94 protein-coding genes and 1 tRNA gene (1 of these 95 cut by a window edge) are annotated in these 95,977 nt (G+C 62.8%); 43 read left to right on the top strand and 52 right to left on the bottom strand.

What is annotated here, in order from left to right:
- The 7 genes from V7E26_RS01930 to V7E26_RS01960 all read right to left on the bottom strand — a co-directional run.
- Positions 1–601, bottom strand: the 5' portion of a protein-coding gene (locus V7E26_RS01930) for a nuclear transport factor 2 family protein (RefSeq protein ID WP_324412902.1). 8 nt of this gene lie to the left of the window's left edge; only the first 601 of its 609 coding nucleotides appear in the window; it begins with the start codon at positions 599–601; its stop codon lies off the left edge, out of view.
- Positions 602–616: 15 nt separating this feature from the next.
- Complete coding sequence (locus tag V7E26_RS01935) at positions 617–886, bottom strand: hypothetical protein (protein ID WP_324412904.1); 270 nt, start codon at positions 884–886, stop codon at positions 617–619.
- Positions 883–1,872: a DUF2778 domain-containing protein gene (locus V7E26_RS01940; RefSeq protein WP_324412906.1), complete on the bottom strand. Its 990-nt coding sequence runs from the start codon at positions 1,870–1,872 to the stop codon at positions 883–885. Before V7E26_RS01940 ends, V7E26_RS01935 begins: the two co-directional genes overlap by 4 nt.
- 222 nt (positions 1,873–2,094) lie before the next feature.
- A complete protein-coding gene (locus V7E26_RS01945) occupies positions 2,095–2,520 on the bottom strand; it encodes a DOPA 4,5-dioxygenase family protein (protein WP_324412908.1) in 426 nt (141 codons plus the stop codon).
- A 116-nt stretch (positions 2,521–2,636) separates the two neighbouring features.
- Positions 2,637–3,197, bottom strand: coding sequence for a carboxymuconolactone decarboxylase family protein (locus tag V7E26_RS01950; protein ID WP_324412910.1), 561 nt, complete (start codon positions 3,195–3,197; stop codon positions 2,637–2,639).
- 61 nt (positions 3,198–3,258) lie between these two features.
- Positions 3,259–3,792, bottom strand: a complete 534-nt coding sequence (locus V7E26_RS01955) for a VOC family protein (protein ID WP_324412912.1) — start codon at positions 3,790–3,792, stop codon at positions 3,259–3,261.
- Between the two features lie 65 nt (positions 3,793–3,857).
- Positions 3,858–4,655: an SDR family NAD(P)-dependent oxidoreductase gene (locus V7E26_RS01960; protein WP_324412914.1), complete on the bottom strand. Its 798-nt coding sequence runs from the start codon at positions 4,653–4,655 to the stop codon at positions 3,858–3,860.
- Between the two features lie 199 nt (positions 4,656–4,854).
- On the opposite strand from V7E26_RS01960, the gene V7E26_RS01965 reads away from it, so the two are divergent.
- Both V7E26_RS01965 and V7E26_RS01970 read left to right on the top strand, forming a co-directional pair.
- Positions 4,855–5,886 (top strand): LacI family DNA-binding transcriptional regulator, encoded by a 1,032-nt coding sequence (locus V7E26_RS01965; protein ID WP_324412915.1) that lies wholly within the window; start codon positions 4,855–4,857, stop codon positions 5,884–5,886.
- Between the two features lie 66 nt (positions 5,887–5,952).
- Positions 5,953–6,921, top strand: coding sequence for a Bug family tripartite tricarboxylate transporter substrate binding protein (locus V7E26_RS01970; protein ID WP_324412917.1), 969 nt, complete (start codon positions 5,953–5,955; stop codon positions 6,919–6,921).
- A 59-nt stretch (positions 6,922–6,980) separates the two neighbouring features.
- Here the strand turns inward: V7E26_RS01970 and V7E26_RS01975 are convergent, their stop codons facing one another.
- A complete protein-coding gene (locus tag V7E26_RS01975; protein WP_324412919.1) occupies positions 6,981–8,201 on the bottom strand; it encodes a cytochrome P450 in 1,221 nt (406 codons plus the stop codon).
- Between the two features lie 76 nt (positions 8,202–8,277).
- Complete coding sequence (locus V7E26_RS01980) at positions 8,278–8,487, bottom strand: ferredoxin (RefSeq protein WP_324412921.1); 210 nt, start codon at positions 8,485–8,487, stop codon at positions 8,278–8,280.
- 154 nt (positions 8,488–8,641) lie between these two features.
- On the opposite strand from V7E26_RS01980, the gene V7E26_RS01985 reads away from it, so the two are divergent.
- Both V7E26_RS01985 and nhaA read left to right on the top strand, forming a co-directional pair.
- Positions 8,642–9,280 (top strand): TetR/AcrR family transcriptional regulator, encoded by a 639-nt coding sequence (locus V7E26_RS01985; RefSeq protein WP_324413080.1) that lies wholly within the window; start codon positions 8,642–8,644, stop codon positions 9,278–9,280.
- Entirely contained in the window at positions 9,277–10,461 is a 1,185-nt protein-coding gene (gene nhaA, locus V7E26_RS01990; protein ID WP_324412923.1) for a Na+/H+ antiporter NhaA, read from the top strand. The genes V7E26_RS01985 and nhaA overlap by 4 nt, the downstream gene beginning before the upstream one ends.
- A 29-nt stretch (positions 10,462–10,490) precedes the next feature.
- Here nhaA and V7E26_RS01995 read toward each other — a convergent pair whose 3' ends face one another.
- From V7E26_RS01995 to nirB, 3 genes are read right to left on the bottom strand one after another with little or no spacing between them, the layout of a single operon-like run.
- Positions 10,491–13,154, bottom strand: coding sequence for a molybdopterin-dependent oxidoreductase (locus tag V7E26_RS01995; protein ID WP_324412925.1), 2,664 nt, complete (start codon positions 13,152–13,154; stop codon positions 10,491–10,493).
- Between the two features lie 6 nt (positions 13,155–13,160).
- On the bottom strand, positions 13,161–13,496 hold the full coding sequence (gene nirD, locus V7E26_RS02000) for a nitrite reductase small subunit NirD (RefSeq protein ID WP_324412927.1): 336 nt from the start codon (positions 13,494–13,496) through the stop codon (positions 13,161–13,163).
- Entirely contained in the window at positions 13,493–15,952 is a 2,460-nt protein-coding gene (gene nirB, locus V7E26_RS02005; RefSeq protein WP_324412929.1) for a nitrite reductase large subunit NirB, read from the bottom strand. Before nirB ends, nirD begins: the two co-directional genes overlap by 4 nt.
- Positions 15,953–16,571: 619 nt before the next feature.
- On the opposite strand from nirB, the gene V7E26_RS02010 reads away from it, so the two are divergent.
- Both V7E26_RS02010 and V7E26_RS02015 read left to right on the top strand, forming a co-directional pair.
- A complete protein-coding gene (locus V7E26_RS02010) occupies positions 16,572–17,831 on the top strand; it encodes an MFS transporter (RefSeq protein ID WP_324412931.1) in 1,260 nt (419 codons plus the stop codon).
- 33 nt (positions 17,832–17,864) lie between these two features.
- Positions 17,865–19,577: a protein kinase domain-containing protein gene (locus V7E26_RS02015; RefSeq protein ID WP_324412933.1), complete on the top strand. Its 1,713-nt coding sequence runs from the start codon at positions 17,865–17,867 to the stop codon at positions 19,575–19,577.
- 65 nt (positions 19,578–19,642) lie between these two features.
- On the opposite strand, the gene V7E26_RS02020 is transcribed toward V7E26_RS02015, so the two are convergent.
- Positions 19,643–21,079, bottom strand: coding sequence for an NAD-dependent succinate-semialdehyde dehydrogenase (locus tag V7E26_RS02020; protein ID WP_324412935.1), 1,437 nt, complete (start codon positions 21,077–21,079; stop codon positions 19,643–19,645).
- A 126-nt stretch (positions 21,080–21,205) separates the two neighbouring features.
- Between V7E26_RS02020 and V7E26_RS02025 the strand changes: the two genes are divergently transcribed.
- Positions 21,206–21,340: a hypothetical protein gene (locus V7E26_RS02025; protein WP_324412937.1), complete on the top strand. Its 135-nt coding sequence runs from the start codon at positions 21,206–21,208 to the stop codon at positions 21,338–21,340.
- A 25-nt stretch (positions 21,341–21,365) separates the two neighbouring features.
- Here V7E26_RS02025 and V7E26_RS02030 read toward each other — a convergent pair whose 3' ends face one another.
- From V7E26_RS02030 to V7E26_RS02070, 9 genes are all read right to left on the bottom strand, one after another.
- The gene (locus tag V7E26_RS02030; RefSeq protein ID WP_324412939.1) at positions 21,366–22,241 is read right to left on the bottom strand and encodes a phosphonopyruvate hydrolase; all 876 of its coding nucleotides are present in this window, start codon (positions 22,239–22,241) and stop codon (positions 21,366–21,368) included.
- 64 nt (positions 22,242–22,305) lie between these two features.
- On the bottom strand, positions 22,306–23,505 hold the full coding sequence (locus tag V7E26_RS02035) for an adenylate/guanylate cyclase domain-containing protein (protein WP_324412941.1): 1,200 nt from the start codon (positions 23,503–23,505) through the stop codon (positions 22,306–22,308).
- A gap of 212 nt (positions 23,506–23,717) precedes the next feature.
- Complete coding sequence (locus tag V7E26_RS02040; RefSeq protein WP_324412944.1) at positions 23,718–24,647, bottom strand: DUF2950 domain-containing protein; 930 nt, start codon at positions 24,645–24,647, stop codon at positions 23,718–23,720.
- Positions 24,644–26,323, bottom strand: coding sequence for a DUF3300 domain-containing protein (locus V7E26_RS02045; RefSeq protein WP_324412946.1), 1,680 nt, complete (start codon positions 26,321–26,323; stop codon positions 24,644–24,646). Before V7E26_RS02045 ends, V7E26_RS02040 begins: the two co-directional genes overlap by 4 nt.
- Before the next feature lie 84 nt (positions 26,324–26,407).
- Positions 26,408–27,718 (bottom strand): TAXI family TRAP transporter solute-binding subunit, encoded by a 1,311-nt coding sequence (locus V7E26_RS02050; protein WP_442893344.1) that lies wholly within the window; start codon positions 27,716–27,718, stop codon positions 26,408–26,410.
- A 210-nt stretch (positions 27,719–27,928) separates the two neighbouring features.
- On the bottom strand, positions 27,929–29,869 hold the full coding sequence (locus tag V7E26_RS02055; protein WP_324412950.1) for a sensor histidine kinase: 1,941 nt from the start codon (positions 29,867–29,869) through the stop codon (positions 27,929–27,931).
- 70 nt (positions 29,870–29,939) lie between these two features.
- On the bottom strand, positions 29,940–30,356 hold the full coding sequence (locus V7E26_RS02060; protein WP_324412952.1) for a hypothetical protein: 417 nt from the start codon (positions 30,354–30,356) through the stop codon (positions 29,940–29,942).
- 15 nt (positions 30,357–30,371) lie between these two features.
- Positions 30,372–31,604 carry an HlyD family secretion protein gene (locus V7E26_RS02065; protein WP_324412954.1) on the bottom strand — a complete coding sequence of 411 codons (1,233 nt, stop codon included), beginning with the start codon at positions 31,602–31,604 and terminating at the stop codon, positions 30,372–30,374.
- Positions 31,597–32,052 (bottom strand): hypothetical protein, encoded by a 456-nt coding sequence (locus V7E26_RS02070; protein ID WP_324412956.1) that lies wholly within the window; start codon positions 32,050–32,052, stop codon positions 31,597–31,599. Before V7E26_RS02070 ends, V7E26_RS02065 begins: the two co-directional genes overlap by 8 nt.
- A gap of 145 nt (positions 32,053–32,197) precedes the next feature.
- On the opposite strand from V7E26_RS02070, the gene V7E26_RS02075 reads away from it, so the two are divergent.
- Together V7E26_RS02075 and ppk2 are read left to right on the top strand one after the other, a co-directional pair.
- Positions 32,198–32,650, top strand: coding sequence for a hypothetical protein (locus V7E26_RS02075; RefSeq protein WP_324412958.1), 453 nt, complete (start codon positions 32,198–32,200; stop codon positions 32,648–32,650).
- A gap of 31 nt (positions 32,651–32,681) precedes the next feature.
- Positions 32,682–33,494, top strand: a complete 813-nt coding sequence (gene ppk2, locus V7E26_RS02080; protein WP_324412960.1) for a polyphosphate kinase 2 — start codon at positions 32,682–32,684, stop codon at positions 33,492–33,494.
- A 42-nt stretch (positions 33,495–33,536) separates the two neighbouring features.
- On the opposite strand, the gene V7E26_RS02085 is transcribed toward ppk2, so the two are convergent.
- The 5 genes from V7E26_RS02085 to V7E26_RS02105 form a co-directional block, all read right to left on the bottom strand.
- Complete coding sequence (locus tag V7E26_RS02085; protein ID WP_442893340.1) at positions 33,537–33,974, bottom strand: hypothetical protein; 438 nt, start codon at positions 33,972–33,974, stop codon at positions 33,537–33,539.
- Between the two features lie 175 nt (positions 33,975–34,149).
- Complete coding sequence (locus tag V7E26_RS02090) at positions 34,150–35,823, bottom strand: SulP family inorganic anion transporter (RefSeq protein ID WP_324412962.1); 1,674 nt, start codon at positions 35,821–35,823, stop codon at positions 34,150–34,152.
- 231 nt (positions 35,824–36,054) lie between these two features.
- The gene (locus V7E26_RS02095; protein ID WP_324412964.1) at positions 36,055–36,429 is read right to left on the bottom strand and encodes a response regulator transcription factor; all 375 of its coding nucleotides are present in this window, start codon (positions 36,427–36,429) and stop codon (positions 36,055–36,057) included.
- A 219-nt stretch (positions 36,430–36,648) separates the two neighbouring features.
- Positions 36,649–37,269, bottom strand: coding sequence for a response regulator transcription factor (locus V7E26_RS02100; protein ID WP_324412966.1), 621 nt, complete (start codon positions 37,267–37,269; stop codon positions 36,649–36,651).
- Between the two features lie 8 nt (positions 37,270–37,277).
- Positions 37,278–39,089, bottom strand: a complete 1,812-nt coding sequence (locus tag V7E26_RS02105; protein ID WP_324412968.1) for a sensor histidine kinase — start codon at positions 39,087–39,089, stop codon at positions 37,278–37,280.
- A gap of 314 nt (positions 39,090–39,403) precedes the next feature.
- On the opposite strand from V7E26_RS02105, the gene V7E26_RS02110 reads away from it, so the two are divergent.
- Positions 39,404–40,087: a helix-turn-helix domain-containing protein gene (locus V7E26_RS02110; RefSeq protein ID WP_324412970.1), complete on the top strand. Its 684-nt coding sequence runs from the start codon at positions 39,404–39,406 to the stop codon at positions 40,085–40,087.
- Positions 40,088–40,114: 27 nt separating this feature from the next.
- Here the strand turns inward: V7E26_RS02110 and V7E26_RS02115 are convergent, their stop codons facing one another.
- Positions 40,115–41,227, bottom strand: a complete 1,113-nt coding sequence (locus V7E26_RS02115) for an AI-2E family transporter (RefSeq protein WP_324412972.1) — start codon at positions 41,225–41,227, stop codon at positions 40,115–40,117.
- A gap of 136 nt (positions 41,228–41,363) precedes the next feature.
- Between V7E26_RS02115 and V7E26_RS02120 the strand changes: the two genes are divergently transcribed.
- Positions 41,364–41,819, top strand: a complete 456-nt coding sequence (locus tag V7E26_RS02120; RefSeq protein WP_324412974.1) for a hypothetical protein — start codon at positions 41,364–41,366, stop codon at positions 41,817–41,819.
- Positions 41,820–41,926: 107 nt separating this feature from the next.
- On the opposite strand, the gene V7E26_RS02125 is transcribed toward V7E26_RS02120, so the two are convergent.
- Positions 41,927–42,322 carry a phasin family protein gene (locus V7E26_RS02125; protein WP_324412976.1) on the bottom strand — a complete coding sequence of 132 codons (396 nt, stop codon included), beginning with the start codon at positions 42,320–42,322 and terminating at the stop codon, positions 41,927–41,929.
- Between the two features lie 94 nt (positions 42,323–42,416).
- Between V7E26_RS02125 and V7E26_RS02130 the strand changes: the two genes are divergently transcribed.
- Both V7E26_RS02130 and V7E26_RS02135 read left to right on the top strand, forming a co-directional pair.
- Positions 42,417–43,064: a CoA transferase subunit A gene (locus V7E26_RS02130; RefSeq protein WP_324412978.1), complete on the top strand. Its 648-nt coding sequence runs from the start codon at positions 42,417–42,419 to the stop codon at positions 43,062–43,064.
- A 3-nt stretch (positions 43,065–43,067) separates the two neighbouring features.
- The gene (locus V7E26_RS02135) at positions 43,068–43,718 is read left to right on the top strand and encodes a 3-oxoacid CoA-transferase subunit B (RefSeq protein WP_324412980.1); all 651 of its coding nucleotides are present in this window, start codon (positions 43,068–43,070) and stop codon (positions 43,716–43,718) included.
- Between the two features lie 37 nt (positions 43,719–43,755).
- Here the strand turns inward: V7E26_RS02135 and fabI are convergent, their stop codons facing one another.
- The 3 genes from fabI to V7E26_RS02150 are packed head-to-tail and all read right to left on the bottom strand — an operon-like array spanning position 43,756 to position 46,819.
- Positions 43,756–44,547: an enoyl-ACP reductase FabI gene (gene fabI / locus V7E26_RS02140; protein ID WP_324412982.1), complete on the bottom strand. Its 792-nt coding sequence runs from the start codon at positions 44,545–44,547 to the stop codon at positions 43,756–43,758.
- On the bottom strand, positions 44,544–45,758 hold the full coding sequence (locus tag V7E26_RS02145; RefSeq protein ID WP_324412984.1) for an acetate/propionate family kinase: 1,215 nt from the start codon (positions 45,756–45,758) through the stop codon (positions 44,544–44,546). Before V7E26_RS02145 ends, fabI begins: the two co-directional genes overlap by 4 nt.
- Positions 45,759–45,763: 5 nt before the next feature.
- Complete coding sequence (locus V7E26_RS02150; protein ID WP_324412986.1) at positions 45,764–46,819, bottom strand: phosphate acetyltransferase; 1,056 nt, start codon at positions 46,817–46,819, stop codon at positions 45,764–45,766.
- Positions 46,820–47,075: 256 nt separating this feature from the next.
- Here V7E26_RS02150 and pflB point away from each other — a divergent pair, with 256 nt between their 5' ends.
- The 6 genes from pflB (at position 47,076) to V7E26_RS02180 (ending at position 54,743) form a co-directional block, all read left to right on the top strand.
- A complete protein-coding gene (pflB, locus tag V7E26_RS02155) occupies positions 47,076–49,343 on the top strand; it encodes a formate C-acetyltransferase (protein ID WP_324412988.1) in 2,268 nt (755 codons plus the stop codon).
- An 11-nt stretch (positions 49,344–49,354) separates the two neighbouring features.
- Positions 49,355–50,182 carry a pyruvate formate-lyase-activating protein gene (gene pflA / locus V7E26_RS02160; protein WP_324412990.1) on the top strand — a complete coding sequence of 276 codons (828 nt, stop codon included), beginning with the start codon at positions 49,355–49,357 and terminating at the stop codon, positions 50,180–50,182.
- A gap of 22 nt (positions 50,183–50,204) precedes the next feature.
- On the top strand, positions 50,205–51,806 hold the full coding sequence (locus V7E26_RS02165; RefSeq protein WP_324412992.1) for an aspartate:alanine exchanger family transporter: 1,602 nt from the start codon (positions 50,205–50,207) through the stop codon (positions 51,804–51,806).
- Positions 51,807–51,837: 31 nt separating this feature from the next.
- Positions 51,838–52,695, top strand: coding sequence for a formate/nitrite transporter family protein (locus tag V7E26_RS02170; RefSeq protein ID WP_324412994.1), 858 nt, complete (start codon positions 51,838–51,840; stop codon positions 52,693–52,695).
- Between the two features lie 116 nt (positions 52,696–52,811).
- Positions 52,812–53,318 carry a CBS domain-containing protein gene (locus tag V7E26_RS02175; protein WP_324412996.1) on the top strand — a complete coding sequence of 169 codons (507 nt, stop codon included), beginning with the start codon at positions 52,812–52,814 and terminating at the stop codon, positions 53,316–53,318.
- 39 nt (positions 53,319–53,357) lie between these two features.
- On the top strand, positions 53,358–54,743 hold the full coding sequence (locus V7E26_RS02180) for a GntP family permease (protein WP_324412998.1): 1,386 nt from the start codon (positions 53,358–53,360) through the stop codon (positions 54,741–54,743).
- Between the two features lie 28 nt (positions 54,744–54,771).
- On the opposite strand, the gene V7E26_RS02185 is transcribed toward V7E26_RS02180, so the two are convergent.
- Positions 54,772–56,976: a DUF3141 domain-containing protein gene (locus V7E26_RS02185; protein WP_442893341.1), complete on the bottom strand. Its 2,205-nt coding sequence runs from the start codon at positions 56,974–56,976 to the stop codon at positions 54,772–54,774.
- Between the two features lie 214 nt (positions 56,977–57,190).
- On the opposite strand from V7E26_RS02185, the gene V7E26_RS02190 reads away from it, so the two are divergent.
- Positions 57,191–57,712, top strand: coding sequence for a GNAT family N-acetyltransferase (locus V7E26_RS02190; RefSeq protein ID WP_324413002.1), 522 nt, complete (start codon positions 57,191–57,193; stop codon positions 57,710–57,712).
- Positions 57,713–57,756: 44 nt separating this feature from the next.
- Here V7E26_RS02190 and V7E26_RS02195 read toward each other — a convergent pair whose 3' ends face one another.
- From V7E26_RS02195 to V7E26_RS02210, 4 genes are all read right to left on the bottom strand, one after another.
- Positions 57,757–58,041, bottom strand: a complete 285-nt coding sequence (locus V7E26_RS02195; protein WP_324413004.1) for a hypothetical protein — start codon at positions 58,039–58,041, stop codon at positions 57,757–57,759.
- Positions 58,042–58,289: 248 nt separating this feature from the next.
- Entirely contained in the window at positions 58,290–58,484 is a 195-nt protein-coding gene (locus V7E26_RS02200; RefSeq protein WP_324413006.1) for a hypothetical protein, read from the bottom strand.
- Positions 58,485–58,910: 426 nt separating this feature from the next.
- Positions 58,911–59,555 carry a hypothetical protein gene (locus V7E26_RS02205; protein WP_324413008.1) on the bottom strand — a complete coding sequence of 215 codons (645 nt, stop codon included), beginning with the start codon at positions 59,553–59,555 and terminating at the stop codon, positions 58,911–58,913.
- A gap of 236 nt (positions 59,556–59,791) precedes the next feature.
- Positions 59,792–60,118: a hypothetical protein gene (locus V7E26_RS02210; RefSeq protein ID WP_324413093.1), complete on the bottom strand. Its 327-nt coding sequence runs from the start codon at positions 60,116–60,118 to the stop codon at positions 59,792–59,794.
- On the opposite strand from V7E26_RS02210, the gene V7E26_RS02215 reads away from it, so the two are divergent.
- The 7 genes from V7E26_RS02215 (at position 60,038) to V7E26_RS02245 (ending at position 65,816) form a co-directional block, all read left to right on the top strand.
- Positions 60,038–60,214: a hypothetical protein gene (locus tag V7E26_RS02215; RefSeq protein WP_324413084.1), complete on the top strand. Its 177-nt coding sequence runs from the start codon at positions 60,038–60,040 to the stop codon at positions 60,212–60,214. The genes V7E26_RS02210 and V7E26_RS02215 overlap by 81 nt on opposite strands.
- 21 nt (positions 60,215–60,235) lie before the next feature.
- Positions 60,236–60,373, top strand: coding sequence for a hypothetical protein (locus V7E26_RS02220; RefSeq protein ID WP_324413010.1), 138 nt, complete (start codon positions 60,236–60,238; stop codon positions 60,371–60,373).
- 50 nt (positions 60,374–60,423) lie between these two features.
- Entirely contained in the window at positions 60,424–61,467 is a 1,044-nt protein-coding gene (locus V7E26_RS02225; RefSeq protein ID WP_324413012.1) for a patatin-like phospholipase family protein, read from the top strand.
- 14 nt (positions 61,468–61,481) lie between these two features.
- Positions 61,482–62,936 (top strand): GntP family permease, encoded by a 1,455-nt coding sequence (locus tag V7E26_RS02230; RefSeq protein ID WP_324413085.1) that lies wholly within the window; start codon positions 61,482–61,484, stop codon positions 62,934–62,936.
- A 258-nt stretch (positions 62,937–63,194) separates the two neighbouring features.
- Positions 63,195–64,355, top strand: coding sequence for a sensor histidine kinase (locus V7E26_RS02235; protein ID WP_324413014.1), 1,161 nt, complete (start codon positions 63,195–63,197; stop codon positions 64,353–64,355).
- Between the two features lie 55 nt (positions 64,356–64,410).
- Entirely contained in the window at positions 64,411–65,028 is a 618-nt protein-coding gene (locus tag V7E26_RS02240) for a response regulator transcription factor (RefSeq protein ID WP_324413016.1), read from the top strand.
- Positions 65,029–65,147: 119 nt separating this feature from the next.
- On the top strand, positions 65,148–65,816 hold the full coding sequence (locus tag V7E26_RS02245; protein ID WP_324413018.1) for a response regulator transcription factor: 669 nt from the start codon (positions 65,148–65,150) through the stop codon (positions 65,814–65,816).
- A 329-nt stretch (positions 65,817–66,145) separates the two neighbouring features.
- Here the strand turns inward: V7E26_RS02245 and V7E26_RS02250 are convergent, their stop codons facing one another.
- From V7E26_RS02250 to V7E26_RS02270, 5 genes are all read right to left on the bottom strand, one after another.
- Complete coding sequence (locus V7E26_RS02250; protein ID WP_324413020.1) at positions 66,146–66,961, bottom strand: hypothetical protein; 816 nt, start codon at positions 66,959–66,961, stop codon at positions 66,146–66,148.
- Between the two features lie 216 nt (positions 66,962–67,177).
- Positions 67,178–68,425, bottom strand: coding sequence for an arginine deiminase (arcA, locus tag V7E26_RS02255; RefSeq protein WP_324413022.1), 1,248 nt, complete (start codon positions 68,423–68,425; stop codon positions 67,178–67,180).
- A gap of 24 nt (positions 68,426–68,449) precedes the next feature.
- The gene (locus tag V7E26_RS02260) at positions 68,450–69,883 is read right to left on the bottom strand and encodes a basic amino acid/polyamine antiporter (protein WP_324413087.1); all 1,434 of its coding nucleotides are present in this window, start codon (positions 69,881–69,883) and stop codon (positions 68,450–68,452) included.
- Positions 69,884–70,062: 179 nt separating this feature from the next.
- Positions 70,063–73,149 (bottom strand): efflux RND transporter permease subunit, encoded by a 3,087-nt coding sequence (locus V7E26_RS02265; protein ID WP_324413024.1) that lies wholly within the window; start codon positions 73,147–73,149, stop codon positions 70,063–70,065.
- Positions 73,146–74,231: an efflux RND transporter periplasmic adaptor subunit gene (locus V7E26_RS02270; RefSeq protein ID WP_324413026.1), complete on the bottom strand. Its 1,086-nt coding sequence runs from the start codon at positions 74,229–74,231 to the stop codon at positions 73,146–73,148. The genes V7E26_RS02265 and V7E26_RS02270 overlap by 4 nt, the downstream gene beginning before the upstream one ends.
- 286 nt (positions 74,232–74,517) lie before the next feature.
- Between V7E26_RS02270 and V7E26_RS02275 the strand changes: the two genes are divergently transcribed.
- Positions 74,518–74,925, top strand: coding sequence for a hypothetical protein (locus V7E26_RS02275; RefSeq protein WP_324413028.1), 408 nt, complete (start codon positions 74,518–74,520; stop codon positions 74,923–74,925).
- Between the two features lie 31 nt (positions 74,926–74,956).
- Entirely contained in the window at positions 74,957–75,460 is a 504-nt protein-coding gene (locus tag V7E26_RS02280; protein ID WP_324413089.1) for a DUF1269 domain-containing protein, read from the top strand.
- Positions 75,461–75,465: 5 nt separating this feature from the next.
- Here V7E26_RS02280 and V7E26_RS02285 read toward each other — a convergent pair whose 3' ends face one another.
- The gene (locus tag V7E26_RS02285) at positions 75,466–76,176 is read right to left on the bottom strand and encodes a Bax inhibitor-1/YccA family protein (protein ID WP_324413030.1); all 711 of its coding nucleotides are present in this window, start codon (positions 76,174–76,176) and stop codon (positions 75,466–75,468) included.
- Between the two features lie 224 nt (positions 76,177–76,400).
- Between V7E26_RS02285 and V7E26_RS02290 the strand changes: the two genes are divergently transcribed.
- The 4 genes from V7E26_RS02290 (at position 76,401) to V7E26_RS02305 (ending at position 79,731) form a co-directional block, all read left to right on the top strand.
- Positions 76,401–76,598 (top strand): DUF6894 family protein, encoded by a 198-nt coding sequence (locus V7E26_RS02290; protein ID WP_324413032.1) that lies wholly within the window; start codon positions 76,401–76,403, stop codon positions 76,596–76,598.
- Positions 76,599–76,795: 197 nt separating this feature from the next.
- On the top strand, positions 76,796–78,235 hold the full coding sequence (locus V7E26_RS02295; protein WP_324413091.1) for a basic amino acid/polyamine antiporter: 1,440 nt from the start codon (positions 76,796–76,798) through the stop codon (positions 78,233–78,235).
- 458 nt (positions 78,236–78,693) lie between these two features.
- Positions 78,694–79,233 (top strand): hypothetical protein, encoded by a 540-nt coding sequence (locus V7E26_RS02300; protein ID WP_442893342.1) that lies wholly within the window; start codon positions 78,694–78,696, stop codon positions 79,231–79,233.
- Positions 79,234–79,731: a DUF992 domain-containing protein gene (locus tag V7E26_RS02305; RefSeq protein WP_324413036.1), complete on the top strand. Its 498-nt coding sequence runs from the start codon at positions 79,234–79,236 to the stop codon at positions 79,729–79,731.
- Between the two features lie 592 nt (positions 79,732–80,323).
- Here the strand turns inward: V7E26_RS02305 and V7E26_RS02310 are convergent.
- The 4 genes from V7E26_RS02310 to V7E26_RS02325 form a co-directional block, all read right to left on the bottom strand.
- Positions 80,324–80,635: a hypothetical protein gene (locus V7E26_RS02310; RefSeq protein WP_324413038.1), complete on the bottom strand. Its 312-nt coding sequence runs from the start codon at positions 80,633–80,635 to the stop codon at positions 80,324–80,326.
- Between the two features lie 166 nt (positions 80,636–80,801).
- Positions 80,802–81,614: a hypothetical protein gene (locus V7E26_RS02315; protein WP_324413040.1), complete on the bottom strand. Its 813-nt coding sequence runs from the start codon at positions 81,612–81,614 to the stop codon at positions 80,802–80,804.
- Between the two features lie 48 nt (positions 81,615–81,662).
- On the bottom strand, positions 81,663–81,968 hold the full coding sequence (locus V7E26_RS02320; protein ID WP_324413042.1) for a hypothetical protein: 306 nt from the start codon (positions 81,966–81,968) through the stop codon (positions 81,663–81,665).
- On the bottom strand, positions 81,952–82,260 hold the full coding sequence (locus tag V7E26_RS02325; protein WP_324413044.1) for a hypothetical protein: 309 nt from the start codon (positions 82,258–82,260) through the stop codon (positions 81,952–81,954). Before V7E26_RS02325 ends, V7E26_RS02320 begins: the two co-directional genes overlap by 17 nt.
- Before the next feature lie 660 nt (positions 82,261–82,920).
- On the opposite strand from V7E26_RS02325, the gene V7E26_RS02330 reads away from it, so the two are divergent.
- Positions 82,921–83,340, top strand: a complete 420-nt coding sequence (locus V7E26_RS02330) for a hypothetical protein (protein ID WP_324413045.1) — start codon at positions 82,921–82,923, stop codon at positions 83,338–83,340.
- A 330-nt stretch (positions 83,341–83,670) separates the two neighbouring features.
- The gene (locus V7E26_RS02335) at positions 83,671–84,459 is read left to right on the top strand and encodes a hypothetical protein (RefSeq protein ID WP_324413047.1); all 789 of its coding nucleotides are present in this window, start codon (positions 83,671–83,673) and stop codon (positions 84,457–84,459) included.
- Between the two features lie 92 nt (positions 84,460–84,551).
- Here the strand turns inward: V7E26_RS02335 and V7E26_RS02340 are convergent, their stop codons facing one another.
- The 5 genes from V7E26_RS02340 to mnmA all read right to left on the bottom strand — a co-directional run bounded on the left by V7E26_RS02340 (position 84,552) and on the right by mnmA (position 87,376).
- Positions 84,552–84,731, bottom strand: coding sequence for a hypothetical protein (locus V7E26_RS02340; protein WP_324413049.1), 180 nt, complete (start codon positions 84,729–84,731; stop codon positions 84,552–84,554).
- Between the two features lie 181 nt (positions 84,732–84,912).
- Positions 84,913–84,989, bottom strand: a tRNA-Met gene (locus V7E26_RS02345).
- Between the two features lie 116 nt (positions 84,990–85,105).
- A complete protein-coding gene (locus V7E26_RS02350; protein WP_324413051.1) occupies positions 85,106–85,432 on the bottom strand; it encodes a hypothetical protein in 327 nt (108 codons plus the stop codon).
- A gap of 85 nt (positions 85,433–85,517) precedes the next feature.
- Complete coding sequence (locus tag V7E26_RS02355; protein ID WP_324413053.1) at positions 85,518–86,156, bottom strand: class I SAM-dependent methyltransferase; 639 nt, start codon at positions 86,154–86,156, stop codon at positions 85,518–85,520.
- Between the two features lie 20 nt (positions 86,157–86,176).
- A complete protein-coding gene (mnmA, locus tag V7E26_RS02360) occupies positions 86,177–87,376 on the bottom strand; it encodes a tRNA 2-thiouridine(34) synthase MnmA (RefSeq protein WP_324413055.1) in 1,200 nt (399 codons plus the stop codon).
- Positions 87,377–87,722: 346 nt separating this feature from the next.
- On the opposite strand from mnmA, the gene V7E26_RS02365 reads away from it, so the two are divergent.
- The 8 genes from V7E26_RS02365 (at position 87,723) to flbD (ending at position 95,927) form a co-directional block, all read left to right on the top strand.
- Positions 87,723–89,420, top strand: coding sequence for a flagellar hook-length control protein FliK (locus tag V7E26_RS02365; RefSeq protein ID WP_324413057.1), 1,698 nt, complete (start codon positions 87,723–87,725; stop codon positions 89,418–89,420).
- Between the two features lie 11 nt (positions 89,421–89,431).
- A complete protein-coding gene (locus tag V7E26_RS02370; RefSeq protein ID WP_324413060.1) occupies positions 89,432–90,127 on the top strand; it encodes a flagellar hook assembly protein FlgD in 696 nt (231 codons plus the stop codon).
- Between the two features lie 206 nt (positions 90,128–90,333).
- The gene (gene sciP / locus V7E26_RS02375) at positions 90,334–90,609 is read left to right on the top strand and encodes a CtrA inhibitor SciP (RefSeq protein WP_002714638.1); all 276 of its coding nucleotides are present in this window, start codon (positions 90,334–90,336) and stop codon (positions 90,607–90,609) included.
- Positions 90,610–90,779: 170 nt separating this feature from the next.
- Positions 90,780–92,405: a flagellar basal-body MS-ring/collar protein FliF gene (gene fliF / locus V7E26_RS02380; RefSeq protein WP_324413062.1), complete on the top strand. Its 1,626-nt coding sequence runs from the start codon at positions 90,780–90,782 to the stop codon at positions 92,403–92,405.
- Between the two features lies 1 nt (position 92,406).
- Positions 92,407–93,498 (top strand): flagellar motor switch protein FliG, encoded by a 1,092-nt coding sequence (gene fliG, locus V7E26_RS02385; protein WP_324413064.1) that lies wholly within the window; start codon positions 92,407–92,409, stop codon positions 93,496–93,498.
- A complete protein-coding gene (locus V7E26_RS02390; protein WP_324413066.1) occupies positions 93,498–94,124 on the top strand; it encodes a FliH/SctL family protein in 627 nt (208 codons plus the stop codon). Before fliG ends, V7E26_RS02390 begins: the two co-directional genes overlap by 1 nt.
- Before the next feature lie 19 nt (positions 94,125–94,143).
- A complete protein-coding gene (gene fliN, locus V7E26_RS02395; protein WP_324413068.1) occupies positions 94,144–94,494 on the top strand; it encodes a flagellar motor switch protein FliN in 351 nt (116 codons plus the stop codon).
- Between the two features lie 53 nt (positions 94,495–94,547).
- A complete protein-coding gene (gene flbD, locus V7E26_RS02400) occupies positions 94,548–95,927 on the top strand; it encodes a sigma-54-dependent transcriptional regulator FlbD (protein ID WP_324413070.1) in 1,380 nt (459 codons plus the stop codon).
- The last annotated feature ends 50 nt before the right edge of the window (positions 95,928–95,977 follow it).

Below are 95,977 nucleotides of genomic sequence, written 5' to 3' on the forward strand. Positions count from 1 at the left end.
GATTACCTTTCAGCCACGCAGCGCCGCGCGCGTATAAGGCCTCGACTTCCGGCCCTTTCAGGCCGGGCATGTCGCGCTTCACGGTGTAGCCGATGCGGGTCTGCAGATAAGCGAGGTGGCGGTAGCCCGGTGGAAACTGATCGAGCAGCGCCTTGTCGAGAACGGGCGCCGCACCTGGGGTGACCGGGTCCATGCGGTCCTTCTCGTAGATCGGCTGGCGCAGCACGATGCCCCAGCGTCCCTCACGCTTCTCGAGGAAATCGTAGAACCGCCCGGTGCAGAGCACGTCGCACAGCACCCCTTCGACCTCGGCGCGCTGCGAGATCGTCATCTTGGTCTGCGAGATCGCGCGGGCGCCTGCGATGTCCACCGAGATGCCGCCGAGGAAATGCAGGATGCTGACGTTCTTGGCCCAGGCCTGCTTGCTGATCTCGATGAACTCGTCGCCGGTGCCCTGCGTCCAGGTCGCCATCATGCGGCCGTCCGCATGCCAGACGGTGCGGAAGCGCTCCCAGTCGCCGGCGTCGCGCCAGATCGCCCAGTTCTGCAGCAATTCGCGGATCAGGCGATCGTCGTCAATTTCGGCGTGACTTGCGGGCATGCGGGCGCGTCCTTCTCACAACAGCCTGGCGCGGATGAACAGCGCACGCAACGCGTCGGTCGCCTGCACGGTCAGCATGGCGTTGCCGGCGGCGCGATGCAGTGCCTGAACGGCGTCCTGATGCAGTGCGCGGAATTCGATCCATTCGATCGAGCCCAGACTGGTGATGAAGCGATGCGCCTGACCGACGGTCGAGATCGATACCGTCTTGCCGTTCAGGTCGATCTGGAAAACCGCGCGCAGCGGCGTATCGCAATCCGAAACGCCGCCCGCAACAGCGGTCATGACGGAGACGGGGAACGCCGCGACGCTGTAAGTCCCTCACGCATGTTCGGTACCACGACGAGGCGCTTCACCTCGCCATTCCGGTAGGCCTGCAGGAAGCTGTCGTAATCCTTGATCGAAACGCAACCGTTGGAATCGCCGTTGGGCCCGAGCATATAGCTGTGCACGAGCAAGCCCGTCCGCCCATGCATTTCGTTGTCGCCCACCGGCGTCATGCGCAGCGCCGCGACGCCATGAAACAGTTTTTCGCGCGGCCGCAAATCGTAGACGTTCGGCGGTGTCGCGCCGACCATGCGCTGGTCGACATGCGCCGGGTTGTCCATCAGCGTGCCCAGTCCCGAATGCGCCTCGAGCCTGGTGCCGTTAGGCAGGTACACGGTGCGCGCCGAAATGTCGTAGACGGCGGTCTGGCCGTCATAGCCAAGCGCGCCGAGGTCCTTGCGCTCGCCGAGCAGCCCGTCGCCCGGCGTCAGCGAGGCCAGCGTGAACTTCATCGGCACGAGATCGGCCAGCTTCTCGAACATCGTGCGGTTGTCGGACGAGACCGTCGGCGGATCGCTCGGCGGCGACTGAAGGTTGGCCAGAACCGGCCGGGCCCTCGGCAGTGGGATCGAGGCTTCAGCCGTCGGAGCGGACACAGTCGGCGGAACGTCTTGCGCCTCGCGCAATTGCCCGCCCAACTGGCCTTCGATGTGACCGAACTCTGCCTCGAAATCCGCGCGTTGCGAACGGGCAGCCGGGCGCCATGGGTAGCTCATGGCCAGCGAACGGCGCACCGAGCTTGTCCCAAAGCGCTCCTCGAACGAGGGACCGCTGGCGATCTTGGCGGATGCGGGATTGATCCAGCCAGCCAGGTCGAAATCGGTTGCCCAGACAGTGAGCCCCAGCGCCATAGCCACCGCTGCGGCGCCGAATGCCGCCTCGCGGAGCAATCGGCTACCGCGGCTCGAAGCAAGCCCGCCTGCGCTGGTCTTCGCCCTGTTCATTCGTCCCCGGTTCGGCGCTTTGGAATCACGTCTGATTCCCCGGATTCGCCGAATAACCCCACCATAATGAAAACCAAAGTAAGGCATAATCGAGACGAGCGGAAGCGGCGATCGTGGCAGGCCCACTGAACTTTATTCCACGGCATCCCGGGGGCTGAAGCTGCGATACCCAAGCCGGGGCGTATTGAATCACCGCGGCTTTTCGCACTGCGAAAGGTGGCGTCAGGCCCGCAGGATCGGATTGGTATTGGGCACCGGCGCCTGCTCCATTTCGGCATGGTCAGGCAATTTGTCGCCGTGGACCGCCAGCGCCGGCCCGATCCAGATCGGGTCAGCCAGATGATCCCGGCGCGGGTTGGTCGTGTTCGGATGGACCAGAACGCTCAGCTTGCCGTGGTTCAGCATCAGCCAGGGCACCAGTTCGGCGAAAATCTCGCGGGCAAACGCCACCTGGTACATGGCCTCGTCGTGCGGGCCGACCTTGACGTCGTGCCATCGCCCGAGCGTGACCGAGAACCGCTCGCCGATCCAGGTGCGCAACTGCTCGGCATCGGCCTTTGTGGTCGCCGGGTCGTAGTAGATGTGGGCGTGATAGCTGGCGATCTCACGCAGCGGTCGCGGACCGCTCGCTTCAGGCTCATCCGTCATCTCACGCGCTCCACGCCGTTGCCTCCATGCTGCATCGGATGATGCGCCGCATCGGACGGAGCGGTCAATCCGCAGATTTCGGCCCCCCGCGGGGGCGGCCTGAGACGAGCCTTGAATCAGCCCGGTCGCTTCTTTCCTCCCTCGAAGACGGTCATCCCAGCCGCGGGATCGAGGTCCACTTCGGTCGCCTCGGTCAGGCGGGCCATCGTCATGTAGAAGCCGATCGCGAGGATCGATTCGACGATCTCCTGCTCGCTGAAATGCCGGCGCATGTCGGCGAAGACCGGCGCTGAAACACGCACGTTCTCGATCACCTCGCGGCCGAACGCCAGGAGCGCCTTCTCGGCGGAATTGAACGCGGCGTCGTCATACATGGCCTGTTCGATGCAATCGATCTGGCGCTGCGTGACGCCGACGCCGAGCGCGATCGGCACATGCTGCCGCCACTCATATTCGCCATGCTCCCACTGCGCGACCTGCAGGATCAGCAATTCGCGATTGACGTGGCTGAGCTTCTGACGGTGCAGGATCGAATTGGCGAACCGCATCGCCGGAATGAAATTGGCCTCGGCATGCGCCATCATCCGGAAGATGTTCAGGACGACCGGCATCCTGTCAAAGGAGGCGCGGATGTCGCCGCTGGTTGCCGCCGGGTCGATCAGGGGAAGTCTGGCCATCCGTTTTCCTTGTCCTTGTTGTTTGGCTTTTCGCTGCAGATATGTGCGCGGTGCGCTTGGCTCAGCGGCCGCCGACGGTCCGGATCGGATCGGAGCCGTCCCAGTTGGCGGCGACTTTCCGGATATGCTCGAAGAAGCTCCCCTTGCTGCCGCTGATATCGGAGATCTCTACCACCGTGCCGGGATGGGCCTGGGTGTCGAAATAGGCGAAGCGGCCCTTCTCGCCGCCGATCTGGCCCTCGTGGCCGACCTTGTAGCCGAGCGAGCGCGCGCGGTCGTAGAGGTCCTGATAGTCGCGCGTCCAGTATGACATGTGCTGCAGGCCTTCGCGCCCCTGGTCGAGGAACTCCTTGTACATCGAGGGTGCGTCGTTGCGCTGCTGGATCAACTCGATCTGCAGATCGCCGGAATTGGCCAGCGCGATGCTCATCTCGACGGCGGAGTCCTGCCCGCGGTGGCGGAAGTAGTCGGTCTTCACCCGGTCGATGTAGTACCAGGGGCCGACGCCCATCACATTGACCCAGTGATCCATGGCGGCGCGGATATCGCGCACGACATAGCCGTTCTGGCAGACCGCACCAAAGATACGACTCACAACGACCTCCCGCCTGCTTGCGGGCGGCACAAAGTGCCGCCCGTTGTTCTTTTCGATCGCGCCGTTCAGCCGATCGACCTGCCGCCGTCGATCACGAGTTCGGTGCCGGTGACGTAGCGGCTTTCGTCGCCGGCGAGCCACAAGATGCCGTTGGCGATATCCTCCGGCGCGGCCTTGTAGCCGAGCGGCACGGCGCGTTCGGTAAGCTTGTCGAGCGTCGGCCCGCGCTCGCGCCCGCCTTGCGAGCCGTCCTCGACGGTGCCGATCAGCGTGTCCCATATCGCGGTTTCGGTAATGCCGGGATGCAGCGAGTTGACGCGCACGCCGTCCTTGGCGGCCGCGCATTCCAGCGCGACCGATTTCGTGAACAGCCGCACGCCGCCCTTGGTCGCGCAATAGCCCGAGACGTTGGGCGAGGCCTTGATTCCGGCGATCGAGGAAACGTTGATGATGCTGCCGCCACCGCCTGCCCGCATCAGCGGCAGCGAATATTTCACGCCGAGGAAGACGCCATCGAGATTGACGGCCACCTGCCGCTTCCAGTCGGCGAACGCCATGTCGACGACCGAACCCGACAGGCCGATCCCGGCATTGTTGACGAGAACATCGAGCCTGCCGAAGCGTTTGCTGACCTCTGCGATGACCGACTGCCAGTCTTCCTCGCGCGTCACGTCGTGGTGGTAGTACGCGCCCTCGCATCCATCGGCGCGCAATTCGCGCAGCAGGCTTTCGCCGTGCTCGTCCTGCAGATCGGTCGCGACGATCCTGGCGCCCTCGCGCGCCAGCATCTTCACCGCGCTGCGCCCGATGCCGTTGGCAGCGCCGGTCACAAGGGCGACTTTTCCTTCGACGCGCCGCGTCATGGCTCGATGCGCCTCCCCGTTCGCCCGCTTGTTATCGAGCGGTAGCAGCCGTTCGCCGCCTCGCTCCCGGTTTCTGGAAACGTTTCCATACTTCATTCCAGAGTTGCAAGCAAGATGCATATTTTTGGTCATTGTAGCTTGTATATCGTTTCCAGATCGCTAAGTTCTCGGCCGTTCGTTCCGACCGAGGAGCCCTGCAATGCGCCGAGCGCAGCCCGCGCGCGCCACCATTCGCGATGTCGCCGCTCAGGCCGGCGTATCGGTCAGCAGCGTCAGCCGGGTCATGAACGGCGAGCCCCATATCAGCCCGGAATTGCACGCGAAGATCATGCGCGCGGTGAACCGCCTGCGGTTCGAGCCGCATTCGGCGGCGCAGGCCCTGCGTTCGCGCGAGAGCAAGACGATCGGCTGCATGGTCTCCGATCTGTCGAACCCGCTCTACAGCGAGATGATCAACGGCGCGGAAGAGGAATTTCAGCGCGCCGGCTATGTGCTGATGCTGGCGGCAACCCGCCACGAGGAAGATCGCGAGACCGCGTTCATCTCGGCGGTCCGGCGGCGTCGGATGGACGGATTGCTGCTGTTTGCCGGCGACAACGCCCACCATGATTTCACCGGCGCACTGGCCAACCTCGACCTGCCCTGCGTCGCGATCGACCGCGAGGTGCCGGGCGTGCCGACGGTGCGCGCCGACCATCGCGGCGGCGGCCTCGAGATCACGCGCTATCTGATCGGCCTCGGCCATCGCCGGATCGCCCTGCTCACCGGACGCGCGGCCCTGCTGCCGAGTTCGGAACGCGTCGCCGGCTATCGACAGGCCCATGCCGAGGCGAAGCTGGAGGTCGATCCCGACCTGATCCGGCCGCAGACCCAGGGGTCCAGCACCGCCTTCAGCGATGTCTGTCAGTTGCTGCGGGACCCCAACCGGCCAACAGCGATCATCACGCTGGGCACGCATATGCTGGCAGGCGTGATGGACGCCCTCTCCAGCGGCGGCCTGCGCTATCCCGACGACGTCTCGCTGGTGTGCATCGGCGACACTGACCTCGCGCGCCATGCAACGCCGGGGATCTCGGCGCTGACCTGGGATCTCGACCAGATGGGCCGCCTCGCCGCCAACATCCTGCTCGAGCGCATCCGCGGCGGCGGCGAAGCGCGGAAGATTCGGCCGGTTTACCTGCCGACACGATTCATCCTGCGGCACTCCGGCGCCCGGCCTCGTTCGCCCTGATGTCGCAATAGCGCTGCCGATCCAAACGACCAAAACACAAGAAATGAAAATCCAGGGAGTAAGTAAATGAAGTTGCGTGCGATGATGCTTTCGTTGCTTGCGCTGTCGTCGATGACGGTAGCGGCCCGCACCGAGGATGCGGCCGACTACCCCTCGAAGAAGATCAAGATGCTGTTGCCGTTCGGAGCCGGTGGCGGCGGCGACGTGCTCGGCCGGCTGCTGGCCGACCGGATGGGCAAGCGTCTCGGACAAACCATCTACGTCGAAAACCGCACCGGCGCCGCCGGCACGCTCGGCGCACACCAGGCCGCGACCTCTCCGCCCGATGGATACACCATCACGATCGGCGGGATGACCACCCATGTGCTGGCGCCCGCGGTCTATCCGAGCCTGCCCTATGACCCGATCAAGGATTTCACCACCATCGGCCGCATCGGAACCTCATCCATCCTTTTGATCGCGACCAGGGATTTTTCGGCCAGCGACCTGCGCACGCTGACCGAACTGTCGAAGAAGGGAGAGCCGATCCAGTACGGAAGCTGGGGCGTCGGATCGACCGGCCACTTCTGCGGGGAAATCCTCTCGCAGAAAGCAGGCATCCGCCTGCAGCACGTCCCGTTCAGCGGCGCAGCCAAGCTCGCCAACGATCTCATGGGCGGACATATCTCGGTCGGGCTGGTCGACATGGCGACCGGAACGCCGCTGGTGAAGGATGGAAAACTGAAGGCCCTTGCCGTGTGCGGCGGACGATCGCCCAGCCTTCCCGACGTTGCGAGCTACAAGGAGCAAGGCGTCGATTTCGAACGGAGCCTGTCCTGGGTGATGTATGCCCCCGCAGGCGTTCCTGCTCCCGTCGCGCAGAAAATCGAGAGCGCGCTGAAGGAATCGCTGGTCGAGGCCGATATTGTCGAAAAGCTGCTGGCGCTCGGCATCTCCGCGGACTTCATCGCCGGAGACCAGCAGCGCGACATCAACGCCCGTGACATCGAGGCCTGGAAGAAGGTCGCCAGCGACGCGAAGATCGAGGTCAAGTAGCGGAGAGACGAAAAAGGAGGGCCGATCAAATCGACCCTCCTCGTTTCGCTATCTCGCTCTCACTTCGTCTTGCCGAACAGCAGCGGCAACTGACGTGGACCGCGCACCGTGCCTTCCGACCACGTCACCCTGCCGGCCGGATCGAGCTTGAAATCCGGAATACGCTTCAGCCACTCCTCGATCGCCACGGTCATTTCCATGCGCGCGAGGTTGGAGCCGACGCAGCGGTGAATGCCGAGACCGAAGGCGGCGTGGCGGTTCTCCTTGCGATCGATTACGACCTTGTCGGCGTCGGGGAACATGGCGGGATCGCGGTTGGCCGCCGGGAACGACAGCAGCACCATGTTGCCGGGCTTGACCGGACAGCCGCTGATGGTCGTCTCCTTCATCACCTCGCGCGCCATTGTCACCGGCGAATAGGCGCGCAGCAGTTCTTCGACGGCGAGCGGCATCAATTCCGGCTCCTTGACCAGGCGCTCGCGATCCGCCGGCGTCTTCGCCAGATGCCACAGCGAGGAACCGATCGCGCTCCAGGTGGTGTCGATGCCGGCGATCAGCAACAGCCGCAGCGAGCCCAGCACGTGCTCGTCCGCCAGCGGGTTGCCGTCCTTGTCCCTCGCCTTCATCAGGGCCGAGATCAGGTCATCGGTCGGATTCGTCTTGCGCTGTTCGAGGTGAGCGGCGAAATAGCCAGTCATCTCCCTCACCGCTCCCATCAGCGCGTTGTCATCCTTGATGCCGAGCTCGAGGATGCCGTGAATCCACTTGATGAAGAGATCGCCGTCCTTCTCGGGAATCCCGAGCATGTGCGCGATCGCCCGGACCGGGATGTGCTTGGTGTAGCGCGCGGCAGCATCGCATTTGCCGTCGGCAATGAACTCGTCGATCAGTTCGTTACAGATCGCGCGCACCCGCGGCTCGAGCCTCTTCATCGCGTCCGGCGTGAACGGCGGCAGCAGCAATTGCTTGGCCGGCTTGTGCTCGGGCGGATCGGAGGTGATCGGCGGCGCACGCGCCGTGATCTCGGGCCGCACGTCGCGCACGATGACGCGGCGAGACGAGAAATGCTCGGTGTCGTAGGCGATTTCCTTCACGGCCTGGTAGGTGGTCGGCATGTAGCAGCCGAGGAACCGCTCGGTATGCACGACGGGCGATGCCCCGCGCAGTTCTTCCCAGATCGGAAACGGGTTCTCCGTCCATGTCGGATCGGTGTGATCGAAATCGTTGACCCAATCGGTAACGGGCGGATGTTCGGGCATGATGCTGGCGGAATCGGACATCGGAGCAATTCCTCTGTTTGGTTCGTTCAGATCGTGAAGGATGAAAATCGTAAGGGATGAAAAAGGTCGTGACCGGCTATTCCTCGGTCACCTCAATGGCAATTTCCGGACAGTTGCTCTGCGCAAGGTAGGCCTTGTCTTCGAGGCCCGCGGGGACGGAACCGTCGCCTACTTCGTGCGCATTGCCGAATTCGTCGAGATCGAACAGTTCCGGCGCCAGTGATTTGCAGCGCGCATGTCCCTGGCATTTATCCTGGTCGACGCGGATCTTCAGCTTTCCAGCCATCGCAGCGTTTCCCCTGTTGTGGGCGCGCATTGTCTCGCGCTGCCTGATCTTCGACGCGACAGCGGAAGCCCGCCGGCGCACCGCGAAGTTATATCGTATTACATTCGCGTTGCCGTTGTGCTGTCAAGGCAAAAGTTATAGATCATTGAATTCAATGCCGCCACGACCTGCACGCAAAGCGCTAAATGCCTACCACCACGGGGATCTCCGCGATGCCCTGGTTCAGGCCGCGTTGCACGAAGTCGAGCTTGGCGGCCCCGAGGCCATCAGCATCAGCGCACTCGCCAAGAAGCTCGGCGTCTCGCAACCGGCACCCTACAAGCATTTCGCCGATCGCGAGACACTGCTGACGGCCGTCACGGCCGAAGCATTCCGTCAATTCAGCGCCATGATGCGAGCGGCGATCGAACGGCCTTCGAAGCATTCGAAGCTGTCGCGCTTCGCACAGCTCACGCTCGATTTCGGGCTGCATCGCAACGGCATCTATCGCCTGATGTTCGCCTCTCGTACCATGGCATGCGCGCCGAAAGGCAGCGAGTTGCATAGCGCCGCCATGGAGACGTTCGAGCTGCTGGTGGACGCGCTCGAGGCGCCGGCGGTGGGATTGCTGCGTGAGCGGAGCGCCTTGAAGATCTGGGCCTCGCTGCATGGGGTCGTCATGCTCGCCGAACAGGGCTTGCTCACCGGCCAGGCTGCTCAGGTCAGCCGGGAAGAGCTGGTCGAAGATATCGTGGCGGAGACGAAACTTGCGCTGTCGATCGCCATCGAGGCGAGCGGCAAGATCGCCCGATGACCACCAGGAGTTCGGCGTCGGACGTGCCAGACAACACGGGCCTGTATGCCGGCGTGGTCCTCGGCTTGTCCGCCATCGCGGCGCTCGTCGTTGCCAACTCGCCGTTCGGCGCGGATTACGAGGCGCTGTTGCGGACGACCGGCGCGGTCCGGATCGGATCGATCGGGCTGACCAAGACCATCGATCACTGGATCAACGACGGCCTGATGGCCGTGTTCTTTCTGCTGGTCGGCCTTGAAATCAAGCGCGAGGTGATGGAAGGCGCGCTGGCGAGCGCGAAACAGGCGGCGCTGCCGGTGATCGCAGCTTTCGGCGGCTTTGTCACGCCGGCCGCGATCTTTGCCGCGGTAAACTGGAACGATGCCGCTGCCCTGCGCGGCTGGGCCATACCGGCGGCCACCGACATCGCCTTTGCACTCGGCGTCTGCGCCATGCTGGGACGCAAGGTACCGGCCTCGCTGAAGGCGTTTCTGCTGGCGCTCGCCATCATCGACGACCTGATGGCCATCGTCGTCATCGCGATCTTCTACACCCACGATCTCTCGGTTCTGGCGCTGGCGCTCGGCGGATGTGGCGTCGTTGCGCTCGCGACCCTCAACCTGTTCGACGTTCGCCGGCCGGCATTCTATTTGATCGCAGGCCTGTTCACCTGGGTCTGCGTCCTCGAATCCGGCGTCCATGCCACGCTTGCCGGCGTCTCCGTCGGACTGGCGATGCCGCTGCGCCGGCGTGATGGCCGCAGCCTGCTCGAGGATACCGAACACGCGCTCAGGCCATGGGTGATCTTCGCGATCGTTCCGATCTTCGCGTTCGCCAATGCCGGCGTATCGCTGCACGGCGTGATCCTCTCGGATCTGGCGGCACCGATACCGCTCGGCATTATCGCAGGTCTCTTCATCGGCAAGCAGATCGGGGTCTTTACCGCCTCGTGGCTTGCGATCCGCCTCGGCATCGCGGCAATGCCGGAGGGCACGACGACCGCGAAGCTTTATGCGATGGCCATTCTGACCGGCATCGGATTCACCATGAGCCTCTTCATCGGGACGCTCGCTTTCGATGACGAGGCCGTGCTGAAGCAGGTCCGGCTCGGCGTGCTCGCGGCGTCGCTGCTGTCAGGCATCGTTGCAGCTATCGTGTTTTCGGTTGTCGCGAAATCCGACGAAGCTGCGGCATCGCGATAGCGAGCGTCGCTTGCACGATCAACAATTGCTCATGCCGGGTGCGGATCGCGCACGGCAGCGCCGCGCAACAGCTTTCCGATCTCCGGCTTGCAGGCGCCGCAATTGGTGCCGGCCTTCAGGCAGCGGCCGATATCCTCGACACTGGCAACGCCTTTGCGGATTTCCGCGGATATCTGATGCTGCCCGACGCCGAAGCACGAGCAGACGATCGGCCCGATGTCCTGACCGGCATCGAGCGGCTGTCCTGTCAGCAGCGACATCCGCGCATTCGCTGACAGCGTCTGCTCCGCGAACAGCCCCGTCAGCCACGTTCGCGAGACCAGCCTGTGATCGGGTGCGATGAACACGCAGCCCTCGAGCCGGCCGTCGCGAACCGCGGCATAGCGGAAGCGCCCGGCCTGCGGATCGCGATAGGCAATCCATTCGATGTCGTCTCCGACGCGAAGCTGCTCATGCGCCCAGTCCCGCCAGCTCGGCTGCCGCTCGTCGAAGGCCATCTCCATCCGCCAGCAGGTGCCTGAGAGGCCGCCGACCCAATAGCCCGCGGCGGGAGGGGTGATCTCTTGACGGCTGAGGATGAAGGCATGCCACTTCGGCAAATACGCCACCGCCTGGACCGGCGTGTGCTTGGACTCCGGCTGTCCGGAGATCGGATCGGTCGCCGGATTGACCAGCGCATTGACCCGGCCGTCGCCGGCATATTCCCCGTTCCAGTGCATCGGCACGAACACGCAGCCGCGTCGTTGTTCGGCGGTAACGACAACGCGCGCCACCATCGCGCCCCGGGGGCTGGTCAGCCGTGTCAACCCGCCATTCTCCACGCCGGCCATGCGCGCATCGTCGGGATGGAATTCGGCATAGGGTTCGAAGGCATGCGCCAACAGCCGCGGCGATTTTCCGGTCCGCGTCATGGTGTGCCATTGATCGCGGACCCGACCGGTATTGAGCACCAACGGATAGTCGCGGCTGGTGGCATGAACCGCCGCGCGCGGCGTCACCGCCACGAAACGGGCCTTGCGATCGGGCGTGAAGAATTCACGCGTCTCGAACATCCGCGGTGTGCCGGTCGGATATTCCCGCGTCACCGGCCACTGGATCGGAGTCAGCGCGTCGTAGGCACGATCGTCGATCGTCCTTAGCGCCGACAGATCGAAATCGCGCGTTCCGTCATTCTCGAAACTGGAAAGGCCGGCGTGCTCGCGGAAGATCGCGGCAGCGCTCGGATAGTCGAATCCCGAAAGGCCCATGCGCCCGGCTAGATCGCAAACAGCTTGCCAATCGGCCCGTGCCGCGCCGGGCGCCGGCAGGAACCGGCGCTGCCGGGATATCCGGCGCTCGGAATTGGTGACGGTGCCGTCCTTCTCGCCCCAGGTGAGCGCGGGCAGCAGCACATGAGCATGGCGCGTGGTATCGGTATGGCGCATGCAATCGGAGACGACGACGAGTTCGCAGTCGTCGAGGGCGCGGCGCGCACGATCGGCGTCCGGCAGGCTGACCAATGGATTGGTCGACATGATCCAGACCGCCTTGATGCGCCCGTCGGCGATCGCGTCGAACATGTCGACAGCCTTGAGGCCCTGCCTGTCCGCGATCACGGGCGACTGCCAGAAGCGCTTGACGATATCGCGATGCTGCGGGTTCTCGATCTCCATATGGGCGGCGAGTTGATTGGCGAGCCCGCCAACCTCGCGCCCTCCCATGGCGTTGGGCTGTCCGGTGAGCGAGAACGGTCCCATCCCGGGGCGGCCGATCCGGCCGGTCAACAGATGGCAATTGATGATCGCGTTGACCTTGTCGACGCCGCTGCTCGACTGGTTGATGCCTTGCGAATAGAGCGTGACGACCCGTTCGGTCCTGGCGAACCAGTCGAAGAACAGGGCCACCGCGCCTTCCGACAGGCCGCAGGTGTCGGCGGTCTGCGCGACCGTCTGGCCCGCAACCTGCTTGAGCGCCACCTCGGAACCGGTGGTGGCGCCATCCACGAAGCTGCGATCGATAGCGTTGCGCGACGCCAGATGCGCGAGCAGTCCGTTGAACAGCACGGAGTCGCTGCCCGAGCGAAGCGGCAGGTGCAGATCGGCGCCATCGCATGTCGCGGTGCGTCGCGGGTCGATGACCACGATGCGGCAAGCGGGGTTATTGGCCTTCGCCACCGTCATGCGCTGGTAAAGGATCGGGTGGCACCAGGCCGCATTGGAGCCGACGAGAACCAGAAGATCCGCGGTTTCGAGATCCTCGTAGCAACCCGGGACGGTGTCGCTGCCGAACGCGCGCTTGTGTCCCGCGACGCTCGAGGCCATGCAGAGCCGGGAATTGGTGTCGATGTTCGCCGTGCCGATGAAGCCCTTGGCGAGCTTGTTGATGACGTAATAGTCTTCGGTGAGAATCTGGCCCGAGACGTAGAAGGCGACCGCATCCGGCCCATGCTCGCGGATGATCCTGCCAAATCCATCCGCCACGTGATCGAGCGCCGTATCCCAGTCCGTTTCCCGTCCGTTGACGACTGGCGAAAGCAGTCGGCCCTCCAGACCGATGGTCTCGGCGAGGGCCGAGCCCTTTCCACACAGCCTGCCGAAATTGGCGGGATGGTGCGGATCGCCGCGGACGGTCACCGTACCAGCGGCATCCCTGTCAGCCAGAACGCCGCAGCCGACGCCGCAATACGGACAGGTTGTCTTCACGGGCACGGGCAATCACCCTCATTCGGCCGGTACGGTCACTCCCGCCTGGACGCCAAGCCAGACGGTACCGTTCTCCACTTTGATCGGATGCGTGTGCGTGCATCCCTCATCGGGCGCGACCGCCATGCCGCTTTTCAGCTCGATGACGAAATTGTGCAGCGGACAGGTGACGCGCTTGTTGTGGACGATGCCTTGCGACAGCGGCCCGCCCTTGTGCGGGCAGCGATCATCCAGCGCAAACACCTCGTCGTCGCCGGTCCGGAACACCGCGATGTTACCGGAGGCGGTCCGCACCACGCGTGAGCCGAGAACGGGAATATCGTTCAGCGTCCCGATTTCGATCCATTTGGTCATGCCAGTTCCAGCTCCGCCAGCGGGATGAATTCGTTGCGGCCGACGCCCTGCTCGGCTCGCGCCGCCCAGGGATCGCTCTGCGAGAACTGCTGCGAATGCGCGAAGCGGCTGAACAGCGCCTTGCGATTGACGACATCGTCGACCACCTGCTTGCGGATGGCGTCGAGACCGACCCGGTCGCACCATTTGTACATGCGTTCCAGATACCAGCCCTGCTCGCGATAGAGCTGGGTCAGCGCGGCGATGATTTCGAGCGTCTCCTCCTCGGTCGCGACCTTGGTCAGGAACTCGGTCCCCTTGATGTGAAGACCGGCGGCGCCGGCGAAGTGGATCTCGTAACCGGAATCGACGCAGATGACGCCGACGTCCTTGCAGGTCGCCTCCGCGCAGTTGCGCGGACAGCCGGATACACCAAGCTTCACCTTGGCCGGCGTCCATGAACCCCACATGAACTTTTCGAGCTTGACGCCAAGGCCGGTCGAATCCTGGGTGCCAAAGCGACACCATTCCGAACCGACGCAGGTCTTCACCGTGCGCAAACCCTTGGCATAGGCGTGGCCCGAGACCATCCCGGCCTTGTTGAGGTCGGACCAGACCGCAGGCAAATCCTCCTTCTTGACGCCGAGCAGATCGATGCGCTGTCCGCCGGTCACCTTGACGGTCGGAATGTTGAACTTGTCGGCAACGTCGGCGATGGCGCGCAGCTCATCCGGGGTCGTGACGCCACCCCACATCCGCGGCACCACCGAGTACGTACCGTCCTTCTGGATGTTGGCGTGAACGCGCTCGTTGATATAGCGCGACTGCTGATCGTCGCGATATTCGCCCGGCCAGGTCGCAAGCAGGTAGTAGTTCAGGGCCGGCCGGCAGGAATGGCATCCGTTCGGCGTCTTCCAGTCCATGAACCTCATGATGGCGGGAATGGTCTTCAATCCATTCTCGATGATGACGCGGCGCGCGTCGTCGTGGCTGTGATCGGTGCAGGCGCAGATCGGCTTGACCTTCGGGGCCGCCGAATAGTCGCCACCGAGCGTGAAGGCGAGCACCTGCTCGACGAGACCAGTGCACGAACCGCAGGACGACGACGCCTTCGTGTGGGCGCGCACGTCGTCGATCGTGAACAGCTTCTTTTCGCTGATCGCCTTGACGATGGTGCCCTTGCAGACGCCGTTGCAGCCGCAGATCTCGGTCTCGTCGCTCATCGCGGCGACCGAATTGTTGCCGCTATGGCCGCCATCGCCGAGATTCGCGGCGCCGAACACCAGCCGCTCGCGCATGTGGGAGACGTCGGTGCCGTCGCGCAGATGCTGGAAGTACCACGGGCCGTCGATGGTGTCGCCATAGAGCACGGCACCGACAATCTTCTTGTCGCGCAGGATGATCCGCTTGTAGACGCCGCGCGAGGCGTCCTGCATCACGATCTCTTCCTTGTCAGTGCCGGGCGCGAAGTCGCCGGCGGAGAACAGGTCGATGCCCGTCACCTTCAATTTGGTCGAAACCACCGAACCGTCATAGGTGGCAAAGCCCTTCATGGCGAGATGGTTGGCGCAGACCTTGGCCTGGTCGAACAACGGCGCCACGAGGCCGTAGGTCTGGCGGCGATGCTGCACGCATTCGCCGACCGCGTAGATTCGCCCGTCATAGGTTTGCATGGTGTCGGAGACGACGATGCCGCGCTCGCAATAGAGACCGGCCTTGCGCGCCAGCTCGAAATTCGGGCGGATGCCGACCGCCATCACGACCAGATCGGCCGGGAGTTCCTCGCCGTCGGCGAAGCGCACGCCGGTCACGCGATCCGTGCCCAGGATCGCCTGCGTCTGCGCCGGCATCTTGAACACCATGCCGCGCTCTTCCAGCGACTTGCGCAGCAATCCGCCCGCGACCTGATCGAGCTGACGCTCCATCAACGTGTCGAGCAAATGCACGACGGTGACATTCATGCCGCGCTTCATCAGGCCGTTGGCGGCTTCGAGACCGAGCAGACCACCGCCGATCACGACGGCGTTCTTGTAGCTCGTCGACGCATGAACCATGCGCTCGACGTCCTGGATGTCGCGGAAGCCGATGACGCCAGGCAGGTCCTTGCCCGGAAGCGGCAGCATGATCGGGTTCGAGCCGGTGGCGATCAGCAGGCGATCGTACGGCACGCGCGCGCCATCTGCGGTGACGACTTCGCAGGTGCGCCGATCGATCATCTCGATCATTTCGCCCTTGCGCAGCGTGATCCCGTTATCCTCGTACCATTGCTCGGTATTGAGCATGATGTCGTCGACGGTCTTCTCGCCGGCGAGCACGGGCGACAGAAGAATGCGGTTGTAGTTGCCGTATGGCTCTGAGCCGAACACGGTGATGTCGTAGAGATCGGGCGCACGGTCCAGCAGGACTTCAACCGTGCGGATGCCGGCCATACCGTTGCCGATCACCACCAACTTTTGCTTGGTCACTTTATTGAGCATGTTCTCTGATCCATGTTCCGACGGCTCGCTCGGCGACGCGGCCATGCGTCGTCGATCGGCAACGGTATCGATGATTGGAGCGCCCATCGGCGGGCAGAGACTCGTCGGCTATGACGATCGAGATCTCAGGTATTCAAGAGACGTGCCAAACGAGGATCCGTGGTTTTTCGGCCGCGACGCAGGGTTTCGCGGTTTGAACCGCCTGCTGTCGGCACCTCGATGCCCAAAAAATCACCCACGCGGGCTATCCATTGTGCAGTGCACGAATGCTTAACCACGCCCCTATGCCGACCTGCCCGCTCGACCGGTGCGGCAGGAAAAACGGGCCTTTCGAGCGCGCATCCTCAGCCCGGCATGATGAAACACCATTTTGCACGCGCGATCGGCCGGTTTTGCCAACAAACGTAGCAGCGACGGTGGGCACGGCCGCGTGTCCTCGCCTTGAAAGGTCCTGCAAACGCTCGAAGTGGCGCGCTGGTGGTTCTGGCACACGAATTGCTGACATCAAGCCAAGAGTGCGCCTCAACGACGAGACGACTCGTTCCCCAACATTAGATCTCTGTGCCGGGATCGCCGCGCGACCAGCGCGGTATCACGTGCCGATGTTCGAGGCTTTCGGATGAAGCTTGCTGAATTCAAGAAGGCCGGCCACTGGCCCACGCTGCTCGCCGCCTTTCTCTACTTCGACATCAGCTTCATGGCGTGGGTCGCGCTCGGTCCGCTGATCGTCTACATCGTGCGCGACATGAATCTCGCGGTCGACGAGAAATTCACGCTGGTCGCGATCCCCGTTCTCGCCGGCGCGCTGCTGCGTGTGCCGATGGGTCTTCTCGCCGATCTGTTCGGCGCCAAGCGAACCGGAATCGCCGCGCAGCTTGTCGTGATCACAGCTACTGCCTGGGTTTGCTATTTCGGACTTCCGACCAAGCTGTCGATCGAGCTGTTCGGCCTCGTGCTCGGCATCGGCGGCGCCTCGTTCGCGGTGGCGCTGCCACAGGCGAGCCGCTGGTATCCGCCGCAATATCAGGGCGTGGTGATGGGCATCGCCGGCGCCGGTAACATGGGCGTCGTGCTCGACACGATGTTCGCGCCGACCATCGCCGAACATTGGGGCTGGCAGGCCGTTTTTGGCGTGCTGCTCGTTCCGATGGTGGTGATCCTCGCCTATTACATCTGCGCCGCCAAGGATGCGCCGGGCGACCGCAAGCCGATCTCGCTGAAGGCCTACGGTACGCTGCTGCGCGATCCCGACAGCCGCTGGTTCATGTTCTTCTACTTCATCACCTTCGGCGGCTTCGTGGGCCTCGCCAATGCGTTGCCGCTATATTTTACGGTGCAGTATCACGTCTCCGGCGTCGCGGCGGGCCTGCTGGTCTCGCTGATCGTCGCCTTCGGTTCGGGCTTCCGTCCCGTGGGCGGCCTGATCGCCGACCGCATCGGCGGCATCCGTTCGCTGTCGATGTTCTTCGGTGTCGTCGTGGCGGCGTATCTCGTCATTGCCTTCATGCCGGAGGGACCGGCCGCGCCGGTGGCTACGGGCTGGGCGCTCACCGAGATGCCGCGGATCGCATGGATGTCGGTGCTGCTGTTCTCGATCGGCGTCCTCGCGCTCGGCATGGGCAATGGCGCCGTATTCCAGCTGATCCCGCTGCGCTTTCGCCAGGAGATCGGCCTGATGACCGGCATGGTCGGCTGCGCCGGCGGCATCGGCGGCTTCTTCCTGGCCAAGACGCTCGGCCTTGCCAAGGGCATGACCGGCGGCTTTGGCGCGGGCTTCCTGTTTTTCGGCGTGCTGGCATTGCTTGGTTTCATCGGACTTGCCATGGTCAAGGTGCGCTGGCGCACCACATGGGGCGCCGCATCGGGGGCGCGGGTCTGACGACGCGCGTTGCAAACTTGACAGGCTGTGCGGGTGACGATCGGTTCGCAACGTAATCTCGGGGTTCGCGTCGGTTTCGTCAGCGAGACCGGCAGGCGTTCTGCCAATGAGGATTACGTCGGCACCTGCCTCGGACAATCGGGCGTCGGCAATCGCGACATCGTCGCCGCCGTCGCCGACGGCGTCGGCGGGCACAAGGGCGGACGCGAAGCCGCCGAGCTGGCGATTCGCTGCTTCATCGACGCCTATTACTCGCTGCCGGAAACGCTCGGCGTGCGCCGCCGCGCGTCGCGCGCGCTCGAAGCCGCCAACAGCTGGATCTACACGCAGGGCCGCACCGACCCCCGGCTCAGCGGCATGAGTTGCGCCTTCTCGTCGATCATCCTGTCGCGACGGCTCTGCCATGTCATTCACATCGGCGACACCCGCGCCTATCGCCTGAGCGAGGGACGGCTGGAACTGCTGACCAAGGACCACATTGCCGGCCGCGGCGACCTCGCGCATCTGCTCTACCGCGCCATCGGTTTCGAGGATTTCGCCCGCTTCGATTACGCGACCGTCGGACTGCGCCAGCATGACAGGCTGCTGATCTGCAGCGACGGCGTTCATGGCATGCTCGCCGATCACCGCCTGCAACTGTTGTTGAGCGAACGCACCTCGCCGGAGGAATCCGCTCGCGCCCTGGTCGACGCGGCGCTCGATGCCGGCTCGACCGACAACATGACCGCTTTGGTGCTCGATGTCGTCGACCTGCCGCCGGCCGACCGCGACGAACTCACCCACTCGATCGCGACGCTCCCGATCCTGGATCTGCCCGACACCGGGGACGCAATCGATGATTTCACGCTCGGCGAAATCCTGTCGGATGGCCGCTACAGCCGGTTGTTCAAGGCGATCGACAAGCGGCAGGGCCGCGAAGTCGTGCTGAAGTTTCCGCATCCGCGCGTCGCCAGCGAGGGCTCCTATCGCCTCGCCTTCGTTCGCGAGGCCTGGGTCGCGGCGCGGGTGCGAAGCCTGTGGATCGGCGAGATCATCGAACTGCCCGCCGAGCGGCAGACCCGTCTCTATTCGGTGATGCCGCTCTACGAGGGCGAGACGCTCGAGCAAAGGCTCAACCGCTCGCCGCAGCTTTCACTCGCCGAAGGCATCGGGATCGCGACCAGGCTGGCACGCGCGGTGGCAACATTGCACCGCGCCGGCATCATCCATCGCGACATCAAGCCCGATAATGTGATCCTGTTGAAGGGCGGCGGATTGCGGCTGGTCGACCTCGGCGTCGCCCGCGTGCCGCTGCTCGAGGATTTTCCAGCCGAGGATATCCCGGGGACGCCGAGCTACATGGCGCCGGAGCTGTTCGGCGGCCGGCCGGGCGACGAGTTTTCCGACCTCTATGCGCTTGGCGTCACCGTGTACCGGATGTTCACCGCCGCCTATCCTTACGGCGAGATCGAGCCGTTCTCGCGGCCCCGCTTCGGCAAGCCCGCCAACCTCGCGCGCTATCGTCCCGACCTGCCGGCCTGGCTGGACGCGGTGATGGACAAGGCGCTCCACGTCGACCCGGCACAGCGCTATGGCGATGTCATCGAATTCTCGCACGAGCTCGAGAACGGCGCGACATGGGCGAAACCCGCCGTCACGTCGCGGCGCTCGCTCTATGAACGCGATCCGCTCGTGTTCTGGAAGAGCCTCTCTGCAGGCCTTGTCGTGCTCGTCGTCCTGCTGCTCGCATGGATCGTGAAAAATTAGCCCGACGCTCACATCGGAGCGTCGGGCCGTATCATGTAGGCGAAGCGCCGGCTTCGCTGATACGATCACACCCCGGTCTGGGTGATGAACTTGGTGTTGAAATAGCCTTCCATCGCCTCGATGCCGCCTTCCGAGCCGTAGCCGGAATCCTTGACGCCGCCGAACGGCACTTCGGGCAGCGCGAGGCCGAAGCTGTTGATCGAGACCATGCCGGCCTCGATCGCAGCTCCAATCGCGGTCGCCGTCTTGGTCGAGCTGGTGAAGGCGTAGGACGCAAGGCCGAACGGCAAGCGGTTGGCTTCCTCGGCCACCTCGTCGAAGGTCGAGAAGCGCGAGATCAGCGCCAGCGGCCCGAACGGCTCCTGGTTCATGGCGCGGGCGTCCTTCGGCACGTCGCTGACCACCGTCGGCTCGAAGAAGTAGCCCTTGTTGCCGACGCGGTGACCGCCGGTCTCGAGCCTGGCGCCCTTGCCGACGGCGTCCTGCACCATGCCTTCGATCGCGGTGACGCGGCGCGGATTGGCAAGCGAGCCCATCTTTGATTCCGGATCGAGGCCGTTGCCGACCTTCATCGACCTGGCGCCCTCGACGAACTTGTCGACGAATTCGCGGAACACGTCGTCCTGCACCAGCATGCGCGTCGGCGAGATGCAGACCTGGCCGGCATTGCGGTACTTCGCCGCCGCCAGGATCTTCGCCGCCGAGGTGACGTCGGCATCCCCAAACACGATCGCCGGCGCGTGGCCTCCGAGCTCCATGGTGGCGCGCTTCATGTGCAGGCCCGCCAGCGCGGAGAGCTGCTTGCCGACGGTGGTCGAGCCGGTGAAGGAAATCTTGCGGATCACCGGATGCGGAATCAGATATTCCGAAATCTCCGACGGCACGCCGTAGACCAGGTTGACGACGCCATCGGGCACGCCCGCATCGACGAACGCCTTGATCAGTTGCGCGGGCGACGCCGGCGTCTCCTCGGGCGCCTTGACGATGATCGAACAGCCGGCGGCAAGGCCGGCGGAGAGCTTGCGGACCACCTGGTTGATCGGGAAATTCCAGGGCGTGAAGGCCGCGACCGGGCCGACCGGCTCCTTGACCGCGATCTGGTAGATGCCGGGCCCGCGGGCCGGGATCACCCGGCCGTAGGCGCGCTTGGCTTCTTCGGCGAACCACTCGATGACGTCGGCCGCCGCCATCGCTTCCATCCTGGCTTCGGCGAGTGTCTTGCCCTGCTCCATGGTCAGCAGCGGCGCGATCTCGTCATTACGCTCGCGCATGATCTGAGCCGCCTTGCGCATGATCCGGCAGCGGTCGAACGGCGCCACCGCGCGCCAGGCCTTGAAGCCCCTGGCGGCCGCTTCCAGCGCCTCGTCGAGATCGGCGCGGTCGGCGTGGGCCACGGTGCCGATTGTTTCCTCGGTCGCGGGGTTGAGCACGGCAATGGTCCTGCCGGACTGGCTCGGACGCCATTTGCCGTTGATGAAAAGCTGGGTGTTCGAATATGCCACGAATTTCTCCTCGAGCGCTTTGTGGTTGCCGCCAATCTGCGGATGGAAGGACGGATGGGGGATCAAGCGTCTTTTCGGCGGATGCTTGACCGTCCCCGAACGAACGGACATCGTCCGGCGACCGCCGTGCAGCGTTCGCCATCGGCCCAAACCGGCCGCTTTCTTACAGGGGAACAGATCATGGCACAACACGACGCCGCGCGGGCGCTGGCGGGCAAGGTCGCGCTGGTAACCGGCGGCGGACAGGGCTGGGCGACGTGAGACCCGTCCTGCATCCACTCGCCGATCATCTCAGATAGCGCTTCTCGTTGATCTTCACCTGATCCATGTCCTGCAGGCGGAAGATCTCCTCGACGGTGACGATCTTCTTGTCGACGTTCTGGATGCCGCCGTCCTTCAGGATGGCTGCGAACACATCCTTCATCGCGGTAACGGCCGCCCGGATCGCGTGATTGCCGTAGATCACCATCTTGATCTTTCCGAGCTCACGGATGCGCTCCGCCGTCATCGCGGGATATGCGGTCGGAACGATGACGATCGGCACCCTGCCCTTCCATGCCCGCACAAAGCTTTCCACCTCGTCCGGCGTCTTCTGCCTGGAATGGATCAGGATCATATCCGCGCCGGCCTCCTCATAGGCCGCGGCCCGTTTCAGCGCTTCGCTCTCGCCCAATCCCGCGATCAGCGCTTCATCGCGTGCGATCACCAGGAAGCCGGCATCCTGCCGCGCCTGGCACGCGGCTTCGATCTTGCCCTGGAACTCCTCGATCCGCAGCAGATCCTGCCGGCCGTCGGCGACCAGGCTGGTCACCTTGGGGAACGACTTGTCCTCGATGACGACGGCGGAGGCTCCGGCGCGCTCATATTGCTGGACGGCGTGGATCACGTTGACGGCATTGCCGAAGCCGGTATCGATGTCGGCGACGATCGGCAGGTCGACGCGATCGGCCATGGCGCGCATCATGTCGAGGTGCTGCGTCATCGAAACCAGGCTGACATCGGCAAGGCCGTAGAGCGCCGAGAGTTCGAAGCCCGAGGCCCAGATGCCGTCGAACCCGGCCTCCTTCGCCAGTCGCGCCGAAAGCGGACTATGCGCCGCCATGATGTGGACGAGACCGGAACTGGCCATCCTGTCCCTGAGCAAGCGTCCTTTGCCGGCCATACTCTCGGCTCCTCCTGATAACAAACCGAGCCTCTGCCGGCCGGCCACCGACGATAAACCCCTTTCAGCCGTGATAGGCAAACAGTTCGATCGGGTCGCTGAAGCCCCGCACCGAATGTTCGCCGACGCGTTCGAGATCGAACTCGCCCTCGACCAGATCCGCGAACGCGCGCGACAGCAGCACCTTCCTGCCCAGTTGCTTGGTCAGGGCTTCGAGACGCGACGCCATGTTGACGGCGGGGCCAATGACCGTGAAGTCGAGGCGGGTGCGCGACCCGATATTGCCGTACATGACATCGCCGACATGGACGCCGATCCCGTAATCCAGGGGCGCGCGGCCGGTGGCGCCGTTGTTTTCGCTGAGCGCAGCCAAGGCCTCACGGGCCTCGGCCACGGCACGCAGCAGATCGGCGCAGGCCGAGGGCTTGGTGAGCGGAAAAATCGCGAGCAGGCCGTCGCCGATGAATTTCAATATCTCGCCGCCATGCCGCGCGATCGGCTCCGACAGCGCATCAAAATAACTGTTCAGGAGATCAATGACATCGTCGCGGGGCCAATTGTCGGAGATCCGGGTGAAGTCGCGCAGGTCGCAGATCATGATGGCGGCGTGCACCGTCGTCCCGCTGCCGCGCCGGGTGGCGCCGGCCAGCACCATTTCGCCGGCATGAGCGCCGACATAGGTTTCGAGCAACGTCCGCGCCAGCCGGTTCTTGATGCGGATTTCGCTGACCAGCGCCAGTACAGGCACCACCTTCCGCAGGCGCGCGACATGCGCGTCGTCGAACCCGCCGGGGCGATCGGTTGCAAAGGTCACGAGGTGCCGCTTGCCGAGCGTGTGATAGAGCGGCCACGCGACGTAATCGGTCAGGCCCTTGGCCCGCATCTCGTCGTAAATGGCATGCCGACGGCCCAGCGAGGGATCCTGGTCGAGCTTTTCGCGTACCTCGATGGCCCCCTCGTGGATTTCGTTGGCGGGACTGCCGATATATTCGGACCTCCCCCTGACATCATAATCGACCCGATCAATCGCGGCTTCGCGCATGCCGTCCGCCCACATCATCCGCGCGCCAAGCCATTGCGGATGGTGGATCAGGAAATGGAGCGTCGCCCGCTTGACGGGAATCCCCGCCCGCTGCAGACGCGAGCACAACTCGGCAAAGATATTGTCGATGAAGCGCTGCTCGCGCGTGCCACTTGTCAGCCACGACTCAATGTCGTCATCGGAACACGCGGTGCCGGGGTTGATCGTTGATGGCGAGTTCATTTCTTGCTCTTGGGGAAAGGTGGATCGACGATGGCATATATGTCGTGTCCCGCTCGACAACTTCAACCCGGTCTGCCGCAATAGGCTCGCGCGCCGGGCGACGCGATGCTCGTTGGCGAAAATTCGTAAAATTGTCGTCTAGCTGCGAAACAGTTGCGGGAGCGCGATGGTTACGCAAGTCGAACAATCCGCGACATCACCGGCACCTTGCGTCAAGGCTTCGTCGTATCGACCTTCTTCCAGGTCTGATCCGGATCGAACTGATAGATCCGTTTTGCGATTGCCTCGGTGCGTTTTCCGAGATCCTTCTCGTAGACGGTACCGGCGTGATTGACCACGAAGGTCACGACGCCGGAATTTCCGTATTCGGCCGGGTATGCGATCAGGCCGAAGCCGCCGATCATCTTTCCCTTGACGACGTAGTTGAGCGCGCCGCCCGGCGCATCCGATCCCTGCGCGGTCAAGATCCGGAAATAATAGCCGTGATAGGGCGCGGCCCGATCGCCGCCGGCCCTGTATCCTTCGGCGGAAGCCTGCGCCGCCAGTTCGCCGAGCGGACTGGGGTCGCTATCGTCGCGCCAGTACAATCCGTCCTTCTTGCCCGGCGTAGAGACGATGCGTTGCGCGTAAACGCCGACGCCGTTGCCGCGATCCTTCTCGGCATATTCGTTCTGGGCATCGACAAAGGCCAGCGAGGTCTGAATGGCGTCCAGTTCGTTGCGGCCGATGCGGCGGTACAGGATCTCGCGGCGACCGGCCGCCGGATCGAACTCCCAGCCGGTATTGTAGTTCACCAGGGGAATCGGAAACGGAAACTCGTCCGCACCGAGCACGAGCGTCGCCTTCTTGTTGCCCTCGGCCTTGACGGAATGCTTCGCATCATAGAGGGACAGGAAGCGCTGGCGTGCCTCCGCGTCAGCGACCTCATCTCCCGATTCGATGATGTCGGCCCCGTCCTTACCGAGCACCTGGAGCATCGCACTTCTCGTTCCGGTCTTGACGGCGGCCGCAAACGCCGCAGCGGCGTCTTCCGGCGACGGAAAGGCTTGCTGTCCCGGGGACGCCGACGTCAGCGCCACCGTTGCGGCGATCGTGACGGCGCAAAGCGAGGTAGCGCGATAGAGCGAGAAAGGCCGGTTCATCGCGCTACCTCCGATGTCGTGGGTATTCTTGGCGTGGGTATCCTTGCGCCGCCCGTGAGCCAGTCCGCGTAGGAGCGGAACTTCAATCCCAACCGTTCATAGTGGACACGGAGATACCCGTCCGCGCCGCGGGTCACGGCTTCCGGCACGAGGTCTTGCACTTCCTGCGCGATGACGCCGACATAGGCCTTGTCGCTGCCGTTATAGCTGAAGCGATAATAGCCGAGACCATTGGCGAGATGGCCGAGCAGGACGACATCGTGCTTCAGCGCGATATCGGAACGCCGGCCACCGCCGCCGCCACCGCGGAAACCTCCGCCTCCGCCGCCACCGCCGCGGAAGCCGCCGCCACCACCACCACGGCCCGCGAAAGCTGCGCCGCCACCTCGGGCGCCCATGCTCATCTGGCCCCGTGCCGACGCGACGCTGGCGGCGCGTGCGGATGACGCGCCGGCGAAGGCGCTGCCGCCGCCTCGGCCTGCGCCTCCGCGGGCTCGATCGGCCGTCGCCGCGCGATTGCCGCCGCCTTTGGCGCGATCACCGCCACCCTTGGCGCGGTCACCGCCGTTGGCCCGATCGCCACCCTTGGCTCGATCACCACCCTTGGCACGATCGGCGGCGCCGGCACGGTCGCCGCCGCGATCACCTGCCCTGTCGCCCGCGCGATCACCGGTGCGATCACCTGCGCGATCGCCGGCCCGATCGCCCGCACCGGGACGATCGCCGCCGGGCTTGAGCACCTGCTGCCCGTCGCGTCCTCGGAAATCCATGCGGTCGCTGACACCGGCCCGCGCGTTATTGTTGCCGAAACGGTTGGCGACATTCTGGTTTGCATATTTGACGCCCTGCCGATGGGCAGGGTTGTGCTGCCAGCCGTTACCGACATTGTTTATCTTGTTGTAGTGGTTGACGTAGACGTTGCGGTTGCCCCAGTTCACGCCGCCGCCCCAGTAATTGCCCCAACGCCCGATCGCCCAGCCCGCGCCGAATGCAAGGCCGGCGGCGACCACGCCGGCGCCGATATAGGACGGATAGCCGAAATAATACGGCGGATAGGAAGCATACGGCCATTCGCCGTAGACGGTGGCGGGATCGTAATAGGGCACGTACATGGTGTCGGGCTGCGCCTGCTCGATCACGATCACGTCCCTGTTGTCCTGCTTCTGGACGCTCACCTTCTGCTGCTTGTTGGTGACGAGCTTGTTGCGCGCCTGCGCTTTCGCGCGCAGCCGCTGGATCGCGTCCATCACGTCAGGCTGCTGTGCCAGCACGGCGTCGCCGAGATTCTTGGTCCAGTCGATCTTGTCGCTCATCATGGCGACGACATCGGGCGTGGAGACCAGCGCCTTGACGCTGTCGTCCCAAGCCTGCTTGTCGACCGCGGCCTTCAGCGCGTCGCCCTTCAGGCTCTTGTTGCCCTTGGCCCAGCGATCGGCCTGCACGACCTCAAGCGGATAGGTCGAAGCCGCCAGCACGTTGGCGAGCAGTTCATCCGGATACAGCGCGATCGGCGCGACCAGCGCCTCGAGTTGCTCGGGCTTCAATGTGACCTGTTCGGCAGGCGGCTGCACCGGCGCCTGGCTTGGCGCGGGCGGATTGGCGGGTGTCTGCGCCGGTGCGGCGACGGGAACAAGCAGCAGCGCCAGCGCGAACAGCACCTTGTTGCAACGAAACATTGTCGGCTCCATTCCTGTCCTGAATGGAAGCTTCGGTTGGCGCGAGGGCCCGAGGTTTGACAAAGATCAAGGGAAACCGCCTGCTCAGGTCGGCGTCTGCGCGTTTGGCACTCCGTTCTGCTGCGCTGCAAGGGCGAGCCGGCGGTCGTGGATCAGGTTTTCCAGCCGGTGCGCCGCCACATTCAGGGCGACGGCCTCGCGGGCCTCCTCCTCGCCGGCGATCTCTTTCCCCCGCTGACCCTGCAGCACGCGGTCTATTTCCCCTTCAATCTCGTCGAGTTCGGCCAAGCCGCTGCTCGCGCGAATGCGCCGTCCCAGCGCATAGAGCGCGTCCAGCGCCTCTTCCCGGCTCGGCGGACCTCCCGCCTGCAGGAATTTCCAGGCCGCCGCGATTGCAGAGGCCAGTCCGCCCAAGATCATCGGCGTGAGGAAAATGATGTTGCCCCATTGGTCGAGGAAACTCTCCTGCGTGCCGTTGTAGAAGGCGGCCGCGCCCGGATGCAGCGGAATGTAGGCGGACGCGTCGGTATCGGGCGTGGATATCTGGCCGAGCAGCGGATACTCCGGGATCAGGTCTCGCCGCGCATTCATCAGCGATTCCGTGAGATCCGCGATAACGTCGTTATCGAGCTTCTTCTGCGCGACCAGATAGAACGAGGTTCGCAGCGTCGTGACGTCATCCGCCGGGTTGGCCGGGGAGCCACGCAGCGTGCCCTTCGGCACATCGAAACTTTCGTAGGCGCGATCCTTTTCGGCAATGGCGCCGGCGGATTCGATCGGGATCAGCACCGGCCCCGATTTCGCGCTCGGCGGAAACAGGCCGCGCAGCAGCGTGAGGTATTTCTCGGCCAGCGGCATCATGATCAGGACCGCGCGCACCTCCTTCGCATCAAGCGCGCGGCGGACGTCCGCCGGCGCCAGATTCTTGAACGTCACGCCGGAACGCGTGAGGTCATACTCGTCGGTGAGGACCTTTATCAGCCGCCTGTTGCCATCGACGCCGATCACGCCGACGGCGACACGCTTCAGGCTCGCCATGTCGGTGATTGCAGAACCCGGCGGGGCGACCAGAAGCACCACGGCATGCGCCACGATAGCAACGGCCTGCGCCTGCGAGAGATCGCCGACGTCGCCCCTGACCACGGCAAGATCGACCTTGCCGGAGGAAAATGCGTTGGCCGCGTCGAGCGCGCTGCCCGCCTCGACCATGGAAAGCCGCACCGGCGCCTTCTGCTGCGCAAGCTTGCTCGCCAGCGCCGTCACCACCTTGCTGGCCTCGCCATCCAGAGAACCCACCGCGATCGTCAGCGTGGTCGGCTTGGAATACCAGCGCCACGCAAACAGGCTGGCTCCCCCGGCCAGAATGACGACTCCGGCAACCAGCATGACCCGCATCCAGGTAGGTAATTTGGCCGGGTCCATGCGCGTTCACTCGATCAATGCGGAATCGACAGCAACGCGCCTGGCGCGGACTGTGACCCAAGGATAGGATCAATCGAGAATGTCGAAAGGATTGATCCAGATCAAGAGATCTCGGCGCTGCCGCTGGATGCCCGGCAAACAGCGCTGGAGGAGTCATGTCGAGCGCAATCATCGTCGTCGCAACTACGGCATCCTTGCGCCCGCGCCGGGCGCCAGCGGCAACCGGATGCGAAACGCGGCGCCCTGCTCGGCCCTGTTCTCCACGAAAATCTGCCCGTCATGCGCCTCGACGATGGTCCGCGCGATCGACAGCCCCATGCCCATGCCGTTCGGCTTGGTCGTAAAGAACGGTTCGAAAATCTCGTCGTTCTTGCCGGCCATGATTCCCGGACCATTATCGACGATCTCGATTTCCGCCAGATCGCGATCGCGGGCCGTCCGCACCGTGACCCTGCGCCGCGATTTATCGAGCATAGTCATGGCATCGGTCGCGTTCAGAACCAGATTGAGCAAGACCTGCTGCAGCTGAACGCGGTCGCCCCGCACCAGCACCGGTTCCGCGGACAGAACGCTTTCAATGGTCACCTCTTTGGCGTGGGCCAAGCCCGAAACGAGATCGAGCGCCTCGGTGATGACTTCGTTGAGGTAGATCTCCTTCTCTTCGAACGGCGCCCGCATCAGAAGACTGCGCAGCCGCCGGATCACTTCGCCGGCGCGCTGGTCGTCGCGTCGGATATCGGAAAGGATCTCCTTGAGCTCCTTCATATCGGGCGATGGCTGGGCGAGCATCAGCGCGGCCGTCTCGGTGTTGACGAGGATGGCGGCGAGCGGCTGGTTGAGCTCATGCGCGATCGAGGCTGTCAGCTCTCCTGCCATGCTGTAGCGGTTTGCGTGCGCCAGCTCCGACATGCGCCGGCGGGCCTCGACTTCGGCAAAGTGGCGGCGACGGCGCTCGTAGAGCAGAACGGAGATCAGCGTCGCCTGCAGCAGGACGACCAGGCTGACCATGGCGATCTGCCAACGGTAGGTTTCCCAGGCGGACGGTTGACGAAAGAAGATCTGGCTGTTGGGAGGCAGCAAACTCTCGCTGATGCCCCATCGCTGCAATTGCCGCCAGTCAAACTTCGGCGCTGCATACCGCGTCGGCGACAATCTGATGTCACCAGCCTTCTCGCCGCCGAGGATACGGACGGCGACATCAGCCGTTCGTCGGCTGCCTTCGGCCACCGAATGCATGGGCCCGCCGACCAGTTCATCCCCGAAGAAGCCGTCGTCATAGGAGAAAATCGGGGCGTTGGCGACAGCATGAAGCTTCTTCAATGCGCTGTCGCCCTCGTGGACGACACCCGCCGCATCGACGTTCATTAGCCCCCAGAACAGTGCGGTATGTGGCGGCAATGCAGACGCCGTCACGAGAAAGTCCTGAAACGGGATGTTGTCCGTCCAGGAGAACTCGACGCGGTTCTCAAACGGCGGCATGTCCTTGCGTATTTCCCCGAGCCAGAACCGTTCATTGGGGGACGTTCCGATGACGACGATGATCTTCTTCGTTTCGGGCAAGACCCTGAGTATGTTCTCAAACGAGGCGGAGAAGTCGTGAGATACGGAGACGACGGTGTCGTTTTCGCCGAGACGCGCGAAGTCGACCCGGCGCTGCTCGATAGCGGTAATGACCACGGGTGTCGTTGGAAATAGCTGATCTCTCTGCCGCTGCACGAAGCTGGCGGCCGGCCCCCCCACGCAAACGATCAGGTCGGGAGGATTCCTGGCGCCGAGCGCCATCAGGTAATTCACGAACGGGGCTTCCGCGTCCTTGTCACTGGATCTCGCGCTGACCAGCGAATGATTCTGAATATCCAGCGGCCATGGCGACTGCCGGATAAGTTCGGTACCGATGGTCCTGGCGTATTCGGCCCACGGTCTGAAATCCTCTCCGAAGGAATGCAGAATCATGACCCGCTTCGGCTCGGGCGTTGCGGCCTGAGCGAACGCCTCGAAAGCGCAGAACGTGGTCAGCAACACAAAGAAGCACCGTACCAGTGCGATCCGGTGCCTCTCCAGAGCTTTTACCCACCTGCGGCGGTTCACTGCCCGCATCCTGCGATAGACCGCGCGAACTGCCATAGCAGCATGTTTCCGTGCGCGTGGAAACTGCGGCCGAGCACCACCCTTGCCGGAGCCTGTTGAGGGGAAGCTAGGGCGCGGGGCAGCGCGCGTACTTGATTTCCATGCCCGAGATGCCCGGAAACAGCCGGATCACGGTATTGGCATCGACTTCCTTGAGGCTGAACTGCACATTCTGCAGCATGATGTCGGAGGCGCAGGCAGCGAGCAGGTTGATATCAGTACCATCGACCTTTTTTGCCTTGATCCGACAGCGTCCGTACTTGCCCGTGATGTGGTCGCCCTCGATGATGAAGCCGCCGCCATAAACGTCCGACGAGTCGGCGAAGCTCACTTGCGGACCCTTGCGCACAAAAACCTTGGCGCAATTGTCGGCGTCGCCCGCCCATGCGCCGTCGAGATCGAAGGCAAACGCCGAGCCAGACAGCCCGAGCGACGCGCTGATCAGACCCATCGCAATCGCGGCGCTAGCAGATAAACGTTTCATGTTATTTCACTCCCCTCAGTGACCGCTCATCACCAGCGTCTTGATCGGCAGCAACAGCGCCTGGATGCGCAACAAGAGCGCATGTACCAGCGCGGTCGCGTCGACGGCATGAAGCGCAAACCCTTTCAGTTTTCCAGTCTTCGGGTCAGCGATCGCATCGTGGTTGCTGGTATAGGCATTGACGATACAGCTTGAGCCAGGCGTCACGCCTTCCAGCCCGCCCTTGTAGAGCGGTTCAAGGAACGCGAGGATCGTCCCCGGCTGCCGCAAGCTTTGCGGATCGACCAATTGCTCGCCAGAGCGAAACTGCCCTGCGGCGATATAGTCCTGCACGGTCGTGACCACGAGCGGAATGATCACCCACGGCCGTGAGATGCAGGTCGCTTCCGCGATCATGCCCGGCTTCATCACCTGCGCTTCGATCTGCCCGAAGCCAGCCTGCAGCGTGTTGCGCCCCGCGCCTTCGGGGATCAGCACGCCGGCCGGTCGCATCATCTGGTTGACGACGTCGCCGGCGCGCACCAGGAATTGCTCGACGCGACCGTCAACGCCGGCCCGCACATAGGTCTTGTCGAGATCGACCTGCGCCTGCGCCAGTTCCGCTTCAGCGCTTGCCTTCTCGGCGGGCAGCAGCGTCGAGACCCGCAACGCGGCCGATTCCCTTACAGCGTTGGCCGCATCGAGGCCGGATTGCCGCTGGTCAACCATCACCTGCAGCTTCTCGATGTCACGCTGTGGCACGATGCCGGGATTGCGGCGCTGCAGTTCGGTCTTCACCTCCAGCTCATCCCTGGCCTGCTGCAAGGAGGCCTTTGCCTCGCCGACCTGAGCCTCGGTCTTCACGACATCGGCGCGCGCGTGGATCAGCGTTGCATCGACTTCGGCAACCTTGCGCCTGGCGGTTTCCAGCGCCGCCGCCTGCTTCGAGCTGTCGAGCCGGAACAGGATATCGCCTTTCTTCACGTCCTGGGTGTAGCCGACGTTGACTTCGGCGACGCGGCCGGAGCCTTCGGGCAGGATCGGTATGGTTCGGAAATAGATCGCCGCGGAGGTGGTCGAGGGATGGAAGTAGAAGATCATGGTGATCAGCGAGACCGTAAGCATCAGGCAGCCGGTAATGCCCCAGCGCAGTTCATACCAGACCGAGAAGAAGGTGATCTCCTTGCCGAACCGCTTGCCCTGCCGATAGCGGCGGTAGAGATAGTCCGGGACGATCGTCACAAGCGAGCAGATCATCAGCTCAAGCATGGCTGCGTACCTCCTCCTTGGCGGCCGGCTTGGCGCCGGCGTGCGCGACCGGAGGCTCGTCGAGATCGGGTTCAGGCTCAGGCTTGGCATCCGGAGCGCCCGGCGTGGCATCGGCAATGCGCTCGACCGATCCGGCGATGCTGCGCAGCGGCGAACCGAAATCCGGAAGGTCGATCATGGCGAGCAGCAGGCCCGCGATCCAGAAAATGTGCATATGGGTAAAGAGCGAGATCAGGCCGAGAACCGCCACGATCTCGAACTGCAGCTTGTGGGTCCTGTGCGCCATGCGCTCCGGCAGGCTGTGCAGCTTCCAGTACAGCGTACCTACCCAGAGAATGGTCCCGACGAGAAAGAGACCCATCACCACCATCAGGGTGTCCGACCCGTCCGGGCCGGGAATGAAGAACGGCAGATGGTGGGGGGCTAACGGATGCATCTGGTCGCTCAAATCTGTTCTCCCGTAGATCGCCCGCGCCACAACAGTGCGGAGCGCTCCCGGATTTTGCTTGATTTGGATCAAGAAGTGCCCGGCGCAAGCGATCCTAGCTTGAACCGAGCAGAGTTGGCCAGAGGCTACTGCGGAGCGATTGGACATGTCCAAGATCGACGACCTGATCCCCAACGCAAGGGAAATTCAGCAGCAGGCAGCGCACAAGGAAGCCCAGAAGGCCGATGAGCACGCCAAGCGCTTTGCCGCTGCCGAAGCCGAAAAGCATGCGCTGATCGAGCGGCTCAGCAAGCCGTCGGGCCTGTCCGAGGAAGAGAAGGTCAAGCTCGCCTCCACCGTGATCCAGCGCGCGGTGCGAAGCGGACTGTCCGAAGTGCAGGTCTACCGCTTCCCGAATTCGCTTTGCACCGACCATGGACGCGCCATCAACCAGATGGAGAGCGGCTGGGAAAAAACACTGCGGGGTATCCCAAAGGAAATCTACCAGCTCTGGAGCGACTACCTGCAGCCACGCGGATACCGCATCCGCTACCAGATCATCGAATTCCCCGGCGGCATGCCGGGCGATATCAGCATCACCTTCAGTTGGGGCGGCTAGGCGTTCCATATTGCACAACGGATCATTGCACATGGCCAAGGAAGACACCAAGGACGAAACTCCTTCGAAGATGAAGCGGAAGGAATATGAGAAGGAGCTGCGCAAGCTGCAGGTCCAGCTCTGCCATCTGCAGGATTGGGTGAGAGAAAAGAAGCTGAAGGTGATCATCCTGTTCGAGGGCCGCGACGCCGCCGGCAAGGGCGGCACCATCAAGGCCCTGACGGAGAAGGTGAGTCCGCGGGTTTTCCGCGTCTGCGCCCTGCCCGCGCCGTCCGACCGGCAAAAAAGTCAACTGTTTGTGCAGCGCTACATCGAGCAGTACCCCGCCGGCGGCGAGATCGTGATTTTCGACCGCAGCTGGTACAACCGCGCCGGCGTCGAGTATGTCATGGGCTTCTGCAGTCTGCAGGAGCACAAGCGCTTTCTGGAATTGTGTCCGATCGTCGAGAAGTTCGCCGTCGACGCCGGCATCATCCTGATCAAGCTGTGGCTCGAGGTCGGAATGGAGGAACAGGAACTCCGCTTCAATGCCCGTATCGAGGATCCGCTGCGGCAGTGGAAGCTGAGCCCGATGGATACCGAATCGTTCGGCCGCTGGTACGATTATTCGCGGGCGCGCGACATGATGCTGGAGGCTACCGACACCAGGCACGCGCCATGGCGCCTGGTCCGCTCCGACGACAAGCGGCGCGCGCGGCTCAACGCCATCGCGCACATCCTTCAGGTGATCCCGTACAAGAAGATCGCGCGCGACAAGGTCAAGCTGCCGAAGCGATCGCACAAGGGCCGCTACGACGACCAGGCCAGCCTGCGCAGGATGAAATTCGTCGAGGAACGCTATTGAAGCGTGCGGGAGCCGCCCAGGGCAGGCTCCCGCGCTCGTTGATCATTGCATCACGATGGTGACGCCGCCGACCGCCGCCGAGGCTTCAACGCCGACCCGCGGTCCTGAGAGCTGCAGGATCACGCCATTGGCGTTCTGCAACTGCACGCCGCCGGCCCCAGCCGCGAGCGCACCGCCCGCTCCACCCACGGCATATGTGCCGGCCAGATCGCCGGCGCTACGCAGGTTTATCGCCCTGCCCGTGAACTTGCTGGTCGAGGCGCCGATGGTGAAGCCGACGCTCATGCCCGACACCGTGAACGGGTACTTTTTGCCGCGGAAGCTGAGCACGCCCTTGCCACCGCCGACACCCACGATGAAGCCGCCCTTGGTGAAGACGACGGCCACCTGGCCGACTTCGGCAAGGCTTGGCGCCGCCATGCCGGCCGAAGCCAAAAATCCCAGCGCGGCTACCAGCATCATCCTTCGGTATTTCGTCATTACGCTTCCCCTCCAAGTTTTGAGCCCGGTTTGAATTGCCGCGCTGCCGCCCCGCCGTCGAATAACCGAGCGATGCTGTGCCGGGCGGATTTGGACACCTGCACGGAGCGTGGCGATGCTCGTGCAGGCTCAAGTGGCGGACCTTGATTCAAGTCAACGAAAGCCGGTCTTGAGATCACGCGGGCCTGAGGTCGCCGAGCACGCTGTCCATCCGTTGGGTCCAGTTGGCGCTGTCGGTCTTTTCCGCCAACCCGTCAGCCTGCAGGACGTCGCGGACCTGCCCGCGGGCGCCGACGATCTGGAATGCGATGCCGCGCGCGGCGAGTTCGCCATGGAGGTCGTGCAGCATCCTGGCGCCCGCCAGATCAATGAACGGGGACGACGAGAGACCGCAGACGACCAGTTTCGTGCCTGGCGTCGCACCGACCTTTGCGAGCACCGTGTCCAGGACGGTTTCGGCGTTGATGTAGAGCAGCGACGCTTCGGGACGGAACGCGACGATGCCGGCGAGCGGCTCGACATCCGGGTTTCGCGCGCTGTCGGCGTAGCGCCCGGTGCCGGGCAGCCGGCCGAGGAACGCCACGTTGGGGTGCGACGCCCGCGCCAGCAGCAGGAAGATGGAAGCGAGCGCGGCCAGCAAGATACCCTGGAGAATGCCGAGCAGCAGCACCGACCCGAGCGCAATCGCCGCCGCATAGAAATCGATCCGGCTGATCCGCCACATGCGAACGAGAGCTGCGACATCGATGAGCTTGTAGACAGCGGTAAAGACGATCGCCGCCAGCACCGCCTTGGGCAGGTTCGTCAGCAGGCCGGTCAGGAACAATAGGCAGATCGCCAGCGTGACCGAACAGATGATCAGGGCGAGCGGCGTGCGGGCGCCGGCCTGGTCATTGACGGCGGATTGCGACAATCCGCCCGCTACCGGATAGCCGTACCCCAGCGAGACCGCGAGGTTGGCGGCGCCCAGACCCAGGAACTCCTGCCGCACGTCGAGGGCATAGCCATGCTTGGCGGCAAAGCTTCGCGCAGCCGAGACGCCTTCGATATAGGCGAGCAGCAAAATGCCGGCGGCGAGCGGAAACAGTTCGTCCGGTTCCAGCAACCCGAAGGTCGGCATGGCGAGACTCGGCAATCCCTTCGGTATCTCTCCGGTGACGGCGACGCCGAGTGCCGGCAGCCCAAGGACCGTCGCCACGACGATCGACAGGATGACAACGCCAAGCCCGACCGGTCTTCCCGGCAGGAACCTTGCGCCAAGAAGCAGCAATACAATCGCAGCAAGGCCAACCGCCAGAACGATCATATGCATGTCGCCAAGCTGGCTCACAAGCTTGACGGCACGGTCGAAAAAATTCCGTCCGCCGCCTGCGACGCCGAACAGGCTCGGCAACTGCGTCATGATGATGGTGAGGCCCGCGCCGGCCTTGAAGCCGACGAGGATGCTGTCGCTGACCAGACGCACGAGCATGCTGAGGCGGAACAACCATGCGATCAGGCAGAGCAACGCGACCGCGACCGCGGCCAGGCTTGCGATCTGCGCGTAGCGGACTGCATCGCCGGCCGCCAGCGGTCCGACCGTTGCCGCGATCATCAGGGAGATAGCCGAGGTCGGGCCGACCGCCAGTTGCCTGGAGGAGCCGAGCAGCGCATAGCCGATGCCGCCAAGCATGTAGCCGTAAACGCCGATCTGCGGCGGCAGGCCGGCAAGCGCCGCATAGGCCAGCGAGACCGGGATCGCATAGGCCGCGAGCGTGACGCCGGCAATGATGTCGGGTCGCAGCCACGAGGCATGGTAGCCGGCGAGCCACTCGACGGGTGGAAGAAACCTTGACCACTTCGATTTCATGACTAGCGCCCTAGTTAAGCGCTGCGCCACCGCCGCCGGACAGGACGTTCCGAGCAAGGCCTTTTAGCAGTACACGCGCCGATGAACGGCTCGCATCGATAGTATGCTGCGCTCATGATGGCTATAAGCGCCGCCCCTGCTCCGATCCGGATTGATTTGAATCAAGCGCTCCGCGGAATTGGCGCCCTCAGGGTGCCACGCCAGGCGGAGAAGAGCCCGAAGGCCGGCCCCCTACCCAAGACCGGCGGCGGCCCTTCTTACCGGTTCTATCAGCGACTCCGCGGGGAATGGCTTTGTCAAATAGGCCAGACAGCCGGAAGCCATCGCCGCCATTCGCGTCGCATCGCTGTCGTTCCCGGTGATGTAGATCACGGGCAGGAAGACGCCTGCGTCCGCCAGCTGATGGCGCAGTTCGATGCCCGATCCATCGCCGAGATTGATGTCGAGCACGAGGCAAAACGCCTCCGTGAAATCATCATGATCCTGCAGGGCTCTTGCTGTTTCGAACGGCACGGTATCAAAGCCATGCTGCTTGAGCAGCCGCCGCACGCCCTTCAGCATCGAAGGGTCGTCGTCGACAACAAAAACCGCTTTGCTCTGGCCCACGATAACTTGCCTTCGGTTCATAGACCGGCACAGGCCGGGACTATCGGCAAACCCGCAAGACAGACGCTGGTTCCCGAGGAACCCGCGCCCGTTCATTTACGTTCCGCAGGGCTCCCAGCTGCTACGACGCGATAGGCTACTCCCCGCGGAGGACATTCATATTGTCCTTTCGGACACCCGCAAATACGGCCGCATCTCAACATTCGACTTTTGGATGCATCAACGTTCACTCCTGAGTACGCCGAACCGCTCCGCCATCGTGACCAGTTCGGCGAGGGACTGCACCTTCATCTTTTCCATCACCTGATGGCGATGCGCCTTGATGGTGCGCTCCGTCGTTCCGAGCTCATGCGCGATCTGCTTGTTGAGCTTGCCGCGCACGACGAGATCGAGCACCTGACGCTCCCGCGCCGTCAATGCGGACAGCAGCGCCTGTAGCTCCTTCAGTTTTTGCTGCTCGGCGCGCAAGATAGCGTGCCGCGCCATCGCACGCTCGATGGCGCCAAGCAACTCTTGCGGCTCCACCGGCTTGGTGAGAAAATCCTCCGCGCCCGCCTTGATGGCGCGCACGGTCGTCGGCGTATCGGCATAGCCGGTCAAGAACACGATCGGCAGCGTGGAGCCGAGCGCGTTGAGGCGGCCCTGCAGCTCAGGCCCGCTGAGGCCGGGTATTCGCACGTCCAGCAGGATGCAGCCGGGCTCGTCGTCGCTGGGCGGGTGGTCGAGCAATTGTTGCGCCGACGGATAGGTCGCGACCTGATAGCCGGCGAGCGCCAGCCGCCGTTCGATCGCGGTGCGAAAGGACGCATCATCGTCGACCACATGAACGCGCCCCTGCATCCCTCCTCCTATGCAGCCAGCGGCAAGGTGAAATGAAACGCCGCGCCGCCGCCGCTCTGGTTCTCCGCCCAGATCTGTCCTTTGTGGGCGAGAATGATGGTGCGCGCAATGGAAAGCCCGATCCCCATACCCTGAGTTTTAGTAGTGAAGAAGGGATCGAATACCTGCGCAAGCTTGTCGGCAGGTATGCCAGGCCCGGAATCGACAATCGAGATCACCGCCGACGATCCTCCGTTCAGTTCGGTACGGCAGATGACGGTGCGGCCGTACGGCAGTACCGCCATCGCGTCCATGGCGTTGACGACGAGGTTGAGGATCACCTGCTGCAACTGGATCGGATCGCCCTTGATGCGCAGCATGCCCGGAGCGGCCTGCAGATACAGCGCGACATTGCGCGCCGATGCCTGGACCGAAAGAAACTTGAACACCTCGCCTATGATCTCGTTGAGATCGATATCCCTCGTCTCGAACGGCGTGCGCTTGAGGAAAGCGCGCAGGCGGCGGATCACCTCACCGGCGCGCTGATCGTCGCGCTTGATGTCGGCGAGGATCTCCCTGATCTCGCCGAGGTCGGGGTTGTCGGATTGCAGGATCAGTTCTGCGGTCTCGGCATTGGTGAGGATCGATCCCAACGGCTGATTGAGTTCGTGGGCGATCGACGACGATAGTTCGCCGGTCGTTGCCTGCCGATTGACATGCGCAAGCTCCGTCATCCGCTCGTTCGATTCCATTTCGGCGTGCTGTCGCAGGTGGCGCTCATGGAGCAGGAACGTGATCAGCCCCGCCTGGATCAACAGCGCCGATACGATGGCCAGGCTCTGCCAGCGGTATTGTTCGAGGAATGTCGGTTCGTGAAAACGAACTTCGCTGCCGGCGGGCAGGCTCGCCTCGCTGACGTTCCAGCGCTGCATCTGCTTCCAGTTGAAGAGCGGCCTGGAGTCTCGTGTGATCGGCGGAATATCTCCTGCCTGCTCACCACCCAGAATGCGCAGCACGAGTTTGCCCGCGTCTGCTCCGATATCGCGCCCCGTCAGGCTGTGTCCGCCGATCGCACCAGCGTCCAGGAGTGGTTCGGCTCCAACCACGATCGGGCGGTTGGCCTTTTCGGCGATCAATCGCAGGGCGTTGGCCGGTGGATAATAGGTGCCCGCGCCGTCGGAAAACACGCCCGAATAGACGATGGCGCTACGCTCGGGCAAATCGGCAACTCGCTTCAGGATCTCCGCCATCTTCAGCCCGACCAGATCGATCACCTTGAGGCCGGATGTCGCCGCTGGAATCTCATCGCCCCAGTGCCGGAAGAGCGACTGCCGGTCCCAGCTGTCGCCGACCAGGACGATGGTGTCGAGAGCGGGGACCACGGCACGCGCGCTTGTGATCGCATCCGCCAGGGAATTTCTGATGACCACCCCGGTGACGTTTGCGAGCCACCCCAGCCTGGCCAGTTGGACTGCCTCCAGCATCGCGAAAACAACCGGCGTGCCGGGCCATAACTCCTCGCGCCAGCGCAAGGTGTATTCAAGCGTACCGGGGCCGTTTGCCACGATGACGTCGATCTTCCTGTCCCGGTACTTCTCCTTGAGGTACCGCTTGAGGACTTCCTCATAGGCCGCTCCGCCGAACCGCGTCAGATCGAGGTTCTCGCTGTAGGTCGTGAAGCGCCCATCGGCGTCCAACACCTCCCGCAACCCTGCGGACAGCGCATAATAGAACGGTCCACGCAGATTCGACTGGTCGAGCACGAGAACGGAATGCGGCCGCCCTTCCTGCGCGGTCAGACAAGCAGGCAGCAGCAGCGCGAACAAACCAACAATAAACACTCTAGCCGCAATTGCCTTGATCATGCGCCTGGGACCCATCGAGTTGCAGGCGAAACCAACTAACAATCCAATCCTAACACCCTGCTATTTCGGGGAAAACCTGCAGTTGCCGTCAAACCGGGACGTGGCAGTCATATTGACACACATCTCTCCGCCGCCGCACCTTAAGGTTAACCTGTCCTTTGGGACAATGGACCGCCCGGCGCTGATCGGGAGAATGCCTGCATTGTGCGTGGGTTTTCGCGGGATGCGACAGCGGCGTCGCATTTGGGAGTACGAAAATCGAGGCCACCACCCTTCGAAGGAGATGGTCCATGTTTGCCCGCTTTAGCGACACAGCCACCGAGTTTCCGGGAATTTTCGGAGAGAGCCCCGTCCAGAATGATTTATCGCGACGGGTCAATTTGAATGAATTCAGCTACAAGAAGGGGACGGAAATCTTCGGCGAGAGGGAGCCGGCCGATTATGTCTACCAGGTCGTGAGCGGCGCGGTACGGAGTTACAAGCTGCTCTCGGATGGCCGCCGCCAGATCGGCGCCTTCCATCTTGCCGGCGACATCTTCGGACTGGAGATCGGAACCGATCACCGCTTCACCGCCGAGGCCATCATCGATACCACCGTGCGCCTGATGAAGCGGCGCAGCCTCGAACTCGTCGCCGATCACGACGTGGCCGTTGCGCGCAATCTGCTCAGCATGACCACCACCAATTTGCGACACGCCGAGGACCATATGCTGCTGCTCGGACGCAAGACGTCGCTGGAGCGCGTCGCGGCCTTCCTGATCGAGATGGACCGGCGATCGACCGCCGCCGGCGTTCTCGCGCTGCCGATGTGCCGGCGTGACATCGCCGACTATCTCGGACTGACGCTGGAAACCGTGTCGCGCGCATTGTCGCGGCTGCACGGTCTTCAGATCCTCGATTTCATCGGCAACAACCAGCGCCAGATCGTGCTCCGCGACCGAGAAAAGCTGGCAAGCTTCGACCTGCAGAACTGAGCGGCCCGGTCGAGCGGGGCTGCGGCCTCACGCGTTGTCCTGGAGCGCGGTCGGGTGCGCAACCGCGGCCGCGGGCGCCTTCGCCCCGTCGTCGCGGACCCATGCCGTCAGCAATTCCCAGGCCACCGCCAGGATGATCGGCCCGATGAAGAGGCCGACAATGCCGTGCGCCAGCGTGCCGCCGATGACACCGAGGAAGATGACGAGCGATGGCGTGGTCAGGCCGCGTCCCATCACGATCGGTTTTAACACATTGTCGGCGAGTGAGGCCGGCAGCAGGCACGCCGTGATCAGGAGCGCCACCGCAACGGACTTGGTCACCCAGACCCAGATCAGAACGGGAATCACGATGACGGCCGATCCGATCTGAAGGATGCCGAGCATCATCACGGCGAAGGCCAGCAGCCCCGCCTTTGGGACGTCGGCCAGTTTCAGGATGATCCCGATCACCAGCCCCTGCGCGACGGCAATGCCGATCACGCCCTGCGCGACCGAGCGGATGGTCGCGCCCGCCAGCACCAGAAAACTCTCGCTCCGGTCGGCGACCACGCGGGACAGGAAGCGCTCGCTGGCCGCCACCAGCCGCGGCCCGGCCGGAAGCAGGAAGCCGGTGAGCGCGACCGCGACCAGGAACTTGAACGTTCCGACCCCGGCGCCGCCGGCAAGGCCCAGCATCGTGCCGGCCATCGGCTTGAGGTGCGGAGCGAACTCGCGCAGCGCCGAACGAAGATTGGTCGAGGCCTGGTCCCAGAGGACGGCAAGCTGCGGGCCGATGACCGGCCAGTCCTTGACGCCAATGGGCGGCGTCGGGACCGTTAGCGTGCCGGCCTCAAGCTGCGCGGCAAATCCGCGAATCCCCTCCACGGCGCCGAGGCCAAGCCACGTCGCGGGGCCGATGACGATGCCAAGATTGATAAGGGTCAGAACCGTCGCCGCCAGCTTCGGGCGGTCACCAAGCAGACCCGACAGCCACCTGAATACCGGATAAAGCGCGACGGCCAGGACCACGCTCCAGGCGAGGATCGGGATGAACGGCCGCAGCACGACGAACGACCAGTAGATCAGCAGCGCCAGCAGCGCGAGCCGGACCGCGAGCTGGATTTCGTCCTCTCCAGCGAGAAGCTGTCGAATAGGTCGCACGCGGCCCCCCATGTCTGGCACGGCCAAGAATTCCGCCTGAGGTCCCGGATCGGCTTGATTCAAATCAAGGGTCGCCAGCCAGCCTCGGCCGTAACCTTGATCAAAGTATCAGCGGTATCGAGGAGAGGTTTGCAACATGGCTGCGAAGATCGACGACCTGATTCCGAACGCGAAACAGATCCAGAAAGAGGCCGCCCTGAAGGAAGCCCAGAAGGCCGAGGAACACGCCAAGAAACGGGCAGCAGCGGACGCCGAAAAGCAAAAGCTGATCGACAAGCTCGCCCAACCCTCGGGGCTGTCAGAAGATGAAAAGGTCAAGCTCGCCGCCACCGTGATCCAGCGCGCGGTGCGCAACGGGCTGTCGGAGGTCGAAGTCTATCGTTTCCCGAATTCGCTCTGCACCGACCGCGGCCGCGCCATCAACCAGATGGAAAAGGGATGGGAAACGACGCTGACGGGCATTCCAAAGGAAATCTTCCAACTCTGGTCGGATTACCTGCAGCCGCGCGGCTACCGCATCCGCTACCAGATCGTCGATTTTTCCGGCGGCGTGCCCGGCGACATCGGTGTCACCATCAGCTGGGATGGTTGACTTTTTCAGTGAGCTATCGGCCAGCCAGCGCGGCGACCCGCGGACTGCTTCCTCCAATGCATCGGTCATTGAGGGGTGAGCGTCCGCGGGGGTTTCGCTCTGCCCATTTAGCTGCTCTTGGGCGCGAATGCTCCCGTCATCGCCTTCATGGTGGACTCGCCCAAATTCCTCGCCTGATCAGTCATTGTACGCATCTGGTCCTGGAAAAATTCGGACTGGATCTTCATCGAATCCTTCACGTCCTTTGACTTGATCAGCTTGTCGCAGAGGTCGAAGGTCGCGGTCACGTTGCGCTGCATGAGGTCAAAATATTGTTTGGCGTGACCGCCAATGGGCAACTGCGCCGAAGGCAGGTTCTTCTCCAGCATCTGAAAATAATCCGCATTGGCCTTCCGAAGCCGGTCGAGATTTTCGGCCAGCATGGTTCGAATGCCTTCTGGGGACATCGCTTGCTCTGACATCGCGTTCTCCTTCCTTGGGCCATCGGTTTCAATGTCGCGCACGAGGAACCAGAGCCTTGACGCAGATCAAGGTGACGATGCGCGGCGGGGTGCCATTTTTGCGAAGACACCTCCGATCGCATGCCGGAGTCCGACCATGAAATCCGTTTCCGCCGAAGAAGCCGTAGCGATGATCCCTAACGGCGCGAGCATCATGGTCGGTGGCTTCATGGCCGTCGGCACGCCGGTCCGTCTGCTCGACGAACTGGTGCGGCAGAAGAAATCCGGCATCACCCTGATCAGCAACGACGCGGCCGTCCCCGGCAAGGGCGTCGGCAAGCTGTTCGACGATGGGCAGGTGTCGAGCATGATCGGCACCCATATCGGGCTGAACCCGAAAGCGCAGCAGCAGATGCTGGCCAACCAGATCAAGGTGGACCTGATCCCGCAGGGCACCTTCGTCGAGCGCATCCGGGCCGGCGGCTGCGGCCTCGGCGGCGTGCTGACACCGACCGGCGTCGGCACGCTCGTCGAACAGGGCAAGCGGAAGATCGAGGTCAATGGCAAGACGTTCCTGCTCGAGACCGCGCTGCGCGCCGATTTCGCGCTGGTACATGCCTTTCTGTCCGACTATGTCGGCAACCTCTCCTATGCGCTGACGGCGCGCAACTTCAATCCCGTGATGGCGATGGCCGCCGATACCGTGATCGTCACGGCCGAGCACATCGTGCCGGTCGGCGTGATCGGCCCGGATCATGTCGTGACGCCCGGTCCCTTGGTCGATTACCTCGTCGCGAACGGGTGACCCATGGATGCACAGACCATCATCGCCCGCCGCGTGGCGCAGGAGCTTCGCTCCGGTAATCTCGTCAATCTCGGCATCGGCATTCCGACGCTGGTGGCCAACTACGTACCCGCAGGACTGAACGTATTCTTTCAGTCCGAGAACGGGCTGATCGGCACCGGGCCGATCCCGGAACAGGGCATGGCGCATCCGCTGCTGACCGATGCCGGCGGCAGGCCGATTAGCGCGCTGCCTGGTGCTGCGATATTCGACAGCGCGATGTCGTTCGGCCTGATCCGCGGCGGTCACGTCGACATCACGGTACTGGGTGGCCTGCAGGTCGATGCTGGCGGTCACCTCGCCAACTGGATGATTCCGGGCAAGATGGTGCCGGGAATGGGCGGCGCGATGGATCTCGTGACCGGTGCCAAGCGCGTCATCGTCGCCATGCAGCATGCGGCCAAGGGCAAGTCGAAGATCGTCGCCAAATGCAGCTTGCCGCTGACATCGGCACGTCCCGTCGACATGGTCGTGACCGATATGGCCGTCATTGCCTTTCCCGACGGCCGGGCCACGCTGGTGGAGACGGCACCCGGCATCGAGGTCGCAGAGGTTCTGGCGGTCACTGAAGCCGAACTCGTCATTCCCGACGAAGTCTCGGTAATGAAGCTGTGAGCCGAAGGCGCCGCGGACGATATCGCTGCGATCGCCCTCAATCGATGATGTGGTAGCCGCCGTCGATATAGAGCACGCTGCCGGTGATCAGCTTGGCGCCGTCGAGCGCGAGGAAAGCGGTCGCCTTGCCGACATCGTCAATACTGACCAGGCTGCGCGCCGGCGCCTGCGACTGCGCCTTGTCCATCAGTTCGTCGAACTCGGGAATGCCCGACGCCGCGCGGGTCGCGAGCGGCCCCGGCGAAATCGCGTGGACGCGGATGCCCTTGGGGCCGAGTTCGGCCGCGATGTAGCGCACCGCGGCTTCAAGCGCGGCCTTGGCGACACCCATCACGTTGTAGTTCTTCACCACCATCTGGCTGCCATAATAGGTCATGGTGAAGATGGTGCCGCCGTTCTTCATCAAAGGTTCCGCCAGATGCGCCATGCGCATGAACGACCAGCAGGACACGTCCATGGTTTTCCGGAAGCCTTCGCGGTCGACATCGACCACCCGGCCGTGCAGCGCGCCCTTGGGCGAGAAGGCGATGGAATGGAGCAGGAAGTCGAGTTGTCCCCACTCCTTCTGGATTTTGTCGAACACCTTCTCCGTTTCACCTTCGACCATGACGTCGAGCGGCATCAAGAGCGGCGCCTCCAGCGCCTTGGCCAGCGGTTCGACGTGCTTCCTGGCCTTTTCATTCAGGTAGGTCACCGCAAGCTCGGCGCCCAGCGCGCGAAACGCCTTGGCGCAACCCCACGCGATGGACTGGTCATTGGCGATGCCGACGATCAGTCCCTTCTTGCCTTTCAGCGCGACACTGGTCTCGGGAAACACCGGGATGTTCATGACACTCTCTCGCGTTTCTGGTCTGGCGATTGCCGGTTCATCAGCAGCGCCAGCGTGTGCTGCGCAATCATCAGCTCTTCGTCGGTGGGAACGACATAAACCGGAATGCGGCTGTCGGATCGCGAGATCCGGGTGGCGTGGCGGGCATTCTCCGCCGCATCGAGCGTGACGCCGAGCCAGCCCAATTTCTCCGCTATGCGCGCGCGGATCGACGACGAGTTCTCACCGATCCCGGCCGTGAATACGAAGCCGTCGATCCCCTGCAGCGCGGCGGCCAGCATGCCGGCGCTGAGGCCGATCCGGTAGACGAAGTAATCGACCGCAAAGGCTGCGCGCGGATCGGCGCTGCTCTCCAGCTCGCGCATGTCGTTGCTGACGCCGGACAGGCCCTTCAGCCCGCAGTCACGATACAGGAAATTCTGCACTTCCGGGGCCGACATGCCCTTTTCGGCGATCAGGTAGAGCACGACGCCGGGATCGATCTGGCCGGGCCGCGTGCCCATGGCAAGGCCATCGAGCGCCGTAAAACCCATCGTGCTTTCGACGCTTCGTCCACCCTTGATCGCACACATCGATGCGCCGCTGCCGAGATGGGCCACGATCACCCGCCCGCCGGCGATATCAGGCGCAATCTGCGGCAGGCGCCTGGCAATATACTCGTAGGACAGGCCATGGAAACCGTAACGCCTGACACCTTCGGCATGAAGGTGGTGCGGGATCGCGTAATGATCGGCGAGCGCATCATGGTCGCGATGGAACGCGGTATCGAAGCACGCGACCTGCGGCAGGGTTGGGAAGTTGTTCAGCAACGTCCGGATCGGCGCCAGATTATGCGGCTGGTGCAACGGCGCCAGCGAGACATATCGCTCGAGCCTGGTCACCACGGCATGATCGATCAGCACCGGTCGCGCAAAATCCGGACCGCCATGGACCACACGATGTCCGACCGCGATCGGCGTGATGCTGTTCTCCTCGCGCAGCCAGGCGCCGGCAACCGCCATGGCTGCGGGTACGTCGGCGACAGCCTCGATCGGATAGGCGCGATCGGCCAGCGGATCGCCGTTCGGTCCGCTTGCCCGCATGCGCGGCCGGCTGCCGATCCCGTCCATCTGGCCCTTGATCTGGCGGCGCAGGCGGCCTTCGCCCTCCACGGTGAACACCTGGAATTTGACGCTTGAGGAACCGGCATTGACGACAAGGATCGTGTCCATGGCGATCACGCAGCGGCGATGGGTGACTTGCGGCGGCGCGCGTCGGCATGCAAGGCCGCCACCGCGGCCGACGCCATGCGCGAGCGGGCGGAATCGGCGCGTGACGTCAGGACGACGGGCACGCGCGCGCCGAGCACGATGCCGGCACCATCCGCCTTGGCAAAATAGGCAAGGTTCTTGGCCAGCATGTTGCCGGACTCGAGGTCGGGCACCACCAGGATCTGCGCACGGCCCGCGACCTCCGACGTGATGCCCTTGATCCGCGCCGCCTCCATGTCGATCGCATTGTCGAACGCGAGCGGCCCGTCGAGCAGTGCGCCGGTGATCTGCCTGCGGTCGGCCATCTTGCACAGGGCGGCAGCTTCGACGGTGGAAGGTATCTTCGAGGTGACGGTCTCCACGGCCGAGAGGATGGCGACCCGCGGCGTTGTGCCGAAACCCGCTTGATTGAAGAGATCGACGGCGTTCTGGATGATGTCGCGCTTGACGTCGAGGTCGGGGAAGATGTTGATCGCGGCATCGGTTACAAATATCGTTTCGGTATACGCCGGCACGTCCATGACAAAGACGTGGCTGATCCGGCGCGCGGTGCGCAGCCCACCATCCTTTGCGGTCACGGCGCGCATGATTTCGTCGGTGTGCAGGCTGCCCTTCATCAGGACTTCGCCCTTGCCTTCGTGGATGAGCTCGACCCCCTTGCTGGCAGCCGCCGCCTCGGTGGGCGGCGTATCGACGATCTCATAGCCCGAGATGTTCAAATCGTGCCTGGCGGCGACATCCCTGATTTTGGCGGCCGGACCGACGAGGATCGCCTTGATGATGTCGGCTTCCGCCGACCCGATCGCGCCGCGGAGCGAGCTCTCATCGCAGGGATGAACGACAATGGTCGACACCGTGGGAACGCCCTTGGCAGCGGCGATCAGGCGGTCATATTTGGATTTCGTCCCACTCGCTGCAGCTGGCGTGACACTCATTGGCTCGCTCCAATCCTGGGCCTGGGGAACTTGAACGTTGGGTTTCGGCGCTGCTTGTGCGGCGTTCAACCCGCCACGTCGATTCATTGAGGCGCGCTCCGCCGGCGACCTTGATTTAAGTCAACGTAAGCAGCACTCCAGCGCGCTGGTCGCAAGCGTCCGAACAGACTGCACAAATTTTTCGCGAACACGCCCCCACGGCCTTCGCGGCTTGACATAGATCAAGCGTGGCGTCGGCTCGCCCCTACTAGCATCGCCCAAGTGCCTGGCGAGCGACCGATGCGCGGTTGATCATCGAATGAATTGCCAGGCCAACGGGATCGTTCGGCCAGGGAGATTCGTGATGAAGGGCAGCGCGGCGCTCAAGAAGGATGCGGCAACAGATAGCTGGAGGGGCTTCCAACCGGGCGACTGGTCCACTTCGATCAGCGTGCGCGACTTCATCGTCCGCAACGTCACCTCCTATTCCGGAGACGAGAAATTCCTGGCAGGCCCGACCCCGCGCACCAAGGCGGTGTGGGCCAAGCTGCAGCCGTACTTCGCGGAGGAACGCAAGAAGGGGGTGCTGGCGGTTGACGCCGCCAATCCCTCGACATTGCTGGCGCACGAGGCCGGCTACATCGACCGGGACAACGAGGTCGTCGTCGGCCTGCAGACGGATCAGCCGTTCAAGCGGGCGATTTTCCCCTATGGCGGCCTGCGCATGGTCGAGACCGGCCTGAAGGCCGCGGGCTTCGAGCCCGACGCTAGGGTTCACGAGGCCTTCACCAAATATCGCAAGTCGCACAATGACGGCGTGTTCGATGTCTATACGCCCGAGATCATGAGTTGCCGGCGCTCCGGCATCATCACCGGCCTCCCCGATGCCTATGGCCGCGGCCGCATCATCGGCGACTATCGTCGCGTTGCGCTGTACGGCACCGACCGTCTGCTCGAGGTCAAGCGCCAGGAGCGCGCCCAGATCGACGACATGTGGCCGACCGATGAAATCATCCGGATGCGCGAGGAACTGGCCGAGCAAATGCGCGCGCTCGGGGATCTCGCGGAGATGGCAAAGCGCTACGGCTGCGACATCACGCGACCGGCGGCGAATGCGCAGGAAGCGTTCCAGTGGACCTACTTCGCCTATCTCGGCGCGATCAAGGAAGCCAACGGCGCCGCCATGTCGATCGGCCGCATCTCGAGCTTCCTCGACATCTATATCGAGCGCGACCTGAAGGAAGGCACGCTCGACGAAGCGGGCGCGCAGGAGTTGTGGGACCAGTTGGTGCAGAAGCTGCGCATCGTGCGCTTCCTGCGCACACCCGACTATGACGCGCTGTTCAGCGGCGATCCCTACTGGGCGACCGAATGCGTCGGCGGCATGGACCTCGACGGCCGCGCGCTGGTCACCAAAAGCAGCTACCGCATGCTGCATACGCTCTACAATCTCGGCCCGGCGCCGGAGCCGAACATCACCGTGCTGTGGTCCACCCACATGCCGGCCCCCTTCAAGCGCTACTGCGTCAAGGTCAGCAAGGATACCTCGTCCCTGCAATACGAGAATGACGATCTGATGCGCCCGTACTGGGGCGACGACTATGCGATCGCCTGCTGCGTGTCGGCGATGCGGCTCGGCAAGCAGATGCAGTTCTTCGGCGCCCGGGTCAACTTCGCAAAGGCCCTGCTCTACGCCATCAATGGCGGGCGCGACGAGGTGTCCGGTGACCAGATCGCACCGAAGAGCATGCCGGTGGTGGGCGATTTGCTCGACTATGACGACGTGATGGCAAAGTTCGACACCACAATGGAGTGGCTTGCGAAGACCTATGTGCACGCCATGAACTGCATCCATTACATGCACGACAAGTATTTTTATGAGCGGCTGGAAATGGCGCTGCACGATCGCGACATCCTGCGCACCATGGCGTTTGGCATTGCCGGCCTGTCTGTCGTCGCCGACAGCCTCAGCGCGATCAAATACGGCAAGATTCGCGCGGTCCGCGATGCCACGGGCCTCGTCGTCGATTACCAGAACGAAGGCAACACCTCGACGCCGCAATTCGGCAACAACGACGACCGGGTCGATCAGATCGCCTCCGGGCTGGTGACGCGGTTCATGGAGAAGATCCGCAAGCATCCGACCTATCGCAACGCAACCCATACGCAGAGCGTGCTCACCATCACCTCGAACGTCGTCTACGGCAAGGCGACCGGCAACACGCCGGACGGGCGCCGCAAGGGCGAGCCGTTCGGGCCTGGCGCCAACCCGATGCATGGCCGCGACAGCCATGGCTGGCTGGCGTCCTGCCTGTCGGTGGCAAAGCTTCCCTACAAGGATTCGCTCGACGGCATCAGCTACACCGTGTCGGTCGCGCCGCAGAAGGCGCACCTCTCCGAAGCTCAACTGATCGACGAGGCCGCGAAGGCCTTCGACGTCTATTTCGGCCGCGGCGGGTTCCACATGAACCTGAACGTGATCGACAAGGAGACGCTCGAAGACGCGATGAAGAACCCGGACAAGTATCCGCAGCTCACGATCCGCGTGTCAGGCTATGCCGTCAACTTCGTCCGCCTGACGCCGGAGCAGCAAAGGGATGTCATCAGCCGCACCTTCCACGGGCAGATCTAAAGGCAGCTCACATGTCTACGGTCAAGCCACTCGAATCCGGCAGCCGGCACGACCTTCGAACGGGCGTATCTCCCGATGCGCCCGACGAGGACAAGTTCAAGGACGAGCAAGGCGCGTTCGGATATTGCCATTCCTACGAGTCCTCGTCGCGCTACGACGGCCCTGGCCTGCGCGTCGTGCTGTTTGTCTCCGGGTGCCTGCTTCGCTGCACCTATTGCCACAACCCGGACACCTGGCACCTCAAGGACGGCACCTATGTTTCCGTCGAACAGGTGCTGCGCCGGCTTGGCGACTTCGCTCCGTCGCTGCGTAGCCTCGGCGGCGGACTGACCATATCGGGCGGCGAGCCCATGGTGCAGCTCGCCTTCACCAGGCGCATTTTGGCCGGCGCCAAGCAGATGGGCCTGCACACGGCGATCGAGACATCCGGCTTCCTCGGCGACCGCGCCGACGACAGCTTTCTTTCGGTCCTCGATCTCGTACTGCTCGATATCAAGAGCTCCGATCCCGACACCTATCGCAAGGTGACGGGACGCGATATCGCGCCGACGCTGCGCTTCGCCGAACGCCTCGCATCGATCAACAAGCCCGCTTGGGTCCGCTTCACCCTGGTGCCAGGCTCGACCGATGATCCGGCGAATGTCGAGGGCATCGCCAAATTCGTCGCCCCCATGAAGAACGTCGAATGGGTCGAGGTTCAGCCCTTCCATCAGATGGGTGAGTTCAAGTGGAAGGCGATGGGCATCGACTACAAGCACTACGACACGTCCCCGCCTTCCCGCGAACTGACGAACAGGGTCATCGGCCAGTTTCGCGACGCCGGCTGCAACGCCCGCTAACAGACCATTGCCGGAGAGTTACATGTTGGACCTCGCCCGAGACATCATTGGGAGCCAGCCGATCCTGACGGCGTTTCTCGCCATCGGCGTCGGCTACCTGGTCGGCCAGATCAACATCTTCGGCTTCTCGCTTGGCGTCGGCGCCGTGCTGTTCGTGGGACTTGCCCTCGGCGCGTTCGCCCCGAAAGCCCAGATCATCGGCCCGATCGGTCTCACCGGCCTGATCATGTTCCTCTACGGGATCGGCATCCTCTACGGCCGGCAGTTCTTCGAGGGCATTATCGGCTCGGGCCGGAAATATAATCTTCTGGCGCTGATCGCCTGTCTGGCGGGCCTCGGTGTGGCGCTGGGTCTTGGACAGGTCTTTGGCATCAAGATCGGCCATACGCTCGGCCTCTACGCGGGATCGATGACCAGCACGGCGACGCTACAGGCCGCGCTCGACGTCACCAAGACCAAGGATCCTTCCATTGGCTACTCGATCGCCTATCCGTTCGGGGTCATCGGCCCGATCCTTTGCATCTATTTCATGACCCGGCTCGTGAAGCCGAAATTTCCGACCAAGGTCCAGCGCTTCCACATGGGCGAAATTTCGATCGGCACCAGCTTCGCCGGGCGTACCCTCGACGATCTGAACAAGGCGGTCCTCAGCGAGGTCCAGGTGACGATGCTGCGCAAGGCCGGCCAGAACATCGTTCCGGCAGGCAATACGGTGCTGTCCGCCGGCGATGCCCTGCTCGTGGTCGGAGAAAGTCAGGAAGCGATCGCATCAGCGGCAGCCAAGCTAGGCAAGCTCGAACCGGGCCGGCTCGCCAGCGACCGGGCGGATCTCGACTACATCCGCGTATTCGTCGGCAGGGCCGGCGTGGTGGGAATTCCGCTCGCGAGCCTGCCGATGCCGTCGGGCTTTTCGACCCACCTGCTGCATGTGCGGCGCTACGATGCCGACCTCGTACCAACGCCCGACCTGATGCTGGAATTCGGCGACCGTGTCGGCGTGTTGACGCCGCCGGACCGCAAGGAGGACATTCGCAAGCACTTCGGCGACTCGGTGAAGGCGACCGCCGAATTCAGCTATGTATCCCTCGGCCTCGGGATGGTGCTGGGCGTCCTGCTCGGCCTGATACCGATCCCGATTCCGGGCGTCGGCATCGTGACGCTGGGGATCGGCGGCGGACCGCTGATCGTCGCCCTCATCCTCGGCAAGCTGCGCCGCACCGGACCCATGCTCTGGACCATGCCGCTGCCGGCGAACATCGTCCTGCGCAATTTCGGGCTTGCGATGTTCCTTGCCACCGTCGGCGTCAATGCGGGCCAACCCTTTGTCCGCACCGTCGCGGAGTCCGGCTTCACCATGCTGTTCATCGGAGCTGCCGTCCTGCTGATCACGGTCGCGATTGTGCTGCTGGTCGGTCACTACGTCATGCGGATCCCGTATGACGATCTCGTCGGTATCGCATCGGGTGCAACCGGCAACCCCGCCATTCTCGTCTACTCGACCAAGATGGCGCCGACGGAACGGCCGGATATCGGTTACGCCATGATCTTTCCGTCGATGACCCTGGTGAAAGTGATCGCCGTGCAGATCGTCGGCCTCCTGGCGCTCGGCAGCGCGGGCGGGTAACGGCCAAGCCGGAGCGAGCAGGAAGATCCAGATGGCTGATCCGACGCCCGCGCCACAGCCGCCAATCTTCAACTTGCAGGCCTACAGTCCTGCGGAAATGAAGGAGGCTGTCGAGAAGGTTGGCGTGAAGAAGGCCAATTTCCCGTTTCCGGTATCCTTCATGCTGGCGGTCGTGGCCGGCGGGGGCATCGGCTTCGGTGCGCTGTACTATACCATCGTGGCCAGCGACCCGACGCTCGGCTTCGCAACGGCACGCGTCCTCGGCGGACTGGTTTTTTCCCTCGGACTGCTGCTCGTCCTGATCGGCGGAGCCGAGCTGTTCACCGGCAACAACCTGATCGTGATGGCCTGGGCAAGCGGCAAGGTTTCCACGGGCACGATGCTGCGCAACTGGGCCGTCGTCTGGGTAGGCAACTTCATCGGAGCGCTTGGGCTTATTGTCCTGGTCTACTATTCCCATCATCTCGACATGAACGACGGCCGCATCGGCCTGTCGGTATTGAATACGGCAGCCGGGAAGATCCGTCCTGATGGCGTCACGCTGTTCTTCAAGGGCATCCTTTGCAACGTACTCGTCTGCGCCGCAGTCTGGCTTGCCTATGCCGGCCGTTCCGTCACCGACAAGGTGATTGCCGTGATACTTCCGATTTCCGGCTTTGTCGCCGCCGGCTTCGAGCATTGCGTGGCCAACATGTATTTCCTGCCGCTGGCCTGGCTGCATGTGCAAACCGGACACGCTCCGGCGAACTTCGACGCGTCGCTCATCACGATATCAGGGATCATCCACAACCTCGTTCCGGTAACGCTCGGCAATATCGTGGGCGGTGCCGGGTTTGTCGGCGCCGTTTACTGGACCATCTATCGGGCGGCGTTCGGCGACTCCCGGTAGCGGCCCCGGGCGGCGTCCAAGAATTCGTATCGCAGCGCACGACGACCTGCGGTTGATCGCTTGACATAGATCAACGGGCTCACCTCGCCGCTTCGCAAGCTGACAGCCTCAGCCTCTTGAAAGCGCAGGTGATGCTCATGGATCATCCACTCAGACGTCCCGAGCAAATTCTCACCTATCGGCCGCTGCGCGAGATCCTTGCCGCCAAGCCGAAGGGGCTGTGGACCGTCGGTCCCGGCGATAGCACGCTGTCGGCCATGCAGCTCATGGCCGACAAGCATATCGGTCTCGTCGTGGTCCTGGATAACCAGGCAATCGCCGGCGTGCTTTCCGAGCGCGACTGCGTGCGGCGGCTGGTGCTTGTGGGCAAGCCCGCGGGCACGACTCCTGTTTCCGAGATCATGGTCCGGGACGTCGTTACGGTGGACATCGGCAAGACGTATGCCGACTGCCTGAAGCTGATGCACGAGCACGGCATTCGTCATCTGCCGATCACCGAGAACGGCGCGCTGATCGGGGTCATCTCGGTTCGCGAGCTGATGAGCGAAGCCGTTTCTCACCACGCCAGGATCATCGGCGAATTGGAGCGCGAACGCATGACCATACTCACGTCGACCGCCTGATCAGGTCGGGTTCGCCAAGTCAACCAGGGGAGGTTCGTCGTGGATCTGCTCATCGTATTGGGCGCATTGGCATTCCTCATGCTGGTGGCCTATCGCGGCTACAGCGTGATCCTGTTTGCCCCGATCGCCGCCCTCGGCGCCGTGCTGCTCACCGATCCATCGCTGGTTCCGCCAATGTTCTCCAGCGTCTTCATGGAGAAGATGGTCGGCTTCATCAAAAACTACTTTCCGGTATTCATGCTCGGCGCTGTTTTCGGCAAGGTCATCGAGCTCTCCGGCTTTTCCAAGTCGATCGTGGCGGCCGTCATCGGCGTCCTGGGCAGGGACCGCGCGGTGCTGTCGATCGTGATCGTCTGCGCGATCCTGACCTATGGCGGCGTTTCACTGTTCGTCGTGGTGTTCGCTGTCTACCCGTTCGCGGCGGAGATGTTTCGCGCCGGCGACATTCCGAAACGCCTGATCCCTGCCACCATCGCGCTCGGCGCATTCAGCTTCACGATGGATGCGCTGCCGGGAACGCCGCAAATCCAGAACATCATCCCGACGACCTTCTTCAATACGACGACGTGGGCGGCCCCGGTGCTCGGCATCATCGGAAGCATCTTTGTGCTTGTCGTGGGCCTTACCTATATCGAGAGCCGCCGCAAGGCCGCGCAGCGCCGGGGAGAAGGCTATGGCACCGAGCTTCTCAACGAGCCGGAGCCGTTCGAAGACAAGGACTTGCCGAATCCCTGGATAGCCATGTTGCCGCTCGTGGTTGTCGGCATCGCAAATTTCGTGCTGACATTCGTGATACCGCGCGCCTATGGCGCCAGGCATGAAATCACGCTCGGAAGCCACCCGATCGTGACCCAGGTCGGCTCGGTTGCCGCGATCTGGGCCGTCGAGGGCGCGTTGCTGCTTGGCATCCTAGCCGTCTTCGTGTTCGCCTGGCGTCCGGTGCTTGGGCGGTTCGCTGACGGGAGCAAGGCAGCGGTGGCCGGCGCCCTGCTCGCTTCGCTCAACACGGCCTCCGAATACGGGTTTGGCGGCGTCATCGCGCTCCTGCCCGGCTTCAAATCGGTATCCGCCCTGCTCAGCTCAATTCCCAATCCGCTGGTCAACGAAGCCGTCACGGTGACCGTGCTTGCCGGCATAACCGGATCGGCCTCCGGGGGCATGAGCATTGCGCTCGCAACCATGTCCGACACCTTCATCGCCGCTGCGAAAGAGGCGAACATTCCACTCGAAGTATTTCACCGCGTCGCAGCGATGGCGAGCGGCGGCATGGACACGTTGCCGCACAATGGCGCGGTCATCACCCTCCTGGCCGTCACGGGTCTCACGCACAGGCAGGCCTACAAGGACGTGTTCGTGATCACCATGACCAAGACGGCCGCGGTGTTCGTCGCAATCGGGGTGTTTTACCTCACCGGAATCTACTGAGCGGACCCGTTGGAACTCCGGCGCGCGGTCATGAGGTGACGCGCCGGAGTTTCGGCGCGCCGCCCGCCGCATCCAGTCCGAACAGGCCCGAGACCTGCTTCAGGCGAGCCGCCACTTCACCCGAAATCTCGGCGCTGGCCGAGAGGACATCCTGTATCAACGAAAACACCCGCCGCCGTTCATCCATGTTGTCAGGCAGGAGTTTCGGGATCGCGGCGAGCGCGGCATCACGGTCGAGCAGCAGCATGAAGAACTGCTCCCGTACCAGCATCTTGAACTCGGCCAGCGTGAGCCGCGCTGATACGTCCGCCTGGCGCAACCGCCGCAACGCCTCGAGGCTGCGCTCGTCCACCATGCCGCGGGCTGAGCCGACATAGAGCAGCGCCCGCACGCCGGCTTCCTGCAAGCCGCCGGTTTCGATCTTCGACTTCAGATCGGCGATGCGCGCCTGCAGCAGCGCACGATGCTTCGGATCCATCTCGCGCCGGCCCGAGGGCACCGACTGTGGATCGACCCCGACGGCGGCCTGCAATGCGGGAAAACCGTAGATCGAAAGGAACATCGCTTCGCTGAGCGCCTCCTGCGAGTCCCGCCATTGGTCGAGCGAATTGACGATCTGCTTCGACAGCCTTTCCTGGAACTCCAGGAAGGGGTTGTCCCTGGCGACCGGCTTGCGCTCCTCGCGTGCCTTCTCAGCCACTTCCTCCACGGCCCGCATCCAGGGATTATGGCTGCTGAACGCCTCGTACTGCACCCGCAGCGGATGCCAGTTGCGCATCATCTCGGCCATTTGCGGCGTCACCGTCGACTTGATCCAGGGCTGAAGATACTTCCGGTAGGCCGCCAGGTTCATTTCCGAGACGCGCTTGGCGGTCTCGAAGCGGCGCTCATCCTCCGGCGAGTTGCCGCCCATGGCGCGAATGTCGTCCAGCGTCCGCGCCTCGCAGCGCATCACCCACTGCCCGACCGCGAACTCATCGTTGACGGTGCTGTCTCCCCTCGCCTCGAACGTCGCTTCATAGAGGCCGGGCGGCAGCACATCGATCAGGTCGATATTGCTGGAGAACTCAGCGTGTTCCTTCTTGGCTACGCCGCCGGAGACGAAAATGCCGAGATGGCCGATCGTCTCATGCACCGTATAGACGATGGTCTGCCCATATGCCCTGATTTCGTCGACATTGGCATAGAGATCGAGGATCCAGTGCAGCGCCTGCTGCGGCGGGGTGACGTTATCGCCCTTGGAGCAGAACACCACGATCGGCGAACGGATGTTGCGGAGGTCGACTGCCGTGCCGTCGGACATCTTGACGCGGCCGGCGGCCAGATTGTTGCCGATGAAGAGTTCATCGACGATGAATTGAATCTCCTCCGCATTCAGGTTGACGTGCCCGCCCCACCAGCGTTCAAAGTCGAGATAGCGGTCGGCCTCGGTATCGACCTTGGAGTAGACATTGTATTGCTTGGTCCACAGCGTGTTGGACGGATTCTGGTTTTCGAAGTTCTGCACCAGCCAGGCGCCGTCGAACTTGCCGCCTCCGAGATCGCTGGATAGAGCGGTCAGCCAGCTTCCGCCGAGCAGCCCGCCCGAATAGCGCATCGGATATTTGCCGTGCACGCCGGCCCAATAGGCGAGCGGCGCGCCGGCGATGACCAGCGGGCCGAACAGTTCGGGCCGCAGCGAGGCGAGAATCATCACGGCCCAGCCGGCCTGGCAGTTACCGATCACGCAAGGCTTGCCGTCGGCCTCCGGATGCCGTTCGATCACCTTCTCGATGAAGATGGCCTCGGCGCGCGCGATGCGCTCGATCGTCTGGCCCGGCATCGGCTCGGGCAGGAAGCCTATGAAATAGCAGGGATGGCCTGCCTTCATCGCAACCCCGATCTCGCTGTCGGCCTTGAATCCGCCAATACCCGGGCCATGCCCGGCACGGGGGTCGACCACGACGAACGGCCGGCGTTTCAGATCGATCTCGACGCCCTTCGGCGGGATGATCCGCACCAGCGCGTAGTTGACCGGCTGCTCCAGCTTGCGGCCATCGATGATGAGTTCCGCGGCATAGCTCAGCACATGCGGCGCGGTCTGCGCGACGTGCTCGCGATACTGGTCGCCGCGCTGGCGCATGACGTCGAGCAACAGCACGCTGCGCTGCCCGGCATCCACCATATATTCCACGGCCGAAGCGACGAGCCCGGACATGGGGCCGCCCGGCAGGATTGCATTTTCCGTCGGCATGTTTCGGCCCTCAAGTTGTCGGGAAGCTCAATCAACCGAGTTCACCCGATCGAAGCGTTGATTTAGGTCAATGTTCGAGGCCGGGTCGCTGATCGCCGCATCGGCAGACTGGGTTGCACAAGGAGCCTTGATCCAGATCAAGGGAGCGGAACCCGGCGCTGCCTTGATCATACCCGCACGAACAACGCAGTCGCTTTCCGAACCAGGAGGCGCAATGCCCGAGGCCGTCGACTACGCTGCATCAGAACATCTCCGCGACGGCAGGCCGATCGAAGTCCGTGCTCTCAGGCACGAGGACGAGGCCGGCATGCTCGCGGCGATCGAAAAGACCAGCCCCCAATCGCTGCAGCGCCGCTTCTTTGTCATGAAGCGCCACTTCTCCGACAAGGAACGCGCCTTCTTCATGGATGTCGATTTCAAGAACCATGTTGCGATCGTCGCGGTCGCGGAAGACGGCGGCAACAAGGTCATTGTCGGCGGCGGCCGCTACATCGTCTTCGAGCCTGGTCGGGCCGAGATGGCCTTTGTCGTCATCGACGCATGGCAGGGCCATGGCATCGGCTCGCTCCTGATGCGCCATCTCGTCAAGATCGCGAAGTCAGCCGGCTTGCATGAACTGACGGCGGAGGTGCTGCCCGAAAATGCTGCGATGCTGAAGGTGTTCGGGAAATTCGGCTTTCGTCCGGCCGCACGCCGCGACCCCCAGACGGTCCATCTGGTGCTGAAGCTGGACTAGCAACCGCCGACCCGCAAAGGGTCGACCCGGCTCGCGGTTCCAGTTTACCTTAGCCCGAGCGGCGATCGCCGGTAGCCACTGTTTCGAGCCTCGGTTAGGCACACGAAGCTACCGTTAAATCCCAGCCCATAACGCTTCTGGTTCTTCGTGTAGTAGCGCTCACGCTTGAAATCGAGCCAGACGACCTCATCACCGGGGCAATTTCGCTGCGCCTGGGCCTCGTAGCGGAACGGCGTGAGGACCTGCGCCAGCGCGCCATGCGACGCACAAACAACGAGAACAAGCAATGTGAAGGAAGCGCGATAGAGGTTCAACCGCGTGTCTGGCATGATTGGGTTTGCCTCCACTTGTTTGAGGGATCGTGAGGGGAGCGTCTAGTTCTTGAAGCGCGCGTAATCGTGCACCGCAAAGAAGAAGCCGACTTTGAGATGTATCGGATCAACGCGGTAATCTGCAATGGAGCAAGAGAGGCTGCCATGCCGGCAGCCTCTCTCCATCCCCTGACGCTTCCCCGAGCCGCGCCTGTCTCGTCATGGTTGTTCATCGCGAAGCGCAGATGAGACGACAACGTTCGAGTCTATCCCGCACTTGCGGGCTTCCGATCGGTGTCGAACAACCGTTGTCCGCCCTCGATATTCGTGGCGCAGCGCTCGAGCCACCGGGCCACGAGCAAATCAACCCGCGCGGCAAATCGCACTTGAACTGCGGCCAGCAGGGGCTTCGCGTCCACGGTCTGATCGAATGGTCTTTTGACGTCGTTGCGGGCGTTCATCCTGCCCTCCTGCCGGTTCGGCGGAGGGAGCGGCCCAGCGCCGAGAATTACGCTCTTGCTTTGCGGATCAGCTCACCATCGAGCTGAAAATTGGAACCCTGCGTCATCACAGACATGCACGGCCAATCGGCCAGCCGGGCAAGCGGCCGGGCGCGTACGGCAATCTCTGCGATGTGTGTGCATACCTTGCGCATGACGGTTCTCAGGAGTGCGGGCAATCAACTCGCGACCAATAAGGGAATCTAAGCGCAGAGAAAGGTCAGCGCGTCAAATTTTTTGATCACACGAGTATGAAAATTTTTGCCGTAGCGCAATTTTCGAACGCTGGAGCGGTTGGCCGGGTTCGAAAATTTCAGACCGTGGCGACCGGCGGCGGTCTGATCTTCCCGGAAACAGAGGTCCCGACCATCGGCTTCGTCCAGTGCCTCATCGCCTGGATTTCTTTTGGTATATCCCTGAAAACGACACGTTCGCGCCGCCGCAATGAAGATTGTCACCGACAACCAGAAACCTGCCGACGAGATGCATGGCGACCTGGCAATCGAGCTCGTCCGTCCCGTCGCCGGCGTTGATTGTTTGGCCGACAGGCTTTGCTTCGTAGTCGAACTCCCCGGAATGGCTACGACTGCCCGAACCCCACGTCGCTTGCCCCCTTATGACCAGCTTTCCGAGCTCTTTCGATTTTGAGATGCGAATGTAATTGTCATAACTGCGCCATTCGCCCAGCCAGTCCCGTTCTGTCGGTCGTCGGATGTTCTCCCGCCACGCAAGGCTGTCGGTCTGGATCCATCCCACTGTTTCGGTGCCCCTGCGAGGCTGAAACCAGCCGCATGCGAACTTACCAAACGTTCGAGAAACGATAACTTCATCGTTCCGAATGACATAGGTGTTCAGACGGCAGGTCTGGTCGTCCGGGCAACGCTCGTTATCATCGCCGTAGAAATGGATCTTGTCGCCGGCCGCGGCCTTGATCTTTGCCAGCCTGTAGTCCTTGCTCTCACGCGGGAAGTAACCGCTCCGGCAAACGTTGTCAGGGTTGCCCTTCAGTTGGGCGAATACGGGAAATGTCATCAGGAGGCTCCACGACAGGAGCGCAAGCGAAACAAGAGATCTCATTGGGTCTCGATCGTTGATTCAGTTTTCATTTGAAATAACGCACGGGTGGGGATCGCAGCAACTCTGTCGCAACCCGTCACGGGATTCAAGCAGGTCGCGGGGAGAACAGGACCTCGAAACATCAGCGGCAAGGCGGCAGCCTTGCTTCCCGTCGCCTGATGTCCCGAACTAGGTATCCTCTCCGCGGAAGCTCAGGGTTTTGTGGGACGGCCCTTAAAGACAAATGCTGTATGTTGATCCAACTTGAGTTCGGACGCGCGGCTCGATGCCGGCGCGGCGCCTTGGTGTTGGCCGAACCGGCGATCGGCCCGAACAACGAACAAGTGTAAAAAATGAAGAAATCTCTGGCGCTTCTGTTCTTGATTGGAATTGCGACAACGGCGATTCACACTGAAGTTGTCGCACAGCCGGCGCGCGGCGCCGCGACCGGCGCGATTATCGGCGGAGCCGTTGGCGGCCCGCGTGGCGCAGCAGTCGGTGCGGCCGCTGGAGCTGTCGCCGGAGCCCATCGACGGCATCGCCGCTGGCATCCTTACTACTGGCGGCATGGACAATGCTGGTATCGCTCCCGGAGCGGAAGATCTCATCCTGTGTCGCATCGCCACTGCCGCTGACAACGATATGGGGATCGTGCAATGCGATCAGACATCCTGTCGGCGGAAGAGCATGCGCATGACGATCCACAGCCGTCATTCCAGTGGATGGTCCACTACGCCGCCATCGGATCGATCTCGCGCCACTCCTCCGAACTCGAACCACTCTTCCAGAAGTGAACTGACAGACCCCAGTATGAATGGGCCAAGCTGCCCTTGAGAGAATTGCGATGTCGCCTGAGACCACCAATGTCACGACACGGGCCCCGGTTCTGATCGACCTTGCCCTGCAAGGCGGTGGGTCTCATGGCGCCTTCACCTGGGGCGTTCTCGATCGGCTGCTCGAGGAGCCCTGGCTGCGCATCGAGGCGATATCCGGGACCTCGGCTGGTGCGATGAACGCAGCGGTTCTTGCTGACGGCTGGGCTCAGGACGGCGCAGCCGGAGCGCGGGCGGCGCTGGATGCCTATTGGCGCCTGGTTGCGCGCGGAGCCGCGTTCAGCCCGCTGCAGCGGTCGCCATTTGACAAGCTCCGCGGCCGCTGGTCTCTCGATAGCTCTCCGGCATATTTCGCGTTCGATCTGATGACGCGAGTTTTCTCGCCCTATGATCTCAACCCTCTCGGCCTGAATCCGCTGCGCGCCATACTTGCCAAGAGCATCGATTTCGATCGCCTCGCGCGCTCGTCGATAAAGCTCTTCATCACAGCTACGAGCGTGCGAACCGGACGCGGGCGCATCTTCCGGAACGCCGAGATTTCCGCGGACGTGCTTCTGGCGTCGGCCTGCCTGCCAACCATGTTCCAGGCCGTCGAAATCGATGGAGAGCACTATTGGGACGGTGGCTTCGCCGGAAATCCGACCATCACACCGCTCATTCGCGAAAGCGATTCGCACGATACGATCCTCGTACAGATCAATCCACGCGAACGAAAGGATATTCCGCGCACGGCGAACGATGTGCTCAATCGCCTCAATGAGATCTCGTTCAATTCCGCACTTATGAAGGAGCTGCGAATGATCGCGCTGCTCAGGCAGGTTGCCAATCCCGGTCACGGAGAAGGTTCGCGCTGGGCGGAGATGCGTACGCACCGGATCTGGACCGACAAGCTTGCCGACTTTGGCGCGTCCTCAAAGCTGAATGCCGAGTGGGAATTTATTGCCATGCTCAAGGAAGAGGGACGCCACAGCGCGGATCGATTCCTCGCGCTACACGCCGAAGACCTCGGAAAGCAGTCCACCGCGGACCTGGATGTGCTGCTGCAGGAGTGCTGAGGATCATGAACTTGATTGGCCTCGCTGGGATCCTGATTGGCCTCGGCCTTTTGATCTGGCTGGCGTATCGCGGGTGGAGTGTCCTGCTGCTGGCACCCATCGCGGCGATGATCACCGCACTTGCTTCCGGCGAACCGTTGCTGGCCCATTGGACGCAGACGTTCATGGGCAGCGCCGCCGGTTTCCTCGGCCAGTTCTTTCCACTGTTCCTGCTTGGCGCGCTGTTCGGAAAGCTCATGGAAGACAGCGGCTCGGTCACGGCGATTGCCCGCTTCACTACGGAGCGGCTCGGCACGCAACGTGCCATGCTTGCCGTTGTGCTTGCCGGAGCGATCGTTACCTATGGCGGCGTAAGTCTGTTCGTCGCCTTTTTTGTGCTCGCGCCCATGGCGCAGCAACTGTTCCGTTCCGCTGGAATTCCGCGACGGCTGATGCCAGCGGCGATCGTGCTGGGCACATCGACTTTCACGATGTCGGCCCTGCCGGGAACGCCGTCGATCCAGAACGCTATTCCGATGCCATTCTTCGGCACCACTCCCTTTGCAGCGCCCGGCCTCGGCGCTCTGGCAGCGCTGATCATGCTCGGCTTCGGCATGTGGTGGCTCGGCCGAGAACAGGACCGTGCCGGGACAATCCACGAAGCGCCCGGAGATCACGAGCCTCCCTCAGGCGAGCGTCTTGCCGCTGACGAGATACTGCGCGAACGGGCCACGGCCGCGCGCGAATTCGATCCGGCGGAAATCATGCGCGCCAAGCCGAGCGAGACGCCGTTGGGATTTTTACCCGCTGCGCTTCCGCTTGTGATCGTCATATCGGTCAACGTCATCATGTCCATTTTTTTGCTCCCTCGGATCGACACGTCGTTCCTGGCCGAAAGCCGTTGGGGCGGGACGTCAATCGCTGCGATCGGCGGAGTCTGGGCGGTAATGACGGCACTTGTCTGCGCGATTGCGGCAACGCTCGTGATCAACTACCGCAGATTGCCATCGGTTCGGAAAACGATGGACGCCGGAGCCAACGCGTCGGTGCTGCCTGCCCTTAGCGTTGCGAGCCTGGTTGGATTTGGCGCCGTCGTGGCCGCTATGCCGGCTTTCGGCGTCGTGCGCGACGCGGTGCTCGGCGTGGGCGGCGGCCCGCTCGTCTCACTTGCCATCGCGACCAACATGCTTGCAGCACTGACCGGCTCGGCATCCGGTGGTTTGACCATAGCTCTTGACGCGCTTGCGGCGACCTACATGGAGCGCGCGGCAGACCTCGGGATAGCTCCCGCGCTGTTGCATCGCGTGTCGGTGATGAGTGCCGGAACACTCGATAGCCTTCCGCACAACGGCGCGGTGGTGACGTTGCTTGCCGTCTGCGGCTCGACCCATCGCGAGAGCTATCGTGACATCGTTATCGTGGGCATTGTCGGGCCCATCATCGCCCTAGCCGCGACCATCGCGCTCGGCTCGATCTTCGGCGCGTTCTAGGACCTGCTGGCATAGCTACGCCGCGACAACGAGTTGGCGCTGTCCTGGCTGCGTTGCCGACAGTCTTGCAATGTTGATTTAAATCAACATGTTGCTGCGCGCGCACGATTTACCTCTTGGGGTAGCGCATATGTGTACTATGCTACCGATCGTATTCTTGCGGCTGCTGCCATAGCTCGTTCCGAGCAAGGGTAGATAATCTCGAATCCAGCCGTTGAGAGCGAATTCGGAGCTAGCCAGGAAGGCGGGGTGCGTGCCGTGAAGTCGTACAGTCCTCCCGCCGGCTCGTTGACGCTGCACGACACTGCGAAAGAGCCAATTGTCTCCCATGCCGTCAGGCAGTTGGGCCGCGCTCCCGATGAATATCTCCTTTTTGCAGTGCGCCCGCTGCGCGGCGGAGGGTTTGCGTATGAAGGGATCAATGAGGCGTTCGGAGCGCTTCTGGGAATATCGTCACGCGAAGTGCCGGGTCTCAACATCTCCCGTTGCATGGGATGGGAGGATTCAGAGTCCGTCTGTGACGTCCTCCAGGCGTGCCTAGCGCAGAAAAACGAAACCAGAGTTCATCACAGCCTGACGCTCGGAGGTTTCCGGCGGGACGTCGAGACGACCGTTATTCCCGTCCTCGACCGCGCAGACTGCGCCATTGTGCGACTCGTTGGAAATCACCGCATACTCCATGAGGAATCCGAATGGGAACCAGACAACATGGCCGATCTCCGAAACTGTGTGAGCCTGGCCACCATTCAGGAAGGTATCCAGCAGCGGATAGCGTCCGAACTTCATGACTCGACCTGTCAGCATCTGGTTGCCGCAAGTCTTGGCTTGATGCGCATCCGCGCCTGCCTGGGTTCGGCCAAGGCGCACGAAAGCATTTGCGATGATGTTGATGCGTCGATTGACGAAGCGTTGCGGGAGATCCGTTCTCTCACCTACCTGCTGCATCCTCAGAGCCTGATGGTAGAGGGGCTGAAGGCCACGATCGAGTGCTACGCCCATGGCTTTGCTGCCCGCACGTTGTTGCGCGTGAGCCTTGGTATCGACGCTGGTGTCGATCGGCTCTCTTATGATTGCCAGCACGCGATGCTGCGGATCGTCCAGGAAGGGCTCACCAACATTTTCCGCCACGCCAATGCGACAGAGGTCAGAATCGTCGCCGACGTGACTGATCGACGGCTTCGATTGACGATCAGCGACAACGGACGCGGCTTTCCAGCCCGACGCGAGAAAGGCCGCACCGACGCGACCTCGATGGGGGTCGGGATTCCCGCCATGAGAGCAAGGTTAGAGCAGCTTGGCGGCAAGCTCGAGATCGGGTCTGACCCGACAAGATCGTATTCCGGCACGACGTTGTGCGCGATGTTCCCGCATCGGGCGAGATTGAAGCGAGACAAACGCCGGCTTGCGGTGCGGTCTTGAGTGTCAGGAGCCGTTCCATAGCTGAGGCGTTGGTGCAATGAGCCGGAGTTCACTGATGAAGCGAATTCTTATCGCCGACGACCACGACGCGGTCCGTGCCGGTCTCCGTGCCGTGCTCGAGCAACGTGCCGACTGGGAGGTCGTCGCGGAGGCGGTAGACGGCAACAAGGCGGTTTCCGCGGCGATCGAATATCAGCCGCACGTCGCTATCGTCGATTTCTCCATGCCTCGCATGACCGGGGTGGAGGTGGCCCGGCGCATCAAGGAATACCCGCTGCCGACCGAGGTTCTGATTTTCACCGTTCACAACTCCATCGTGCTGGCGCAACAGGCCTATCAGGCCGGTGCGCGGGCATTCCTGGAAAAGTCCGACTCGAACAAATTGCTGCTTTCTGCTGTCGAGTCGCTGCTGGCGCACAGGCCATTCGGTTTCAAGAACGGGCGGCACGACGATCGGAAAGAGGCTGACACGCATAAGGGGCTCACCCCGCGCGAGCGGCTCGTCGTCAAGCTGGTTGCCGACGGCTATAGCAACAAGGGCATCAGCGCCATCCTGAACCTGAGCGTGAAGACCACCGAGGCGCACCGGTCTGCCGCGATGCGGAAGCTCGACGTGAACTCGACAGCCGGCCTGGTCAGATACGCCGTTCGAGCAAGGTTGGTCGACGCATGAGCGGAGGCCCGGCCGTTGGTACATTCGCCGTGGAATATCAGGGTTTTGTAGTATAGCGCATAGAAGGATGGCCGATACGATCCACCCACTTGGTATTGGTCATTGCCGTTGATTATCCCATGAATTCCGGGCTGACATACGGGAACGACGCCGCGAAGCGCATCCTGATTGCCGACGATCACGAAATTGTCCGTTCCGGGCTTCGTGCGATCGTAGAAGCGCGCCCCAATTGGACCGTCTGCGGAGAGGCGACAAACGGTGAGCAGGCCCTGGCTTTGGCATTGAAGACGCCCCCCGACATCGTCATCGTTGACTATTCCATGCCGCTCATGAACGGACTCGAAGTCTGCCGACGCCTCAACTCGGCGAACCTGAACACTCAGGTCTTGATACTCACGATGCACGAGAGCGAGGAATTGCTGAGCGAGGTCATTATGGCCGGCGTCCGCGGCTTTCTGTTCAAGTCGGACGCACGAAAGCACCTGACTTCCGCGATCGAGGCCCTGCTCGAAGGCAGGCCCTACTTCACCAGCGCCCTGCTGGAGAAGCTCTTGCACAACTATCAATCGAACAAGCAGAACAGGTCCGACGAGTTGCTCACCTCGCGCGAAGAGAGCGTTGTCCAACTCATCGCGGAAGGGCATACAAACCGATCGATCAGCGGCATCCTGAAGCTGAGCGTAAAGACCGTCGAGACTCATCGCTCCGCAGCAATGCGCAAGCTCGGAATGTCATCGACCGCGCAGCTTGTCCGCTATGCGATTCGCAAGAAGCTGGTCGCGCCCTGAGACTCTGCTCGGCGTTGTCGCCTGTCCCCTTCGCCGGCTTTCGAACCGAGCATGGCCGAGCCCGCTATCGATTGCTGCCGGTACCGGCGCTCGACCTCTTCTTTTGCTTTGGGACCGGAGCGGGCTGAGGTTCCGGGGCAATCACCAGAGGATGACCGGGTGTCCGAAGACGGTCAGTTGCAACGTCGTCTCTTAGAGCATCCGTATCCAGGCGCTGACTTCGGTCAACTGCATCGCGCGGATCCGCGACTGCTGCGGTCACCCACGTCAATCCGAAAACCGCCCCCAGCAGCAGTAACAAGCGTTTCGCACGCATTCTCATTTCCCTTTCAGAAGGCGAAGTCGAGCCGCGGGCCAATCCGAAGATCCCTGTAGTGCCGAAGCGCAACATTCGACGTTCGCACCTCGTACAGCACGGTGGTCGTGAGCGACAGGTTCCCGGCGAACCTATATCTCAAACCGAGATCGACTGAATAGAGCTGGTCCTGCCGGCCAGAATTCAATCCATCCGTGAACCAATAGGCTTCAAATAGCGGCGCACTCACGATCGACCATTTCGGATCGAGTTTGACCTCGATGCCGAGAACGGCGTCGAAGCGCCAGCGCCGAGCCTCCGCCAGATCCGAAAAACGATAAGTCAACAGCAGCAACGGCGACAACGTTACATTGTCGAGCTGAAAGTCTCTGGCAACGGAGCCCATAACGTCATGCGAGGTGAACGCCAGGTCACGGTAGACGCCGTCGAAATCATAGCGGTTCTCGTAAATGGCGGAGAACCGCCAACCGAACCAATTCTCGGTCAAGCGCCCGCCCAGACGAGCGTTCGAGAAATTTCCGTGCTTCTCCCTTGCGAAAGCTTCGTACAGCGCGCGCGCATAGAGCCGATAAGACAAGTCGTTTGTCAGGTAGCCGTCCAGTCTGACGCTGACATCGGGCTCATAATAGAAGTCGGATTTTCGATTGTCGCGGCTGAACAGAGCGTTGGTGGTATACGTCGGCGAGACAGAGCCAACCACGCTCCACGTCGGCGACGGTAACGGCGGCGGGTCTTCCTTGAAGGCCTTCAGATCGATCTCGGCCGCGAACGCAGCGGTCGAACCAACAAGTAGACCAATCATCTGCAAAAGAATTCCAGATGTACGCATCTGAACCCCCGAGATTGCTGGGCCGTCCTCCCTACCCACGGCGATAGGCCTTGACGTCGGGAGGTTAGCCATCAACGTGGCGTGTGCGGCGCTCGCGAAGCACCCCCGGCGAGAGACTACGCGATTCCGATCGGGCGCGCGCGATCATTCGACGCAATGTTCGGGCACCATCTTCGTCCAGGATGGCACCCGCCCCTTTGCTTCCCTGCCTTCCGTCTAATAATCCACGGCGTCGCGGATGATCGGACAGGTCATGCAGTGCCCGCCACCACGGCCGCGACCGAGTTCGGCGCCGACGATCGTGATGACCTCGATGCCTTCCTTGCGCAGCAGGGTGTTGGTGTAGGTGTTGCGATCATAGGCAAAGACGACGCCCGGCGACGCGCAGACGAGATTTGCGCCACTGTCCCATTGCGTGCGCTCGCGCATATAGGCGTTACCGCCCGTCTCGACGACGCGCAGTTTCTTGAGGCCCAGCGCTTCCCCGATCGTATCCACGAATGATTTTTCGTCCTTGCGGAGTTCCACTCCCGAGGGCGTATTGGCCGGCCGATATGAGTAGGCCGTGATGTTGTTGACGATATCCGGATAGAGCAGCACGCAATCGCGGTCGGCGAAGGTGAACACCGTATCCAGGTGCATCGCAGCCCGAAGCTTCGGCATTGCCGCGACGATGACGCGCTCGGCGGCCTTCTTCTTGAAGAGAGCCGCGGCAACCTGGCTGATTGCCTGCCGCGAGGTGCGCTCGCTCAAGCCGATCAAGACGTTGCCCTTGCCGATCGGCATCACGTCGCCGCCTTCGAATGTGGCGAGCCCATGATCCTGCGTCGGATCGCCCCACCAGACATTCACCTTTCCGGCGAAGTCCGGATGAAACTTGTAGATCGCCGTCGTGAGGATCGGCTCTTCGTGCCGCGCCGGCCAATACAGGGAGTTCAGGGTGACACCGCCATAGATCCAGCAGGTCGTGTCCCGCGTATAGAGCGTATTCGGCAGCGGCGGCAGCAGATATTCGGTCATGCCTGCGGCTTCGCGAACCAGCTTCAGCGCCTCTCCACCGTGTGCATCCGGAAAATCGTGGGTCGACACACCACCGATCAGGGTCTCCGCGAGATCGCGGGGCTTGAGGCCTTCAAGATACGAGCGCAGCTCCTCGACAAGACCAAGTCCAACCTGGTTCGGGATGACCTGGTTGTCGAGGATCCATTTCCTGGCTTCCGGAATGGCCACCGTCTCGGCGAGCAGGTTATGCATCTCGACGACGTCTACACCGCGGTCGCGCATTTTCTGCACGAAGTCGAAATGGTCGCGCTTGGCGTTTTCAACCCACAAGACGTCGTCGAACAACAGCGTGTCGCAATTTGACGGCGTAAGCCGCTGATGGGCCCGGCCAGGCGAGCAGACCATCACCTTTCGGAGCTGGCCGACCTCGGAATGAACACCGAATGCTGGGGGGTTCGCCATTGATGGCTCCTTTTTGTTGGTGCGCTAAATGGTGATGTAGCCGGTAGCCAGGCCATGGATGCCGATGACGCAGCCCGCGACTGCGACCGCGAACAGGATCCATTCGGCCGGTGCGAAGAGTTGTCGGCCCTGCTCTTTCCGGGTGATGTAGTAGAGGATGGTGCCCGGAGCGTAGATGATGAACCCGAGCAGCAGGAATTTCATTCCGCCGGCGAACAACAGGAATAACGTGTAGATCGTCGCCAGAACGGCAATGATGGTATCCTTGCGGAGATCAGCCGAATCCTTTTCGTAGGTCTCCTTGCGAAGCACCAGCATCAGCGCAAACGCCGCAGACAGGAAATAGGGTATCAGCGACAGGTGGCTGCATAGCGACAGCGCAAAGGTAAAGGCGTCGTCTGAGAACAGCGTGGCAATGAGCACCGTCTGGATCAGCAGCGTGGTCATCAGCAGCGCCGATGACGGCACTTGATTGGCGTTCTCTCGTGCCAGGAACGCGGGCATGTCCAGCTTCTTGGCCGCCACCGAAAGCACCTCGGCGGCCATCATCGTCCACGCCAGATAGGCGCCAAGCACCGAGACGATCACGCCGGCGCCGATAAAGACGGCTCCCCAGTGGCCGACGGCGGCCTCGAGCACGCCACCGACCGAAGGCTGCCGAAGTTGCGCGATTTCGGCGCGGGGCAGGATGCCGTAGGCCAGGATGGAAACCGACGCGAACAGCGCCAGCACGCCGAGAAATCCGGTGACGGTGGCGACACCCACATCTTCGCGCTTCTCCGCAAAGCGCGAATAGTTGCTCGCACCCTCGATGCCGAGGAAGACGAACACGGTCACCAGCATCGTCGCCTTGACCTGCTCGAACAGGTTGCCGTAGTCCCCAGCCGCCCCGCCCCAGAGGTTGTCCGCGAACACGGCGGGCTTGAGGAAGAAGATCGACAGCACCACGAACAGCAGCAGCGGGATGATCTTGGCGATCGTGACGATCGCGTTGATTCCTGCCGCTTCCTTCACGCCGCGCAGCACCAGAAAATGAAATGCCCAAATACCGACCGACGAGATCAGCACGGCGGTCAACGTGTTGCCCTGCCCCAGGGAGGGGAACAACGCGCCGAGCGTCGACTTGATCAGGATCCAGTACGACACGTTGCCGACGCAGGCGCTGGCCCAGTAGCCGAACGCCGAGAAGAAGCCCACATATGGCCCGAACCCCGCGCGCGCATACGCGTAGACGCCGGCATCGAGATCCGGTTTCCGGTTGGCAAGCGTCTGGAACACGAAACAGAGCATGAGCATGCCGGCGCCGGCGATAGCCCAGGCGATGAGTGCCCCGTAGATGCCGGTTGCCTGCGCAAAGTTGCGCGGAATGGAGAACACGCCGGCGCCTACCATGCCTCCCACCACCATGGCGGTCAGGGTCCGCAATGGGAGCTTTTGTACGTCGGTATTGGTGCTCATGAAGACATCCCGATCGTCTGCAATGCCCTTACGGCGGACGAAGCGCGGGGAGTCCGGCGACGAGGTGACATCTGCGTTGGCCATGTGGCCGAGCACCAAGGCGATCGGCGCCAACAGCGTGCATCTACCGGGGGGTGGGGAACATCGGGTTGACTACCTAGCCGAAGATGATGATTTCCCTATCCGGCTTGGCCCTCGCCTTTCAGCGGCTTGTGCAGCGCGGTCTCGTCGGGGGACCTTGTTGCGCCGAACCACGCGACATAGAGCGTCGGCAGGAAGACGAGCGTAAGGACCGTCGCGACCAGCAAGCCACCCATGATCGCAAATGCCATTGGTCCCCAGAACACCGTCGGCGCGATCGGTATCATCCCGAGTACCGTCGATATCGCTGTCAGCATGATCGGGCGGAAACGGGAGCTGCTGGCATCAACCGCAGCGTCCCACGGCGTCTTGCCCAAGGCGCGTTCGGCCTCGATCTGACCGATCAGAATCACCGCGTTCTTGCTGATCATGCCGATAAGCGCGAGCACGCCGAGGATGGCGACGAAGCCCAACGGCCTGCCCGAAAGCAGCAATGCGCCGACCACACCGATCAGGCCGAGCGGCGCAACGCTCAAGACCATGAAAAGCTTCGGAAAGCTCTGCAGTTGTACCATCAGGACGGTGAACATGACCAACAGCATCACCGGCACCACTGCCAGCACCGATGCCTGCGACTTCTGACTTTCTTCCACGGTCCCGCCGACGACTATGTTGTACGATCGAGGCAGCGTGCTTTTGAGTTGCTCGATCGCCGGCGACAGCGAACCGACCACGGCCTCCGGCAACTTCTCACCGACGAGGGCGGCCTGCACCGTCAGGGTCGGTACGCGATCGCGCCTCCAGATGAGTGGAAATTCCTGGTCATATTCGAACCTGGCAAACTGACTGAGAGGAACGGTCTGCCCCCCCGGCAGCGGCACCTGGAGCGTTCGGAGGCTGTCGAGCGAAACCCTCTGCTCGTCGGTTGCACGTGCCACCAGGTTGATCAGATAAATGTCGTCCCGGACCTGGGTAACGGGCGTGCCCGATATGACGGCGTTAAGCACGGTTGCAATCGCCTGCGAACTGAGGCCCAGCAGGCGCGCCTCGTTCTGGTCAACGCGAATGCGCACCTGGCGGTCGGGTTCCATCCAGTCGAAATTTACCTGCTTGGCGTCCGGACTGGCGGCGACGATCTGTCCGACCTTGAGCGCGATCTCACGCACCCGCTCCACATCCGGCCCGCTGACCCGATATTGAATTGGCCATCCGACGGGTGGCCCAAGCTCGAGGGGGGACACGAACGCAATGGCTTTCGGAAAATCCTGCGCCAACAGGTCGTTGAGCCTGCGATGCAGGCGCTCGCGCGCGGCGACATCCTTGGCGATCACAACGGCCTGGGTAAAGAAATCGTTCGGTAGCTGGACGTTCAACGGCAAATAGAAGCGAATCGCGCCGCGTCCGACATAGGTGCTCCACCGCGCCACGTCGGGGTCCGCGGCAAGCGCCGCGTCAAGCCGCTTCGCCGCTGCTTCGCTCGCATAGATCGAGGCGTTCTGCGGCAGGCTGACGTCCACGAGCAGCTCTGGTCGATCCGACGACGGAAAGAATTGCCGCGGGATCAACGGCATCGCGAGGAGCGAAGCGCCAAAGAACGCCAATGAGACCACGATCGTGACCCATTTGGCACGCATCGCAAATGTCAGGAAACTCCGATACATGCGGAAAATCCGGCCCGGCTCGGCCGTGTTGGCTTGATTCGGTGGAACGAGCAAGGCCGCTCCCAACAGTGGTATGAAAATGACGGCAACGAGCCAGGAAACCAGAAGCGCAATCGTCACCACTGCGAAAAGCGAAAAAGTGTATTCGCCGGCAGAGCTTGCCGCGAAGCCCACCGGTATGAAGCCGGCGATCGTTACCAGCGTGCCCGCCAGCATCGCCATGGCGTGGGTGCGGTATGCGAAAGCTGCGGCCTCGATCTTGCTCGCCCCCTCGCCCAACCGCGTAAGCGTCGCGTCGGTGGTCGTCATCGCATCATCGACCAGCAGGGCGAGCGCGATGATGAGCGCGCCAAGCGATATGCGTTGCATGTCTATGTGGACGAGACCCATGATCGGAAAGACGATCGCCAGCGTGAACGGTATGGCGAGCGCGATAATCAGGCCTGGCCGGATGCCGAGGCTGATGAAGCTGACGACCATGATGATCGCGATCGCCTGCATCAGCGAGACCATGAATTCGCGGATCGCCTGATCGACCACAACGGGCTGATCCGCGACGAGGATGGGCTCGATCCCGATCGGCAGGTCGGCTGTGATTTCTGCCATTGCCGCCCTGATGTTGGCACCAAGGGCAAGAATGTCTCCGCCGTCCCTCATCGCGATTGCAAGCCCGATGGCCGGTTGGCCGTTGACTCGAAACATCGGCTGCGGCGGGTCCGCGTAGCCGCGCCGCACCTGCGCGATATCGCTCAGGCGAAGCATCCGCCCCCCGGCGGCGAAATTGATGTTTGCGATGTCCTGTTCCGACTGGAAGCTGCCCGACACCCGGAGCGATATGTTCTCCGAGCCGGTCCGTACCACGCCAGCCGGTCGCACGATGTTCTGCGACTGGAGCGCCGCAAGGAGAGCGGACCGGTCGATTCCGAGCGTCGCAAGCTCCTTGGTGGAGAACTCGACGAAAATCACTTCGTCCTGCGCACCCAGGAGCTCGATCTTGGATACATCAGGTACGAGAAGCAGCCGCGATCGGATGGCTTCGACTCGATCGCGCAACTCGCGCTGGGTAAAGCCGTCACTGGTGAAGCCGTAGATGATGCCGAACGTATCGCCGAATTCGTCGTTGAATCCCGGACCGACGACACCGGAGGGAAGCGTATGACGCATGTCTCCGACCGTCTTCCGCACCTGGTACCAGGTGTCGGCAACCTCTTTCGCGTTGGCGCTGCCCTTCAGATTTACGAAAATGGTTGCAACACCCGCCCGTGTGAAACTTCGGAGGAAGTCCAGGTGAGGCGTCTCCTGGAGCGTCCGTTCGAGGCGCTCCGTTACCTGTTTCATCGTCTCCTCGACGGATGCGCCGGGCCAGGCGGCCTGGACGACCATGGTCTTGATGATGAAGGCAGGATCTTCGTTGCGCCCCAAGCGGAAATAGGACAGCGCACCGGCCAGCACCGCAATGATCATCAAGTAGACGACCAACGAACGGTGTCTCAGCGCCCAATCGGAAAGATTGGCGCCGCTCATGGCTCTGACCCGAGCAGGCGCACTTCCTGACCGGGATGAAGCGCCTGAACGCCGGCGGTGACGATGATCTCTCCCGTATCGAGGCCTTGCGAAACGATCACCTGCGCCTGATCGAAGCGAAGGACATCAACGTTGCGGACCGAAACGACCTTGGTCGATGGATCGACGATCCACACCGCGGGCCGCCCGTTCATCCTCGTCAGTGCCGTCGCAGGTATGTCGATTACCGGCCCGGAACTGGATTGGACCCGCCCGTTCACGGTCGCGCCGAGCTGCATGGCTGCCGGCGGGTTCGTCAGGCCAACCTTGACCTCGAACGTTCGCCTGACGGGATCGGCTTGCGCCGCGATCTGACGAACACGCCCGCGCGCCGTCACCTTCGGGTCGTCAGCCAGGCTGACGGTGACCTCCTGATCGGTCGATGCGGATCTGACCAGTTGCGCCGGAACATCGAATACCGCGTCGCGGCCGTCCTGCCGCGCGATCCTCACGATCATTTGCCCGGCCTGAACGACCTCGCCGGCGGACGGCCCGGTCGCCGTGATCTTGCCCGGCGCGTCGGCCTTGAGTTCGGTGAAACTCACGAGGTCGTGGGCGGTAGCCAGTTGAGCCTCCGCCGCTTCGACCTGCGCCCTGGCTGTCTGCTGTGCCTGCGTCGCCACCTCGAAATTCGCACGCGTGGTCCACCCCTGGGCCAACAGCGTCTCCTGGCGTTCGTAATGATTGCGCGCCTGCGTCAACTGGCCCTGCGCGGCGGCGAGGGCAGCCTGTGCTTGCCGCAACGTATTCAGCTCATTCTGCGATTCCAGTCGCGCCAGCAACTGTCCCGCCTCAACCCGATCGCCGACCTTGGTGCTGCTCTCCAGCAGCCGTCCTGGAATCCGGAAAGCAATCGATACTTCGTCATCCGCCTCGATGTGGCCGGTGAAGGTCAATGGCGTCGAGGCTTCCCGCTTCTCGATCGTTGCGGTGCGGACCGGACGCGGCGGCGTCGCCTGCGTTTCGCTGCCTGGTCCGCAGCTTGCAAGCATAAGCGAACATGCCGCCGTCACGAGCGCGAATGAGAGGATCTGTCGAGGCATCGAAGAGGTGCCCTTTACGTTATCGAAAACAGGCCCGGGAAGACGACGCCTTCCGGCGATTGCGCCGTGGGCATCTTCATCGATAGGCCCGAGGGCAGACATCGGTAAATCTACCCGGTGCGACGGGATGCAACCGCGATGCGCGCGAGGGGCTACTGGGGAACTCCCGGTGCGTGATCAGGCAATCACCTGATATTTTTCGCACCCGCGGACGGTCACAGTTTCACGCTCAAGTGAAGTCATCGAACGAGCATCGAAACTGTTCGGCATCGATGGATTCGCTAAATTGCTGCTGCCGGTGCTGGGAGGTGCCGCGCTTGCGGTCCTGCTCAGTCCCAGTCCGCATCCGCCGACATCTTCAGTGGCCTGGAAGACGCTGATGCGCGCGATCGCCCCGCTGCGACGCGCCTGTCTTGGATTCGGCAGCCGTGTCGAAGCAGGCGACGAGCTTCTTCGTCAATGGTCTGCCGCCGGCATCTCACTGCTCCTGCTCGCGATCGTCTTCACCACGTTGATGTCGCAACAAATTGACAATCAGGCTATCCGGGTGGGACAGATCGGCCAAGCGCTTCACCCGATCGAACGATCCGGAGCATTCTTCTCGTGTCTTGGGGTTTTCACGGATGCCGGGCTGGCGGTTGGCCGTCTAATCTCGGTCCCGCCCCATCTGGTTGGGGGCGATCTTCCTGTGTGAACTTGCCCGTCGGAAAAGTCCGGAGACTTCCATGTCTGATCTGGTCGCGATCGTGTACCCAAACGAGGCGAAGGCCGAAGAAGTCCGTGAAAGGCTGCTCAAATTGCAAAAAGAGTACCTGATCACGATCAGCGATGCCGTCATCGCCGTGAAGACAGAGTCCGGCGGCATCAAACTCAACCAGCTCGTCAACACCACGGCAACGGGCGCGATCACCGGCAGCTTCTGGGGATTGCTGGTCGGCGTGCTCTTCCTCAATCCGATCCTCGGTGTCGCCGTCGGCGCGGCATCCGGCGCCATCGGGGGAGCCTTGTCCGATTTCGGCATCAACGACTCCTTCGTGAAGGAGCTGTCCGCATCGCTTCAACCTGGCAACGCGGCGCTCTTCGTCCTGATCAAGAACATGACGGCCGACAAGGTGCTCAACGAAATCAAGGACGCCGGCGGGGTCGTGCTGAAGACATCGCTGGACGAGACCAAGGAAAAGATCCTGCGCGACGCGCTCGCCAAGGCTGCGGAGCGTCCGGCGGCTTGAGCTGCCTACCGCCGCCCGCCCAGCAGGCGCAGGAGCATCATGAATAGATTGATGAAGTTGAGATAGAGCGACAGCGCCGCGATCACGGACTTGCGGCCTGCGGCGGTCTCGTCGTCCCTGCTGTCATACATCGCCTTGATCCGCTGCGTGTCGTAGGCCGTGAGTCCTGCGAAGACACCAACGCCGATGATCGAGATCAACCAATCGAGTCCCGTGGACCTCAGGAAGATGTTGACCACGCTGGCGATGATGACGCCGATCAGGCCCATGAGCAGGAAACTGCCAAACCCCGACAGATCGCGCCTGGTGGAATAGCCGAAGAGGCTGAGCGCCCCGAACATCGCGGCCGCAATGAAGAAGACGCGTGTGATCGAGGCGCTGGTGTAGATGTGCAGCAGCGTCGCGAGCGATATGCCGATCGACGCGGCATAGACGAAGAACAGCAGGCGCGCCGTTCCCGCCGACAACGTATTGATGCGCGCACTCATGAAGAACACCAGGCCGAGCGGTGCCAGGATGAAAACCCACATCAGCGGGCTCTCAAGCAATGCGGGCCCGGTGAGCTGATAGGTGAGCCACGCCACAACGGCCGTCAGGCCCACGCCCGCCGCCATATAATTGTAGATCCGCAACATGTAGGCGCGCAGCCCGGCGTCAATCGCGAGCGCGCTGCCAGGGGCGTCTATGGCGGTGAGGTTCGGTTCATGGTCGGACATGGCTTGCCTCCTCGCGCTTCTGCGCACAAGAATCAGGCTATCGGTCCGCCCCCCGCGAAAGCATCGGATGATACCCGCGGACCGGGGGGCGCATCCCCCTATTCCCCCCGGGGACCTTGCCGAAACGTAACGCGAGGATCGACCGGCCTTCTTCATCCCTTTTGCTTAGGCCCCTTACAGGTTTGTCACTGGCAGCCAGGAGCGCACCAGCCTACCTCGTTGGCATGCGCTACTTCTTCCATATCGTCGACAAATACGGCCTGTCTCCGGACCGGACGGGGGGCGAGTACGCCAACGAGGAAGCCGCTATGCTGCATGCAAGGCGCATCGCGGCGGAACTCGCGAAGGCCGGCGAGTTCTTCCGTGCCAGCTTCGTACTGGTCGCCGGCGCCGCTACGCCCGGATCGGCAAGCCGGCATTAGAGCGGGACGTTGCGACAGCGACGTCAGGGAGAGCCTGACAGGACGCCGATCGCCCAATTTCCTGCCTCGCCTTCTACAGGAAAACCCTGATGTCCGGACAAGAAGGCCGCCTCTAAGGTCCTGCAAACGGTGGCCGGCTCATCCGCTCGAACTAGACCTTTGCGCCACCTCATCTCCGATTGAAAGCCATTCTCGCCATGGCTCCTTCGTCGAAAGAGGTCGACACGAAGCTTTCGCGCAGCGCGCTCGTCGCGCTCGTGGTCGGGTCGATGGTTGGTTCCGGCATCTTCGCGCTGCCGGCATCGTTCGGGCGCGTCACCGGCGTGCTCGGCACGTTGATCGCCTGGATCATCGCCGGCACGGGCATGCTCATGCTGGCCTTCGTTTTTCAGACGCTGTCCCGCCGCCGGCCGGACCTGGATGCGGGCATCTACGCCTACGCCAAGGCCGGGTTTGGGGAGTACATAGGATTTGCTTCTGCGGCCGGCTATTGGATCGGATGTTGCCTCGCCGACGTGGCCTGCCTCATTCTTATCAAGGCGACAATCGGACAGTTCTTTCCGGTCTTCGGCGACGGCACGACGCCAGTTGCCATCGCATCGGCGTCGCTCCTGGTGTGGGGCGTCCATTTCCTGGTGCTGCGAGGCATCAAGGGAGCCACCACCCTGAATACCATTGCGACCTACGCCAAAATCATCCCGATCCTGCTTTTCATCGGTGTCGCCTTCGTCGTCGTCGATCCCGAACTGATTTCCCGGAATTTCTGGGGAACGGAGCAGCCGAGCATCGCAGCGGTGTCCGGGCAGGTCCGAAGCACCATGCTGCTCACCGTATTCGTCTTTGTCGGAATCGAGGGCGCGAGCGTGTATTCACGTTACGCACGTGACCGCTCCGACATCGGGTTTGCGACCGTTGCCGGCTTCCTGTCCGTTCTCTGCCTGCTCGTACTCGTGACGCTGTTGTCCTACGGCGTTCTGACCCGGCAGGAACTCACGGGCCTGCCAACACCATCCATGGCCGGTGTGATGGAGGCGATGGTGGGACGCTGGGGCGCCGTCTTCATCAGCGTGGCGCTGCTGATCTCGATCCTCGGCAATTACCTGTCATGGTCGCTGCTGGCGGCCGAAGTTCTGCACTCCGCAGCGCTCAACCGCACCATGCCCTCTTTTCTGGCGACCGTTAATGCACACCAGGTTCCGGCCGGAGCGCTCTGGCTCACCAACTGCGTGATCCAGGCGTTTCTTCTCGTCACCTGGTTTGCCGAATATGCGTTCACGCTTGCCTTGAAGATGACAAGCGCGATGACGCTGATCCCATATTTCCTGGTCGCTGCGTACGGCCTGAAGCTGGCCTATCTCGGCGACTCCTACCATGCGGGCGAACGGACTCGTACCGTCGACGGGATCCGCGCCGCCATCGCAACGCTCTACGCCATCGGCATGATCTACGCGGGCGGCCTGAAGTTTCTTCTGCTGTCGTCAATTCTTTACGCGCCCGGAACGGTTTTGTTTTTTCTCGCCAAGCGCGAAGGCAAGGGGGCCGTTTTCAAGCCGTTCGAGGTCATCATATTTGCCGCGGTCGCGCTTGCTGCTTGTGCGGGCGTCTATGCGCTGGCGGTCGGCGCTATCTCGATTTGAATATTTGTCGGTCGAATGGAGGGGAAGATGAATGCCCGATTAGTTTGCAGCGCGTTGATCCTGGCTGGATTGTTCCTGGCCATGGAGCCGCCCCTGTCATATGCACAGTCGACCGCTCCGGGCGCATCCGCGCCGAAGCCCGCGGCTGCGCCCAATACCAATACGAATCCGACCAAACACCGTCACTGGCGCCACCGCGGAGGCAAGCATCCTCATTTTGGCAGCCGCCGCCTTCGTACCTAGGCTCCACACGCATGGCTGCCCGCGATATTCAGCGTAATGGGCATCGCGCTCGCCATGCCGCCGGTTGCCGTCGGACGGGTAGCGATCGCCAGGTTCTGAATCGCAGATTGGCCTCGCGCCAATGGCTAACAAGAGGGATGATTGCGAGGTGCCGCATGAGCGAGGTTGAAACCGAACGGAAAGGCGGAGCAGAATCGCCCTCGACACATTCGGGGATGACACACTTCCTTTGGCAGCAACTCCCCTACTGCGTTGCACTACTGCTTGCGCTTGCGGGCGTCGCCTATACCAATGCGTCACATCAGCCACTCGTTGGCTACTGGGAATTTCTTGCGCTCGCCATCGGCGTCGTCTGCGTCATCAACAAGTGGCCGGATGTCGTCGGCAAGGAGGAGCGCTTGCGGCTGATCTGGACTCAGACGCTGCACTGGGTCGCCGTCCTGGTCGCCATGAACATCGTGCTGGTATCTCGTGTCCAGCAACTGCTGCCGACACCCGCGACCAGCCTCGTTCTGCTCACATTGCTTGCCCTCGGGACGTTCCTCGCCGGCGTCAGTCTTCTGTCGATGCAAATCGCGTTTCTCGGCGTCGCGATGGGCATCGCGGTGCTGGCAATCTCTTGGCTGCAGCAGTCTGTCGTCTTCTTCCTGCTGGCCGCCGTCCTGTTGATCGGCCTCGGCATCACATTCTGGCTTCGCCATGACCGCGATCCAGGCGGCGCGCCCGCCGATACCAGAAACCAGATGGAGGTCTGAATGCGGACGAATATGATTGTCGCAAGCATCTGCGGATTGGTCGCCACGGGTGCTGTTGCCGTGCCCGCTGTCGCCGAACCGTTCAGGGTCGGCGGGCTCGTGTGCACCAGCACGCCTCGCGTGGGACTCGTGCTCGGCTCGGCGCAGGAACTTCGTTGCGTGTTCACTGCGACGAGGCCGCCCAGGCAGTACGTCTACGAAGGCCGGATCAGGCGCGTTGGTCTCGATATCGGCGTGACCAGCGCAGGAACTCTCTCCTGGGCCGTCCTCGCGAGGAATTCGCGCGTCGGGCCTGGCACGTTGCGCGGGAACTACGTGGGCGCGAGCGGCAATGTCGCAATGGGGCCCGGTTTCGGCGCGAACGTGCTGATCGGAGGGTCTCGCCGCTCGATCATGCTCCAGCCGCTTTCGATCGAGCGATCGATCGGATTGAACCTTGCAGCAGGGGTGACCAATCTGACGCTCGGCCCGCGCGGGCGGCGACAGGTTGAACCTTAAGATACGGCCGCGCCTGAGTGACCGCGAATATTCCCGCCGGCGCTTTAGGGTTTCGACGGATGTCCGCATGGGCAGTTCGCCGTTAGCGTTCTCACGGGCGGGCGTGGCTGCTGTACGCGCTCCAATCCGTTTGAAGGACCGTGTAACACGAAGATCCAACAAGGAGAGGCGCACAACAATGACCGCTCCCAGCCGTCGTGACTTCCTTGACCTTGTCCAGAAAGCGTTTGTTGCCGTCGCAGTTGGCGGAATGGCCATCTGCTCCCGTGATACCGCGGAGGCGATGCCGGTCGCACCCAACCCGACAGGTGCAGAAAAATCGCCCGATCTCGTGACAAGAGTCCAGTGGGGTCCTGGTTGGGGCCCGCCCCCGCGGCGCCGGCGCCGCCGCTGGGTCTGTTGGTGGCATCGCGGTCGTCGTGTTTGCGGCTGGCGATGGGTATAGTTCGCGGGTGAACTCAAGTTTCCGGAAGCGGGCAAACTGATAACAGCGTTGCGCCGGCCGAGCTCGGAAGCAATCGTTCACGCCGAGCAGAACGCGAAGTTCCCGGCACATTCCCGAGCGGAAGATCGTTGGTAGCGGGAGAGGGACTCATACAGTCCCCCACCCAGGCAGAGCCTTTGTTTTCAAAGACTTACCGGGCGGCTTAGGGTGAGCGCTGATGGCCTTGGATAGCAAGAAATTGGTGCTTGTCCGGGCTAGGATTGTTTCTGCCATCTCCCGGAGCGCCGTGGCCTCTGAAAATTCGGCAATCGTGTAGCTTCTAATGCCGTCGCTGATAGATACGTCGTTCAGTCCACTTACGACGCACCAATCGACCGCCTCTGCAAACGCCAACTTGGCGGTTTCGAAGACCACACTCAGCTTGTGGTCGTCCACGTAGGCTTCCACGAAAAACGGCATTGGACACCTGTCCAGATTTCTTTTGCCGATCGGCCTCGGACACCGCCCCGAGGGATATGACGATCATAATGTCACTTTTTGAAATACCTCTTAAAGCGAGCATCGGTTTTAGGCACCTTTCGCATGCCCGCCCGGCAGCAACTTCGAACTCCCTACTATTAATCCATCACCTGAAAACGTAAGCGATCCCGTTAGCAGCCGCAGCGAATAACCAGCATAAGACCGCAAAAAGCACTATCGCGAGTAGCGGTCCCGCTCTCATCATGCCGCTAACAATACTCGCGGCAAAACGGACGGAACCTCGCGGCTCGGGGCGCGGCATGTATCCCGAACGCCACCCCATTTGTCGAGCTGCAAAGCACACCTCTTCCGGTGAAAGATAACCCAGCGAGGTATAATGCCGTATTAGATCGCCAGAGCGGTGCCTTCGATATTCAGCAATTAGCTTGTCCACAAATCGAGATGGCCCCACTTCGACATAATCCGCGCCAGCGACAAAGATGTCTCGGTAACCTAACCACATCGCCGTCAGGTCAACTGCGGGCTCCTCTGAGTGAAGCGGATGTCGAAGACTCTCCAGTACAATATGCGCCATCTCATGAGCGATAGCTTGGATCACGCTCTCATATTTACTGCCCTCCAAAAACGACTTTCGGATAAAGACAGTGGCAATCGTTTTCTCGAAATCTCGGCTATTCAACGGAGGCATAGGATTAGGAAGCACCACCCATGCAGGGGCATCGTTCTTCGACAGACTCGGATCATCCCCCTTATTCACGAGGCCTACCCGCACCCTCAATTTCAAGTTCATGCTATCGCGCACGAACTTAACCACGCCCGTGTAGTCCTTTGCATCATAGAGCTCACGCAGTAGTGGTGATTCAATCTGCCATGTAACCTGTGTCATCGATGCGCGAAGCACCTCGACATATGATAGGATCATCTTATCGCGAAAGGGCTTAACCCCGGTTGCTGTCACTTGCCACTCCAGATCATACAGGCCGCCTTACGGGTGCGAGGTCGGACATTATGAAGCCTCCCGAGTTTCGGCCTTCACGTGAGTCATGGCTTCATTGAGAAGCCCGATTGCGAAGTCGACCAAGTGAGCCGGATGTTCGGCTGGGGTTTGAAGGATGGACGCGGCGAGCGCGTAAGCATTGTCGACAAACTGAGCGACAGCTTTGCGCTGAACGCAAGGCGTCAAAGGTCGCCGCGCCGTGTTGAATTTCGCGCAGAGTTCGCGATAGAACGCGCCTTCGTTGGCCTGCGCTTGACGTGCCTGTCGCAGTAAGTCGCGTGCCCAATAGGGAAGGTCGTTAACGCTTGAAATCATCTTCAGTATCCGAATTGTCCGTGTCGCAGGCGAAGACGGCTTTGCCCCGGCCGGATCGAATGAAGTTCACGGGCGGGCCGAAATCGGCGTCGCCGTTGGTGTAGCAAATTGTCTTCCCCACCCCGATCACACTGCCGAATAACGCGTTAAACGTTTCGAACGCGTCAGCGATGCGCGTGAGCGCTCCGGCCGCGTCTTCAGCGGCGTTCGCTGCTCGATTGAGACGCGCGTCGATTTGCATGTCAAGTAAAGCCTGCAGCGAGAGTGTCTCGCGCTCGGTGGTCGTCGTCATCGTGGGTGTCCTCTGTCGTGGGGTTGGGAAAGCGCCGCGCGGCAGCCGGTCCCGAGGCTAATCAAGCCGGGCCGCGCGGGCGTCCCGAAGTGTCCGACGCCAAGCGCTCGGACTGCTTCGAACTGAATCTTTGATCTGTCGGCGCGCCCTCTCGGCGCGGTCCTCTCTTCGATTGAGTGTGTTGGTAGACCCTGAACAGGGTGTGGGCTGGTCGTCTCCCCAGGCCGCGCGTTGCGCGGGATGGTTTCCTGCCCTATGGCCTACCCTTGGCGGGTCGTTGCGCTTCTATCGCCCTGTCGCTATCCGGTTTGGAATCGGTCGCGGTGAACGGTGCGGCTGCCAGCCCCCTGACTGTCGCGCGCAGACCAGTAAAGCTAAACCGGTCATGCCGTTCATCTCGGGGCAAATTCTGCGGATGCTTTTGGGCCAGTGTCCGCGTGGCCTTTCCGAAGAGGGCTCGCCAGTGAGGCGCGCCTACACTCGCTTAAAGGGATCGCAAGCCCAAAAGTTGCGCGGCGGATCAAAAATGTCGGGGCCGCTCCCGGCAGCCGAATGAACTCCGATTGCATCCCCGCTCCACGCCCGCTAAGCGCGAATATCCATTGCGCAACATCCTGCGTCGTGGTGAGATTAGTTTTTTTCAGCATGGAGGGTTATTTGATGAAAAAGGCCTTAGGACTGCTTATCGCGCTCTCAATTGTATTTTTTGCATCTGCCAATGAGAGCCGGGCGGCTAGTTGCGATGACGGCATTATCGTCAACAACATCTGGTGCAAATTCATCTTGAACTACAACAATAGCGGTCAAAATGTGTGCATTGCGATACAATACAACAATCAACCACTCACGGTCCTATTCGACATTTATCCCGCACCTGGAAGGATAACTCCGATACCGAAGCCCTATCGGCACGCGACTATCCGTGCATTGATGAAGCCCTATGAACTCAACAGAATTTTCGGATGGATACAGGGCGAAGCGCCTGACAACGTGCAGAGTTGCAGTCTCATCGGATGGCAACTTGCGGGTGGCAAGCGGGTCAAGGTCAATCCCAACGACGTTCGGAAGAGCCTGTTCTAACATCCGGTTGGCTTTTCAGGCCTTGGCAGGCCGGGGCTCCCTCTGAAACTTGCCCCACTATGTTGCATCGATCTGACTGCAAAAATGCGATCTATTGCGCGGGCCTAATTCCCTCCAAGCCGCCCACCGTGCAGTTCCCACCCTTATAGGGGTGGGAGCTGCACGGTTGATGGGAAAATCAGTGCACGGTCGCTACACGGTCGTTGCACGGTCGCGCTAAACGATTGAAAATACTGCAAAACAACCGTGCATCTGACCGTGCACGAACCGTGTAGGCCAACCGTGCACGGGACCGTGCAGCAACCGTGCACGGTGGATCGGTGCACGGTCATGCTAGCGCTGGAAAATCAGTTGCCTGGACACGAAAACTTCCCCCGCGGGTACTTGCAGGGCTCCGACATTGCCAACGAGAGCCGCGCTACGCTCGGTGTCCTGTCCGACATTCGGACTTTCGTGGGCATGCGCCGGGAACTTGCTCAACGAGGCCCCGAGGGTGAGCCAAGATTCCTGACCCCCGCCCCCGGCTTTGTTTGGGACTCCCCGGCGCTAGATGAGCTTCTCGACGATCTGAGCGGGCTCGGCCTCCTGGGTAAGCGAGATGATGATGAACCGCCAAACGCATTCGTGCCCATCCATGTGGTGGAGGAAGTTACCCCTATTGTTCGTGGGTACATTGAGCACGTTCGCACCATCGCGCTAAAGCGCGAGCCCAAACTAGTACTCTATCTGAAGGTCAAGGGATTCCCGGATACCGTACTCCACGGCGAACGTCACGGAGTCGTCGGGTGGCATTATCACTACTGCGATAAGCACGGCAGGCGCTCGGATACCTTACTGTCGTTCGACACCAGGCAGCCGCTAAAGAAGGATGAGAAAGGCAACGTTGTGCCGCTCAGACTAAACGCTCCATTGTTCTGGGAACGCCACGGTGTGCAAAAAGCTAAGTTGAAGGCACGCGCAGAGCAGTGGGGAGCCGACAAACGCTCAAGCGTATTCGAGGCGGCTCAACCCGACCTGGATAAACAAAAGCCGGCCGATTTCAGGCGTCCTGCTGACGACGCCCGTGCCGTGTGGCCACAAAACGCCGTCCTCAGTTTGCCGCCTGCCAAATCACGCTGACAGACTGTACTCTCCGCCTATTGTCACCCGTCTTAGCGATCTCACCGCCCTCCGCCAACCGCCCCAACAGCCGCGAGACGATGGTGGGATCTTTAAGCTCCGGCAGCCCCCGCTGAGAGCCGGTACTTGTTCAGCGCTATTAACACTTCCTTCTTCGTCAGACCGATCTCATCGGCCGTCTCGCCCGTCGCGTCGGACAGTTGCTGAACCCGTTCCTTGAACACGCGCAGTGTCGCAGCGAGTTTATCGGCCGGTGTGTCTGACGGGGTCATTAACGCCTGATCCTCAGTATCTTCGACCGCGAAGTTGACCCCCGAAGAAATAGCTTTCAGACGGTCGGCGTCGTGGTGCGCGCGGAACCGGGTGTGAAGGGATTTGAGGTCGAGATAAAGGGACGGCTGCAGGAGCTTTTAGGCGCGCCGTTCCTCACACGTTCTGTGGGTGGGGGACTAGTGGTAGCGGGAGAGGGACTCGAACCCCCGACCCCAGGATTATGATTCCCGTGCTCTAACCAGCTGAGCTACCCCGCCACGGCGTCGCGGTGGCGGCAGGCAATGCCGCCGTCGCGAACGCGCGGCATATAAGGAGCGGGTTGCGCGCCTGTCAAGCAAGGTGAGCGCTCCCGTCAAGCATCTGCAAAATGATGCTATTTCGGCCGGATCGTCGGGTCCCCGCCGGGGCTGCCGGGCGGCGGAATCACCGAGGTCTTCCCGGCGTCCGGCGCGGGCGCGCGCATTTCGGGATCGACGCCTTGCGGCGGGCACAATACGCCGTCCGAGCGGGCGAGCTTGTCGCCCAGCACCTCGGCGCGCTGGCCGGTGGTCGTTCCCTCCGGAACCTTCTCTCCGGCGTTCGGCCGGGGCTGCATCGGAGCGCAATTGGCCGCGCGCTGTGGCGATGGCGGCGCGGTCTGCGCCGGCGGTGTCGCCGGACCGGGCGGAGCCTGCGCGCCTGCCGCGTCAGCAGCCGCCATCATCATGCATGCGAGAAGAAGTGCGCGCTTTATTGTCATGCAAGGAAAACGGCGTGCGTTGACGGAGGTTCCGCGGCCATTCCGTCTAGGACTTCCGATAACGGATCAGCGAAAAATGCCCCATCGGCGGCATCGGCCGCCGTTCGGTCAGGGTGACACCGCCATGTCTGGCGGCCCAGTTGGTCAGGCGTTCCCACGGAAATTCCGGCCGCCAGCCAAGCCGACGCGCCAGCGGCGCAAAGGCCAGTTCGAAGATGCGGCGCGGGCCGCGCTCGGCGCCGATGTGATTGACCAGGATGAGTTCGCCGCCCGGCTTCAGCACGCGAATGAAATCATCCAGCGTCGCCTCGGGATCCGGCACCGCGGTGATGACATATTGCGCCACCACCGCATCGAAAAACGCATCGGGAAACGCCAGGTTCTTGGCATCCATCACCGCCAGCGTCTCGACATTGGTCAGCCCGAACTCGCGCACGCGCTTGCGCGCCCGCCGCAGCATCGGCTCGGATATGTCGACGCCGCACAGTTTGGTATTGCGCGAATATTCCGACAGCGACAACCCGGTGCCGACGCCGACGTCGAGAACCCGTCCGCCGATCTTGTCGGCTTCCGCGATGGTCGATCGCCGTCCCTCGTCGAACACCTTGCCGAAAACGAGATCGTAGATCGGCGCCCAGCGCCCATAAGCCTTTTCGACCCCCTCGCGGTCGATGTCCCCAGCCATTCCCTGCCCCGATTTTTTGGTTAGGTGCGCATCACCTCGGCGAGCGGCGCAAGCTTGTCCTGCGCCCCTGCCCTCGCCGCCGGATGTCGTGCGGCGGCGCTCTTGATGAAGCCGCCGCCGAGCACGCGCGCCTGTCCGGAAGGCGCATCGTAGAACACACAGGCCTGGCCGGGCGATACGCCCTCCTCGCCGGCAACGAGTTCGACCTCGTAGCCGCCGTCGACCGCGCGCAGCCAGGCCGGCTGCGGCGGACGCGTCGAGCGAACGCGGACGAACATCTCGATGCCTTTGCCGATGACGCGATCGAGCGCGCCGTCGCCGATCCAGTTGACGTCACGCAACAGGATCCGATCCATGCGCAACGCCTCGCGCGGGCCCACCACGACGCGGCGGCTGGCGGCATCGAGCTTGACGACATAGAGCGGCGCGCCGGCGGCAATGCCCAGTCCCTTGCGCTGGCCGACGGTGAAATGGACGATGCCCTGGTGCCGACCGATCACGCGTCCCTCGAGATCGACGATCTCGCCGGGCTCGATCGCGCCGGGCTTCAGGCGGCCGATGATGTCGGTGTAGCGCCCGGTCGGCACGAAGCAGATATCCTGGCTGTCCTGCTTGTCGGCGACTTCGAGGCCGAAGCGCCGCGCCAGTTCGCGCGTCTGCGGCTTGGCCATGTCGCCGAGCGGAAAGCGCAGATAGTCGAGTTGCTCGCGCGTGGTCGCGAACAGGAAATAGCTCTGGTCGCGATCGGCATCGGCAGCGCAGACCAGCGCGCGCGAGCCGTCGGCAAGGCGGCGCGAGGCAACATAGTGTCCGGTCGCGAGCGCCTGCGCGCCGAGTTCGCGCGCGGTCGAAAGCAGGTCGCGAAACTTGATCGAGCGGTTGCACTCGATGCAGGGCACCGGCGTTTCGCCATGCGCGTAGCTGTCGGCGAAATTGTCGATCACGGATTCGCGGAAGCGGCTTTCGTAGTCCAGCACGTAATGCGGAATGCCGATCCGTTCCGCGACATTGCGGGCATCGTGGATGTCGCGCCCGGCGCAGCAGGCGCCCTTGCGATGGGTTGCCGCGCCATGGTCGTAGAGCTGCAGCGTGATTCCGACCACGTCGTAGCCCTCGGACTTCAGCAGGGCGGCCGTCACCGAGGAATCGACTCCGCCGGACATGGCGACCACGATCCGCGTATCCTGCGGACGACCTTCGAGATCCAGACTGTTTCGCATGCCAGGGGTCATCGACTTCAATCGCGGAGCCCGCCAGCGGGCCGCGGCCAAGGTTAAAAAGCCTTTATCTATAAGGCATTGGAGCGTCATTCGGCCATTTCGGGCCGGATCGGATGCCGCTCTTTAATATAGGCCGTATTCCCGCGAAGCAATCAGTCGAACCTCATTTTGGAGGGGGTCCAGGACGGCAAATCTTGCCGCCGGGCAGAAAAGGCGGCGGAAGCCGGAGCGCGCGACCCCGCCGCCGTCCCGCCCAAGACATTGAAATTACAATAGAATGTCTTAGAGACCTGAGTGGCCCGGTCCTTGCTGAATGGTAGCTGAGAGCTCAGCGCGAGGGTCGCCCGTGGTAAGTGTCACGTCAGAAGTTTCGGCAAACGCATCTTTCCAGAACGCGGCGGCGCGGTCCGCCCGGCCCGATTCCGATCCCCCCGCCGGCAACGACAGCTTCGCGGCGCTGGTCGACAGCAATACGGCAGCGAGCCGCAACGATTCCCGTGCGCAGGACCCGGCGCCCGCCCCGCGCCGATCCGACGATACGCAGGCCGGGTCCGGCAATCGTCCGCGCGATAACGCCGCGGCGTCCGACAAGGCGGACAAGGCCGCGCGCCGTGATTCGAATGATCGCGACGGCGCGAGCAAGGCGAGCAACGACAACGCGCGCGATGACGGCAAGGCCGACGCCACAACCGACACCACGGCCAATGCCGAGACCAAGGCGACCACAACCCGCCGCGCCAAATCGAAGTCCGACGCGCCGAAGTCCGACAAGGCGGAACCCGGCGAGAAAACGCAGGCATCTTCCGCCGATGCCTCGCAGGCCGAGGCGGCACAGGATGCAACGACCGTCATGACCGTCGACGCCATCGCCACCGCCATCAATGCGCCCGCGGCTCCAGCGCCCGAGACCACCGCGACGCCGACGGCCGACAAGGCCGCTGCTCCGCTTGCGATCGCAGCCGCGGCGATCGCGGCTTCCGCATCGCTTGCCGCCGAGACCGCGCCGGCCGCTGCTACCAGCGAGACGACCGACACGGCCGGCACAACGACCTCGCCCGACGCGCAGGCAAAGGCCGACGTCAAGGCAACCGCTCAAGGCGGTGTTGGCCAGGCTGTCAGCGCCCTGGCGACATCAGGCGATCCGTCCGTCACTGGCGGCAGCGCGCAGGCCGCTTCCGCCGTCGCGGCAACACCAGCCGCGACAAAATCGGCGGTGCTCTCCAAGACATCCGATCTGGCCAGGAAGGGCGCCACGACGGCAGTCGAGCAGCCCGCAGCCAGCGACGGCATCGACGGCACCGATCCCGCCGCGTCGGCAGCGCCCGCCGCTGATACGATCGCGCCTGCCGTTACGCCTTCAGCCGAAGCCGTCGCCAAACCCAAGTCCGAAGGCGGCGTCACTGAAGCCGTGAAGGCTGACGCGCCAGGTAATTCCATTGCGCCGCCAACCGCACACGCCAATGCGAACGCGCATCTTGCCGCTCCCGATATCGGCAACACGCCGGTCAATCCTTCCGGCAGCGGCCTGCAGGCTGCCGGCGCGATCCCGTCGCAGCTGTCGGCCACCCATGCGACCGCGGCTGCAACGACGCAACTCACCGCCAACGCTGCGACCGGCGCCGCCGTGCCGCTGAGCGGGCTCGCGATGGAAATCGGCGCCTCCGCCAAGAGCGGCAAGACCCGTTTCGAAATCCGGCTCGATCCCGCCGAACTCGGCCGCATCGATGTCCGCATCGACGTCGATCGTCACGGCCAGGTGACGTCGCACCTGACCGTCGAACGGCCGGAAACGCTGTCGATGCTGCGCCAGGACGCCAACCAGTTGCAGCGCGCGCTCGACAATGCCGGGCTCTCGACCGGTAACGGCGGCCTGCAATTCAGCCTGCGCGACCAGTCCTCGCAAGGCCAGAACGACGGCAACCAGTCCAATCCCAACGCGCATCGCATCGTCGTCAGCGAGGACGAGAGCGTGCCGGCCGTCGTCGCCGGGCGCAGCTATGGCCGCATGCTCGGTGCGAGCGGCGGCGTCGACATCAGGGTTTAAAGGAGATCGCCATGGCAGTTGATGCAACCATGCCGACCACAGTCGTCTCGGCTGCGGGGACCGGCACGGCTACGGCCAACAAGACCTCGTCGGACAACACGACCGGGATCGCGGATAATTTCCAGACCTTTCTGACGCTGCTGACCACCCAGCTTCAGCACCAGAATCCGATGGATCCGCTCGATACCAACCAGTTCACGCAGCAGCTCGTGCAGTTTGCCGGCATCGAGCAGCAGCTCAAGTCGAACGATCAGTTGAAGGCGTTGGTCGAGATCGAAAAAGGTGCCCAGGCCACCCAGGCGCTGGTCTATGTCGGCAACACGGTCGCCGTCGACGGCAGCAAGGCGCAGTTCGACAAATCCGCCACCTGGAATTTCAATTCCGACAAGGACACGACCGCAACGATCACGATCACCAATTCGGCGGGACAGACCGCCTATACCGGCAACTTTTCATTGAAGCAGGGCGGCTCCAGTTTCGTCTGGGACGGCAAGGGTAACGACGGTGTGCAGTGGCCGGCCGGCACCTACACCCTGAGCGCAACCGGCAAGGACAGTTCGGGCAACAGCGTCGCGATATCAACCGAAGTCCAGGGCATCGTCGATTCCGTCGATCTGACCTCCTCCCCGCCGCTGCTGTCGATCGGCGGCCAGAGTTACACAACTGACAAAATCAAACGGGTGGTCCGCCCGGCGACCTCGAGCTAGCCCGCGGCCATCGCTTTCCACCCGTCCGGCCCGTTCCCGGCCCGGTCTTCCTGCGAGCGCACAGGCGTTCCGGAAGGCCGGTTCGCGGCCATTTCTGGTCATTTTCAAGGAGATTCGTATTGAAGCCGTGGGCTTAGGCAAATTTTAAGCCGAAGGGCGTAGATTTACTACCGTGAGTTCAGTGGTTGAGAGTTTGTGAGTACGCCATGACAGAACCCCATCGCCCGAGGGTAAAATACGTCATCGGGCCTGACGGCAGCCCGTTAACAATTGCTGACCTGCCCGCGCCCGGCACCAAACGGTGGGTGATCCGCCGCAAGGCCGAAGTTGTCGCCGCAGTCCGCGGTGGCCTGCTTTCCCTCGAAGAGGCGTGCAGCCGCTATACGTTGACGGTCGACGAATTCCTGTCCTGGCAGTTCTCCATCGATCAGCATGGCCTGGCGGGCTTGCGGACCACCCGGATCCAGCAATATCGCCAGTAAGCGCTTCTGAACCAAAAGATTTGATGAAAACCGGCTTCGTTTTGCGAAGCCGTTTTTTTTCATGCCCGGAACTATTAGCGGCGCTTTAACGCCTGTTAACCATATCGAAACCATCCCCTAGGCAATAATTGCCCAGTCGGTCCCTGGGGCCGAATCCCTGGGGGCGGTTGGTGCAAAGTCTCGTTGCTTTCCTGAAAGGCCTTGGCGCGTCACGGCTGATGGCCATGGTCGCCGTGACCACCGCGCTGCTCGGCTTCTTCGCCTTCGTCATCATGCGCGTCACCACGCCGCAGATGACCACGCTGTTCACCGACCTGTCCTACGAAGATTCCTCCAGCATCATCAAGGATCTGGAGCGCCAGGCTATTCCTTTCGAGCTGCGCAATGAAGGCGCCGTCATCATGGTGCCGAAGGACAAGGTCACGCGTCTCAGGATGAAGCTCGCCGAGAGCAACCTGCCCAAGGGCGGCGGCGTCGGTTACGAGATCTTCGACAAGTCGGACGCACTCGGCACCACGAGCTTCGTCCAGAACATCAATCATCTGCGCGCGCTGGAGGGCGAACTCGCCCGCACCATCCGCGCCATCGACCGCATCCAGGCCGCGCGCGTCCATCTCGTGCTGCCGGAGCGTCCGTTGTTCGCGCGTGAGGCCCCGGAGCCGTCGGCCTCGATCGTGGTACGGGTGCGCGGCAGCCTCGAGCCCCAGCAGATCCGCGCGATCCGCCATGTCGTCGCTTCCGCCGTCAACGGCTTGAAGCCGCAGCGGGTGTCGATCGTCGACGAAGCCGGCCGCCTGCTTGCCGACGGCGCCAGCAAGGATCCGGAAATCGCCGTTGGCGACGAGCGCCGCACCGCGTTCGAAAAGCGCATGCGCAACGAAGTCGAGGCGATCGTCTCCTCGGTGGTCGGCCAGGGCCGCGCCCGCGTCCAGCTCACCGCCGACTTCGACTACAACAAGGTCACCCAGACCTCGGACAAGTTCGATCCCGAAGGCCGTGTGCTGCGCTCCAGCCAGACCCGCGAGGAATCCGCCGCCAGCGCCGGCGACGGCGGTCAGGTGACGGTCAACAACGAGTTGCCCGGCAACCAGGCCGGCGGCACCGCCACCGCCCGCGACCAGAGCAAGAAGAGCGAAGAGACCAACAATTACGAGATTTCCCGGACGACCAAGACCGAGGTCACCGAGGCCGGACGGGTCAACCGGATCTCGGTCGCGGTGCTGGTCGATGGCGCCTACGCCAAGAACGAAAAAGGCGAGATGGTCTATCAGGACCGCAGCAAGGAGCAGCTCGACCGCATCGCCACGCTGGTGCGCTCCGCGATCGGCTTCGACCAGAAGCGCGGCGACCAGGTCGAGGTCGTCAACCTGCGCTTTGCCGAAGCGCCGACCGTGCCCCCGGTTGTCGAGCCGGGCGGGCTGCTTGGCTTCCTGCAATTCACCAAGGACGACGTCATGCACGTCATCGAACTCGGCGTCATGATGCTGCTCGGCCTCGTGGTGCTGTTCCTGGTGATCCGGCCGCTGGTCAAGCGCATCCTGGCCGCAGAAGTCGTGCCTGGGCCGGCCGAACCGACGACCATGCTGATCGAGGGCAACGGGCCGAACGGAGAACTCGGCCCCAACCAGGCCTTGATCGCCGGCACCAGCGGCACCGCCCAGTTGATCGACGTCGCCCAGGTCCAGGGCCAGGTCCACGCCCAGGCCGTGCACCGGGTCGGCGAACTGGCCGAACGCAATCCCAACGAAACCGCATCCATCGTTCGGCAATGGCTGAGCGAAACCGCCGAGACCTGACATGCCCGCCGTACCGCAGCAACAAACCAGCAACGCCAACGACATCACGACCGTCATCTCGGCGCTGGCGAGCCGTCAGAGCGGCCGGCCCAAGAGCAAGCCGCTGAGCGGGCCGAAGCGCGCCGCGATCCTGATGCTGGCGCTCGGCGAGCAGTATGGCGGCAAGGTCTGGGCGCTGCTCGACGACGACGAGGTCCGCGAGCTGTCGATCCACATGTCGACGCTCGGCACCGTCGAGGCCGACGTGGTCGAGGACCTCCTGCTCGAATTCGTCTCGCGCATGTCGGCATCCGGCGCGCTGATGGGCACCTTCGACGCCACCGAGCGGCTGCTGCAGCAGTACCTGCCCTCCGAGCGCGTCAACGGCATCATGGATGAAATCCGCGGCCCCGCCGGCCGCAACATGTGGGAGAAACTCTCCAACGTGCAGGAAGAGGTGCTCGCCAACTATCTCAAGAACGAATATCCGCAGACGATCGCGGTGGTGCTGTCGAAGCTGAAGCCCGAGCATGCCGCGCGCGTGCTGGCGATCCTGCCCGAGGACCTCGCGCTCGATGTCGTCGGCCGCATGCTTAAGATGGAAGCGGTGCAGAAGGAGGTCATCGAGCGCGTCGAGCAGACACTGCGCACCGAATTCATGTCGAACCTGTCGCAGACCCGCCGCCGCGACGCCCACGAGGTGATGGCCGAAATCTTCAACAATTTCGACCGCCAGACCGAAACCCGCTTCATCACCTCGCTGGAAGAGGAAAACCGCGAATCCGCCGAGCGCATCAAGGCGCTGATGTTCACCTTCGACGATCTCATCAAGCTGGATTCCGCCTCGGCCCAGACCCTGATGCGCAACGTCGACAAGGACAAGCTCGGCATCGCGCTGAAGAGCGCCAACGAGGAGGTGCGCGGCTTCTTCCTCGGCAACATGTCGTCACGCGCCGGCAAGATGCTGATGGACGACATGGCCGCGATGGGACCGGTACGGCTGCGCGACGTCGACGAGGCGCAGGCGCTGCTCGTCAACCTGGCCAAGGACATGGCCGCGCGCGGCGAGATTACGCTGACCAAGAACCGCGCCGACGACGAGCTGGTGTACTGATGGCCGCGCCCGCAAAATTCCTGTTCGACACCGACTTCGCCGCCCCCGACAAGGCGCGCGAGCGCGCGGCAACCGCCGCCGAGATCGCGCAGAAGGTCGCGGAGGCCGAGGCCCGCGCCTATCGCGCCGGCTACGAGGCGGCGCAGCACGAAGCCAGGGTGGAGAGCGACCGCCGTTCAGCGCTGGCGCTGGAGGAGATCGGCATCACGATCAAGGGCATCGCCACGCGGATCTCCGGTATCGAGGCCAGGATGGAGACCGAGGCCGTCGAGGTCGCGGTCGCGGTGGCACGCAAGCTGTGCAGCGAACTGGTCGTCCGCGAGCCGCTCGGCGAGATCATGGCGCTGGTCAGCGACTGCTTCTCGCATCTGGTCGCGACGCCGCATCTCGTCGTTCGCATCAACGACCAGCTCTATGAAGCCGCCCGCGAGAAGATCGAACGGCAGGCGGCGCAGAGCGGTTTCGAGGGGCGGCTGGTGATCCTGGCCGAGCCCGCCATCGCCACCGGCGACTGCCGGATCGAATGGGCCGACGGCGGCGTGGTGCTGGAGCGTGCGGCCATTGAAACGAAAATCAGCGAACTCGTCGGACGCTATCTGGCGTCGCGCGATCAGGCGGGAGCGTAAGGGCCATGAGGACTGAACCATGAGTGACACCGACGGACAGGTACCGCTTCCCGACCTCAACTCCGCCGACGCGCCGCCGGTCGACGACCTCGCCTATAACGAGGACGAACAGGCCTCGCGCATCGCGGCCGATCTCGAGGCCGTGTTCGACGTGCCGGTGCAGGTCTCAGCCGTGCTCGGCCGCTCCAAGATGGACGTCGGCGAGCTCTTGAAGCTCGGGCCCGGCACCGTGCTCGAACTCGACCGCCGCGTCGGCGAAGCCATCGACATCTACGTCAACAACCGCCTGGTGGCGCGTGGCGAGGTCGTGCTGGTGGAAGACAAGCTCGGCGTGACCATGACGGAAATCATCAAGGCTGAACGCAGCTGACAATTTTGGCGATACGCGCCTGCAAGGCGCGAACAGACGGACAGGAGACAGATATGCGGCTTCTCATCGTTGGCACATTGAAGGGCCAGCTCACGACCGCCACCAAGATCGCGATGGCGAACGGCGCATCCGTGACCCATGCCGAAGCGATCGAACAGGCGATGGGCGTGCTGCGTGGCGGCAAGGGCGCCGACCTCCTGCTGGTCGATGTCGCCCTCGACATCCGCGACCTCGTGATGCGGCTGGAAGCCGAGCACATCCACGTGCCGATCGTGGCCTGCGGCATTTCCAACGACGCCCGCGCCGCGGTCGCCGCCATTCATGCCGGCGCCAAGGAATACATCCCGCTGCCGCCCGATCCCGAACTGATCGCCGCCGTGCTGGCGGCCGTCGCCAATGATTCACGCGACCTCGTCTATCGCGACGAAGCCATGGGCAAGGTGATCAAGCTGGCGCAGCAGATCGCGGGCTCGGATGCTTCGGTGATGATCACCGGCGAATCCGGCACCGGCAAGGAGGTGCTGGCGCGTTACGTCCATTCCCGCTCAGCCCGCGCCAAGCGCCCGTTCATCTCGATCAACTGCGCAGCGATCCCCGAGCATCTGCTGGAATCCGAACTATTCGGCCACGAGAAGGGAGCCTTCACGGGTGCCGTCGCCCGCCGCATCGGCAAGTTCGAGGAAGCCTCCGGCGGCACGCTGCTGCTCGACGAAATTTCCGAAATGGACGTTCGGCTTCAATCCAAGCTGTTGCGCGCGATCCAGGAGCGCGTGATCGACCGCGTCGGCGGCACCAAGCCTGTTACGGTCGATATCCGCATCATCGCGACCTCGAACCGCAACCTCTCCGACGCCGTGCGTGAAGGCACATTCCGCGAGGACCTGCTGTTCCGCCTCAACGTCGTCAACCTGAAGATCCCGCCGCTGCGCGACCGCCCGGCGGACATCCTCGAACTGGCGCAGCATTTCGCGAAGAAATACGCCGATGCCAATGGCGCGGCGCTGCGCCCGATCTCGGCGGAGGCGAGGCGCGTGCTGACCTCGAACCGCTGGCAGGGCAATGTCCGTGAGCTGGAAAACACCATCCACCGCTCGGTGCTGATGGCGCAGGGCGACGAGATCGGTCCTGACGCGATCCTCACGCCCGACGGCGACCGCCTCGACCTCGCCAAGACCCCGCCCGCGGTCGCGCATGCGACCTTTGCCGCCGAGCAGGTCACCCGCGCGCTGGTCGGCCGCACCGTCGCCGATGTCGAGCGCGACCTGATCCTGGAGACGCTCAAGCACTGCCTTGGCAACCGCACCCACGCCGCCAACATCCTGGGCATCTCGATCCGCACGCTGCGCAACAAGCTGAACGAATATGCCGACGGCGGCATCCCGATAACGCCCGCAGGCGCGGGCGAGCAGCAGCGGTTCATGACGGCGGGTTAGCCCGACTTCGCGGATTCGCGCCCGAAAACGCGAATTTTGAGATTTTTTGT

Origin of the sequence: Bradyrhizobium sp., from assembly GCF_036735945.1 — a bacterium.
Classification (GTDB): Bacteria; Pseudomonadota; Alphaproteobacteria; order Rhizobiales; family Xanthobacteraceae; genus Bradyrhizobium.

Coding starts and splice junctions, on each gene's coding strand:
- V7E26_RS01935 (WP_324412904.1), bottom strand. CDS start 886: ATGACCGCTGTTGCGGGCGGCGTTTCGGATTGCGATACGCCGCTGCGC.
- V7E26_RS01940 (WP_324412906.1), bottom strand. CDS start 1,872: ATGAACAGGGCGAAGACCAGCGCAGGCGGGCTTGCTTCGAGCCGCGGT.
- V7E26_RS01945 (WP_324412908.1), bottom strand. CDS start 2,520: ATGACGGATGAGCCTGAAGCGAGCGGTCCGCGACCGCTGCGTGAGATC.
- V7E26_RS01950 (WP_324412910.1), bottom strand. CDS start 3,197: ATGGCCAGACTTCCCCTGATCGACCCGGCGGCAACCAGCGGCGACATC.
- V7E26_RS01960 (WP_324412914.1), bottom strand. CDS start 4,655: ATGACGCGGCGCGTCGAAGGAAAAGTCGCCCTTGTGACCGGCGCTGCC.
- V7E26_RS01965 (WP_324412915.1), top strand. CDS start 4,855: ATGCGCCGAGCGCAGCCCGCGCGCGCCACCATTCGCGATGTCGCCGCT.
- V7E26_RS01970 (WP_324412917.1), top strand. CDS start 5,953: ATGAAGTTGCGTGCGATGATGCTTTCGTTGCTTGCGCTGTCGTCGATG.
- V7E26_RS01975 (WP_324412919.1), bottom strand. CDS start 8,201: ATGTCCGATTCCGCCAGCATCATGCCCGAACATCCGCCCGTTACCGAT.
- V7E26_RS01980 (WP_324412921.1), bottom strand. CDS start 8,487: ATGGCTGGAAAGCTGAAGATCCGCGTCGACCAGGATAAATGCCAGGGA.
- V7E26_RS01985 (WP_324413080.1), top strand. CDS start 8,642: ATGCCGCCACGACCTGCACGCAAAGCGCTAAATGCCTACCACCACGGG.
- nhaA (WP_324412923.1), top strand. CDS start 9,277: ATGACCACCAGGAGTTCGGCGTCGGACGTGCCAGACAACACGGGCCTG.
- nirD (WP_324412927.1), bottom strand. CDS start 13,496: ATGACCAAATGGATCGAAATCGGGACGCTGAACGATATTCCCGTTCTC.
- nirB (WP_324412929.1), bottom strand. CDS start 15,952: ATGCTCAATAAAGTGACCAAGCAAAAGTTGGTGGTGATCGGCAACGGT.
- V7E26_RS02010 (WP_324412931.1), top strand. CDS start 16,572: ATGAAGCTTGCTGAATTCAAGAAGGCCGGCCACTGGCCCACGCTGCTC.
- V7E26_RS02030 (WP_324412939.1), bottom strand. CDS start 22,241: ATGGCCGGCAAAGGACGCTTGCTCAGGGACAGGATGGCCAGTTCCGGT.
- V7E26_RS02035 (WP_324412941.1), bottom strand. CDS start 23,505: ATGAACTCGCCATCAACGATCAACCCCGGCACCGCGTGTTCCGATGAC.
- V7E26_RS02040 (WP_324412944.1), bottom strand. CDS start 24,647: ATGAACCGGCCTTTCTCGCTCTATCGCGCTACCTCGCTTTGCGCCGTC.
- V7E26_RS02045 (WP_324412946.1), bottom strand. CDS start 26,323: ATGTTTCGTTGCAACAAGGTGCTGTTCGCGCTGGCGCTGCTGCTTGTT.
- V7E26_RS02050 (WP_442893344.1), bottom strand. CDS start 27,718: ATGCGGGTCATGCTGGTTGCCGGAGTCGTCATTCTGGCCGGGGGAGCC.
- V7E26_RS02055 (WP_324412950.1), bottom strand. CDS start 29,869: ATGGCAGTTCGCGCGGTCTATCGCAGGATGCGGGCAGTGAACCGCCGC.
- V7E26_RS02060 (WP_324412952.1), bottom strand. CDS start 30,356: ATGAAACGTTTATCTGCTAGCGCCGCGATTGCGATGGGTCTGATCAGC.
- V7E26_RS02065 (WP_324412954.1), bottom strand. CDS start 31,604: ATGCTTGAGCTGATGATCTGCTCGCTTGTGACGATCGTCCCGGACTAT.
- V7E26_RS02075 (WP_324412958.1), top strand. CDS start 32,198: ATGTCCAAGATCGACGACCTGATCCCCAACGCAAGGGAAATTCAGCAG.
- ppk2 (WP_324412960.1), top strand. CDS start 32,682: ATGGCCAAGGAAGACACCAAGGACGAAACTCCTTCGAAGATGAAGCGG.
- V7E26_RS02085 (WP_442893340.1), bottom strand. CDS start 33,974: ATGACGAAATACCGAAGGATGATGCTGGTAGCCGCGCTGGGATTTTTG.
- V7E26_RS02090 (WP_324412962.1), bottom strand. CDS start 35,823: ATGAAATCGAAGTGGTCAAGGTTTCTTCCACCCGTCGAGTGGCTCGCC.
- V7E26_RS02100 (WP_324412966.1), bottom strand. CDS start 37,269: ATGCAGGGGCGCGTTCATGTGGTCGACGATGATGCGTCCTTTCGCACC.
- V7E26_RS02110 (WP_324412970.1), top strand. CDS start 39,404: ATGTTTGCCCGCTTTAGCGACACAGCCACCGAGTTTCCGGGAATTTTC.
- V7E26_RS02120 (WP_324412974.1), top strand. CDS start 41,364: ATGGCTGCGAAGATCGACGACCTGATTCCGAACGCGAAACAGATCCAG.
- V7E26_RS02130 (WP_324412978.1), top strand. CDS start 42,417: ATGAAATCCGTTTCCGCCGAAGAAGCCGTAGCGATGATCCCTAACGGC.
- V7E26_RS02135 (WP_324412980.1), top strand. CDS start 43,068: ATGGATGCACAGACCATCATCGCCCGCCGCGTGGCGCAGGAGCTTCGC.
- fabI (WP_324412982.1), bottom strand. CDS start 44,547: ATGAACATCCCGGTGTTTCCCGAGACCAGTGTCGCGCTGAAAGGCAAG.
- V7E26_RS02145 (WP_324412984.1), bottom strand. CDS start 45,758: ATGGACACGATCCTTGTCGTCAATGCCGGTTCCTCAAGCGTCAAATTC.
- V7E26_RS02150 (WP_324412986.1), bottom strand. CDS start 46,819: ATGAATCGACGTGGCGGGTTGAACGCCGCACAAGCAGCGCCGAAACCC.
- pflB (WP_324412988.1), top strand. CDS start 47,076: ATGAAGGGCAGCGCGGCGCTCAAGAAGGATGCGGCAACAGATAGCTGG.
- pflA (WP_324412990.1), top strand. CDS start 49,355: ATGTCTACGGTCAAGCCACTCGAATCCGGCAGCCGGCACGACCTTCGA.
- V7E26_RS02165 (WP_324412992.1), top strand. CDS start 50,205: ATGTTGGACCTCGCCCGAGACATCATTGGGAGCCAGCCGATCCTGACG.
- V7E26_RS02170 (WP_324412994.1), top strand. CDS start 51,838: ATGGCTGATCCGACGCCCGCGCCACAGCCGCCAATCTTCAACTTGCAG.
- V7E26_RS02185 (WP_442893341.1), bottom strand. CDS start 56,976: ATGCCGACGGAAAATGCAATCCTGCCGGGCGGCCCCATGTCCGGGCTC.
- V7E26_RS02190 (WP_324413002.1), top strand. CDS start 57,191: ATGCCCGAGGCCGTCGACTACGCTGCATCAGAACATCTCCGCGACGGC.
- V7E26_RS02195 (WP_324413004.1), bottom strand. CDS start 58,041: ATGCCAGACACGCGGTTGAACCTCTATCGCGCTTCCTTCACATTGCTT.
- V7E26_RS02200 (WP_324413006.1), bottom strand. CDS start 58,484: ATGAACGCCCGCAACGACGTCAAAAGACCATTCGATCAGACCGTGGAC.
- V7E26_RS02205 (WP_324413008.1), bottom strand. CDS start 59,555: ATGACATTTCCCGTATTCGCCCAACTGAAGGGCAACCCTGACAACGTT.
- V7E26_RS02210 (WP_324413093.1), bottom strand. CDS start 60,118: ATGCCGTCGATGGGCTCCGGCGACAGCTCCAGCGGCCGCACCGACTGC.
- V7E26_RS02220 (WP_324413010.1), top strand. CDS start 60,236: ATGCGATCAGACATCCTGTCGGCGGAAGAGCATGCGCATGACGATCCA.
- V7E26_RS02225 (WP_324413012.1), top strand. CDS start 60,424: ATGTCGCCTGAGACCACCAATGTCACGACACGGGCCCCGGTTCTGATC.
- V7E26_RS02240 (WP_324413016.1), top strand. CDS start 64,411: ATGAAGCGAATTCTTATCGCCGACGACCACGACGCGGTCCGTGCCGGT.
- V7E26_RS02245 (WP_324413018.1), top strand. CDS start 65,148: ATGAATTCCGGGCTGACATACGGGAACGACGCCGCGAAGCGCATCCTG.
- V7E26_RS02250 (WP_324413020.1), bottom strand. CDS start 66,961: ATGCGTACATCTGGAATTCTTTTGCAGATGATTGGTCTACTTGTTGGT.
- arcA (WP_324413022.1), bottom strand. CDS start 68,425: ATGGCGAACCCCCCAGCATTCGGTGTTCATTCCGAGGTCGGCCAGCTC.
- V7E26_RS02260 (WP_324413087.1), bottom strand. CDS start 69,883: ATGAGCACCAATACCGACGTACAAAAGCTCCCATTGCGGACCCTGACC.
- V7E26_RS02265 (WP_324413024.1), bottom strand. CDS start 73,149: ATGAGCGGCGCCAATCTTTCCGATTGGGCGCTGAGACACCGTTCGTTG.
- V7E26_RS02270 (WP_324413026.1), bottom strand. CDS start 74,231: ATGCCTCGACAGATCCTCTCATTCGCGCTCGTGACGGCGGCATGTTCG.
- V7E26_RS02280 (WP_324413089.1), top strand. CDS start 74,957: ATGTCTGATCTGGTCGCGATCGTGTACCCAAACGAGGCGAAGGCCGAA.
- V7E26_RS02285 (WP_324413030.1), bottom strand. CDS start 76,176: ATGTCCGACCATGAACCGAACCTCACCGCCATAGACGCCCCTGGCAGC.
- V7E26_RS02290 (WP_324413032.1), top strand. CDS start 76,401: ATGCGCTACTTCTTCCATATCGTCGACAAATACGGCCTGTCTCCGGAC.
- V7E26_RS02295 (WP_324413091.1), top strand. CDS start 76,796: ATGGCTCCTTCGTCGAAAGAGGTCGACACGAAGCTTTCGCGCAGCGCG.
- V7E26_RS02300 (WP_442893342.1), top strand. CDS start 78,694: ATGACACACTTCCTTTGGCAGCAACTCCCCTACTGCGTTGCACTACTG.
- V7E26_RS02305 (WP_324413036.1), top strand. CDS start 79,234: ATGCGGACGAATATGATTGTCGCAAGCATCTGCGGATTGGTCGCCACG.
- V7E26_RS02310 (WP_324413038.1), bottom strand. CDS start 80,635: ATGCCGTTTTTCGTGGAAGCCTACGTGGACGACCACAAGCTGAGTGTG.
- V7E26_RS02320 (WP_324413042.1), bottom strand. CDS start 81,968: ATGATTTCAAGCGTTAACGACCTTCCCTATTGGGCACGCGACTTACTG.
- V7E26_RS02325 (WP_324413044.1), bottom strand. CDS start 82,260: ATGACGACGACCACCGAGCGCGAGACACTCTCGCTGCAGGCTTTACTT.
- V7E26_RS02330 (WP_324413045.1), top strand. CDS start 82,921: ATGAAAAAGGCCTTAGGACTGCTTATCGCGCTCTCAATTGTATTTTTT.
- V7E26_RS02335 (WP_324413047.1), top strand. CDS start 83,671: ATGCTAGCGCTGGAAAATCAGTTGCCTGGACACGAAAACTTCCCCCGC.
- V7E26_RS02340 (WP_324413049.1), bottom strand. CDS start 84,731: ATGACCCCGTCAGACACACCGGCCGATAAACTCGCTGCGACACTGCGC.
- V7E26_RS02350 (WP_324413051.1), bottom strand. CDS start 85,432: ATGGCGGCTGCTGACGCGGCAGGCGCGCAGGCTCCGCCCGGTCCGGCG.
- V7E26_RS02355 (WP_324413053.1), bottom strand. CDS start 86,156: ATGGCTGGGGACATCGACCGCGAGGGGGTCGAAAAGGCTTATGGGCGC.
- mnmA (WP_324413055.1), bottom strand. CDS start 87,376: ATGCGAAACAGTCTGGATCTCGAAGGTCGTCCGCAGGATACGCGGATC.
- V7E26_RS02370 (WP_324413060.1), top strand. CDS start 89,432: ATGGCAGTTGATGCAACCATGCCGACCACAGTCGTCTCGGCTGCGGGG.
- sciP (WP_002714638.1), top strand. CDS start 90,334: ATGACAGAACCCCATCGCCCGAGGGTAAAATACGTCATCGGGCCTGAC.
- fliG (WP_324413064.1), top strand. CDS start 92,407: ATGCCCGCCGTACCGCAGCAACAAACCAGCAACGCCAACGACATCACG.
- V7E26_RS02390 (WP_324413066.1), top strand. CDS start 93,498: ATGGCCGCGCCCGCAAAATTCCTGTTCGACACCGACTTCGCCGCCCCC.
- fliN (WP_324413068.1), top strand. CDS start 94,144: ATGAGTGACACCGACGGACAGGTACCGCTTCCCGACCTCAACTCCGCC.
- flbD (WP_324413070.1), top strand. CDS start 94,548: ATGCGGCTTCTCATCGTTGGCACATTGAAGGGCCAGCTCACGACCGCC.